Source organism: Streptomyces sp. NPDC008238 (assembly GCF_042956445.1).
Lineage (GTDB): Bacteria > Actinomycetota > Actinomycetes > Streptomycetales > Streptomycetaceae > Actinacidiphila.
Genome location: NZ_JBIBGK010000011.1, coordinates 1 through 111,296 on the forward strand (window position 1 = coordinate 1; position 111,296 = coordinate 111,296).

Annotated in this window: 100 protein-coding genes, 4 tRNA genes and 2 pseudogenes (1 of these 106 running past the window's edge); 69 read left to right on the top strand and 37 right to left on the bottom strand. The window is 73.5% G+C overall.

Annotation, left to right across the window (positions count from 1 at the left end):
- Positions 1-426, bottom strand: a 426-nt coding sequence (locus tag ACFZAU_RS22575; RefSeq protein ID WP_500553679.1) for a Gfo/Idh/MocA family oxidoreductase, incomplete at its 3' end; no start/stop codon positions are given.
- A 650-nt stretch (positions 427-1,076) separates the two neighbouring features.
- Between ACFZAU_RS22575 and ACFZAU_RS22580 the strand changes: the two genes are divergently transcribed.
- From ACFZAU_RS22580 to ACFZAU_RS22610, 7 genes are all read left to right on the top strand, one after another.
- Entirely contained in the window at positions 1,077-2,183 is a 1,107-nt protein-coding gene (locus tag ACFZAU_RS22580; protein ID WP_500553680.1) for a LacI family DNA-binding transcriptional regulator, read from the top strand.
- A 111-nt stretch (positions 2,184-2,294) separates the two neighbouring features.
- A complete protein-coding gene (locus ACFZAU_RS22585) occupies positions 2,295-3,209 on the top strand; it encodes a bifunctional helix-turn-helix transcriptional regulator/GNAT family N-acetyltransferase (RefSeq protein WP_500553681.1) in 915 nt (304 codons plus the stop codon).
- 10 nt (positions 3,210-3,219) lie between these two features.
- Positions 3,220-4,017, top strand: a complete 798-nt coding sequence (locus ACFZAU_RS22590; protein ID WP_500553682.1) for a sugar phosphate isomerase/epimerase family protein — start codon at positions 3,220-3,222, stop codon at positions 4,015-4,017.
- A gap of 151 nt (positions 4,018-4,168) precedes the next feature.
- A complete protein-coding gene (locus ACFZAU_RS22595) occupies positions 4,169-5,074 on the top strand; it encodes a LysR family transcriptional regulator (protein WP_500553683.1) in 906 nt (301 codons plus the stop codon).
- An 88-nt stretch (positions 5,075-5,162) separates the two neighbouring features.
- Complete coding sequence (locus tag ACFZAU_RS22600; RefSeq protein WP_500553684.1) at positions 5,163-6,146, top strand: hypothetical protein; 984 nt, start codon at positions 5,163-5,165, stop codon at positions 6,144-6,146.
- A 79-nt stretch (positions 6,147-6,225) separates the two neighbouring features.
- The gene (locus ACFZAU_RS22605) at positions 6,226-8,019 is read left to right on the top strand and encodes a glycoside hydrolase family 3 protein (protein WP_500553685.1); all 1,794 of its coding nucleotides are present in this window, start codon (positions 6,226-6,228) and stop codon (positions 8,017-8,019) included.
- A gap of 98 nt (positions 8,020-8,117) precedes the next feature.
- Positions 8,118-8,738 (top strand): hypothetical protein, encoded by a 621-nt coding sequence (locus tag ACFZAU_RS22610; RefSeq protein ID WP_500553686.1) that lies wholly within the window; start codon positions 8,118-8,120, stop codon positions 8,736-8,738.
- Between the two features lie 7 nt (positions 8,739-8,745).
- On the opposite strand, the gene ACFZAU_RS22615 is transcribed toward ACFZAU_RS22610, so the two are convergent.
- The 5 genes from ACFZAU_RS22615 to ACFZAU_RS22635 all read right to left on the bottom strand — a co-directional run bounded on the left by ACFZAU_RS22615 (position 8,746) and on the right by ACFZAU_RS22635 (position 18,406).
- A complete protein-coding gene (locus ACFZAU_RS22615; protein WP_500553687.1) occupies positions 8,746-10,155 on the bottom strand; it encodes a S28 family serine protease in 1,410 nt (469 codons plus the stop codon).
- Positions 10,156-10,291: 136 nt separating this feature from the next.
- Complete coding sequence (locus ACFZAU_RS22620; protein WP_500553819.1) at positions 10,292-14,068, bottom strand: ABC transporter ATP-binding protein; 3,777 nt, start codon at positions 14,066-14,068, stop codon at positions 10,292-10,294.
- Between the two features lie 246 nt (positions 14,069-14,314).
- Positions 14,315-15,922, bottom strand: a complete 1,608-nt coding sequence (locus tag ACFZAU_RS22625; RefSeq protein WP_500553688.1) for a thiamine pyrophosphate-binding protein — start codon at positions 15,920-15,922, stop codon at positions 14,315-14,317.
- Entirely contained in the window at positions 15,919-16,881 is a 963-nt protein-coding gene (gene speB / locus ACFZAU_RS22630; RefSeq protein ID WP_500461479.1) for an agmatinase, read from the bottom strand. The genes ACFZAU_RS22625 and speB overlap by 4 nt, the downstream gene beginning before the upstream one ends.
- Positions 16,882-16,933: 52 nt before the next feature.
- Positions 16,934-18,406, bottom strand: a complete 1,473-nt coding sequence (locus ACFZAU_RS22635) for a sodium:solute symporter family protein (RefSeq protein WP_500553689.1) — start codon at positions 18,404-18,406, stop codon at positions 16,934-16,936.
- 163 nt (positions 18,407-18,569) lie between these two features.
- Here ACFZAU_RS22635 and ACFZAU_RS22640 point away from each other — a divergent pair, with 163 nt between their 5' ends.
- The 4 genes from ACFZAU_RS22640 to ACFZAU_RS22655 all read left to right on the top strand — a co-directional run bounded on the left by ACFZAU_RS22640 (position 18,570) and on the right by ACFZAU_RS22655 (position 23,180).
- Positions 18,570-20,066: a PucR family transcriptional regulator gene (locus tag ACFZAU_RS22640; RefSeq protein WP_500553690.1), complete on the top strand. Its 1,497-nt coding sequence runs from the start codon at positions 18,570-18,572 to the stop codon at positions 20,064-20,066.
- 106 nt (positions 20,067-20,172) lie between these two features.
- Complete coding sequence (locus ACFZAU_RS22645; protein WP_500553691.1) at positions 20,173-20,982, top strand: phosphatase; 810 nt, start codon at positions 20,173-20,175, stop codon at positions 20,980-20,982.
- A 363-nt stretch (positions 20,983-21,345) separates the two neighbouring features.
- Positions 21,346-22,008, top strand: a complete 663-nt coding sequence (locus ACFZAU_RS22650) for a response regulator (RefSeq protein WP_500553820.1) — start codon at positions 21,346-21,348, stop codon at positions 22,006-22,008.
- Positions 22,005-23,180: a sensor histidine kinase gene (locus ACFZAU_RS22655; RefSeq protein ID WP_500553692.1), complete on the top strand. Its 1,176-nt coding sequence runs from the start codon at positions 22,005-22,007 to the stop codon at positions 23,178-23,180. The genes ACFZAU_RS22650 and ACFZAU_RS22655 overlap by 4 nt, the downstream gene beginning before the upstream one ends.
- 40 nt (positions 23,181-23,220) lie before the next feature.
- Here the strand turns inward: ACFZAU_RS22655 and ACFZAU_RS22660 are convergent, their stop codons facing one another.
- The 3 genes from ACFZAU_RS22660 to ACFZAU_RS22670 are packed head-to-tail and all read right to left on the bottom strand — an operon-like array spanning position 23,221 to position 25,962.
- The gene (locus tag ACFZAU_RS22660; RefSeq protein ID WP_499599131.1) at positions 23,221-24,111 is read right to left on the bottom strand and encodes an acyl-CoA thioesterase; all 891 of its coding nucleotides are present in this window, start codon (positions 24,109-24,111) and stop codon (positions 23,221-23,223) included.
- 31 nt (positions 24,112-24,142) lie between these two features.
- Entirely contained in the window at positions 24,143-25,300 is a 1,158-nt protein-coding gene (locus tag ACFZAU_RS22665; protein WP_500553693.1) for an acyl-CoA dehydrogenase family protein, read from the bottom strand.
- A gap of 38 nt (positions 25,301-25,338) precedes the next feature.
- Positions 25,339-25,962, bottom strand: coding sequence for an SACE_7040 family transcriptional regulator (locus tag ACFZAU_RS22670; RefSeq protein ID WP_499599135.1), 624 nt, complete (start codon positions 25,960-25,962; stop codon positions 25,339-25,341).
- Positions 25,963-26,102: 140 nt separating this feature from the next.
- Between ACFZAU_RS22670 and ACFZAU_RS22675 the strand changes: the two genes are divergently transcribed.
- The 6 genes from ACFZAU_RS22675 (at position 26,103) to glmS (ending at position 34,086) form a co-directional block, all read left to right on the top strand.
- Entirely contained in the window at positions 26,103-27,731 is a 1,629-nt protein-coding gene (locus tag ACFZAU_RS22675) for a carboxyl transferase domain-containing protein (protein ID WP_500553694.1), read from the top strand.
- A gap of 22 nt (positions 27,732-27,753) precedes the next feature.
- Positions 27,754-29,751, top strand: a complete 1,998-nt coding sequence (locus tag ACFZAU_RS22680; RefSeq protein ID WP_500553821.1) for an acetyl/propionyl/methylcrotonyl-CoA carboxylase subunit alpha — start codon at positions 27,754-27,756, stop codon at positions 29,749-29,751.
- Positions 29,748-30,704 (top strand): hydroxymethylglutaryl-CoA lyase, encoded by a 957-nt coding sequence (locus tag ACFZAU_RS22685; RefSeq protein WP_500553695.1) that lies wholly within the window; start codon positions 29,748-29,750, stop codon positions 30,702-30,704. Before ACFZAU_RS22680 ends, ACFZAU_RS22685 begins: the two co-directional genes overlap by 4 nt.
- Before the next feature lie 8 nt (positions 30,705-30,712).
- On the top strand, positions 30,713-31,879 hold the full coding sequence (locus ACFZAU_RS22690) for an acyl-CoA dehydrogenase family protein (RefSeq protein WP_500553696.1): 1,167 nt from the start codon (positions 30,713-30,715) through the stop codon (positions 31,877-31,879).
- A 73-nt stretch (positions 31,880-31,952) separates the two neighbouring features.
- Entirely contained in the window at positions 31,953-32,228 is a 276-nt protein-coding gene (locus tag ACFZAU_RS22695; protein ID WP_500553697.1) for a hypothetical protein, read from the top strand.
- A 43-nt stretch (positions 32,229-32,271) separates the two neighbouring features.
- Positions 32,272-34,086, top strand: a complete 1,815-nt coding sequence (gene glmS / locus ACFZAU_RS22700; RefSeq protein WP_499599143.1) for a glutamine--fructose-6-phosphate transaminase (isomerizing) — start codon at positions 32,272-32,274, stop codon at positions 34,084-34,086.
- Between the two features lie 72 nt (positions 34,087-34,158).
- Here glmS and ACFZAU_RS22705 read toward each other — a convergent pair whose 3' ends face one another.
- Positions 34,159-34,755: an acetate uptake transporter gene (locus ACFZAU_RS22705; RefSeq protein ID WP_499599144.1), complete on the bottom strand. Its 597-nt coding sequence runs from the start codon at positions 34,753-34,755 to the stop codon at positions 34,159-34,161.
- A 107-nt stretch (positions 34,756-34,862) separates the two neighbouring features.
- On the bottom strand, positions 34,863-35,384 hold the full coding sequence (locus ACFZAU_RS22710; RefSeq protein WP_499599145.1) for a universal stress protein: 522 nt from the start codon (positions 35,382-35,384) through the stop codon (positions 34,863-34,865).
- A gap of 840 nt (positions 35,385-36,224) precedes the next feature.
- Here ACFZAU_RS22710 and ACFZAU_RS22715 point away from each other — a divergent pair.
- The 3 genes from ACFZAU_RS22715 to ACFZAU_RS22725 all read left to right on the top strand — a co-directional run bounded on the left by ACFZAU_RS22715 (position 36,225) and on the right by ACFZAU_RS22725 (position 38,394).
- Positions 36,225-37,613 (top strand): helix-turn-helix domain-containing protein, encoded by a 1,389-nt coding sequence (locus ACFZAU_RS22715; protein ID WP_500553822.1) that lies wholly within the window; start codon positions 36,225-36,227, stop codon positions 37,611-37,613.
- A 5-nt stretch (positions 37,614-37,618) separates the two neighbouring features.
- Positions 37,619-38,230, top strand: a complete 612-nt coding sequence (orn, locus tag ACFZAU_RS22720) for an oligoribonuclease (protein WP_500553698.1) — start codon at positions 37,619-37,621, stop codon at positions 38,228-38,230.
- 91 nt (positions 38,231-38,321) lie between these two features.
- Positions 38,322-38,394 (top strand) — tRNA-His (locus tag ACFZAU_RS22725).
- Positions 38,395-38,537: 143 nt separating this feature from the next.
- On the opposite strand, the gene ACFZAU_RS22730 is transcribed toward ACFZAU_RS22725, so the two are convergent.
- Together ACFZAU_RS22730 and ACFZAU_RS22735 are read right to left on the bottom strand one after the other, a co-directional pair.
- A complete protein-coding gene (locus tag ACFZAU_RS22730; RefSeq protein WP_499599151.1) occupies positions 38,538-39,047 on the bottom strand; it encodes a flavoprotein in 510 nt (169 codons plus the stop codon).
- A 67-nt stretch (positions 39,048-39,114) separates the two neighbouring features.
- A complete protein-coding gene (locus ACFZAU_RS22735) occupies positions 39,115-39,321 on the bottom strand; it encodes a hypothetical protein (protein ID WP_499599153.1) in 207 nt (68 codons plus the stop codon).
- Between the two features lie 124 nt (positions 39,322-39,445).
- On the opposite strand from ACFZAU_RS22735, the gene ACFZAU_RS22740 reads away from it, so the two are divergent.
- Positions 39,446-40,240, top strand: a complete 795-nt coding sequence (locus ACFZAU_RS22740) for an isocitrate lyase/PEP mutase family protein (RefSeq protein WP_500553699.1) — start codon at positions 39,446-39,448, stop codon at positions 40,238-40,240.
- A 7-nt stretch (positions 40,241-40,247) separates the two neighbouring features.
- On the opposite strand, the gene ACFZAU_RS22745 is transcribed toward ACFZAU_RS22740, so the two are convergent.
- The 3 genes from ACFZAU_RS22745 to ACFZAU_RS22755 form a co-directional block, all read right to left on the bottom strand.
- Positions 40,248-40,751, bottom strand: a complete 504-nt coding sequence (locus ACFZAU_RS22745; protein WP_500553700.1) for a pyridoxamine 5'-phosphate oxidase family protein — start codon at positions 40,749-40,751, stop codon at positions 40,248-40,250.
- A 55-nt stretch (positions 40,752-40,806) separates the two neighbouring features.
- A complete protein-coding gene (locus ACFZAU_RS22750; protein WP_499599158.1) occupies positions 40,807-40,998 on the bottom strand; it encodes a hypothetical protein in 192 nt (63 codons plus the stop codon).
- A gap of 360 nt (positions 40,999-41,358) precedes the next feature.
- Entirely contained in the window at positions 41,359-42,387 is a 1,029-nt protein-coding gene (locus ACFZAU_RS22755) for a LacI family DNA-binding transcriptional regulator (protein WP_499599160.1), read from the bottom strand.
- Positions 42,388-42,544: 157 nt separating this feature from the next.
- Here ACFZAU_RS22755 and ACFZAU_RS22760 point away from each other — a divergent pair, with 157 nt between their 5' ends.
- The 4 genes from ACFZAU_RS22760 to ACFZAU_RS22775 all read left to right on the top strand — a co-directional run bounded on the left by ACFZAU_RS22760 (position 42,545) and on the right by ACFZAU_RS22775 (position 47,411).
- Positions 42,545-43,891, top strand: coding sequence for an ABC transporter substrate-binding protein (locus ACFZAU_RS22760; protein ID WP_499599162.1), 1,347 nt, complete (start codon positions 42,545-42,547; stop codon positions 43,889-43,891).
- Between the two features lie 5 nt (positions 43,892-43,896).
- A complete protein-coding gene (locus ACFZAU_RS22765; RefSeq protein ID WP_499599164.1) occupies positions 43,897-44,928 on the top strand; it encodes a carbohydrate ABC transporter permease in 1,032 nt (343 codons plus the stop codon).
- Positions 44,929-44,933: 5 nt separating this feature from the next.
- The gene (locus tag ACFZAU_RS22770; protein WP_500553701.1) at positions 44,934-45,851 is read left to right on the top strand and encodes a carbohydrate ABC transporter permease; all 918 of its coding nucleotides are present in this window, start codon (positions 44,934-44,936) and stop codon (positions 45,849-45,851) included.
- A gap of 75 nt (positions 45,852-45,926) precedes the next feature.
- Complete coding sequence (locus ACFZAU_RS22775) at positions 45,927-47,411, top strand: GH1 family beta-glucosidase (RefSeq protein WP_500553702.1); 1,485 nt, start codon at positions 45,927-45,929, stop codon at positions 47,409-47,411.
- Positions 47,412-47,432: 21 nt separating this feature from the next.
- Here the strand turns inward: ACFZAU_RS22775 and ACFZAU_RS22780 are convergent, their stop codons facing one another.
- The 3 genes and pseudogenes from ACFZAU_RS22780 to ACFZAU_RS22790 all read right to left on the bottom strand — a co-directional run bounded on the left by ACFZAU_RS22780 (position 47,433) and on the right by ACFZAU_RS22790 (position 49,257).
- On the bottom strand, positions 47,433-47,633 hold the full coding sequence (locus tag ACFZAU_RS22780) for a DUF397 domain-containing protein (protein ID WP_500553703.1): 201 nt from the start codon (positions 47,631-47,633) through the stop codon (positions 47,433-47,435).
- Positions 47,630-48,444: pseudogene (locus tag ACFZAU_RS22785) on the bottom strand (Scr1 family TA system antitoxin-like transcriptional regulator). Before ACFZAU_RS22785 ends, ACFZAU_RS22780 begins: the two are co-directional and overlap by 4 nt.
- A 51-nt stretch (positions 48,445-48,495) precedes the next feature.
- Positions 48,496-49,257 carry a GNAT family N-acetyltransferase gene (locus ACFZAU_RS22790; RefSeq protein WP_500553704.1) on the bottom strand — a complete coding sequence of 254 codons (762 nt, stop codon included), beginning with the start codon at positions 49,255-49,257 and terminating at the stop codon, positions 48,496-48,498.
- 289 nt (positions 49,258-49,546) lie between these two features.
- Here ACFZAU_RS22790 and ACFZAU_RS22795 point away from each other — a divergent pair, with 289 nt between their 5' ends.
- The 4 genes from ACFZAU_RS22795 to ACFZAU_RS22810 are packed head-to-tail and all read left to right on the top strand — an operon-like array spanning position 49,547 to position 54,749.
- Positions 49,547-51,274, top strand: a complete 1,728-nt coding sequence (locus ACFZAU_RS22795) for a WXG100-like domain-containing protein (protein WP_500553705.1) — start codon at positions 49,547-49,549, stop codon at positions 51,272-51,274.
- 54 nt (positions 51,275-51,328) lie between these two features.
- Entirely contained in the window at positions 51,329-51,910 is a 582-nt protein-coding gene (locus tag ACFZAU_RS22800) for an SUKH-4 family immunity protein (RefSeq protein ID WP_500461457.1), read from the top strand.
- Between the two features lie 38 nt (positions 51,911-51,948).
- Positions 51,949-52,770, top strand: a complete 822-nt coding sequence (locus tag ACFZAU_RS22805) for a nucleic acid/nucleotide deaminase domain-containing protein (RefSeq protein WP_500553706.1) — start codon at positions 51,949-51,951, stop codon at positions 52,768-52,770.
- A 5-nt stretch (positions 52,771-52,775) separates the two neighbouring features.
- The gene (locus tag ACFZAU_RS22810; protein ID WP_500553707.1) at positions 52,776-54,749 is read left to right on the top strand and encodes a hypothetical protein; all 1,974 of its coding nucleotides are present in this window, start codon (positions 52,776-52,778) and stop codon (positions 54,747-54,749) included.
- 44 nt (positions 54,750-54,793) lie between these two features.
- Here the strand turns inward: ACFZAU_RS22810 and ACFZAU_RS22815 are convergent, their stop codons facing one another.
- Positions 54,794-56,116: an NsdA family TPR-like regulatory protein gene (locus ACFZAU_RS22815; protein WP_500553708.1), complete on the bottom strand. Its 1,323-nt coding sequence runs from the start codon at positions 56,114-56,116 to the stop codon at positions 54,794-54,796.
- Between the two features lie 177 nt (positions 56,117-56,293).
- Here ACFZAU_RS22815 and ACFZAU_RS22820 point away from each other — a divergent pair, with 177 nt between their 5' ends.
- The gene (locus ACFZAU_RS22820; RefSeq protein ID WP_500553709.1) at positions 56,294-56,692 is read left to right on the top strand and encodes a hypothetical protein; all 399 of its coding nucleotides are present in this window, start codon (positions 56,294-56,296) and stop codon (positions 56,690-56,692) included.
- A gap of 34 nt (positions 56,693-56,726) precedes the next feature.
- Positions 56,727-57,590, top strand: coding sequence for a spermidine synthase (locus ACFZAU_RS22825; protein ID WP_500553710.1), 864 nt, complete (start codon positions 56,727-56,729; stop codon positions 57,588-57,590).
- 22 nt (positions 57,591-57,612) lie between these two features.
- On the opposite strand, the gene ACFZAU_RS22830 is transcribed toward ACFZAU_RS22825, so the two are convergent.
- A complete protein-coding gene (locus tag ACFZAU_RS22830; protein ID WP_500553711.1) occupies positions 57,613-58,170 on the bottom strand; it encodes a hypothetical protein in 558 nt (185 codons plus the stop codon).
- Positions 58,171-58,278: 108 nt separating this feature from the next.
- On the opposite strand from ACFZAU_RS22830, the gene ACFZAU_RS22835 reads away from it, so the two are divergent.
- The 3 genes from ACFZAU_RS22835 to ACFZAU_RS22845 all read left to right on the top strand — a co-directional run bounded on the left by ACFZAU_RS22835 (position 58,279) and on the right by ACFZAU_RS22845 (position 60,657).
- The gene (locus ACFZAU_RS22835; protein WP_500461449.1) at positions 58,279-58,956 is read left to right on the top strand and encodes a response regulator transcription factor; all 678 of its coding nucleotides are present in this window, start codon (positions 58,279-58,281) and stop codon (positions 58,954-58,956) included.
- Positions 58,953-60,341: a sensor histidine kinase gene (locus ACFZAU_RS22840; RefSeq protein ID WP_500553712.1), complete on the top strand. Its 1,389-nt coding sequence runs from the start codon at positions 58,953-58,955 to the stop codon at positions 60,339-60,341. The genes ACFZAU_RS22835 and ACFZAU_RS22840 overlap by 4 nt, the downstream gene beginning before the upstream one ends.
- Positions 60,342-60,531: 190 nt before the next feature.
- The gene (locus ACFZAU_RS22845; protein WP_500553713.1) at positions 60,532-60,657 is read left to right on the top strand and encodes a hypothetical protein; all 126 of its coding nucleotides are present in this window, start codon (positions 60,532-60,534) and stop codon (positions 60,655-60,657) included.
- Between the two features lie 101 nt (positions 60,658-60,758).
- Here the strand turns inward: ACFZAU_RS22845 and ACFZAU_RS22850 are convergent, their stop codons facing one another.
- Positions 60,759-61,442 carry a TetR/AcrR family transcriptional regulator gene (locus ACFZAU_RS22850; RefSeq protein ID WP_500553714.1) on the bottom strand — a complete coding sequence of 228 codons (684 nt, stop codon included), beginning with the start codon at positions 61,440-61,442 and terminating at the stop codon, positions 60,759-60,761.
- 260 nt (positions 61,443-61,702) lie between these two features.
- Here ACFZAU_RS22850 and ACFZAU_RS22855 point away from each other — a divergent pair, with 260 nt between their 5' ends.
- The 7 genes from ACFZAU_RS22855 to ACFZAU_RS22885 all read left to right on the top strand — a co-directional run bounded on the left by ACFZAU_RS22855 (position 61,703) and on the right by ACFZAU_RS22885 (position 67,868).
- On the top strand, positions 61,703-62,587 hold the full coding sequence (locus ACFZAU_RS22855) for a phosphatase PAP2 family protein (RefSeq protein ID WP_500553715.1): 885 nt from the start codon (positions 61,703-61,705) through the stop codon (positions 62,585-62,587).
- 78 nt (positions 62,588-62,665) lie between these two features.
- Positions 62,666-63,760 carry a hypothetical protein gene (locus tag ACFZAU_RS22860; RefSeq protein ID WP_500553716.1) on the top strand — a complete coding sequence of 365 codons (1,095 nt, stop codon included), beginning with the start codon at positions 62,666-62,668 and terminating at the stop codon, positions 63,758-63,760.
- Complete coding sequence (locus ACFZAU_RS22865) at positions 63,751-65,310, top strand: hypothetical protein (protein WP_500553717.1); 1,560 nt, start codon at positions 63,751-63,753, stop codon at positions 65,308-65,310. Before ACFZAU_RS22860 ends, ACFZAU_RS22865 begins: the two co-directional genes overlap by 10 nt.
- Entirely contained in the window at positions 65,307-66,632 is a 1,326-nt protein-coding gene (locus ACFZAU_RS22870; RefSeq protein WP_500553718.1) for an AAA domain-containing protein, read from the top strand. Before ACFZAU_RS22865 ends, ACFZAU_RS22870 begins: the two co-directional genes overlap by 4 nt.
- A 77-nt stretch (positions 66,633-66,709) precedes the next feature.
- Positions 66,710-67,081 carry a DUF8844 domain-containing protein gene (locus ACFZAU_RS22875; RefSeq protein ID WP_499599200.1) on the top strand — a complete coding sequence of 124 codons (372 nt, stop codon included), beginning with the start codon at positions 66,710-66,712 and terminating at the stop codon, positions 67,079-67,081.
- A gap of 112 nt (positions 67,082-67,193) precedes the next feature.
- Positions 67,194-67,742, top strand: coding sequence for a bifunctional DNA primase/polymerase (locus tag ACFZAU_RS22880; protein ID WP_500553719.1), 549 nt, complete (start codon positions 67,194-67,196; stop codon positions 67,740-67,742).
- A gap of 53 nt (positions 67,743-67,795) precedes the next feature.
- A tRNA-Lys gene (locus ACFZAU_RS22885) sits at positions 67,796-67,868 on the top strand.
- A gap of 80 nt (positions 67,869-67,948) precedes the next feature.
- Here the strand turns inward: ACFZAU_RS22885 and ACFZAU_RS22890 are convergent.
- On the bottom strand, positions 67,949-69,181 hold the full coding sequence (locus tag ACFZAU_RS22890; protein ID WP_500553720.1) for a M6 family metalloprotease domain-containing protein: 1,233 nt from the start codon (positions 69,179-69,181) through the stop codon (positions 67,949-67,951).
- A 4-nt stretch (positions 69,182-69,185) separates the two neighbouring features.
- Positions 69,186-70,367: a M6 family metalloprotease domain-containing protein gene (locus ACFZAU_RS22895; RefSeq protein ID WP_500461515.1), complete on the bottom strand. Its 1,182-nt coding sequence runs from the start codon at positions 70,365-70,367 to the stop codon at positions 69,186-69,188.
- Between the two features lie 384 nt (positions 70,368-70,751).
- Between ACFZAU_RS22895 and ACFZAU_RS22900 the strand changes: the two genes are divergently transcribed.
- On the top strand, positions 70,752-72,617 hold the full coding sequence (locus tag ACFZAU_RS22900; RefSeq protein WP_500553721.1) for a putative bifunctional diguanylate cyclase/phosphodiesterase: 1,866 nt from the start codon (positions 70,752-70,754) through the stop codon (positions 72,615-72,617).
- A gap of 67 nt (positions 72,618-72,684) precedes the next feature.
- Positions 72,685-73,779 carry an LLM class flavin-dependent oxidoreductase gene (locus tag ACFZAU_RS22905; RefSeq protein ID WP_500553722.1) on the top strand — a complete coding sequence of 365 codons (1,095 nt, stop codon included), beginning with the start codon at positions 72,685-72,687 and terminating at the stop codon, positions 73,777-73,779.
- 247 nt (positions 73,780-74,026) lie between these two features.
- Here the strand turns inward: ACFZAU_RS22905 and ACFZAU_RS22910 are convergent, their stop codons facing one another.
- Positions 74,027-75,511: an NAD-dependent succinate-semialdehyde dehydrogenase gene (locus ACFZAU_RS22910; protein WP_500553723.1), complete on the bottom strand. Its 1,485-nt coding sequence runs from the start codon at positions 75,509-75,511 to the stop codon at positions 74,027-74,029.
- A gap of 141 nt (positions 75,512-75,652) precedes the next feature.
- Here ACFZAU_RS22910 and ehuB point away from each other — a divergent pair, with 141 nt between their 5' ends.
- The 5 genes from ehuB to ACFZAU_RS22935 all read left to right on the top strand — a co-directional run bounded on the left by ehuB (position 75,653) and on the right by ACFZAU_RS22935 (position 79,704).
- Positions 75,653-76,570 (top strand): ectoine/hydroxyectoine ABC transporter substrate-binding protein EhuB, encoded by a 918-nt coding sequence (ehuB, locus tag ACFZAU_RS22915; RefSeq protein WP_500553724.1) that lies wholly within the window; start codon positions 75,653-75,655, stop codon positions 76,568-76,570.
- A 27-nt stretch (positions 76,571-76,597) separates the two neighbouring features.
- The gene (ehuC, locus tag ACFZAU_RS22920; protein WP_500553823.1) at positions 76,598-77,299 is read left to right on the top strand and encodes an ectoine/hydroxyectoine ABC transporter permease subunit EhuC; all 702 of its coding nucleotides are present in this window, start codon (positions 76,598-76,600) and stop codon (positions 77,297-77,299) included.
- Positions 77,299-77,934 carry an ectoine/hydroxyectoine ABC transporter permease subunit EhuD gene (gene ehuD, locus ACFZAU_RS22925; protein WP_500553725.1) on the top strand — a complete coding sequence of 212 codons (636 nt, stop codon included), beginning with the start codon at positions 77,299-77,301 and terminating at the stop codon, positions 77,932-77,934. Before ehuC ends, ehuD begins: the two co-directional genes overlap by 1 nt.
- Positions 77,924-78,733, top strand: coding sequence for an ectoine/hydroxyectoine ABC transporter ATP-binding protein EhuA (gene ehuA / locus ACFZAU_RS22930; protein ID WP_500461435.1), 810 nt, complete (start codon positions 77,924-77,926; stop codon positions 78,731-78,733). The genes ehuD and ehuA overlap by 11 nt, the downstream gene beginning before the upstream one ends.
- Before the next feature lie 215 nt (positions 78,734-78,948).
- Positions 78,949-79,704, top strand: coding sequence for an IclR family transcriptional regulator (locus ACFZAU_RS22935; RefSeq protein WP_500461434.1), 756 nt, complete (start codon positions 78,949-78,951; stop codon positions 79,702-79,704).
- A gap of 69 nt (positions 79,705-79,773) precedes the next feature.
- On the opposite strand, the gene ACFZAU_RS22940 is transcribed toward ACFZAU_RS22935, so the two are convergent.
- The 4 genes from ACFZAU_RS22940 to ACFZAU_RS22955 all read right to left on the bottom strand — a co-directional run bounded on the left by ACFZAU_RS22940 (position 79,774) and on the right by ACFZAU_RS22955 (position 81,352).
- Positions 79,774-79,846: transfer RNA gene (locus tag ACFZAU_RS22940), tRNA-Lys, on the bottom strand.
- 222 nt (positions 79,847-80,068) lie between these two features.
- Positions 80,069-80,236, bottom strand: coding sequence for a hypothetical protein (locus ACFZAU_RS22945; RefSeq protein WP_500461433.1), 168 nt, complete (start codon positions 80,234-80,236; stop codon positions 80,069-80,071).
- Positions 80,237-80,524: 288 nt separating this feature from the next.
- The gene (locus tag ACFZAU_RS22950; protein WP_500461432.1) at positions 80,525-81,016 is read right to left on the bottom strand and encodes a hypothetical protein; all 492 of its coding nucleotides are present in this window, start codon (positions 81,014-81,016) and stop codon (positions 80,525-80,527) included.
- Between the two features lie 27 nt (positions 81,017-81,043).
- The gene (locus tag ACFZAU_RS22955) at positions 81,044-81,352 is read right to left on the bottom strand and encodes a hypothetical protein (RefSeq protein ID WP_500461431.1); all 309 of its coding nucleotides are present in this window, start codon (positions 81,350-81,352) and stop codon (positions 81,044-81,046) included.
- Here ACFZAU_RS22955 and ACFZAU_RS22960 point away from each other — a divergent pair.
- From ACFZAU_RS22960 to glxA, 5 genes are all read left to right on the top strand, one after another.
- Positions 81,351-81,587, top strand: coding sequence for a hypothetical protein (locus tag ACFZAU_RS22960; protein WP_500553824.1), 237 nt, complete (start codon positions 81,351-81,353; stop codon positions 81,585-81,587). The two genes, ACFZAU_RS22955 and ACFZAU_RS22960, sit on opposite strands and share 2 nt — an antisense overlap.
- A tRNA-Lys gene (locus ACFZAU_RS22965) sits at positions 81,550-81,622 on the top strand. The genes ACFZAU_RS22960 and ACFZAU_RS22965 overlap by 38 nt, the downstream gene beginning before the upstream one ends.
- A gap of 135 nt (positions 81,623-81,757) precedes the next feature.
- Positions 81,758-83,905 (top strand): SpoIIE family protein phosphatase, encoded by a 2,148-nt coding sequence (locus ACFZAU_RS22970; protein ID WP_500553726.1) that lies wholly within the window; start codon positions 81,758-81,760, stop codon positions 83,903-83,905.
- A gap of 458 nt (positions 83,906-84,363) precedes the next feature.
- The gene (locus tag ACFZAU_RS22975) at positions 84,364-86,166 is read left to right on the top strand and encodes a glycosyltransferase family 2 protein (protein ID WP_500553727.1); all 1,803 of its coding nucleotides are present in this window, start codon (positions 84,364-84,366) and stop codon (positions 86,164-86,166) included.
- Positions 86,163-88,091, top strand: a complete 1,929-nt coding sequence (gene glxA, locus ACFZAU_RS22980; protein ID WP_500553728.1) for a radical copper oxidase GlxA — start codon at positions 86,163-86,165, stop codon at positions 88,089-88,091. Before ACFZAU_RS22975 ends, glxA begins: the two co-directional genes overlap by 4 nt.
- Before the next feature lie 21 nt (positions 88,092-88,112).
- Here the strand turns inward: glxA and ACFZAU_RS22985 are convergent, their stop codons facing one another.
- Positions 88,113-89,153: a glycoside hydrolase family 6 protein gene (locus ACFZAU_RS22985; RefSeq protein ID WP_500553729.1), complete on the bottom strand. Its 1,041-nt coding sequence runs from the start codon at positions 89,151-89,153 to the stop codon at positions 88,113-88,115.
- A 172-nt stretch (positions 89,154-89,325) separates the two neighbouring features.
- Here ACFZAU_RS22985 and ACFZAU_RS22990 point away from each other — a divergent pair, with 172 nt between their 5' ends.
- The 3 genes from ACFZAU_RS22990 to ACFZAU_RS23000 all read left to right on the top strand — a co-directional run bounded on the left by ACFZAU_RS22990 (position 89,326) and on the right by ACFZAU_RS23000 (position 91,599).
- On the top strand, positions 89,326-90,066 hold the full coding sequence (locus tag ACFZAU_RS22990; protein ID WP_500553730.1) for a GAF and ANTAR domain-containing protein: 741 nt from the start codon (positions 89,326-89,328) through the stop codon (positions 90,064-90,066).
- A 495-nt stretch (positions 90,067-90,561) separates the two neighbouring features.
- Positions 90,562-90,915: an STAS domain-containing protein gene (locus ACFZAU_RS22995; RefSeq protein ID WP_499599225.1), complete on the top strand. Its 354-nt coding sequence runs from the start codon at positions 90,562-90,564 to the stop codon at positions 90,913-90,915.
- A gap of 129 nt (positions 90,916-91,044) precedes the next feature.
- Entirely contained in the window at positions 91,045-91,599 is a 555-nt protein-coding gene (locus ACFZAU_RS23000) for an ATP-binding protein (protein ID WP_500553731.1), read from the top strand.
- 88 nt (positions 91,600-91,687) lie between these two features.
- Here ACFZAU_RS23000 and ACFZAU_RS23005 read toward each other — a convergent pair whose 3' ends face one another.
- Positions 91,688-92,758: a Gfo/Idh/MocA family oxidoreductase gene (locus ACFZAU_RS23005; protein WP_500553732.1), complete on the bottom strand. Its 1,071-nt coding sequence runs from the start codon at positions 92,756-92,758 to the stop codon at positions 91,688-91,690.
- A 47-nt stretch (positions 92,759-92,805) separates the two neighbouring features.
- Between ACFZAU_RS23005 and ACFZAU_RS23010 the strand changes: the two genes are divergently transcribed.
- Together ACFZAU_RS23010 and ACFZAU_RS23015 are read left to right on the top strand one after the other, a co-directional pair.
- The gene (locus tag ACFZAU_RS23010) at positions 92,806-93,972 is read left to right on the top strand and encodes an ROK family transcriptional regulator (protein ID WP_500553733.1); all 1,167 of its coding nucleotides are present in this window, start codon (positions 92,806-92,808) and stop codon (positions 93,970-93,972) included.
- Positions 93,973-94,053: 81 nt separating this feature from the next.
- A complete protein-coding gene (locus ACFZAU_RS23015) occupies positions 94,054-95,004 on the top strand; it encodes a hypothetical protein (protein WP_500553734.1) in 951 nt (316 codons plus the stop codon).
- Here the strand turns inward: ACFZAU_RS23015 and ACFZAU_RS23020 are convergent.
- Positions 94,988-96,394 (bottom strand): hypothetical protein, encoded by a 1,407-nt coding sequence (locus ACFZAU_RS23020; protein WP_500553735.1) that lies wholly within the window; start codon positions 96,392-96,394, stop codon positions 94,988-94,990. The genes ACFZAU_RS23015 and ACFZAU_RS23020 overlap by 17 nt on opposite strands.
- Before the next feature lie 90 nt (positions 96,395-96,484).
- On the opposite strand from ACFZAU_RS23020, the pseudogene ACFZAU_RS23025 reads away from it, so the two are divergent.
- A pseudogene (locus ACFZAU_RS23025) lies at positions 96,485-97,059 on the top strand (GntR family transcriptional regulator); the annotation flags it as partial.
- A gap of 50 nt (positions 97,060-97,109) precedes the next feature.
- Here ACFZAU_RS23025 and ACFZAU_RS23030 read toward each other — a convergent pair.
- Entirely contained in the window at positions 97,110-97,889 is a 780-nt protein-coding gene (locus ACFZAU_RS23030) for an HAD-IIA family hydrolase (RefSeq protein WP_499512058.1), read from the bottom strand.
- Between the two features lie 193 nt (positions 97,890-98,082).
- On the opposite strand from ACFZAU_RS23030, the gene ACFZAU_RS23035 reads away from it, so the two are divergent.
- Positions 98,083-99,108, top strand: coding sequence for a hypothetical protein (locus ACFZAU_RS23035; protein WP_500553736.1), 1,026 nt, complete (start codon positions 98,083-98,085; stop codon positions 99,106-99,108).
- Positions 99,109-99,111: 3 nt separating this feature from the next.
- On the top strand, positions 99,112-99,759 hold the full coding sequence (locus ACFZAU_RS23040; protein WP_499599233.1) for a class F sortase: 648 nt from the start codon (positions 99,112-99,114) through the stop codon (positions 99,757-99,759).
- A gap of 21 nt (positions 99,760-99,780) precedes the next feature.
- Here ACFZAU_RS23040 and bcp read toward each other — a convergent pair whose 3' ends face one another.
- Positions 99,781-100,248 (bottom strand): thioredoxin-dependent thiol peroxidase, encoded by a 468-nt coding sequence (gene bcp / locus ACFZAU_RS23045; protein WP_499599234.1) that lies wholly within the window; start codon positions 100,246-100,248, stop codon positions 99,781-99,783.
- Positions 100,249-100,348: 100 nt separating this feature from the next.
- Between bcp and ACFZAU_RS23050 the strand changes: the two genes are divergently transcribed.
- From ACFZAU_RS23050 to ACFZAU_RS23060, 3 genes are all read left to right on the top strand, one after another.
- Positions 100,349-100,672 (top strand): DUF3618 domain-containing protein, encoded by a 324-nt coding sequence (locus tag ACFZAU_RS23050; RefSeq protein WP_499599236.1) that lies wholly within the window; start codon positions 100,349-100,351, stop codon positions 100,670-100,672.
- A gap of 10 nt (positions 100,673-100,682) precedes the next feature.
- Positions 100,683-101,021 carry a co-chaperone GroES gene (locus tag ACFZAU_RS23055; protein WP_319139263.1) on the top strand — a complete coding sequence of 113 codons (339 nt, stop codon included), beginning with the start codon at positions 100,683-100,685 and terminating at the stop codon, positions 101,019-101,021.
- A gap of 103 nt (positions 101,022-101,124) precedes the next feature.
- Positions 101,125-101,445 carry a DMT family transporter gene (locus ACFZAU_RS23060; RefSeq protein WP_499599238.1) on the top strand — a complete coding sequence of 107 codons (321 nt, stop codon included), beginning with the start codon at positions 101,125-101,127 and terminating at the stop codon, positions 101,443-101,445.
- Between the two features lie 91 nt (positions 101,446-101,536).
- On the opposite strand, the gene ACFZAU_RS23065 is transcribed toward ACFZAU_RS23060, so the two are convergent.
- Positions 101,537-103,765: a transglycosylase domain-containing protein gene (locus ACFZAU_RS23065; protein WP_499599239.1), complete on the bottom strand. Its 2,229-nt coding sequence runs from the start codon at positions 103,763-103,765 to the stop codon at positions 101,537-101,539.
- Between the two features lie 272 nt (positions 103,766-104,037).
- Between ACFZAU_RS23065 and ACFZAU_RS23070 the strand changes: the two genes are divergently transcribed.
- Genes ACFZAU_RS23070 through ACFZAU_RS23080 form a run of 3 tightly spaced genes read left to right on the top strand, consistent with a single transcriptional unit; the run spans position 104,038 to position 106,611 of the window.
- Positions 104,038-104,838: an ABC transporter permease gene (locus ACFZAU_RS23070; RefSeq protein ID WP_500461409.1), complete on the top strand. Its 801-nt coding sequence runs from the start codon at positions 104,038-104,040 to the stop codon at positions 104,836-104,838.
- Positions 104,831-105,634 (top strand): ABC transporter permease, encoded by an 804-nt coding sequence (locus ACFZAU_RS23075; RefSeq protein ID WP_500553737.1) that lies wholly within the window; start codon positions 104,831-104,833, stop codon positions 105,632-105,634. Before ACFZAU_RS23070 ends, ACFZAU_RS23075 begins: the two co-directional genes overlap by 8 nt.
- Positions 105,634-106,611: an ABC transporter ATP-binding protein gene (locus ACFZAU_RS23080; protein WP_500553738.1), complete on the top strand. Its 978-nt coding sequence runs from the start codon at positions 105,634-105,636 to the stop codon at positions 106,609-106,611. Before ACFZAU_RS23075 ends, ACFZAU_RS23080 begins: the two co-directional genes overlap by 1 nt.
- A 419-nt stretch (positions 106,612-107,030) precedes the next feature.
- On the opposite strand, the gene ACFZAU_RS23085 is transcribed toward ACFZAU_RS23080, so the two are convergent.
- Together ACFZAU_RS23085 and ACFZAU_RS23090 are read right to left on the bottom strand one after the other, a co-directional pair.
- Entirely contained in the window at positions 107,031-108,143 is a 1,113-nt protein-coding gene (locus tag ACFZAU_RS23085; RefSeq protein WP_500553739.1) for an aminotransferase class V-fold PLP-dependent enzyme, read from the bottom strand.
- A gap of 25 nt (positions 108,144-108,168) precedes the next feature.
- On the bottom strand, positions 108,169-109,494 hold the full coding sequence (locus ACFZAU_RS23090) for an SGNH/GDSL hydrolase family protein (protein WP_500553740.1): 1,326 nt from the start codon (positions 109,492-109,494) through the stop codon (positions 108,169-108,171).
- Positions 109,495-109,667: 173 nt separating this feature from the next.
- On the opposite strand from ACFZAU_RS23090, the gene ACFZAU_RS23095 reads away from it, so the two are divergent.
- Together ACFZAU_RS23095 and ACFZAU_RS23100 are read left to right on the top strand one after the other, a co-directional pair.
- Positions 109,668-110,975 (top strand): DUF445 domain-containing protein, encoded by a 1,308-nt coding sequence (locus ACFZAU_RS23095; protein ID WP_499599250.1) that lies wholly within the window; start codon positions 109,668-109,670, stop codon positions 110,973-110,975.
- 69 nt (positions 110,976-111,044) lie between these two features.
- Positions 111,045-111,296: the beginning of a class E sortase gene (locus tag ACFZAU_RS23100; protein ID WP_500553741.1), read on the top strand. It continues 534 nt past the right edge of the window; the window shows 252 of its 786 coding nt (coding positions 1-252); the start codon lies at positions 111,045-111,047; the stop codon falls past the right edge of the window.

Here is a 111,296-nt window from a genome sequence, read left to right on the forward strand (position 1 = left end):
CTGGACGACGCCGTGGCGCACTCCGGCCTCCGTGGCGAGGCGGGCCAGCCGCAGCGCCCCGTCCAGGCCGGTCGCGGTGGGCTTCTCGGTGTAGATGTGCTTGCCGGCGGCGATCGCCTTGGTGATCGCCTCCTCGCGGGCGGCGGTGACCTGGGCGTCGAAGTAGATCTCGGTGGCGGGGTCGGCGAGCACGGCGTCCAGGTCGGTGGAGACCAGGGCGGGGTCCAGGCCGTGGCGTTCGGCGAGGGCGCGCAGCGCGTGCTCGCGGCGGCCGACGAGGACGGGCTCCGGCCACAGCACCGTGCCGTCACCGAGGTCGAGTCCGCCCTGCTCGCGCAGGGCGAGGATCGAGCGGACGAGGTGCTGGCGGTGGCCCATTCGTCCGGTGACGCCGTTCATGGCGATCCGCACGGTCCTGCGTGTCACGTGGGGTTCCCCTCTCCCGTGGATCTCCGGGCGGTGACAGTAAGCGCTTTCCCTCTGCTCACGCTAACGGCTGCCGGACACCCCCGACAAGAGGGGACACGACGAAGGGCGGCCGCACGTCCCCCGCCTGACGTGGGGTCATCGGTCCGGACGCGGGGCGGTGGTGTTCCCGTCGCGTCGCATTCGCCTCCCGACACCCCGGGGCGGTTGCCCGCACGGCGGCCGGCCCGCACAACCGGCGACACCGGATGCCGTCGGCGTGCGCCCGCGGTGGCGCGCCCGTGCGCCCGGGGCTCCGGCACCCCGGATCCCGACGCGCCGCCCGCCGTGGGGTGTTCGGCGCGACCGCCGGACGCGGCGCGACGGACCTCCCACGACGACCCCGGCCCACAACCCCGGACCCCGGCCGCCGCGGGGCCGCCGGGGACTCCGCAACAGGCTCCGCGACGGCTCCGCCGGCGACGGCCACAGCACGCCACGGCCTCTGAAACGTTTATAGAAAGCGCTCGCCAAGATCAGCACCCCAGCGCGGTGCGGGACCCCCGGCAAGGTGCCCCGCGACTCCGCTCCCCCGGCGGCCCCCGAGGTGAGAACATGTGCCGCTACGGGCGGAGGGCCCGGGGATGACCGACCCGGAGGAAACAGACGAGATGGCAGTGACCCTCGCCGACGTGGCGGCGCGCGCCGGAGTGTCCGCCGCGACCGTCTCGCGCGTCCTGAACGGCAACTACCCGGTCGCAGGCAGCACGCGCGAGCGGGTGCTGCGGGCCGTCGACGACCTCGACTACGTCGTGAACGGGCACGCCCGCGCACTGGCCGCCGCCACCTCCGACCTGGTCGGGGTCCTGGTCAACGACGTCGCCGACCCCTTCTTCGGGCTCATGGCCAGCGCGGTGCAGAGCGAGATCTGCGGCGGCGCCGAACAGCCGTCGGGGCCGCCCGCGGGTGCCGGGAAGCTCGCCGTGGTCTGCAACACCGGGGGCTCCCCCGAGGCCGAGCTCAATTACCTGACCCTGCTGGAACGGCAGCGCGCCGCCGGCGTGGTGCTCACCGGCGGCGCCGTGGAGGGCACCGGTCACAGCGCCGCCGTGGCCGGCCGCCTCGCCCGGCTCGCCGCCTCCGGCACCCGGATCGTGCTGTGCGGCCGCCCGCCCCTGCCCGAGCTCGCCGGCCTGGCCGGGCCCGCCGCGGACTCCGTGATGACCGTCGCCTTCGACAACCGCGGCGGCGCGCAGCGCCTGACCGAGCACCTGCTGGGCCTCGGCCACCGCGCAATCGGCTACGTCGCGGGCCCCGCCGAGCGCAGCACCACCCGGCACCGCCTGGAGGGCCACCGCACAGCCCTGGCCGAGGCCGGACTCGCGGGCTCCCCCGCCGAACTCGACCGCCTCACCGTGCACGGCTACTACGACCGCTCCTCCGGCTACGACGCCGCGCTGGAACTGCTGCGCCGCGAACCGGAGCTCACGGCCGTCGTCGCCGCCAACGACACGGTGGCGCTCGGCGTCTGCGCGGCGCTGCGCGAGCGCGGGCTGCGCATCCCCGAGGACGTCTCGGTCGCCGGCTTCGACGACCTGCCCTTCAGCGTGGACGCCGTCCCCGCGCTCACGACGGTGCGCATACCGCTGCAGGAGGCGGGCGCCCGCGCGGGACGCCTCGTCATGGGGCGGCAGGCGCCGCCTCCCGGCGGGCAGGCGACCGTGCGGACGGAACTGATGGTAAGGGCGTCGACGGCGGCGCCGCGGAAGGTCGCGTAGCGGCCACGGGAGCGCCCCGGGCGCGCGCCCGTACCGGGGGCCGATACCTGTGCAGGACCACCCGGTTCGGATTACCTTTGACCCAGTCAAAGAATTTCCGGGAGGACCGCCGTGACCGTCCAGGAGATCCGGGCGTTCAACCGCTTCTACACCAACCTCATCGGCGCGCTCGACTACAGCCGCCACCTGCACACCCCGTACACCCTCACCGAGGCCCGCGTCCTCTACGAACTCGCCCACGCCCCCGACGGCGGGCTGGACGCCGCCGACCTGCGCGCGGCCCTGTCCGTGGACGCCGGCCAGCTCAGCCGGATGCTGGCGGCCTTCGGGGAACGGGGCCTGCTGACCCGCGCGCCGTCACCGCAGGACGCCAGGCGGCAGCGCGTGAAGCTGACGCACGACGGCCGCGAGGCCGCCCGGCTGCTGGAGGACCGGTCGCGGGAAGCGGTCGGGTCCCTGGTCGGCGGGCTCGCCCCGCACGACCGCGACCGCCTCACCGAGGCCATGCGCACCGTACGCGACGTCCTCGGCGGCGACGCCGCCGGCACCCGGTCCCCCGCCGCGGCCCGGGTCCGGCTGCGGGAGCCGCGCCCCGGCGACCTCGGCTGGGTGGTCCAGCGCAACGCGGAGGTCTACGCCGAGGAGTACGGCTGGAACGCCGAGTACGAGACCCTCGTCGCCCGGATCGTCGCGGACGGCCACGAGCGGGCCTGGATCGCCGAACTCGACGGCGAGCGCGCCGGGTGCGTCTTCTGCGTACGCGACGACGCACCCGGCACGGCACGGCTGCGCCTGCTCCTGGTGGACCCGGCCGCCCGGGGCCACGGCATCGGCCGCCGGCTGGTCGAGGCCTGCGTCGCCCACGCCCGCGCGGCCGGCCACCGCGAGCTGGTGCTGTGGACGAACGACGTCCTGGTCTCCGCCCGGCGCATCTACGAGGCGGCCGGTTTCGAGCTCGTCGGGCAGAAGCCGCACCGCAGCTTCGGCCGCGATCTCGTCGGGCAGGACTGGCGACTGGTGCTGTAACGTCCGAAAAGTGAAGCTCGCGTTCTCGACCCTCGGCGTGCCGGGGCTCCCCGTGCCGGACGTGGTCCGGCTCGCCGTGGAGCACGGCTACCACGGCGTGGAGCTGCGGGCGGGCCACGAGGAGCCGGTGCACAGCGGCCTGACGGAACGGCAGCGTGCCGACGTGGCGGGCGAGTTCCGCGGCTCCGGCGTCGCGGTCCTGGCGGTCGCCTCCTACGTGCAGGTGGCCGCTCCGGGCGAGGACGCCCCCGCGCTGCGCGGGCTGCGCGACCACGTACGCCTCGCCGCCGACCTCGGTGCCTCCTACGTACGGGTGTTCCCCGGCGGCGGCGAGGACGACAGGGACGCCGCCGACACCAGGGCGGCCCGCCGGCTGGCCGCGGTCGCCCCGGAGGCGGCGGACGCGGGCGTGCGCGTCCTGGTGGAGACCCACGACTCGCACCGGACCGGCGCGGACGTGGCGCGGATCCTGGGGCTGGTGGGCCATCACCACGCGGGCGCGCTCTGGGACGTGATGCACCCGTGGCTGGGCGGCGAGCAGCCCGAGCACACCTATCCGGTGCTCGCCCCCTACCTGGGCTACGTGCAGGTCAAGGACGTCTCCTCGGCGGCGGACACCACCCCGCTGCCGCTCGGCCACGGGGCGCTGCCGCTGGCCGGCACGGTGGAGGTGCTCAGCCGGGCGGACTGGGACGGCTGGCTGTGCTGGGAGTACGAGAAGCGCTGGTACCCGCAGGTGCGGGCGCTGCCGGAGCTGCTGTCGCGGGGGCGTTCGCACCTGCTGCGGCTGCTCGGCGAGTCCGCCTGAGCCCGCTTGAGCCCGCCTCCGGCCCCGACGCCCGCGCCGGGTGCCGGGCACCCGTACCCTTAAGCACCAGCGAGTGCTGCCGAGCTGTCGGTTTCAGCGTTGCTGAACGGTGTGCCCTTCCGGCGGGCGCACGGGATGACGAGGTGAACGGATGCTGGACCTGGCCCGGCTGCGGGCGCTGCACGCCGTGCACGTGCACGGATCGGTGGGGGCCGCGGCCACGGCACTCGGCTACACGGCCTCCGCCGTGTCCCAGCAGATCGCCAAGCTGGAGCGGGAGACCCGTACGACGCTGCTGGAGCGGCAGGGGCGCGGTGTGGCGCTGACCGAGGCCGCCCAGCTGCTGGCGGAGACCGCGCAGGAGCTGATGGCGATCGTGGAGCGGGCCGAGGTGGCGCTGGAGGAGCGGCGCGGCCGCCCCACCGGACGGCTGACCATGGCCGCCTTCCCGACCGCCGCGCGCGGTCTGCTCCCCGAGGTGCTCGCCGGGCTGACGGCCGCCTACCCGTCGCTGGAGCTGCGGCTGCTGGAGGAGGGCGCCCACCTGTCGGTCGACCTGGTCTCGCGCGGCGTCGTCGACCTGGCCGTGGTGCACGACTGGGACATCGCGCCGCTGCCCGCGCCCGAAGGGCTGGAGCGGGTGGTGATCGGCGAGGACCACTGCGACGTGCTGGTCCCGGCCGGGCATCCGCTGGCGGCGCGCGCCGCGCTGGTCCGCGAGGACGTCGTCGACGAGCGGTGGATCTGCCAGCCGCCCGGGCACGTGTGCCACGACTGGCTGGTGCGGACCCTGCGGGAGGCGGGCGCCGAGCCGGACCTGGCGTTCCAGGTCGCCGAGTACCAGACGCAGTTGGCGCTGGTGGCGGCCGGGCTGGGGATCGCGCTGGTGCCGCGGCTGGGGCGCGGGCCGGTGCCGGAGGGTGTGGTCGTGGTGCCGCTGGAGCCGGCTCCCGTGCGGCGGCTTTACGCCTTGTGGCGGACGGGGGCGTCGCGACGTCCGGCCATCACGGAGACGGTCCGGGCGTTGCGCGCCCACTACCCGGGGGTCGTTGCCTGACCATGGGCGGATGGCACCCATCCGCAGGGAACCGTTCGCGTCCCCGTCCCGTCCAACCCGCGTGCTGCCGGGGAGTCTCCGCAAAGCGGTGTCGGTCACGCTGCTGGCTGCGTCGCTGACAACCCTCTCCGCCGCATGCGGCCGGCAGCAGCCCGCCACCGGCGTACCCCCCTCCGACAACGCCGGTGGCGGCCCCTCCACCTCCGCGATCGCCACCCTGCCCACCGGTCCGGCGCCGTCCGGCGCGCCCGCCGTGCCGTCCGTGTCCTCGACGTCGCTGTCGTCGCCGCCGTCGCCGTCCCCGCCGGGGAACGGGACGGTCTCCACCCGCCGCGTGTACTTCACCGAGACCACGCGCCGGGTGCCCGCGGTGCACACGGTCCTCGACGGCGAGCGCGACCTGGGCCGGTTCCCCGGCTACTTCATGAAGTCGGCACCGGAGATCGCCGACGACATCGCGCGGCGCGCCGCGCGGACCGACTTCTCGCGCTCGGTCCTCGTCGCCTGGAGCCGGACGACCGGCTGCAACAGCACCAGGGACGCCGTCCTCTTCCGGGGCGGCGACCGGCTGACGCTCGGCCTGGCGCAGCGGCCGATGGGTCAGTGCCTGGTCGCCAACCAGGTGGTCACCGTGTTCGAGGTGCCGCGCGACCGGATGCCGAAGCGGCCGCGTTTCGCGCAGGAGGCGGACCCGCGGGCCGATCCGCCGGCCCCGGGGAGCACGGTCGCGTTCGGCGGCCTGGAGGAGACGCGGGATCGCATCGGCCGGCGCAGTGCCGAGGTCACCACGGCCCGGCAGCTGGACGCCTTCCTCGCCGGTCTGCCCCGCAAGGGGGCGGCCGCGCTGCGCGAGCAGCTGGCACGGCATCCCCGGCGCCCGGACGAGCGGCGCTTCGCCTTCGTGCTGACCGGCTGCGCGCCCACCGGGGCCGTCCTGACCATCGGCCGGCAGGAGATCTCGGCCTCCCCCACCGGGGACGAGCACATCCGGTGCGTCCAGGTCCAGCACTACGCGGCGGTGCTCACGGTGCCTGCGGTGCTCGTGCCGGAGCGTGCCCGACTCATTGACTGACAATTACTTTCCGGCTAAGCGTGTCTCCTTGAAGGTTTCTTTCAGCGCTTCCGCCTCCTCCTGCCGGAAGGAGTCCGTCATGCACAGCCGTCCCCGTCCCTCCCGCCGCACGGTGCTCGGTGCCACCGCGGCCGCCTCCACCGCCCTCGCCCTCGGCGTCCCGGGCACCGCGAGCGCGGCCGCGGCCGACCGCAGACGCGTCCGTGCGCTCATCGACCGCATGAGCATCGAGGAGAAGATCGGCCAGCTCTTCGTCATGCGCGTGTACGGCCATTCGGCCACTGCCCCCGATCCGGCCGACGTGGCCGCGAACCAGGCCGAGATCGGGGTCTCCGACGCCGCCGAGCTGATCGGGAAGTACCACGTCGGCGGCATCATCTACTTCGCGTGGGCCCACAACACCCGTGATCCGCACCAGATAGCCGACCTCTCCAACGGCATCCAGCGGTCGTCCCGGATCCCGCTGCTGATCTCCACCGACCAGGAGCACGGCGCCGTCGCCCGGGTCGGCTCCCCCGCCACGCTCTTCCCGGGCGGGATGGCGCTCGGCGCGGGCGGCAGCACCCGGGACGCCCGGCGGGCCGCGGCCGTCGCCGGGGCCGAACTGGCGGCGATGGGCATCGGCCAGGACTACGCGCCGGTCGCCGACGTCAACGTCAACCCCGCCAATCCCGTGATCGGCGTGCGCTCCTTCGGCGCCGACCCGAAGGCCGTGGCCGCGCTCGTCGCCGCCCAGGTGGAGGGCTACCAGCGGGCCGGGGTCGTGGCCACCGCCAAGCACTTCCCCGGACACGGCGACACCGGCACCGACAGCCACTACGCCCTGCCCGTCATCACGCACTCGCTGGAGGAGTGGCGGCGCCTTGACGCCCCGCCGTTCCGCGCCGCGATCGCCGCCGGCATCGACTCGATCATGACCGCGCACATCCTGGTGCCCGCCCTCGACGACTCCGGCGACCCCGCCACGCTGTCCCGGCCGATCCTCACCGGCATCCTGCGCGAGGAACTCGGCTACGACGGCGTGGTCGTCACCGACTCCCTCGGCATGGAGGGCGTACGCCAGAAGTACGGTGACGACCGCGTCCCGGTGCTCGCCCTGAAGGCCGGCGCCGACCAGTTGCTCAACCCGCCGGTCCTGGAGACCGCCTGGCAGGGCGTGCTGGCCGCCGTGCGGTCCGGGGAGCTCACCGAGGAGCGCCTCGACGAGTCCCTCACCCGGATCCTCACGCTCAAGGCGCGGCGCGGGCTGCTCGACGACCCGTACGTCACCCACCGCGGCGTGGACCGGACGGTCGGCACCCGCGGCCACCTGGCGGAGGCCGACCGGATCACCGAACGCACCGTGACGCTGCTGGCGAACCGCGGGACGCTGCCGCTGCCGGCCCACCGTCGGCTGCTGGTCGTCGGTGCCGACCCGGCCGCGCCCTCGGGCACCGGCGGCCCGCCCACCGCGGTGCTCGGCGCGGCGCTGGCCGGCCTCGGGCACACCGCCCAGGTCCTGTCGACCGGGACCGCGCCGGGGCAGGCCGCGATCGACCAGGCGGTGGCCGCCGCGCGGGACAAGGACGCGGTGGTGGTGGCCACGTACAACGTGACCGGGGCGTCGACGGGCCAGATCGCGCTGGTCGCCGCGCTCGTCGCCACCGGCGTGCCGGTGGTGCAGGTCGCGATCCGCAACCCGTACGACGTCGCGCGGCTGGAGGGGGTGGCCGCGTCGCTGGCCACCTACGGCTGGACGGACGTGTCGATGCGGGCGGCGGCACGGGTGCTGGCCGGCAAGGTGCGGCCCACCGGGAAGCTGCCGGTGGCGGTACCCGCCGCGGACGACCCGTCACGGACCCTCTACCCGGTCGGCTGGGGCCTGCGGTACTGAGCCCGCGGCGCGCGGGGCGGCCCCTCCCGGAAAGGGGCCACGCCACTTATCCTGCCGAAAACGGGCAACTCGCCCGGGGGGACGGGTGGGGGGCCGCCATGCGCGTGTTGTCCGGACAGCTCCTGGGAGCGGCGTGGCTGGTCGCGGTGGTGCTCGCCGCCTGCTCGCCGGGCCCGGGCGGCACGGGCAGCGGCGCCGCCGCTCCCGCGGTCCCGTCCGTCACCCATGACGCGGTCTTCCTGGACCGCGGCGACTGCGCGGCCCGCGACCGGGCCGGCGCCTACCGGGAGGTGGGCTGCTCGGACCCGGCCGCCCGCGCCCGCGTCGTCGGCCGGCTGTACGGGCTGCTGCCGGCCTCGCCGTCGCCCGCTCCCCCGGCCGCCGCACGGGCCGGCGACCGCTGCCCGCCGACCACGGACTTCCTGCTCACCGTCACCGCCGCCCGCCCCCAGGGCTACGCCTGCATGCGCAACCTGGCGGCACCGCACCCCGGGGACCCGGGCGGGCGCGGCGGGCCCCGCACGATCGCGGGCGACTGCGTCTACACGTCCCGGAAGGGACAGGTGAAGGAGACGCCCTGCGACGGATCGGGGCCGCACGCCCCGCAGTTCCGGGTCGTGGAGCTGGCCCGCGGCCGCGGGGCCTGCCCCACGGGGACGGCCCTGTACGTCGGGGTGGGCGCCGGGCCGGCGGGCGTGGGGTGCGCCCGCCGGCTCTGACACCCGATCAGAAGGGCAGCCGGCCGGCGGCCTCGGTGCTCCGGTCGAGCTTGGCGTCGTACGCCGCCAGGGGCCTGGCCGAACCGGGGTCGGCGCGTACGGCCGCGGGGGCGACCCCGGCCCACTCCAGCACCTCGGCGGTGGCCTTGGCGCGGTCCGCCGCGCCGAGCGCGCCGATGACCGCGCCGTGGTTGGCGCCGGGCGCCCACATCACATAGGAGTCGTGCGCGCCGCGCGAGAGCCGGAACGGCTCGGCCCCCCAGGGGTCGTTGGACCCGTACACGAACAGCATCCGCTCCGCGTGGTGGCGCACCCAGGAGTCGACGTCGTGCATCGCGCGGGGCTGGAAGCGCATCGGGATGGAACGCGGCACGTAGGAGCGCGGCTGGTAGATCCCGGGGTAGCGCAGCAGCCCCTTCAGGTGCGGGGTGGCGAACGTCGGGGCGCCGAGCTGGGTGCCGGCCTGGTAGTAGTACGGCGTGTAGTACTCCAGGCCCTGGTCGGTGTAGAAGTCGAAGCCGGAGACGGAGTCGACGAAGGAGTAGATCGCGTCCGTCGTGGCGCTCGCCGCGGGGACGTCCGCGCACTCCGCCTGCTGGTGGTACTGCCAGAAGGCCCACACCAGGTCGAGCACCACGTTCTCGTACGCCCGGTCGGCGCTGCCGACGGTGGTGAAGGTCAGCCCGTTGTCCGCGGCGTACTTCTGGTAGCGGGCGACGATCTCGCCCCGGCGGACGAGCGCCTCGCGCTGCACGGCGTTCAGCTTCGCCCGGCAGTCGGCGGTACCGACGGTGCGGAAGAAGCGGGTGTAGGCGGAGTCCTCGTCGTTCACCACGTCGTTGGGGGCGACGTAGGCGACCGTGCCGGCCATGTCGTGCGGGTAGAAGCGGCGGTAGTACGTGGCCGTCATGCCGCCCTTGCTGGCGCCGGTCGCGAGCCAGTTCTCGGCGTAGATCCGGCTGAGGGCCCGGTAGATGCGGTGCTGGTCGCTGGCGGCCTGCCAGATGTCGAGCTTGGACCAGTCGGCGGGGGCCGGCCGGGACGGCGTGAAGAAGCGGTACTCCATGGAGACCTGGTTGCCGTCGACGATCTGCGTCGGCTCACGGCGCGAGGGGGTCGTGGAGAGGCCGTAGCCGGAGGTGTAGAAGACGGTGGGCCGGTCGGTCCCCTTGTGCAGCACGGTGATCCGCTGCTTGAACGTCCCCTTGGACGGGTGCCGGTGGTCCACCGGCTGCGTGTAGTCGAGGACGAAGAAGCGGTATCCGGAGACCGGCTTCTCCTCGATCAGGCTCATCCCGGGTATCGCCAGGATGCGGTCCCTGATGTCCGGCTCGTCAGCGGTCGCGGTGGCGACTCCACCGCCGGCGATGCCTATGAGCAACACCAGCGCCAGCAGCCATCTGAGCGCGTTGCGCATGCCCCCTCCTTCGGGGTTCGACGGGCGTCGCCCGTGAACCTATGAGGAGGAAGTCGTCTGCCGCCAGGGGGCGTTGGGCAAAGAGCGGCGGCCCGGACCACCGGGTCCGGGCCGCGGGGCGGCGAGGGGCGGCGGTCTAGGCGACGGCCTCGCTGCTCTCGTCCTCGCCGACGAAGGTCCGCCACAGCGCGGCGTACCGGCCGTCGGCGGCGAGGAGTTGCTCGTGCGTGCCGTCCTCGACGACCCGGCCGTGGTCGAGGACGACGACCCGGTCGGCGCGGGCCGCGGTGGTCAGCCGGTGGGCGACGACCAGGGTGGTGCGGCGTACGGCGAGCCGGTCGGCGGCCTGGTTGACCAGTGCCTCGGTCGCCAGGTCCAGGGCGGCCGTCGCCTCGTCGAGCAGCAGCACATCCGGGTCGACCAGCTCGGCGCGGGCCAGGGCGATCAACTGCCGCTGTCCGGCGGAGAGGTTGCGGCCGCGTTCGGAGACGGAGTGCAGGTAGCCGCCGTCCAGGGTGGCGATCATCTCGTGGGCGCCGACGGCGCGCGCCGCGGCCTCCACCTCGGCGTCGGTCGCGTCCATCCGCCCGTAGGCGATGGCGTCCCGGACCGTCCCCTCGAAGAGGTACGCCTCCTGCGGGACGACGCCGAGCCGCTGCCGGTAGCCGGTCAGGTCGAGCTCGCGGATGTCCTGGCCGTCGACGAGGACGGCGCCCGAGGTCGGGTCGTAGAACCGGGCGACCATCTTGACCAGCGTGGACTTGCCCGCGCCCGTCTCGCCGACGAAGGCCACCGTCTGGCCGGCGGGGATCCGCAGGTCGATCCCGGACAGCGCCTCGGCGCCCTCGTCGGTGTAGCGGAAGTGCACGTCGCGGAAGGCGATCTCGCCGTGCAGCCGGCCGACCCCGCGCGGGGACTCGGCGGGCGGGGTGGCGGTGGGCGTGCGCAGCAGCTCGCGGATGCGGCCCAGGGACACCGACGCCTGCTGGTAGCCGTCGAAGACCTGGGACAGCTGCTGGACGGGGGAGAAGAACAGGTCGATGTAGAGCAGGTACGCCACCAGCGCGCCGGCGGTGAGGGTGCCGGCGCCGACCCGGTGGGCACCGACGATCAGCACCAGGGCGGCGGCGACGCTGGACAGCAGCTGCACGAAGGGGAAGTAGACCGAGATCAGCCACTGGCCGCGCACGCGCGCCTGCCGGTAGGCGTCGCTGCGGCCGGCGAACCGCAGGGCGCCGCCGCGCTCGCCGCGGAAGGCCTGCACGACGCGGAGCCCGGCGACGTGCTCCTGCAGGTCGGCGTTGACGACACTGACCCGTTCCCGGGCCAGCTCGTAGGCCTTGACGGACTTGCGGCGGAACACCCAGGTCGCGACGAAGAGCACCGGCAGGGTGGCGAAGACGATCAGTGCCAGCTGGACGTCGATCACCAGCAGCGCGCCCAGGATGCCGAGGAAGGTGAGCACGCTGACCAGCGCGGTGACCAGACCGGTCTGCAGGAACGTCGAGAGCGCGTCGACGTCGGTCGTCATCCGCGTCATGATGCGGCCGCTCAGCTCGCGCTCGTAGTAGTCGAGGCCGAGCCGGTGCAGGTGGGAGAAGATCTTCACGCGGAGCATGTAGAGCACGCGCTCGCCGGTACGGCCGGTCAGGCGCGTGGAGCCCCACTGCGCGGCCCACTGCGCGGCGACGACGGCCAGGCCCAGCAGGGCCGCGACCCATACGGCGCCGAGCGCGGCCTGCCGCACACCGGAGTCGATGCCGTGCCGGATCAGGACGGGCAGCAACAGCCCGGCCAGCGCGTCCACGGCGACGAAGACCAGGCTCAGCAGCAGGGGGCCGCGGAAGCCGCGCAGCAGACTGCGCAGGCCGAAGTCCTTCTCGACGGAGGCCGCCGCGTCCTCGTCGACGTCCGGGGTGTCCAGGGCCGGGGGCAGCGCGGCCACCTGCGCCAGCAGCTCGGGGGTCGCGGGCATCCCGGCCATGGCCGAGGCCATCCCGCCCGGTCCGCCGCGCACGGCGGCCGGGGAGGGCGCCCCCTGTGTCCGTCCCGGCTCCTCGTCACGGTGCCGGCGGTCCCCCGGCCACAGGGCGGCGGTCACGCCGCCGTCCGCGGGCGCCGAGGCGGCGGGTCGCGCCGTGGGGGCCGCGACCGCGCCCTCGCCGGGCCATTCGGTGAGGGGCACGACCTCGCCCGCGGGGTCGTGGGTGACGACGTCCGAACCGAGCTCGTCGGGGTCGGTCAGCAGCCGCCGGTACAGCGGGCAGCGGGCTTCCAGCTCCTCGTGGGTGCCCACGTCGACCAGCCGGCCGGCCTCCAGCACGGCGATCCGGTCGGCGAGGGCGAGGGTGGAGCGGCGGTGGGCGATGAGCAGGGTCGTGCGGCCCGCCATCACCTCGCGCAGCGCGTCGTGGATCTCCGCCTCGACGCGGGCGTCGACGGCGGACGTCGCGTCGTCGAGGACGAGCAGCCGCGGGTCGGTGAGGATGGCGCGGGCCAGGGCGACGCGCTGGCGCTGGCCGCCGGAGAGGGTCAGCCCCTGCTCGCCGACGACGGTGTCGTACCCCTCGGGCAGGGCGCTGATGAACCCGTCCGCCTGGGCGTGCCGGGTCGCGGTGAGGATCTGCTCGTCGGTGGCGTCGGGGTGGCCGTAGGCGATGTTGGCGCGGACGGTGTCGGAGAACAGGAAGCTGTCCTCCGGCACGAGGCCTATGGCGTCGCGCAGGGAGTCGAAGGTGAGGTCGCGCACGTCGCGGCCGCCGACCCGCACGGCGCCGCCGGTCACGTCGTAGAAGCGCGGCAGCAGGAGGGAGACGGTCGACTTGCCGCTGCCGGAGGCGCCGACGACGGCGACGGTCTCGCCGGGTTCGACGGTGAGCGAGAAGTCGTCCAGCACCGGGCGGGTGCGGTCGTAGCCGAAGCTGACGTGGTCGAACTCGACGGTCGCCGCGGCCTCGGGGGACAGCTGCCCGGCGCCCTCCTCCAGGCTCGGGCGGGTGTCGATGAGTTCGGTGACGCGCTCGACGCCGGCCCGGGCCTGCTGGCCGACGGTGAGCATCATCGTGAGCATGCGCACCGGGCCGGTCAGCTGGGCGAGGTAGGTCGAGAAGGCGACGAAGGTGCCCAGGGTGATCTGGCCCCGTACGGCCATCCAGCCGCCGAGCGCCAGCATGCCGACCTGCCCGAGCGAGGGCACCGCCTGCAGGGCGGGGCTGTAGCGGGCGTTGAGCCGGATGGTGCGCAGCCGCCCGGCGAACAGCCGCTCGCTGACGGAGCGCAGCTTGGACATCTCCTGCTGCTCCTGGCCGAAGCCCTTCACAACGCGGACGCCGGTCACCGAGCCGTCCACGATCCCGGCGACGGCGGCGGCCTGCCCCTGCGCGTACCAGGTGGCGGGGAAGAGCCGCTTGCGGCTGCGGTCGGCGAGGAACCACAGGGCGGGCGCGACGGCGAGGGCGATCACGGTGAGCAGCGGCGAGAGCACGAACATCACGACGAGCGACAGCACGAACAGCAGGACGTTGCCGATCATCATCGGCGCCATGAAGAGCAGGCCCTGGATGAGCTGCAGGTCACTGGTGGCCCGGCCGACGACCTGGCCGGTGTTGAGCTCGTCCTGGCGCGCCCCGTCGAGCCGGGTGAGCGAGTGGAACATGTCCGTGCGCAGGTCGTGCTGCACGTCGAGGGCGAGTCTGCCGCCGTAGAAGCGGCGCAGGAAGGTCATCAGGTAGACCACGACGGCGGCGCCGACCAGCACGCCGGCCCACGGGGCGAGCGGCTTGTCGTGCTTGACGATCACGTCGTCGATGATCAGCTTGGGGACGAGCGGCACGAGCGCCATCACGGCCATGCCCGCGAGCGAGGAGCCCAGCGCGAGGGAGACGTTGCCCCGGTAGCGCCAGCAGTACCCCATCAGCCGTCGCAGCCAGCCCTGGGCCCTCACGGCCTGCCCTGCCTTCGCTTCGTCGTCCTTCGCCGTCACCCGGTGTCCTCCCGTCCCGTCCTTCTCGCCGGAGGATCACAACGCGTTGGAGTGCGGATTTCATCCTCCCGCAACAAAACTACGACGAGGGTCCGACAGCGTTCCGCCCGAGGTCCTGGGCCGCCGGCGCGCGGAAACGTATCCCCTCTTGCCCGGGCCGGGCTCAGGGCCGCCCGGTCACCCCAGGTGGGTGGGCGCGAACATCCGCAGGCGCGCGGGGAGCACGACCACGGACGGGCCGGGCGCCGCGAGGGCGGCCTCGAGGTCGTCCCGGAGCCGCTCGGGACGGGTCAGGACCGCCGGCACGCCGAAGGATGCGGCGAGGGCGACGAAGTCGGGCCGGGCCAGCTCGGTGCCGGTGGCCTCGCCGAAGGCATCCGTCATGTACTCGCGCAGGATGCCGTAGCCGCCGTCGTCGACGATCAGCCAGGTGACCGGCAGCCCGTACTGCCGGGCGGTGGCGAGCTCGGCGATCGAGTACATCGCCCCGCCGTCGCCGGAGACGGCCAGCACGGGGCGGGAGCGGTCGGCGGCGGCCGCGCCGAGGGCGGCGGGGAAGCCGTAGCCTAGGCCGCCGGCGCCCTGGGCGGAGTGCATCGGGCCGGGCCAGGCGGACCAGGCCCAGTAGGCGAGGATCGTCATGTCCCAGAAGCTGGGGGCGTCCTCCGGGAGGGCGTCGCGCACGGCGGCGAGGACGCGCCGCTCCAGGCCGAGGTCCTGGCCGTCGATCCGCTCCCCGACCCGCGCCAGCAGGGCCGCCACCGCCTCGGGGGCCGCTGCGTCGCGGCGCTCGTCGACGGCCTCGGCGAGCCGGCCGAGGGCGAGCCGGGCGTCGGCGTGGATGCCCAGCGCCGGGTGGTTGGACTCCAGCTTGCCGAGGTCGGCCTCGACCTGGATCACCCGGCCGCGCGGGCGGAAGGTGTGGTAGTTCGAGGACAGCTCGCCCAGCCCGGAGCCGGCCACCAGCAGGACGTCGGCCTCCTCCAGGAAGTCGGTGGTGTGGCGGTCCTCCAGCCAGCTCCGCAGCGACAGCGGGTGCTCCCAGGGGAAGGCCCCCTTGCCGCCGAAGGTGCAGGCCACCGGGGCGTCGAGCCGTTCGGCGAGGGCGCGCAGTTCGGCCTGGGCCCCCGAGCGCACCACGCCGCCGCCGGCCAGCACGACCGGCCGCTCGGCGCGGGAGAGCAGCGCGGCCGCCTCGGCGATCAGCTCGGCGCGCGGGTGCAGCGGGCGGGGCTCGGCCGGCAGCTCCCCGACGGGCGGCACGCTGACGGGGGCGAGCAGCACGTCCTGCGGGATCTCCACCCAGACCGGCCCGCACGGCGCGGTCAGGGCCGACTCCCAGGCGGCGGCCAGGGCCGAGGGGATCTGCGATGCGGTGCGGACGGTGTGCACCGACTTGACGACGTCGCGGAACGACGCCTTCTGGTCGACGAGTTCGTGCAGGTAGCCGTGGCGGCCGCCGCCGAGACCGGCGACCGGCACCTGGCTGCCGACGGCGACGACCGGCACCGATGCGGCGGCCGACTCCTGGAGCGCGGCCAGCGTCATCAGCGCGCCGGGGCCGGTGGAGACCAGCAGCGGAGCGGCGCCGCCGGTGACCCGGGCGTACGCGTCCGCGGCGAAGCCCGCGTTGTTCTCCACGCGCAGGCCCACGTACTCCAGCTTGGAGCGCCGCAGGGCGTCGAAGGCGCCGAGGGCGTGCTGCCCGGGCAGCCCGAAGACGGTCGTCGCGCCGAGCGCCGCCAGGGACTCGACGACCAGGTCGCCGCCGCTGCGCTCGGTCATGCGCGGCCCGCCGCGATCTGCCGGGTCATGATCGTGGTCAGCTCGTACGCGGTGTGGGAGGCCGCGACGCTGGTGATCTCGGCGTGGTCGTAGGCCGGGGCCACCTCGACGACGTCGGCGGAGACCAGGTTGCAGGAGGCCAGGCCGCGCAGGATCTCCAGCAGCTCGCGGGAGGTGATGCCGCCGGCCTCGGGGGTGCCGGTGCCGGGCGCGTGGGCCGGGTCGAGGACGTCGATGTCGATCGAGACGTACAGCGGGCGGTCGCCGATGCGCTCGCGCAGCTGCTGGGCGACCTCGTCCGCGCCGCGCCGGTAGACGTCGGCGGAGGTGACGATGCCGAAGCCCATCTTCTCGTCGTCGGTGAGGTCCTGCTTGCCGTACAGCGGGCCGCGCGTGCCGACGTGGGAGAGCGCGGAGGTGTCGAGGACGCCCTCCTCGACGGCCCGGCGGAAGGGCGTGCCGTGCGTGAACTCGGCACCGAAGTAGGTGTCCCAGGTGTCGAGGTGGGCGTCGAAGTGGAGCAGGGCGACCGGGCCGTGCTTGCGTGCCATGGCGCGCAGCAGGGGCAGCGAGATGGTGTGGTCGCCGCCGAGGGTCATCAGGCGGGCGCCGGTGTCGAGCAGGTCGTCGGCGGCGGCCTGGATCGTCTCGACCGCCTCGTTGATGTCGAACGGGTTGGCGGCGATGTCACCGGCGTCCGCGACCTGGGCGAGGGCGAAGGGTGAGGCGTCCTGCGCCGGGTTGTACGGGCGCAGCAGACGGGAGGCCTCGCGGATCGCGTTGCCGCCGAAGCGCGCGCCCGGACGGTAGGAGACGCCCGCGTCGAAGGGCACGCCGACCACGGCGACGTCGGTGCTGCCGACCTCGTCCAGGCGCGGGAGCCGCGCGAACGTGGCGGGACCGGCGTACCGCGGGGTGCGGGAGGAGTCGATGGGGCCGCGCGGTTCGGTGCTGCTCATGGGTAACTGCCTTCTTTCATGCGCTTCGTTGCGCTCTGCTCGCTTTGTGACTTTATCCGACCGGAACGGTCCCCTCGGCGGCCGGGACGGGGCCCCGTCCGGCCAGCCGCTCCCGCCAGGCCGCCAGGACGGCGGCGTCGGTCGGCTCGGTGGCGAGGCTCACCGCGACATAGGCGGCGAGGGAGGCCAGCAGGCCGTAGTAGACGGGCTCGTTGGCGAGGATGCCCTTCCAGGCCATCAGGCCCACGACGGCCAGTCCGCCGACGGCCACCGAGGCGAGGGCGCCCTGCGCGGTGCCGCGCCTCCACAGCAGACCGCCGAGGATCGGCACCAGCAGCCCGCCGACGAGCAGGTTGTAGGCCACGGTCAGCGCCTCGACGACGTTGTTCAGCGCGATGGCGGTGACGATGACGACCACACCCATGACCAGGATGAAGACGCGGTTGCCCGAGACCTCGTCGTGCGCGCCCTCCCGGCCGTCCCTCCCACGGGCGACGGCGCCGCGCAACCGCGACCAGATGTCGTTGTTGGCCACCGTGGCGCAGGCGATGAGCGCGCCGGAGGAGGTGGACATCACCGCGGAGAGCGCCGCGGCCAGCACCAGGCCGCGCACACCCACCGGCAGCGCGTCCTTGACGATGGTGGCGAAGGCGTCGTCGGCCGCCGCCAGGTCCGGGTACAGCACCTTCGCGGCGGTGCCGATGACGGCGCCGGCGATCGCGTACACCAGGCAGTAGACGCCGGCGACGGTGCCGCCGAGCTTGGCGACCCTGTCGCTGCGGGCGGTGAACACCCGCTGCCAGATGTCCTGGCCGATGAGCATGCCGAAGGTGTAGATCAGCACATAGGTGAAGATCGTCTGCCCGCCGATGCCCAGGGGCGCGAAGTACTCGGTCGGCAGCTGCGCCTTCATCTCCGCGAAGCCGCCCGCCTTGACCACCGCAATCGGCAGCAGCAGGACCAGCACGCCGAGGGTCTTGACCACGAACTGCACCATGTCGGTGAGCGTGATCGACCACATGCCGCCCAGCGTCGAGTACGCCACCACGACCGCGCCGCCCAGGACGATCGCCAGGGTGCGGTCCAGACCGAACAGGACGTCGAAGATCGTCGCGTAGGCGATGGTCGAGGTCACCGCGAGCATCAGCGTGTAGGCCCACATGACGACGCCGGAGATGACCCCGGCCGAGCCGCCGTAGCGCAGGTCGAGCATCTCCGAGACGGTGTAGACCCTCAGGCGGGCGATGCGCGCCGAGAAGAAGACGCTCAGCGCCAGCAGGCCGAGGCCGATCGTGAAGACCATCCACGCGCCGGACAGCCCGTACCGGTAGCCGAGGCCGACGCCGCCGATGGTGGAGGCACCGCCGAGGACGATCGCGGCCATGGTGCCGGAGTACATCGACGGGCCCAGCCGGCGGCCGGCGACCAGGAAGTCGCTCTTGGACCTGGCGCGGCGCATGCCCCACCAGCCCACGGCGAGCATGCCGGCCAGGTAGCCGATGATCACGGCGTAGTCGACGGCCATGGGCCCTCCTCCATCGATGGCGCGGACAAAGCCGCGGACGGAACCACGGGCGGAACCGCGGATGGAACCGCGGGCTTCCTCTGCGGTGACGATAGGTGGCCGGGGAGAGGCGCTGAAGTGTACGTTTCCTCCATCCCGACCGGTCCGCATGGAGGAAACGCACATGACTCCCCCGCGTCAGGACCTAACGCCGCCCACCCCGCCGATCCCGCTCGCCTCCCTGCTGGCCCTGCCCGACCTCGGCCTGCGCCAGGTCGCGGGACCGTCCGCGGCCGGGAGCGACGTCCGCGTCCTGTGGGTCCACACCAGCGAGATGGAGGACCCCGTCCCGTACCTCCTCGGCGGGGAACTGCTGCTCACCGCGGGGGTGCACTTCGCCTCGGCGGAGGGCGCCGAGGACTACCTGGACCGCTACGTGGCCCGCACGGTCCAGGCGGGCGCGGCGGCGCTCGGCTTCGGCCTCGCCCCGGTGCACGACGCGACCCCGCCCGCGCTGCTCGCCGCCTGCGACCGCCACGGCCTGCCGCTCGTGGAAGTGCCCCCGCAGACGCCGTTCACCGCCGTCGCGCGGGCGGTCTGGCAGGCCATGGGCGAGGCCAGGGTCCGCGAGCTGCGGCACGTCACCGAGGCGCAGCAGGCCCTCGCCGCCGCCGCCGCGCGCCCGGATCCCGTCCCCTCGGTGCTGCGCAGGCTCGCCGGCCGTCTGGGCGCGTGGGCCGCGCTGATCGCCCCGGACGGCACGGAGGTGTTCGCGGCGGGCACCGCCCCCGACCCGCGGGCGCGTACGGCGGCGGTCCGGCTCGCCGGGGTGGTCCGCCCGGCGCCGGACGCCCACGCACCGTCGTCGGCGACCGACACCCACGCCGGGACGCGCCTGTCGGCGTACGCCCTCGCCGGCGGCCCCCCGAGCGAGCGGCCGGCGCTCGTCCTGGCGACGGGCCGCCCCGACCCGGGCGACCACGCGGTCGCCAACGTGGCCGCCGTGCTCCTCTCCCTGCTCACCGGGCCGCACCTGGGCAGCGCGGAGGCGGGCCGGTCCGCGGCCCTGGTGCGGCTGCTGCTGGGCGCGGCCCCCAAGGACGCGGCCCCGCTGCTGGGACCGGCGTCCCATTGGGCGGTCGTGCACGCCCGCAGGCGCGCCGGCCCGGCCGGGCCGCTGCCGGCCGCCGCCCTCGGCGCGGCGCTGGGCACCGCCCTGGTCGAGCCGGGCGACGCGGTCGTACGCCTGCTGCTGCCGGCCGGCCGCGAGGTGACCGCCCAGCCGGGGTGGACCCTGGGGGTGAGCGGCCCGGTGGCGGTGGCCGCCCTCGTCACCGGCGACGGCCAGGCCGCGGAGGCGCTGCGCCGGGCGACCGCCACCCGTGTGCCGCTGGTGGTCCACCGCGGGGCCGGTCCCGGCATGACCGGGCTGGTCACCCCGGAGGACGCCCGGGACCGGGCCCGGGAGCTGCTGGCGCCGCTGGCGGGCTCGCCCGCCCTGGTGGAGACCCTGCGCACCTGGATCGGCCTGCACGGCAGCTGGGACCGCACGGCCGTGGCCCTGGAGGTGCACCGCAACACCGTGCGCCAGCGCGTCGGGCGGGCCGCGGCCCTGCTGGAGGCGGACCTGGACGACCCGGACGTACGCATGGAGCTGTGGTTCGCGCTGCGCTGGCTGTGAACCCGTATTTTGGCGCGCCGCGGCGGGCCTCCTGACACCCCGGCAGGAGGTAACGGACCGGCGTCGATCGGCCGCCGCCCGCACGCACGTCCGACAGCAGGCGACAATGGGGGTCATGCTGCCCCATGTCACCGTGCCGTCCCGCAAGGCCCTCGCCGACCACCTCGTCCGCACGCGCATCGCGGGCGACGTCGCCACTCCCCGCGAGAACAACCGCTCGCACTACCGCAGACTCGCCGAGGGCGACCGCCACTACTGGTTCGGCCTGGAGTTCGGCGACCGCTGGACGGACGAGGAGGCGGTGCTGGCGGTCATGGCCGAGCGCTGCGGCGTCGTGGCCGACCCCGGCCACGTCCGGGGGCAGGACACCATCGACCCCGAGCTGACGATCAGCGCCCTGGACCGCGCCGCCCGGATGCTCTGCAAGGCCGTGGAGGGCGGGCAGCGGGTGCTGTTCGCCACCGGCCACCCCGGCGGTCTGCTGGACGTCCACCGCACCGTGGCCGCGGCCGTACGGGCCGCCGGCGCGGAGGTCGTCGCGATTCCGGGCGGGCTGTCCACCGACGAGGGCGGCGTCTTCCAGTTCTGCGACGTGACCATGCTGGAGCGCGGCGCGACGCTGTGGCACACGCACTCCCCGAACCCGATGGCCACGGTCCTGGACGCGCTGGCCGCGCAGGGCCGGCCGATGCCCGACCTGGTCGTCGCCGACCACGGCTGGGCGGGGTGCGCCGGGCAGCGCGGCATCGACGCGATCGGCTTCGCCGACTGCAACGACCCGGCGCTCTTCCTCGCGGAGGCGGAGGGCACCGTTTCGGTGACCGTGCCGCTCGACGACCACGTCACCGACCCGCGCCACTACGACCCGATGACCGCCTACCTGCTGGACGCCGCGGGCCTGACCGGCCCCGCGTGACAGACCGGCCACGCCCCCCTGGGAGGCGTGGCCCGCTGTCTCCCGACGGGCCCCGGGCCGCCGTCCCCATGGCGGCCCGGGGCCCGATGCCGTCAGGCCGGGGCCCCTGCCCCGTCCTTGGTCCACGACATGGGAACCCCCGTTCCCCGTGGTTCCCCGTGGGCCGCCGTCGTTCCCCCGTCGGCCCCGGTTTCCCCCGTCGACCGTCCGGCACGGCCGTCCGGACATGCGGCCAGGCGGTGCGCTCGTTACGATCGCCGTCGATTCTGCCGGTCCCGCGCCGCCGGAGGATCAGCCCCGGGACGGACATCGCGGTCCACCCTCGGGTGGAGTGGAAGGCCGTCCGGAGAGAGGCGCTTGAGCGTGATACGGGTCGTGGTCGTCGACGACGAGACGCTGGTGAGGACCGCCCTGCGGCGGATCCTGGAGTCCGCGGGGGACATCAGGGTGGTCGCCGACTGCGACAGCCGCACGGCACTGGCCGCCGTCCGCGGGCACGCGCCCGACCTGGTGCTGCTGGACACGGTGATGCCCGATCCCGACGGCCTGACCGTGCTGCGCGCCGTACGGGCGCTGCCCGATCCGCCGGCCGTCGCGATGCTCACCGGATTCGACACCAGCGCCCACATCACGGCCGCCATGCGCGCGGGCGCGACCGGCTTCCTGCTCAAGGACACGGCGGTCGCCACGCTCATCGACGCCGTCCGCGTGCTCGCCTCCGGCGGGACGGTCTTCACGCCCACCGTCAGCCGCGCCGTGGTCGACGGCTACCTGGGCACGGCCGATGCCAGGGCGACGGATTCCGCCGGGGCGGCCCTGGAGCGGCTGACCACGCGGGAGCGGGAGGTGCTGCTGCTGGTCGCCGGGGGCCTGTCGAACCTGGAGATTGCCGAGCGGCTGCACATCACCGTGGCGACGGTGAAGGACCACGTACGGGCGCTGCTGCGCAAGCTCGACGCCCCGAACCGGGTGTCGCTGGCTATCACCGCGCACCGCGCCGGGCTCTCGCCGGGGAGCGCCGCGTGAGGCTCCCCCGGGCCGCCGTCGAGGGGTGCCTGGTCGCCGTCGCCGCGGCCGAGGCCTGGGCCACCCGCTCCCTGGGCGGTCCGCTCGCGCTGACGGCGGCTTATGCGGCGGCCGGCGCCCTCGCGCTGCGCCGCCGGCTGCCGCTGACGGTGCTGCTGGCCACCCTGCCCGCCCTGTCGCTGGGGTACGTGTGGCTGGCCCCCATGGCCGCGCTGTACACCATCGCCGCCGACGGCGGCGCCCTGACCGTGGCGCGCGCCCGGCGGCTGCTGCGGCGGGGGCCGCCGCTTCCGGGCGGGAGGCGGATTCCGCCGTCGATGGTGGTGACGTGCGGCGGCGCGGCAGCCATCGCCTTTGTGTCGTTCTTCCCCTGGCCGTGGATCGGGGAGGTCGACTGGGCCCCCGCGGCGACCGTCCTCGCCGTGCTGCTGTCGGCGCTGCTGGCCGTGGCCCCGACCGCGCTGGGGCTGCTCGCCGCGTCACGCCGGGAGCTGTCGGCGCGGCTCGCCGAGCTGGCCGAGAGCCGCGAGCGGGAGCGGCGGCTGGCCGCGGAGCGGGCGGTGGTCCGCGAACGCACCCGGCTCGCACGGGAGATGCACGACACCGTGGCCCACCACATCAGCCTGATCGCCGTGCAGTCGGGCGCGCTGGAGGTGACCGCCGAGGGCGACGAGGCGCGGGCCGCGGCCGGCACCGTACGGCAGCTCAGCCGCGACGCACTGGACGAACTGCGGCACATGGTGGGGCTGCTGCGGATGCCGGTGGGTGGCGAGGACGCCGGACCGGGGCTGGCCGAGCTGCCCACGCTGCTCGCCGCGGCCGGTCCCGAGGTCCGCGGCGACCTGCCCGCCCCCGGCCGGACCGGATGCCCGCCGCCGGTGCAGCACGCCGCCTACCGCACGGTGCAGGAGGCGCTGACCAACGTGCGCAAGCACGCCCCGGGCGCACGGACCGAGGTGACGGTGCGCCTCGCCGCCGACGCGCTGCACGTCGCGGTGCGCAACGCCCCGTGCGGCGACGGCGCCCCGGGCCCGGCGCTGCCGTCGGGGGGCCACGGCCTGACCGGGCTGCGCGAGCGCGCCGCCCAGCTGGGCGGCACCCTTGACGCGGGTCCCGAACCCGACGGCGGCTTCCTGGTGCGGGCCACCCTGCCGCTGGACGCCCACCGGTGACCGCCCCGCAGGCGGCCGGTGACACGGTGGCTCAGGTGGCTCAGTCCCGCGGGACGCGGACGACGCCCTCCTGGATGACGGAGACGGCCAGCCGTCCGTCCTGGGTGTAGATGCGCGCGGTGCCGAGCCCGCGGCCGCCGGAGGCGGAGGGGCTCTGCTGGTCGTAGAGCAGCCATTCGTCGGCGCGGAACGGCCGGTGGAACCACATGGCGTGGTCCAGGCTGGCGCCCACCACGTCGCCGACCGCCCAGCCGCCGCGCCCGTGGGCCAGCAGCACCGAGTCCAGCAGCGTCATGTCCGACACATAGGTGGCGAGGCAGACGTGGAGCAGCGGGTCGTCGGCGAGCTTGCCGTTGGTGCGGAACCACACCTGGGAGCGGGGTTCACGCGGCCCGGCGCCGGCGGCGAGGAACGGCGGGGCCTCGGCGTAGCGCAGGTCGACTGCGGCCCGGGCCTCCAGGAGGCGGTCCACGACTGAGGGGTCGGGGAAGCGGTCCCGGTGCGGGAGGAGCAGTTCCTCGCCGGTCGGCAGGGTCTCGGGGTCCGGCGCGGGCGGCATCGGTTCCTGGTGCTCCAGCCCGTCCTCGTACGTCTGGAAGGACGCGGACAGGTGGAAGATCGGCTGCCCGTGCTGCACCGCGACCACCCGGCGGGTGGTGAAGGAGCGGCCGTCACGGATGCGGTCGACCTGGTAGACGATGGGCGCGCCCGGGTCCCCCATGCGCAGGAAGTAGGCGTGCAGGGAGTGGGCGTCGCGTCCCTCCGGGACGGTGCGCCCCGCCGCGACCAGCGCCTGCGCGGCGACCTGGCCCCCGAAGACGCGGGGGACGACGGCGGGGCGGCTGGCGCCGCGGAAGATGTCCTGCTCGATCCGCTCGAGGTCGAGCAGATCGAGCAGGGACTGCAGTGCGTGGTGTGCGTGGTGGGTCACGTGCGTCTCTCGGGGTCGGCGGACCGTCCTGTCACAGCCCCATCGACTTGGCGATGATCGACTTCATGACCTCGCTGGTCCCGCCGTAGATGCGGTGCACGCGGTTGTCCGCGTACAGACGGGCGATCGGGTACTCCAGCATGTAGCCGTAGCCGCCGTGCAGCTGGAGGCAGCGGTCGATGACCTTGGCCGCGGTCTCGGTGCAGAAGAGCTTGGCGCGCGCGGCGTCGGCGGCGGTGAAGTCGCCGTGCTCGTGGGCCTCCAGGGCGCGGTCGACGACGGCCTGCATGGCGTCGACGTCGGAGGCGCACTCGGCGAGCACGAACTTGGTGTTCTGGAACTCGGCGACGGTCTTGCCGAAGACCTTGCGGTCGCGCACGTACTGGGTGGCGAAGCGGACGGCGGCGTCGGCCTGGGCGTAGGAACCGACGGCGATCGCGAGCCGCTCGACCGGCAGGTTGTGGGCCAGGTAGGAGAAGGCCCTGCCCTCCTCGCCGAGCAGGTCCTCGACGGGGACCTCGACGTCGGTGAAGGACAGCTCCGCGGTGTCGGAGGTGCGCAGGCCGATCTTCTCGAGCTTGCGGCCGACGGCGTAGCCCTCGCTCGTGGTGTCGACCACGAGGATCGACAGCCCGCGGCGGCGGTCCTCGGGGGCGGCGGGCGAGGTGCGGCAGACGACCAGCACGCGGTCGGCGACCACGCCGCCGGTGATGAAGGTCTTGGCGCCGTTGAGGACGTAGTGGGTGCCGTCCTCGGAGAGCTTCGCGGTGGTGGTCATGCCCGCCAGGTCCGAGCCGGTGCCGGGCTCGGTCATCGCGATGGCGGTCATCATGTCGCCGCTGATGAAGTCCGGCAGCCAGCGCTTCTTCTGCTCCTCGTTGGCGAACTCGAGGAGGTACGGGAGCACCAGGCCGGTGTGCACGCCGCTGCTGCCGAAGCTGACGCCGGCGCGGGCGCACTCCTCGGTCACCACGGCGCTGAACTTCCAGCCCGTGATGCCGGCGCCGCCGTACTCCTCGGGCACCTCGATGCCGAAGATGCCCAGCTCGCCCAGGCGCCGGTAGAAGTCGCGGGGCGGGTACCCCGCCTCCTCCCACTCGGGGTAGACGGGCACGACCTCGTTGGCGATGAAGTCCCGGATCGTCTCCCGGAAGGCCTCGTGGTCCTCGTTGAATACCGTGCGACGCACTTGGCGCCTCCTCTGCACACCGAGCGATAAGCAAGCGCTCAGTAAGTTACTTCCCGGTTGTGCGCGCTGTCCAGAGCGGCGAAGGCGCCCAGGGCCAGCCGGTGCAGCAGCAGGGCGGTCGCCGCGCGGCCGGGCAGCCCACCGTGGGGGCCGAGGTGCGGGGTGGAGTTCAGGAGGCCGAAGACGGCGTGCACGGCCGCCCGGACCTCGGACTCGGCCGCCCCGGGGTGCACGTCGCGGACGACGGTGACCCACTGCTCGACGTACTGGCGCTGCAGCTGGCGCACGAGTTTGCGGTCGGAGTCGCGGAGCCGGTCCAGCTCGCGGTCGTGGAGGATGATCAGCGCCCGGTCGTCCAGCGCGAAGTCGATGTGCCCGCGGACCAGGGCGTCCAGCGCCGCGGCCGGGCCGTCGGCCTCGGCGACGCGCATGCGGCCCGCCGAGTGGAGCCGGCCGCTGATCCCGACGAGGAGTTCGGCGAGCATCGCGTCCTTGCCCGCGAAGTGCCGGTACAGCCCCGGGCCGCTGATGCCGACGGCCGCCCCTATCTCGTCCACGCCGACCCCGTGGAACCCGCGCTCGGCGAAGAGCCGCGCGGCCTCCCTCAGGATCTGGTCGCGCCTGCCGCTGGCCGCCTTGGCCGCCGTCCTCGTGGGCTCCACACCGCACCTTTCCGCGAGGCGTCCGGTCTGCGGATGCCCCCGCGATCTCATCGTCCTACCATTCTAGACAGCCGTGTTAACGACCGCTAACGTGGTGGGGAACACGTTAACGACCGCTAACTCCTCCGGGGGCCCGTGACATGGAAGCACCCGTCCTCGCCAGCGCCGCGGATCCGGCGGGCGAGGCCTACCGCGCCAACGAGAAGGCGCACGCCGAGCTGTCCGCACGGCTGCGCGAGAAGCTCGCCGCGGCCGCGCTCGGCGGCGGCGAGAAGGCCCGCGCCCGGCACACCGCCCGCGGCAAGCTGCTCCCCCGCGACCGGGTGGACGGGCTGCTCGACCCCGGATCGCCCTTCCTGGAGCTCGCCCCGCTGGCCGCCGACGGGATGTACGAGGGCCAGGCCCCGGCCGCCGGCGTCGTCGCCGGGATCGGCCGGGTCTCCGGCCGCGAGGTCGTGGTCGTCACCAACGACGCCACCGTCAAGGGCGGCACCTACTACCCGATGACGGTCAAGAAGCACCTGCGCGCCCAGGAGATCGCCCTGGACAACCGGCTGCCGTGCGTCTACCTGGTGGACTCCGGCGGTGCCTTCCTGCCGAAGCAGGACGAGGTCTTCCCCGACCGCGACCACTTCGGGCGGATCTTCTTCAACCAGGCAACCCTGTCCGCGCGCGGCATCCCGCAGATCGCCGCCGTCCTCGGCTCCTGCACGGCGGGCGGCGCCTACGTCCCGGCGATGAGCGACGAGGCGGTGATCGTCCGCGGTCAGGGCACGATCTTCCTGGGCGGCCCGCCGCTGGTGAAGGCGGCCACCGGCGAGGTGGTCACGGCGGAGGAGCTCGGCGGCGGCGAGGTGCACTCGCGCACCTCCGGCGTCACCGACCACCTCGCCGAGGACGACGCCCACGCGCTGCGCATCGTGCGGAACATCGTGGCGACCCTGCCGGCCCGCGGCGAACTGCCGTGGACGGTGGCCCCCGTCGAGGAGCCCGCCGTCGACCCGGCCGGGCTCTACGGCGCGGTCCCGGTCGACTCGCGCACCCCCTACGACGTCCGCGAGGTCATCGCCCGGCTCGTCGACGGCAGCCGCTTCGCGGAGTTCAAGGCCGAGTACGGCACGACGCTGGTCACCGGCTTCGCCCGGATCCACGGCCACCCGGTGGGCATCGTCGCCAACAACGGCATCCTGTTCTCCGAATCGGCCCAGAAGGGCGCGCACTTCATCGAGCTGTGCGACCAGCGCGGCATCCCGTTGCTCTTCCTGCAGAACATCTCGGGCTTCATGGTGGGCCGCCAGTACGAGGCGGGCGGCATCGCCAAGCACGGCGCCAAGATGGTCACCGCGGTGGCCACGACCCGGGTGCCCAAGCTGACCGTGGTCATCGGCGGCTCCTACGGCGCGGGCAACTACTCGATGTGCGGCCGCGCCTATTCGCCGCGCTTCCTGTGGATGTGGCCCAACGCCAAGATCTCCGTCATGGGCGGCGAGCAGGCCGCCTCCGTGCTGGCCACCGTCAAGCGCGATCAGATCGAGGCGGCCGGCGGCGACTGGGCGGCGGAGGAAGAGGAGGGCTTCAAGGCCCCCATCCGCGCGCAGTACGAGGAGCAGGGCAACGCCTACTACGCGACGGCCCGGCTGTGGGACGACGGGGTCATCGACCCCCTGCAGACCCGCCAGGTGCTGGGGCTGGCCCTGACCGCCTGCGCCAACGCGCCGATTCCGCAACGCGATCCGCAGGCGCCGGGCTTCGGCGTCTTCCGGATGTAGGGGGAGCACCCAGATGTCAGCGATGTTCGACACCGTCCTGGTGGCCAACCGCGGCGAGATCGCCGTCCGTGTCATCCGCACCCTGCGGCGGCTCGGGATCCGTTCGGTCGCCGTCTTCAGTGACGCCGACGCCGGCGCCCGCCATGTGCACGAGGCCGACACCGCCGTGCGCATCGGCCCCGCCGCCGCCACCGAGAGCTACCTGTCCGTCGAGCGCCTGCTGGAGGCGGCCGCCCGCACCGGCGCCCAGGCCGTCCACCCGGGCTACGGCTTCCTCGCCGAGAACGCCGCCTTCGCCGGCGCCTGCGCGAAGGCCGGGCTCGCCTTCATCGGGCCGCCCGCCCGGGCCATCGAGCTCATGGGCGACAAGATCCGCGCCAAGGAGACCGTCCACGAGGCGGGCGTCCCGGTGGTGCCGGGCAGCAGCGGCAGCGGGCTCAGCGACGAGCAGCTGACGGCCGCCGCCCTGGAGATCGGCACCCCCGTGCTGCTGAAGCCCTCCGCGGGCGGCGGCGGCAAGGGCATGCGCCTGGTCCGGGACACCGCCCTGCTCGCGGAGGAGATCGCGGCCGCGCGGCGCGAGGCACGCGGCTCCTTCGGGGACGACACCCTGCTGGTGGAGCGGTGGATCGACCGTCCACGGCACATCGAGATCCAGGTGCTGGCCGACGGCCACGGCAACGTGGTGCACCTCGGCGAGCGCGAGTGCTCCCTGCAGCGCCGCCACCAGAAGGTGATCGAGGAGGCCCCCTCGGTCCTGCTGGACGAGGCGACCCGGGCCGCCATGGGAGCCGCCGCCGTGCAGGCCGCGCTGTCCTGCGGCTACGTCGGCGCGGGCACGGTGGAGTTCATCGTCCCGGGCGCCGACCCGTCCGCCTACTGCTTCATGGAGATGAACACGCGCCTGCAGGTCGAGCACCCGGTCACCGAACTGGTCACCGGCCTGGACCTGGTGGAGTGGCAGCTGCGGATCGCCGCGGGCGAGCGGCTCTCCTTCGGCCAGGAGGAGGTCGTCCTGACCGGGCACGCCGTCGAGGCCCGGATCTGCGCCGAGGTGCCCTCGCGCAACTTCCTGCCGTCGGCGGGCACGGTGCTGGCGCTTTCCGAGCCCGCGGGCGAGGGCGTGCGCGTCGACTCGGGACTCGGCTCGGGCAGCGAGATCGGCACGTCCTACGACCCCATGCTCGCCAAGGTCATCGCCCACGGCCCCGACCGGCCGACGGCGCTGCGCCGGCTGCGGGCCGCGCTCGCCGGGACGACCGTGCTGGGCCTGGAGACCAACACCGGCTTCCTGCGCCGTCTCCTGGCCCATCCCGACGTCGTCTCCGGGGAGATGGACACCGGCCTGATCGACCGGGAGCTTTCGGGCCTGGTGCCCTCCGAGGTGCCCGTCGAGGTGTACGCGGCGGCCGCGCTGCTGCGCCACGCCGCCCTGGAGCCCGCGGCGAGCGCCGGCTGGCGGGACCCGTTCTCCGTGCCGAGCGGCTGGCGGCTCGGCGGGGAGCCCGCCTGGACGGACCACTGGCTGCGGGTGCCGGGGGCCGAGGCCGTACGCGTGCGCGTCCGCGGCGGTGCCGGGGAGGCGGAGGTGCGCGTCGAGGACACCGCGCCGGTGCGGGCCCGGCTGCTCCGCGGCTCCGGGCAGCGGGTCACCGTCGAGTGGGACGGCGTCACGCACGTCTTCGAGCACGCCGGCGACTGGCTCGGCCGGGACGGCGACGGCTGGCACCTTCAGCCGTACGACCCGGTCGAGGCCGCCCTGCGCGGCGGCGCCGGCGCCGGCGGGGTGGACACCCTGGCCGCGCCCATGCCGGGCACGGTGACCGTGGTCAAGGTCGCCAAGGGCGACGAGGTCACCGCGGGCCAGAGCCTGCTCGTGGTGGAGGCGATGAAGATGGAGCACGTCATCACCGCCCCGCACGACGGCACCGTCACCGAGATCGACGTGACCCCGGGCAGCACCGTCGCCATGGACCAGGTGCTCGCCGTCGTCACCCCGCACCAGGAGGAGGCGGAATGACGGACGTCGAACGGACCCCAGGACTGCCCATGTCCGTGCCGCTGGCCGGGCTCCCGCCGCGGGTGCGCATCCACGAGGTCGGCGCACGCGACGGGCTGCAGAACGAGAAGGCCACGGTCCCCACCGAGGTCAAGGCCGAGTTCGTGCACCGCCTGGCCGGCGCCGGGCTCACCACCATCGAGGCGACCAGCTTCGTGCGCCCCGAGTGGGTGCCGCAGCTGGCCGACGCCGAGCAGCTGATGCCGCTGCTGGACGACCTGGGCGACGGGGTCCGGCTGCCCGTGCTGGTGCCCAACCGGCGCGGCCTGGAGCGCGCCCTGGCCCTGGGGGTGCGCGAGATCGCCGTCTTCGGCAGCGCCACCGAGTCCTTCGCCAAGGCCAACCTCAACCGCACCGTCGACGAGTCGCTGGAGATGTTCGCCCCGGTCGTCGCCACCGCCAAGGAGGCCGGGGCGAGGGTCCGCGGCTACCTGTCGATGTGCTTCGGCGACCCCTGGGAGGGCCCCGTGCCCGTCCCGCAGGTCGCCGCGGTGGCCCGCCGGCTCCTCGACCTGGGCTGCGACGAGCTCAGCCTCGGCGACACCATCGGCGTCGCCACCCCCGGTCACGTCGTGGCGCTGCTGGACGCCCTGGGCGGCCTGGACGTGCCCGTCGAACGGCTCGCCGTCCACTTCCACGACACCTACGGCCAGGCACTGTCCAACACCCTGGCCGCCCTCCGCCACGGCGTGACCGTCGTCGACGCCTCCGCAGGCGGCCTCGGCGGCTGCCCCTACGCCAAGAGCGCCACCGGGAACCTCGCCACCGAGGACCTGGTCTGGATGCTCGACGGCCTCGGTGTCGAGACCGGGGTCGACCTCAGCCGCCTCACCGCCACCAGCGTGTGGATGGCGGAGCAATTGGGCCGACCGAGCCCGTCCCGTACCGTCCGCGCCCTCTCCCACCAGGAGTGACCACAGCCATGACGACCGCCTACCGGCTCCCCGCCGAGTACGAGGAACTCCGCCGCACGGTGGAGGAGTTCGCGCACGACGTCGTCGCGCCCAAGATCGGCGAGTTCTACGAGCACGACGAGTTCCCCTACGAGATCGTCCGCGAGATGGGCCGCATGGGCCTGTTCGGGCTGCCCTTCCCCGAGGAGTACGGCGGCATGGGCGGCGACTACTTCGCCCTGTGCATCGCCCTGGAGGAGCTCGCCCGGGTGGACTCCTCCGTGGCGATCACCCTGGAGGCGGGGGTCTCGCTGGGCGCCATGCCGGTCTTCCGCTTCGGCACCGAGGAGCAGAAGCGCACCTGGCTGCCCCAGCTGACCGCCGGCGAGCAGCTGGGCGCCTTCGGGCTGACCGAGCCGGAGTGCGGTTCGGACGCCGGTGGCACCCGCACCACGGCCCGGCTGGACGAGGCGACCGGCGAGTGGGTGATCAACGGCACCAAGAGCTTCATCACCAACTCGGGCACCGACATCACCGCCCTGGTCACCGTGACGGCGGTCACCGGCCGCAAGGAGGACGGCCGCCCGGAGATCTCCTCGATCATCGTGCCGTCGGGCACCCCGGGCTTCACGGTGTCGAAGAAGTACAGCAAGGTCGGCTGGAACGCCTCCGACACCCGGGAGCTGTCCTTCTCCGACTGCCGCGTGCCCGCCGCCAACCTGCTGGGCGAGCGGGGCCGGGGCTACGCCCAGTTCCTGCGCATCCTGGACGAGGGCCGGATCGCCATCGCCGCGCTGGCCACCGGTCTCGCCCAGGGCTGCGTGGACGAGTCGGTCCGCTACGCCAAGGAGCGCACGGCCTTCGGGCGCCCGATCGGCGGCAACCAGGCGATCTCCTTCAAGCTCGCCGACATGGAGACGCGCGCCCACACCGCCCGGCTGGCCTGGCGGGACGCGGCGTCCCGGCTGGTGGCCGGCGAGCCCTTCAAGAAGGAGGCGGCGATGGCCAAGCTCTACTCCTCGGAGATCGCGGTCACCAACGCCCGCGAGGCCACCCAGGTGCACGGCGGCTACGGCTTCATGAACGAGTACCCGGTCGCCCGCATGTGGCGGGACTCCAAGATCCTGGAGATCGGTGAGGGCACCAGTGAGGTGCAGCGCATGCTGATCGCGCGCGAGCTCGGCCTTCCGGCGTAGTTCCACCCCCCTCCCTGCCCGATATCGGGCAGAAATCTTGCGATCAGCCTCCTCCGTCCCTCAGTATCGACCGGTGCTCGAACGCCGGACGACCCACGACGACCTCGTCGACCACCTGGTGCGGACCACGCCGCTGCAACGCGGTGAGGCCGCCCGGGTGGTCCTCGACGTCCTGGCGTACTTCGACGAGCCCGCCGAGGACTACGTGCGGCGCCGCCACCGCGAGCTGCAGGCCAAGGGTCTGCAGAACACGGAGATCTTCGAGCGGATCACGGCCGAGCTGCCGCACCGGGCGGTCACCCCGCCCGCGTACTCACTGCGGCAGCTGCGCCGCATCGTCTACGGCTGACAGGGAGACCGGGCCGCCTCGTGCGACCGGGAGGGACGGAAACATGTGTGGAATCGTCGGCTACATCGGGAAGCGTGACGTGGCCCCGCTGCTGCTGGAGGGCCTGCAGCGGCTGGAGTACCGCGGATACGACTCCGCGGGCATCGTGATCTCCGGCCGGTCCGGCGGACTCAAGGCCGTCAAGGCCAAGGGCCGGGTGCGCGAGCTGGAGGCCCGGGTCCCCAAGCGCTTCGCCGGCACCACCGGCATAGCCCACACCCGCTGGGCCACCCACGGCGCCCCCAGCGACGAGAACGCCCACCCGCACCTCGACACCGAGGGCAAGGTCGCCGTCGTCCACAACGGCATCGTCGACAACGCCGACGAACTGCGCGCCAAGCTGATCGCGGACGGCGTGGTCTTCGCCTCCGAGACCGACACCGAGGTCATCACCCACCTCGTCGCCCGCTCCCAGGCCGCCTCCCTGGAGGAGAAGGTTCGCGAGGCGCTGAAGGTCGTCGAGGGCACCTACGGCATCGCCGTGATGCACGCCGACTTCCCCGACCGGATCGTCGTGGCCCGCAACGGCTCGCCGGTCGTCCTCGGCATCGGCGAGAAGGAGATGTTCGTCGCCTCCGACGTCGCCGCGCTGATCTCCCACACCCGCCAGGTCGTCACCCTCGACGACGGCGAGATGGCCACCCTGAAGGCCGACGACTTCCGCACGTACACGACCTCGGGCACCCGCACCACCGCCACCCCGGAGACCGTGGAGTGGGAGGCCGCCTCCTACGACATGGGCGGTCACGACACGTACATGCACAAGGAGGTCTGCGAGCAGCCCGACGCGGTCGACCGTGTGCTGCGCGGCCGGATCGACGACAAGTTCTCCACCGTGCACCTGGGCGGCCTGAACCTCGACGCCCGCGAGGCCCGCGGCATCCGCCGTGTGAAGATCCTCGGCTGCGGCACCTCGTACCACGCCGGAATGATCGGGGCCTCGCTGATCGAGGGCCTGGCCCGCATCCCGGCCGACTCCGAGCCGGCCTCCGAGTTCCGCTACCGCAACCCGGTCGTGGACCCCGACACGCTCTACATCGCCGTCTCGCAGTCCGGTGAGACCTACGACGTGCTGGCGGCGGTCCAGGAGCTCAAGCGCAAGGGCGCCCGCGTCCTCGGCGTGGTGAACGTGGTGGGCTCCGCCATCGCCCGGGAGACCGACGGCGGCGTGTACGTGCACGCCGGCCCGGAGGTCTGCGTCGTCTCCACCAAGTGCTTCACCAACACCGTCGTCGCCTTCGCGCTGCTCGCCCTGCACCTCGGCCGCATCCGCGACCTGTCGGTGGCCGACGGCAAGCGGATCATCGAGGGCCTGCGCAGGCTGCCCGCGCAGATCCAGGAGATCCTCGCGCAGGAGGAGGACATCAAGAAGCTGGCGGCCGAGTACGCGGACGCCAGGTCGATGATGTTCATCGGCCGGGTGCGCGGCTACCCGGTGGCGCTGGAGGCCTCGCTGAAGCTGAAGGAGATCTCCTACATCCACGCCGAGGCGTACCCGGCCTCCGAGCTCAAGCACGGGCCGCTGGCCCTGATCGAGCCCGCGATGCCGACCGTGGCGATCGTCCCGGACGACTCGCTGCTGGAGAAGAACCGCGCCGCGATGGAGGAGATCAAGGCCCGCAGCGGACGGATCCTGGCGGTCGCGCACCAGGAGCAGGAGAAGGCCGACCACACCATCGTCGTCCCGAAGAACGAGGACGAGCTCGACGCGATCCTCATGGGCATCCCGCTCCAGCTGCTGGCGTACCACACGGCGCTGGCCCTGGGCCGGGACATCGACAAGCCGCGCAACCTGGCGAAGTCCGTGACGGTCGAGTAGCCGGCGGCCCCGGTCACGACGAGGCCCCCGCGCCGTTGCCCGGCGCGGGGGCCTCGTCCTCGTTCCCGAGGGTCAGGCCGCGTGCCCGCGGCGCGGCACGGACAGCCGCCAGCCGTCGGCGAGGGCGCGCCGGCCCCACGCGGCGTTGGTGAGCAGTGCGGTCCCGCCGTACCAGGCGACCGCCCCGGCCGCGAGGGCGACCCAGCCGGCCACCTTGCCGAGGCCGCCGTTGGAGGCGAGTGCGGCGACACCGGACAGGGCCGTGGCGACGGTCAGCAGCCCGAAGACCGCCTGCGCCACCCCGCCCATCTGCCAGGCGGCCATCGTGAGGCTGAGCGCCAGCAGCGCCCACAGGAGCATGAAGAGCCCGGCGGCCTCCTTGCTCGCACTCGCACCGGACCCCGCCGACCAGGTCACCCAGAAGGCGCCCAGTGAGGCGAAGGCGGTGCCGGTGAAGCCGTTGCCGCCGTAGAACTCCCACATGCCGGCGACGAATTGCGTCACGCCGCCGACGACGAGTGCGAGCCGGGCGGCGTCCGCCGTCGCGGTGTTGTCGAATACGCCGGTGCTGAGCAGCCCGTAGGCGATCAGCGTCAGGCCGAGTGTCAGATATCCCAGAGCCGTCGCGCCGGCTCCTGCGGTGCGTGCCGTGGAGACGTCGTTGTCCACCGCGGGCCCCCTTCGGGTACGAGGGAAGAAACTGCAGATGAGATACCCTTCACAAGGGCACAAGCAATCCCGCGGAGACCTGATTCAGGGCGTCGTGCACCGAATCGTTATGGAATGACCACGACAGGCCGCTGCGCGCGGCGGGCGAGGCGCCCGGCGACCGACCCGAAGATCTTGCCGATGATCCCGTGCGTCCCACCCACCACGATGGCGTCGGCCTCGTACTCCCGGCCGACCTCCTCCAGCTCGTGACAGATGTCGCCGCCGCGCTCGACCAGGATCCACGGCACCTCCGACAGATGGTCGGCGCAGGCGAGTTCCAGGCCGAGCACCTCGGTGCGGTGGTCGGGGACGTCGACGAAGACGGGCGGCTCGCAGCCCGCCCACACGGTCGCCGGGAGCCGGTTGGCGACGTGCACGATGATCAGCGCGGAACCGGACCGGCGGGCCATGCCGATGGCGTACGCGAGGGCCCGTTCACTCGACACGGAGCCGTCGAAACCGACGACCACGCCGTGCCGGAACGCGGGATCACAGGAAGTGCGCGGCTCGCAGTCCGCCTCGGGCACCGCCGCCGATTCGGCGAGCGGCTTTCCTTCGGCGGGCTCGGGGAGCTCGTAACCGGCCATGATGCGGTTTCTCGGCAAGGTCGGCGCCGGGGGCGCCGAGTGGGCGGACAACAACAGTGCGGGGGCCGCGGGACCGGCCTGATTTCGACCGGTAAGGGGCTGCCCTTCCCGCTGACTCCAGAGTACGGCGACTGTGGGCCCCTGCACAGATGCGCAGTCGCCCTCACAGCGTCCCCCTACCCCGGAGTTTCCAGGAGAATGCCGGAGCGGGCGGCGGAGCGCAACGCCCGGTCGCCAATCGGACAAGTCACCCCGCGCGCGGCCCTCTCCCACTGTCCGCCTCCGGCCATATCCGGAATCGTCCTCCCCGCCCCACGAGGCGGAGGGGGCGCACTCGTTCCCCGGCCACACAGGGGGCGTACGACGGAGCGCTGACCAGGGGCGCGTACAGGACTTCCCATCATTTTCGGCCAACTTCCCATCCTGGGACGGGACTTGGGATCATGTGCCACAACCCCCGCCACCACCAGGGCGGAAGCGGAATGAGGGGGCGCACGGGCGTTGTGCGCCGGTTCCCCTCCCGGAAGGCACACTTCACGAGGAGAACGCTTCGTGATCGAATGCTTCACGCCACGTGGTCATGTCGACATACCGGCAGGTGGTGAACTTGCCACTGCGGGTACAGCGGAACGAGTAGATTCGATCTTGAGCGACAACGGCGGGGGACCCGTGCAGGACCGAGAGGACCAGACGACCGAGGGGGGCTTGAGCTCCATGACACAGGAGTCCAGGACCGGCACCATGGCGGAGATCCAGTCGGCCGCCGGCACGTCCACCGCACCGTCCGCGTCGACGGGTACGGCGCACGTCCCGTACGTCCCGGGAGCGTCCGGCGCCCCGGTGAGCACCTCCGTTCCGTCCGGCCCGTCCGCCACCGCCCAACAGGGGCGCGGACCGCGCAAGTTGTCGGCACGGCGCCGTCAGGAGGTGGTCGCCGTCCTGCTGTTCAGCGGCGGGCCCATCTTCGAGAGCTCCATCCCGCTCTCCGTGTTCGGCATCGACCGCCAGGACGCGGGCGTTCCGCGCTACCGGCTGCTGGTCTGCGCCGGCGAGGACGGCCCCCTGCGCACCACCGGAGGGCTGGAGTTGTCCGCCCCGTACGGCCTGGAGGCACTGTCGCGGGCCGGCACGGTCGTCGTGCCCGCCTGGCGCTCGATCTCGCAGCCGCCGCCCGCCGAGGCGCTGGACGCGCTGCGCCGCGCCCACGAGGAGGGCGCCCGCATCATCGGGCTGTGCACCGGTGCCTTCGTGCTCGCCGCCGCGGGGCTGCTGGACGGCCGCCCGGCCACCACGCACTGGATGTACGCGCCGACCCTCGCCAAGCGCTACCCGTCCGTCCACGTCGACCCGCGCGAGCTGTTCGTCGACGACGGCGACGTCCTCACCAGCGCCGGCACCGCCGCCGGCATCGACCTGTGCCTGCACGTCGTGCGCAGCGACCACGGCGGCGAGGCCGCCAACGCGCTCGCCCGCCGGCTGGTCGTACCGCCGCGCCGCGGCGACTGGGGCGGCCAGCCCCGGCACCTCGACCGCTCTTTACCCGAGGAGATCGGCGGCGATCCGCTCGCCGAGGTCGTCGCCTGGGCCCTGGAGCACCTGCACGAGCAGTTCGACGTGGAGACCCTGGCCGCCCGCGCCTACATGAGCCGCCGCACCTTCGACCGCCGTTTCCGCACCCTGACCGGCAGCGCGCCCCTGCAGTGGCTGATCACCCAGCGCGTCCTGCAGGCCCAGCGGTTGCTGGAGACCTCCGACTACTCCGTGGACGAGGTCGCCGCACGCTGCGGTTTCCGCTCGCCCGTCGCGCTGCGCGGGCACTTCCGCCGCCAGCTCGGCTCCTCCCCCGCCTCGTACCGGGCCGCCTACCGCGCCCGGCGCCCGCAGGACGATCCGGACCCCGCCGCGCTCGGCGCCACCCGTGAACCGCGCGGGGCCGAGGCGGCCGGCGGCCCGGTTCCGGTCCCCCGCCGCAGCCCCGTGCCCACCGCGGACCGCGGCAACGGCGGGGTGCTGCAGATCCCGGGGCAGAACGGTCCCGGCACCGGCCCGGGCACGCCCAAGACCGAGGGCGAACCGCCCTACGCGGCGCGCATCCCGGAGCAGCCCGGCAGTCGCTTCGACCCGCGCGAGCCGCACGGCAGCCGGCGTCCGCGGGGCGACCGGGACGGCCGTGACGGGCGCAGTCGCAGCGCGACTATGCCTGCTCCGCGGGATCGCCCCGTAGGGTGAGACGTATGAACGACCGGATGGTGTGGATCGACTGCGAGATGACCGGGCTCTCCCTGGCCCAGGACGCTCTGATCGAGGTGGCGGCGCTCGTCACCGACTCGGAGCTCAACGTGCTCGGCGAGGGGGTGGACATCGTCATCCGTCCGCCGGGCGAGGCCCTGGAGAGCATGCCGGAGATCGTCCGCACGATGCACACCGCCTCCGGGCTGCTCGACGAGCTCGACGGCGGGGTGACGCTGGAGGAGGCGGAGAAGCTCGTCCTGGACTACGTGCGCCAGTACGTGACCGAGCCCCGCAAGGCGCCGCTGTGCGGCAACTCGGTCTCCACCGACCGCGGCTTCCTCGCCCGGGACATGCCGGCCCTCGAGCAGCACCTGCACTACCGCATCGTCGACGTCTCCTCCGTCAAGGAGCTGGCCCGGCGCTGGTACCCGCGCGCCTACTTCGCGAGCCCCGAGAAGAACGGCCACCACCGCGCGCTCGCCGACATCCGGGAGTCCATCGCGGAGCTGCGCTACTACCGCGAGGCGGTCTTCGTGCCGCAGCCGGGACCCGACACGGACACCGCGCGTTCGATCGCCGCGAAGTACGTCCTGCCTGCGGAAACGGTGGAGTGAGCGACCCACGGGAAACGTGGCAGCGAGCACCCCGCCGGACCCTGTACACTTTTTCTCGGCCGGTGCGGAGCAGTGACAAGCGCCGGTCGTGGTGGGTGTAGCTCAGCTGGTAGAGCACCTGGTTGTGGTCCAGGATGTCGCGGGTTCGAGTCCCGTCACTCACCCTGTCGACTGAGGGCCGGTCCGTGGAAACGGACCGGCCCTCAGTCGTGTGCGGACCTGCTCGCGGGCCCGGCCCCGGCGGTGGCCCGCCGGTCGCGGCGGCCGGGACCACGGGGCCGGGACCACGCGGCCCCGGCCGGGCGGGTCAGCCGGCGACGGCCTCGGCGGCGGCGAGCGCCGGCTGCCAGGGGTACTCGGGCCCGGGCCCGGCGTCGCCGAGCAGCAGCGTGACCCCGGCGGCACGCAGGGTCTCCAGCGAACGCTCGTACTGCGGGTGCTGCATGAGCCCGGCGTTCACGGAGGGCATCGCCACCGTCGGGACGCGCTTGCCGAGGCCCTCGGCGAGGACCCCGGTCACGAAGGTCCCCGTGAGGCCCAGCGCCCATCCGTTGATCGTGTTGAAGGTGGCCGGGGCCACCAGGATCACGTCGGCCGGGGGCCAGACCTCGGGCAGGCCGGGCAGCGGGTACTCGTGGCGTACGGGGCGGCCGGTCAGCGCGGCCAGCCCGTCCAGGCTCGGCTCCAACCAGCGGGCCGCCGTGGGCGTCAGCCCGAGGCACACGTCCCAGCCGCGCACCTGCGCGTCCTCGATGACCCGCGCGACGTCGAAGACGGGCGGGGCGGCACCGGCGAAGAGGTAGAGGGTCCGAGTCATGCGGCCCACCCAATCGCGGGAAGTGGATCTTACGCAACCGTATGCGGGACCGGACGCCCGGCGGCCCTCACGGGGCCCAGTGGTACTTGCCCCCGCCGAGCCAGCGCACGACCTGCGGGTCGTCGAAGTCGACGTGCTCCCGCCCGGCGTCGTGGGCGATGCGGACGACGTCGAGCAGGTCGTGGGCGATGCCGACGGGCTGCCCGTCGATCTGCACGATGCGGAAGGGCGGGTCACCGGCCTGGACGGGGGACACGACGATCAGGGTGCTCACCTGTCCAGCTTGCGGCACCCCGGCACGCGCCGCACCCGCCGCGCCGCGCGCCCGAAGTGGCCCCGCCGGGCGGCGGGCGAATGGCCCTCGGCAGGCCCGTCCCCGCGCTCGTAGCGTGGGGGGCATGAGCACCGACTCCTCCCGTACGGCCCTTGCCTCCCGTACCGCCCTCGCCTCCCGTCTGCGCGCCCTGCACGTGCCGGGCGACCCGCTGGTCCTGCCGAACGTCTGGGACTGCGCCTCCGCGCTCGCCGTGGCCGACGCGGGCTTCCCCGCGGTCGCCACCGGGAGCGCCGCCATGGCGCGCGTCCTGGGGTACCAGGACCGGGAGGGCACCCCCGCGGAGGAGATGCTCGCCGCGGTGGCCCGCATCGCCCGGGCCGTCCCCGTGCCGGTGACCGCCGACTTGGAACGGGGCTACGGGATGGCGCCCGCGGAGCTGGCGGAGCGGCTGTCCGCGACCGGCGCCGTGGGCTGCAACCTGGAGGACACCGACCACCGCACGGGCCTCCTGGCCGACGCCGGGGAGCAGGCGGAGTACATCGCCGCCCTGCGCGCGGCGGACCCCGAGCTGGTGATCAACGCCCGGACGGACTGCTTCCTGCGCCGCGACGCCGACCCCGCGCGGCGCCTGGCGGAGGCGGTGGAGCGGGCACGGGCGTACCTGGCGGCCGGCGCGGACTGCGTCTACCCGATCGGGGCGCTGGACGAGCAGTCCGTGGCGGCCGTCGTCGAGGCCGTGGACGGCCGTCCGGTCAACGTGCTGTCCCGGCCCGGCGGGCCCTCACGGGCCCGTCTGGCGGAGCTGGGGGTGGCCAGGATCAGCTTCGGTCATCAGCTCCACCAGCTGGTCCAGGGGTACTTCGCCGGGCTCCTGGCGGCGGTCGCACGCGGGGACAGCCCGTTCACGCAGGGCTGACGGGTCGTCAGTCGTCCGTGCGCGGCGGCGACTCGTCGTTGCCGCGCCGGATCGTGCGCAACGGGCCGCCGGGCCGCCACACCTGCAGGACGAGGTCGGGGTCCTCGACGTAGGTGCGTACGACCTCGGCGATCTCGGCGCGGAAGAGGTGGAAGGGCCCCTCGGGCACCGTCACCTCGCCGGTGAAGCGGGCGATCACCGCCGGGTCGGTGACCTCGACGGCGCGCCCGGAGATCCGCACGTCGCCGCCGTCCATGGAGGTGTCCGGGCCGGGGTTGACGTGGAGCGCGAAGCGCGGGTCGCGCCGCAGGTCGAGGGCCTTGCGGGAGCGGGGCATCATGCCGAGCCACAGCTCGCCCAACCGGAACTCGGCCTCGATGCCGCTGAGCCGGGGAGCGCCGTCGGCGCGGAGGGTGCCGAGGACGTGGTGCTTGTAGCCGCCGAATCGGGTGCGCACGGCCTCGGCGAGGCCGGGCTGCGCTTCCTCTAGGTCTGTCCAGCTGGTCGTCATGCCGCCATGCTGCCCGGCATACCCGACATCCTCTGTCGGCATTGCCGGGGCGGGATCACTCCTCGCCCGGGAGGCGGCGGGCCGGGGCGTCGCCCTGGCCCTGGCGCGCCGCCTGCCAGATCCCGCGCAGGCGGTCCAGCTCGGCCAGTTCGGCACGCGACCAGGTGCGCCGGCCCGCGACGTACCGCCGTATGGCCTCATTGGCGGCTTCGACGGATCGGCGGTCCAGAACAACGGTCGGTGGCATGCCTTGATTTTAGGAGAGGGGTGTGACAAAGAGCCCTGGTTGACGGCCTCGTGGGGCCATGTCACACCGTGAGCCTCCTCACGTGACGGGGCTCACTCCCTCCGGTCCGCGCCGGCTCCCTGGTCGCGCGCGTCCTGTGCCGCTACGGTCTGCCGGGACCGGTGGGAGCGCGCCCACGCCCCTGACCGGCGCCTCTCCCGCCACGGGGCAGGCGGCACGAAGCCGGGCGGGTGTGCGGTTCCGGGTCCGCGCGCCCGCCCTCCGCAGCGCGCGACGGCGGTACGGCCGGGAAGGCCGCGCGGCGGTCAGGCCGCGCATCGGTCCCGCCGCGCTGTCAGGCCGCGCTGTCGGGCCGCGCGGTCAGGCCGACTCGCGGCGCACGAGCTCCGTCGACAGCACCACCTGCCGGCGGGTGGCGGTGCTCGCCGCGATCTCCTCCAGCAGCACCCGCGCCATGGTGCGGCCCATCTCCTCGATCGGCTGCCGCACGCTGGTGAGCGGCGGGTCGGTGTGGCGGGCGATGGCCGAGTCGTCGAAGCCGATCAGCGCCACGTCGTCGGGCACGCGCCGCCCCTTCTCCCGCAGCACCTGCAGCGCGCCGCTGGCCATCACGTCGGAGGCCGCGAAAACCGCGTCGACGTCCGGCCGGCGCTCCAGCAGCGCCCGCATCGCGGCACGCCCGCCCTCCTCGGTGAAGTCGCCGGCCGCGACCAGCGCGTGGTCGTGGGCCAGCCCGGCACCCTCCACCGCCTGGCGGTAGCCGTCGAGGCGGGAGCGGGCGACGTACATGTCCAGGGGCCCGGTGATGGTGGCCACCGCCTTGCGCCCGCGCCCCAGCAGGTGGGCGACGGCCGAACGGGCACCGCCGACGTTGTCGGAGTCGACGTACGACACCGACTCCAGGTCGGAGCGGCGGCCGCTCAGCACCGTCGGCATCTCCAGCTGCTCCAGCAGGTCGGGCAGCGGGTCGTCCTCGTGCACCGAGACCAGCAGGACGCCGTCGACCCGGTGCGCGCCGAGGTACTGGGCGAAGCGCTGCCGTTCCTTGGGCGTCCGCAGCAGCGTGAGCAGCAGCTGCATGTCGGTGTCGGCGAGCTCGGCGCCGACGCCCCGGATGATGTCGGAGAAGTACGGCTCGGCGAAGAGCCTGGTCTCCGCCTCCGGGATGACCAGGGCGATCGCGTCCGTCCGGTTGCCCGCCAGGGCGCGCGCCGCGCGGTTGGGGACGTAGCCGAGCTCGGCGATGGCGGCCTCGACCGCGGTCTTGGCGCGGTCGCTCACCCGGGGCGATCCGTTGATCACCCGGGAGACCGTGCCGCGGCCCACTCCGGCACGCGCGGCGACCTCCTCAAGCGTCGGCCTGCCGCTGCGCCGTCCGCCGATCACCATTGCGGCCTCCCAATCACGAGGTGGTAACTGCGCCAACTTAGAGCGTCTGCTCCCTTGACACCTCATCGGGGAACGGAGACTCTTCAACACATCACGTATGGGAGCGCTCCCACACTATCGAACACGTACACTTCCCGCACGTACCCGGAGGACCCGAATGCGCACGACAAGGAAGTCGTCCCGGCCACGAGGCCGTACCGCGGCCGTCGCGATAACCGCGGTGGCAGCGCTGGGAGTGAGCCTGCTCGCCGGCTGCTCCAAGGACAGCGACGAGCCGGCCAAGGCCGGTGGCTCGGAGGGTGACGGCAAGGGCAAGATCACCCTCACGGTCGGCACCTTCGGTGTCTTCGGCTACAAGCAGGCCGGTCTGTACGAGGAGTACGAGAAGGCGCATCCGAACATCACGATCAAGGAGAACGTGATCGAGCGGAACGACGCCTACTACCCGCAGCTGCTGACCCACCTCGCCGCCGGCAGCGGCCTGAGCGACATCCAGGCCATCGAGGTCGGCAACATCAACGAGGTCGTCACCACCCAGGCGGCGAAGTTCGAGGACCTCTCCAAGGCCGAGGGCGTCGACAAGTCGAACTACCTCGACTGGAAGTGGGCACAGGCCAGCACCTCCGACGGCAAGACCGTCGCGCTCGGCACCGATATCGGCCCGATGGCCATCTGCTACCGCACCGACCTGTTCAAGGCGGCCGGTCTGCCCACCGACCGCGAAGAGGTCGGCAAGCTGTGGGCCGGTGACTGGAGCAAGTACCTGGACGCGGGCAAGACCTACACCGAGCACGCGCCCAAGAACACCACGTTCCTGGACTCGTCCGCCGGTCTCTACCAGGCGATCAGCAACTCCGCCTCCGAGCGCTACTACGACAGCAGCGGCAAGGTCATCTACAAGACCAGCCCCTCCGTGAAGGAGGCCTGGAACCTGGCCATGGAGGCCACCACCGGCAAGATGACCGCCAAGCTGAAGCTGTTCGACAAGGCCTGGGACCAGGGCTTCGCCAACGGCCGCTTCGCCTCGCTCCCCTGCCCGTCGTGGATGCTCGGCTACATCCAGGAGAAGGCCGGCGACGCGGGCAAGGGCAAGTGGGACGTCGCCGCCGCGCCGAAGCCCGCCAACTGGGGCGGCTCCTTCGTGGGCGTGCCCTCGGCCGGCAAGAACAAGGCAGAGGCCGTGAAGCTGGCCGCGTGGCTGACCGCCCCCGCCCAGCAGGCCAAGGTCTTCGCCAAGCAGGCGAGCTTCCCGAGCGCCCCGGGCGCCTATGACCTGCCCGAGGTCAAGGACGCCAAGCACGAGTACTTCAACAACGCGCCGATCGGCCAGATCTTCGCCGACGCGGCCAAGAGCATCCCGACCCTGGTGATCGGCCCGAAGGACCAGCAGATCTACACGGCCATCACCGACGTCGGCATCCTGCAGGTCGAGCAGCAGGGCAAGACCCCTGCTCAGGGCTGGGCGGCTGCCGAGAAGGAAATCGACAACGCACTGGACCAGTGACCCGCATGGCTTCGGAGACCTCCGACATGACCGCAGTGACCGCGCCCCCCTCCGAGGGGGGCGCGGCCCCGCGCGGCGGCTCCGGCCGTCCGCGCGACGCACGTGACGAGCGACGCGGCCGCTGGCGCAGCCGCCGCTACCGGTGGGACGTCAAGGCGATGCCGTACGCCTTCGTCTCGCCCTTCTTCCTGTTCTTCGCCGCCTTCGGCCTCTTCCCGCTGATCTACACGGGCTGGTCCTCCTTCTACCGGGTGGAGCTGACCAACCTCGACGCGCGCGAGTTCGTCGGCTTCCACAACTACACCCGTCTGCTGGAGGACGAGTTCTTCTGGAACGCCCTGAAGAACACGTTCACCATCGGTGTGATCTCGACCGTCCCGCAGCTGCTGATCGCGCTGGGCCTGGCCCACCTGCTCAACTACAAGCTGCGCGGCTCGACCTTCTTCCGGGTCGCGATGCTCACCCCGTACGCCACCTCGGTCGCCGCCGCGACGCTGGTCTTCACGCTGATGTTCGGCACCGACTACGGCATGATCAACTGGGGCCTCGAGCACCTCGGGTTCAGCAACCACATCGACTGGCGGGCGGGCACCTGGTCCTCGCAGATCGCGGTCTCGTCGATCGTGATCTGGCGATGGACCGGTTACAACACCTTGATCTACCTGGCCGCGATGCAGGCCGTACCGCACGACCTGTACGAGTCCGCCGCGCTGGACGGCGCCTCGCGCTGGCAGCAGTTCCGCCACGTGACGATCCCGATGCTGCGGCCGACGATCCTCTTCACGATCGTGGTCTCGACGATCGGTGCCACCCAGCTCTTCGGCGAACCGTTCCTCTTCGGCGGCCCCGGCGGCGAGAAGGGCGGCTCCTCCCACCAGTTCCAGACGCTGGGCCTGTACCTGTACGAGCAGGGCTGGACGAACTACCACCTCGGGCGGGCCTCGGCCATCGCCTGGGCGATGTTCCTGCTCCTGCTGCTGATCGCCGCCGTCAACGGGCTGGTCGCCCGCTGGCTGCGCAAGAACCACGAGGGGTGACGACGATGGCCACCATCTCGACCAACCCGGCGGATCAGGCGGCCGGCGCGGCGGACGCGCCCCGCAAGGCCAAGCGCCGCACCCCCGGGGCGCCCAAGGCCGGACGGCAGTTGCACGCGGGCCCGTTCACCTACATCGTGCTGATCGTCTTCACCGCGATATCGCTCTTCCCCCTGGTGTGGACCGCGATCGCCGCCTCCCGGACGAACTCGCGGCTGGCGCAGACCCCGCCGCCGTTCTGGTTCGGCTCGAACCTCTTCAGCAACCTGCAGACCGCGTGGACCGAGGCCAACCTCAGCACGGCGCTGCTGAACACGACCATCGTCGCGGGCAGCATCACCATCGGCACGGTGCTGTTCTCCACGATCGCCGGCTTCGCCTTCGCCAAGCTGCGGTTCAAGATGAAGAACTTCCTGCTGATGCTGACCATCGGCACCATGATGGTGCCGCCGCAGCTGAGCGTGGTGCCGCTGTTCCTGTGGATCGCGGACCTCGACTGGACGAACCACCTCCAGGCGGTCGTCCTGCCGACCTTCGTCAGCGCCTTCGGTGTCTTCTTCATGCGGCAGTACCTCTCCCAGGCGCTGCCCACCGAGATCATCGAGGCCGCCCGCGTCGACGGCGCCAGCAGCCTGCGGATCGTCTGGCACGTGGTCTTCCCGGCCGCCCGGCCCGCGATGGCGGTCCTGGGCATGCTGACCTTCGTCGCGGCCTGGAACGACTTCTTCTGGCCGATCATCGCGCTGACCCAGGAGAACCCGACCGTGCAGGTCGCGCTCACCAGCCTCGGCCGCGGCTACATCCCCGACGAGTCCGTCATCATGGCCGGCGCGCTGCTCGGCACGCTCCCGCTGCTGCTGGTCTTCGTGATCTTCGGCAAGCAGATCGTCGGCGGCATCATGCAGGGCGCGGTCAAGGGCTGAGCCCTCCCCCGGCCGCGGCCGCGCCCCTCCCCCCTTACTCCTCTTGTTCACTCGTTCCGATGGGAGCGCTCCCGTATGACAGCGTCCGACATCCGTCCCGCAGCGAGCGGCACCGCCGCAGCCGGCGGCCACCAGTTCCCGCCCGGCTTCCTGTGGGGTGCGGCCACCGCCGCGTACCAGATCGAGGGCGGCGCTGCCGAGGACGGGCGCACCCCGTCGATCTGGGACACCTTCAGCCACACCCCCGGCAAGGTCTTCGAGGGCCACACCGGCGACGTCGCCGCCGACCACTACCACCGGTTCCGCGACGACGTGCGCCTCATGGCCGACCTCGGCCTGAGCGCCTACCGGTTCTCCGTCTCCTGGTCCCGCGTCCAGCCCACCGGCCGCGGGCCGGCGGTGGAACGCGGCCTCGACTTCTACCGCGCGCTCACCGACGAGCTGCTGGAGCACGGCATCCAGCCCGCCGTCACCCTCTACCACTGGGACCTGCCGCAGGAGCTCGAGGACGCCGGCGGCTGGCCCGCCCGCGACACCGCGGAGCGCTTCGGCGAGTACGCGCGGATCGTCGCCGAGGCGCTCGGCGACCGCGTCCAGCTGTGGACCACCCTCAACGAGCCCTGGTGCAGCGCCTTCCTCGGCTACGGCTCCGGCGTCCACGCCCCGGGCCGCACCGACCCGGTCGCCGCCCTGCGCGCCGCCCACCACCTCAACCTCGGCCACGGCCGCGCCGCCGAGGCGCTGCGCTCGGTCCTCCCGGCCCGCGCCCAGCTCGGCATCACCCTCAACCTGCACCAGGTCCGCGCGCTCACCGGCTCCGCCGGCGACGTGGACGCCGCCCGCCGCATCGACGCCGTCGGCAACCGGGTCTTCACCGGCCCGCTGCTCAAGGGCGCGTACCCGCGGGACCTGCTCGAGGACACCCGCGGCCTGACCGACTGGTCCTTCGTCCAGGACGGCGACCTCGCCGCGATCAAGCGCCACCCGCTGGACGTGCTCGGCATCAACTACTACACGCCCACCCTGGTGTCGGACGGCGCCTCCGTCGACGGGCCGCGCAGCGACGGCCACGGCTCCAGCGCGTTCTCGCCCTGGCCGGGCGCGGACGACGTCGCCTTCCACCAGCCCCCGGGCGAGCGGACGGCGATGGGCTGGTCCGTCGACCCAACGGGCCTGTACGACCTGCTGATGCGGATGAACCGCGAGTTCCCCGACCTCCCGCTGCTCATCACCGAGAACGGCGCGGCCTACGAGGACTCCGTGGGCCCCGACGGCGCGGTGCACGACCCCGAGCGGGTGGAGTACCTGCGCGTCCACCTCGAGGCGGTCCACCGCGCCATGCGCGACGGCGCCGACGTCCGGGGCTACTTCCTGTGGTCCCTGATGGACAACTTCGAGTGGGCGTACGGGTACAGCAAGCGCTTCGGCGCGGTCTGGGTCGACTACGAGACGCAGGAGCGCATCCCGAAGTCCAGCGCCCACTGGTACGCGGGCGTCGCCCGCAACGGCGCGCTCCCCGACGCGCTCCCCGACGCGGCGGAGGCCGACGCCTCGTCGTGACGCGCGACGGGACGCGGCGCGCTACTTGGAGGGGAGCGCCGCGTCCCGTCCCACGTCGCGGAGGAACTCCGTCCAGGCCGCGGGGGTGAAGGACAGGGAGGGCCCGTCCGGGTCCTTGCTGTCGCGCACGTGCACGCGGTGGGGGGTGGTGGCGACCTCGACGCAGTTGCCTCCCTGGTCGTCGCTGTAGCTGGACGTGAACCACACCAGCCGGGTCCTCATATGGCCTCCGCCAGCTCGCCGATGAACCGCGCCGACTCCTCGACGCCGAGGGCCTGCATGCGGATGATTCCATGACGTTGCGACAACCGGCGACCTTCGTCGGGTCGGTGTAGAGAGCGCTCGTCTCCTGCGCCTCCACGTAGGCGAGGTGTTCGTGCTCCTCCGTCTCCAGGAGCACCAACGACCCGCTGAGCGCCGGATACGCGACACGGTCGGCAGGCAGCACCTGGATGGAGACGTTGCGCAGTGAGCCCGCGGTCAGCAGACCCTGCAACTGCCGCTTCATCACCTCCGGGCCACCGACGCTCGTCCTCAGGGCCGCCTCGTAGAGCACGAAGCCGAACAGCGCCGCGGGCTTCCGCCGCAGCTTCTCCTGCCGCTCCAGCCGCGCCGCGACCCGTTCCTCGATCGTCTCGTCGTCGAGCGGCGGACAGCTGTTGCCCATCAGCGCACGGGCATACGCCTCGGTCTGCAACAGCCCGGGCACGAGCAGGGGCTCGTACCCGTACAGCGCGATCGCCTCGGATTCAGCCTGCATGAACTCGCGCGTGCGCTCGGGGAACCGCTCCGGTTTCAGGAACTCCTGCGCTGCGGTGAGCTTCCCTCCCGCCCCGCAGAGCTGGTCCGCTACCTGGAGCAGTCGAGTGGTGGGCCGGCGGCGGCCCTGCTCCATGGACTTCACCGTCTCGTAGCCGTACGCCGCCTCACGGGCCAACTGCTCACGCGTGACGCCCGCTTGCTCACGCCAGAGTTTGACCTGGTTGCCGCAGTACCGCCACGCCATCGGCGGCTGGGTCACCTCGCCGGCCATCCGCACCCACCCCCGTACTCTCCGTGGTCACCAGACTACGGAAGGGCAGTGTCAGCCGCGCCCGAAGCTGTGGAAGCGGCCGATAGCCGTGAAGCCGCGGCGGCCGTACCAGTGCCGGGGCCAGTCGTCCTCGTCGGCGACGAGGAAGCGGGTGGGGCACCCGGCGTCGACGGCCTGGCGCAACGCCGTGGACAGGACGGCGTCGGCGTAGCCGCGGCCGAGGTGGGTCTCGGCGGTGATGAGGTCCTCGACCTGGGCGGTGCCGGACGCGGGGTCGATGTAGAGGTCCGCCCAGGAGGCGACGTCGCCCTCGGGCGTCCGCGCGCCGATGAAGCGGACGACGTCCGCGCCGCGGTGGCGGGCCTCACGGCGGTCGACGAGCTGGCGGACGGCCTCGTCGTCGGCCTCCGGGAGGAAGCCGCGCCAGCGCCGGGCGAGGGGTTCGCGGAAGGCGTCGAGGTCCACCTCCTCCGCGGGACCGCCGTCCGGCACCGGGCCGGTGTGCAGCATGACGAGCTCGGCGGAGTGGTGGTAGCCGGCACGGATCAGGGGCCCGGCGCAGGCGGTGCCCGCCGCGTCGTCCAGGACGGTGATCGCGCGGTGCTTCAGGTGGCCCAGCGCCTCGTCGGCGAGGGCCGGCAGCGCCTCGGGGTCCACGGCCCCGTCCACGACCACGTGGTTGTTGCCGTGCGAGTACGCGTAGGCGTCGTCGAGGACGGCGAAGGCGCCGGGGAGGTCGACGGTGCGCGCGGCCTGGCGGCGGGCGAAGGCGGCGACGAAGGCGCGGATCCCCCGCAGTTCCGGTCCGGTCATGGGGGCAGCCTAGGGGGGGCGCCAGGGTCGCGGGCCATGGCGGCGCAACTGCTGAGAGCCGACGGCTGGGAGGTGGACCGGTCGTCGGCCGGTTTGGGAGGTCCGGTTCCTCCCTTCGGCGCGAAGGGGGCGTCGACGACTGGTGGCGCGAGCCCGAGCGCGACGCTGGCGTGCTCAGGCGCACGTCCGATACACAGCCCGTCATTCCCACGACAGTTGAGGAACTGATACCTCTTACGTAGCGTCAATTTCTCTGCTGCAGTCAAGAAGAGACACGGGGGTGTCCGCGGTGGGTGTCGTACTGCCCGACGAGCTGGCGTACGTGCTCGACCTGATCGGCATCGCGTGGCCGAACGTCGACGAGGACGACTACCGCGAGATGGCCACGTCGCTGCGGGACTTCGCGGACGACATGGACGGCGGCGCCATGGACGCCCACACCGCCGTGCAGGAGCTGCTGGGCGCGAACGCGGGCGCCGCGATGGACGCCTTCGAGGCGCACTGGGGCAAGGTCAAGGGCACGCATCTGGCCAATCTCGCCGAGGCCGCGCGGATGGGGGCGACGGCGCTCGACGGGGTGGCGATCGCGATCGAGGTCGCCAAGGTCGCGGCGATCGTCCAACTCGGCATCCTGGCAGCGGAGATCGTCGCGACCATCGCCTCCGCGCCCTTCACGCTGGGGCTGTCGAGCTTCGCCGGGGCCGCCGCGACACAGGCGACCCGGATGATCGTGAAGAAGATCTTCCGCGAGGTCATCAACCAGGTCGTGGACCAGCTGATGTCCATCGCCACCGCCCCGATCTACGCCGCCCTGGAGTCGATGGCCGCCGACCTGATCATCCAGGTCGGTTCCAACGCCCTCGGCCTGCAGAAGGGCGTCGACCTCGGCCGGACCGCCGACGCCGGCAAGGAGGGCTTCGGCGAGGGCGTCGACGGCGCCAAGAAGCAGGCCGACAGCTTCACCCTCGCCAGCGCCGGAGGCAGCGGTGGTGGCGGTGGCGGTGGCGGGGGCGGGGGCGGCGGTGGCGGGGGCACTCACTTCCAGAGCGACGGGGAAAGCTTCGACCGGATCGACACCCAGCTCGACGGCATCACCGGCTCCCTGCACGGCAAGTCGAAGGGTCACATAGGCCGGGCCCGCGACGCCAAGAACCGCACCGGCGGCCGCGGCGAGATCGCCGGGCACATCATGCCGATCGCCACGAAGATCGTGGACGGCATCGGCGAGGCGGCCGAGAAGGCCGTGGGCCATGTGCGCAACGACATGCGCAAGGGCCTGAAGCAGATGCACCAGAACCACCGCGACAACGACGACAGCATCGCGACCGAGCTGCAGCAACTGCAGAAGACGGGCAGGGGCAAGCCGGTCTACGTGCTGGAGTCGGACGGACAGATACGGCGCCTGGACGACCAGGGCAAACTCGTCGACCTCACGGACGACGACAAGAAGTCCGGCATCACCCGGCTCCTCCAGGACCGCGACGGGAACCCCACGGACCGGACGAGCATCCCGCAGCCCGGCAAGCGGACCGTGGGCCAGCTGCCCGGCGGCAAGCCCGCCAAGAAGAAGGAGTCCACCGAGGTCCCGCTGTCGTCCACTCCCCTCGCGGACGCCACCCGCAGGGCACGCCACGCGAAGGGCCACTACGGGACGTACGACAAGCCGGGCACGAAGGACGAGACCTTCACCAGCAACAACTTCGCCGCCGCCCACTACCGCGACGAGGCGAACGACCACGAGTTCGTGCTGGTCGCCTACAGCGATCGCCCCTACCACTCGGAGAAACGCCTGGCGACACCGTTCATGGACAGGGGGATGGATGGAAACGTCACGCACATGTACACGGAGCGGGAGCCGTGTTACGACAAGTCGCCCACCTGCGCCTACTGGCTTGAGGGGTACATGCCGCACGTCGGGGTCAGCCACAGCGTGGAGTACGGGGACGCCGCGTCCCAGGTGAAGGGCAACGCGATCATGAAGGACTACCTCGACGACCTCCGGGCGGGCCGCCGGTAGGATCGGCAGCCCGTGACCGACCGCCCGCACCCATGACGCGCAGGAGAGGGGATCATGCCACCGACGGTGACACGCGCCCTGCTGGAGTCCGTCTTCGCTCCCGGTGAACTGGTCACCCTGGACGACCCGGCGATGTCCCTGATCACCCACGAGCCCTCGCGCGCGTTCCTGCGGAACATCGGCCTGCCCCTCCAGGAGAGCGGCCTGTTCGTGCTGGACCCGGACTTCCCGACGCACATGACGACCATCCACGATTGGCACCTGGGCGACGACGCCCCTCCGGGCGCGGCGGGCTTCCTGTACGTGGCCCAGCTGCACTACGACCACGTGGTCCTGGACGGGGCGTCCGGGAGGGTCTGGGCACTGCCCGAGGCGGAGCCGGAGGTGTTCCCCCTCCACGAGGACCTGCATTCGCTCGCGTACTTCCTCTGCGCCGCCGAACGCGAACGCCCCGCCTACGACCCGCAGTTCCCGGACGCCGCCGTGCGGGCGGCGCGTTGGGACCCGCGGGGGGCGGCGGACCGGCTCCTCGCAGAACTGCGTCCGCTGGAGCCCATGGCGTTCGGACACGAGAACAGCCCGTGGTCCCTGTTCCTCCAGGACGCCTCGAAGGGTTTCGACGGCGTGGCCGGCTAGGGCGGCGCCGGAGGACCAGGAGAAGGAGACGACAGGCAATGGACGGCCGCCCAGAGGTGACGGCAAGCGTGGTGGCCCGGTTCGGCGAGGGCGGGGTGCGGCGGTTCGCGGGGGCGCCCGAGGTGGTGGTGCCCCTGCAGGTGGGACCGTACTTCGCCACGTCGCCCGAGGAACCGGAGACCCTGGCCGCCTTCGCCGACGCACTGGAGGCGGAGGTACCCGAGCGGGCGCGGGAGTACCTGCGCCTGGGCACCGACCGGGGATACGAGATCTGCCTCGCGCCGGACGGCGCCGTGCGCGGGGTCCTCGTCGGCTACGACGAACCCGAGCGGCATGTGAACGGCACTCTGGAGGCGTTCGCGCGGAGCCTGGTGGCGCTGGACGAGGCCCTCACGGTGATCGCGGCCACCGACCGGCCCGAGACGGCGTCGCAGGCGTTCGCGGCACTGGAGACGCGGCTGCGGGAACTGGACGCCACGGCGTTCGCGGACCGCGAGGACTGGTGGCCGCAGGTGCTGGACGACATCCGGGACACCGCCAGCGCGGAGTGGTTCGCGGCGTTCGAGGTCGTCGACGCCGACGGGGAGGCGAAGATCCTGACCTCCTCGGGCGGGATCTGCGCGCACCCCGAGGAGCGGCTGTGGGCGAACCTGCGGGCGTCCGGGGTGGAACCGGAGCAGGTCAGGCGCATCCACACCGAACTGGAGTCGTGCTTCATGCCGGGGCACTACTGCTCGATGATGCTCGCGGACCTCTTCCCTGAAGCCGGGCTGACGCACAACTTCCCCTACGGGGAGACGGCCGAGTCCCGGGCCGCCGGCATCCGGAAGCTGCGCGAGGCGGCGGCACAGGAAGGCTGAGGAACATGAACGGGGAACTGGGGACGGCGGACCGGCCCGCTCTCGGGGCCGGCCGGGGGCCCGCCGGGCGGCGGATCCTGGAGTGGGCGACGTCGGGCACCAAGGCACCGCTGGCGGTGACCGGTTCCCCCGGGGCCGGCAAGAGCCATCTGCTGGCGTGGTTCGTGGCCGGCGCGCAGCGGGACCCCGGCACCATGGTGCACGGGCTCGCCCCCGCCCCCGGTCTGGCCGTGGACGCCATGTCCTGGGAACTGGGACGGCAACTGGGGTACGGGCCGCTCTCCCCGGATGACCTGCTGGGGCGGATCCTGGCCGACCCGCGGCCGCTGACCCTGGGCTTCGCCGACCTGCACCGCGCCCTGCCCGGCTGCCGGGAGGCCCTCGTGGACCCCCTGCTGGGCTTCGCGCACGTGCGGATGCTGCTCGAAGCGACGGACGTCGGGAGTGTTCCGGACGGCTCCTTCCTGGTCGACCTCGACGACCCCGCGCTGACCGATCACGAGGAGTTCGCCGCCTGGTACGCCGGGCTGGTCCCCGCCGGCGCCGCCTTCACCGCGGACCAGGTGTTCCCGCACCCCGCCACGGCCCGCCTCGCCGCGACGGTCCCCGGGCCGCCCGCCGAGGGGCCCGTACCGGCCGTGTGGTGGGCGCGGCTGCCCGAGGCGGCCCGCCCCGCGCTGCACACTCTGGCCGCGCTGCGCGGCCCGGTCCCCCGGGACGTGTGGGAGTTGCTCCACGCGCACCTGACGGGCGACCCCGCGGCGCGCGAGGCCGTCGCCGCCGCCGTGGAGCGCCTGCCCGCGGGAGCCCGGTACGAGGTGCCGCCCGGGGGACCGGTCGTCGCGGACCTGGACCAGCGCATCGTCGACGTCCTCAAGTCCCGCGCCCTGACCAGCTCCTTCGCCCGGGAACACGTGCTCGGCCACGCCGTCGCCGCCGGTACGGCGGACCGGTTGCTGCGCGACGCGGGCTTCCTCGTCCACGGCTCCGCGACCGCCGTGACGGCGGCTCTATCGGACCCGGACACCGCAGCCGCGGCCCCCGCGGTGCTGGCCCCCGTGTGGCGCCGCGCGGCGCCCGTGCTGACGACCCCCGGCTTGAGCGACCCCGAGCGCGCCGCCGTCCTGCACGCCGCCGCGCTCGCCGACGCGCCGCAGATGGCCGCTCTGCTGCGCCCCGTCGCCGAGCGGCACACCTGGACCGCGGAGTGGTTCCGCCCCGGCGATTCCTTCACCGCCCTCGGCCCCGGCACGGTCGAGGGGGAGCTGCTCGCGGCCGATCCCCTCGGCCGGCTGCACGCCCTCGATCCCGCCACGGGCGCGGACCTGCGCAGGGTGCCCGCCCCCACCGAGGTACGGCCGCTGGCCCTGGCGGCTCTCGGCGACGGCGTGCTGCTCCTCGACCGCGACCAGGTCCTGCACGCCTTCCCGCCCGGCACGGTCGCCTTCGGCGAGGCCGCCCACCGCCACAACCAGGACGGTCCGTCGGCCGTGGCCTCGGTGCCCGCCTCCGGTCTCCTGGCCGTCGGCGACGCCGAGGGCCGCGTCCACCTGTGGCGCTCCCCCGCGTACGACCCCGAGCCCCTCAGCCGCCTCCTGCACCAGGCGCCGGTCTCCACGCTCGCCAACGTCCATTCGGCCCGGCACGACCTGTCGTTCTGCCTCAGCGGCGGACTGGACGGCACCCTGCGCCTGTGGGCGACCTCGGGCGAACCGATGCCGGACCCCGTGGAGCGGCGCGACTGCGTCATCACCGCCCTGGCCGCCGCGGACACCCCCGCCCACGGCCCGGTCGCCGTCGCCGCCTGGGCCGACGGCCGGGCCGGCGTCTGGGACCTGCTCGGCGCCCGCGTCCACCCCCTTCCGTTGCTGCACCGGGCCGACGGGATCGCCCTCACGCCCGACGGCGCCCTCACCGTCACCGGCCCCGGCGGGACGTACGGCCTCCGGCTCCACTTCGACCGGCTGTGGGCCCAGTAGACCGTGGCGACGTCCGCCGTACCCGCCCGTAAGGCGTCTCCGGCTCACGCCGGTCGCGACTCCGCCTGCCGGCGCAGGAATTCGGCGACGTCCGGGCGCCGGGTGTACGGCTGGAGGGTCTGCGCGGCGGAGGCGAGCATGCCCCGTACGCGCGGGGACTGGACGCGGCCGAGGAGGTCGAGGACGCGGATGCCGGCGTCGGTGGCCTCGTCGACGCGGCGCGCGGAGGCGAGGTTGTTGGCGAGTTCGGCGGTGTACAGCGCGGCGTTGCGGGTGAAGTGCGGTGCCTGCAGGCCCACCGCGCGCCGCGCGTGCTCCGCGGCGCGGTGGTGGTCGCCGAGGGCGGACCAGGACTGGGCCTCCAGGCCGGCGAGTTCGGCCTCGCCGTAGAACGTCATCCACTCCGGGTCCGCGGCGCTGGGTCCGCGGCCGAACAGGGTCTGGGCGCGTGACAGGGCGCGTTCGCAGCCCGGGCGGTCGCCGAGGCCCGCCCAGCCGCCCGCCTCGCGGAGCGCGAGCAGCGACAGCAGGCGGGGTGAACCGAGGTGGCGGGCGGCCTGCTGGGCGGCCTGGGCGGCGCGGACGGCCTCGCGGGAGCGGCCGGCGTCGCGGGCGAGGAAGGACGCGTTGCAGAAGGCGTGCGACTCCAGGGCGCGGTCGCCGGCCATGCGGGCGGTGGCGAGGGCCTCGCCGTAGAAGGAGCGGGCGTCGGCGAGGCGCCCGGAGTCGTGGGCCAGCCAGCCCACGGAGATGGCGAGTTCACCGGCGCCGCCCATCAGGTCCTCGGCGACGGCCTGGCTGTAGGTGCCCTCGTCGAGGAGGCGGTAGGCGGCGCCGAGGGAGTGGCCGGCCTGGCGGTAGAGCGCGCCTGCGCCGTGCCGGTCGTCGTGCAGGCGGATCTCCCGGACAGCCGCGCGGACGGCCCGGGCCTGGGGTCTGCCCACCTTGTGCACGGTCTCCGCCGCTGCGGCCGGCCCCAGCATGAGGGTCGTGGCGATGGCGGCCGGGCCGCCGGTCATGAACGCGCGACGCAGCACGTCGCTCTCCTCGTCGGTTTCGGTCTCGTACGGGGCCGGCCGGGGGGCCGGTGTCGCCGGGAGGCGCCGGCCGCGGACCAGTTCGCGCGGCTCGAAGCCCATGTCGGCGAGGTCGCGGCCGGGGAACATGTGCCGGAAGACCCGCTCGTAGGCGTAGTTGGGGCAGCGGATCTCACCGGACTCCACGCGGCCGATGTAGCGGGCGTCGCAACTGACCTGCTCACCGATGTCCCGTCCCGCGCGGCGCACGGCGGCGGCGAACTCACCGGGCGACCGGTCTCCGCGCAGGCGCCGGAAGGCGGTGTTGGGGGTGGACGGTGACGAGTGCATCGCCGGGCTCCCGATGGACGGTCGGTGCGGTGCCGGGTGGCGGCGCGACGACCGTACTCGCTGTGACGGTCCGAGTACCGGGAGTTTGGCTACAAAAGGGATATCTCACCCTCCATTCGCCATGAAACGCCACCCCTGGCGGCGTCAAGGAGGCGTAGCTGTTGACGTCCGCGCGCGTTGGACACCGTGCAACCCACCGTCCGAGCCCGAGGAGGATGCGCCTTGTTGGACGAGCCATGGGATCTGGTCACCGTCCCGGCCCGGCAGGGGCTGGAGGCCGTGGACATCCTGCGCCTGCGGACCGGCCTCGGGCCCGTGCTGCACGACAGCTCGGGGGACAGCCTCGGCTTCCTGGTGCCGCCGGGCACGGCCGACGGCTGGGACATGCCGGGCAGCGCCTGCACCCAGACCGCGGGCGGCGGCTTCACCGTCCCCGGCGAGCTGCGGGAGCCCCCGGTGGAGGGCACCGGCTGGCTGGTGCCGCCGCACGACGACACCGCCGTGACGGACCCGGCGGTGCTGCGCGACGCCCTGGGCGAGGCGGCCCGGATGATCGAGCTGGCCGACCGGCTCTGAGCCCGCCCGCGGACCGCCGCCCATACTGGGGGGCATGGCACCGCGCAGGACGAGGACGACGAAGGCACCGGACGGCATACGCGAGCAGGTCGGCGGGGGTCTCGCCGAGCTCGTGCCGGACCGGGACCGGCCGCGCGGCTGGTCGCTGCTGATCGACGGGGCCCCGCAGTCGCACGTCGACCTCGACGACCCCGCGTACCTGGACTTCTCCTACCAGCGCCGCCTCGGCCACGTCGTCGACCTCGCCGCACCGCCCGGCCGCCCGTTGCGGGTGCTGCACCTCGGGGGCGGCGCGCTGACCATGGCCCGCTACACGGCGGCGACCAGGCCGCGCTCGACGCAGCAGGTGGTGGAGCTGGACACCGCGCTGGTCGAACTGGTGCGGCGGGAGCTGCCCTGGGACCGCACGTGGCGCATCAAGGTACGCGGCGGCGACGCCCGCGAGGGCCTGGCGAAGGTCCCGGAGGGCTGGGCGGACCTGGTCATCACGGACGTCTTCGGCGGGGCCAGGACGCCCGCCCACCTGACCAGCACGGAGTTCCTGGCGCAGGCCCGGCGCGCGATGGCGCCGGGCGGGGTCTACGCCGCCAATGTGGCGGACGGCGGACGGCTGGAGTTCCTGCGGGCGCAGATCGCGACGGTGCGGACGTGCTTCCCGCACGCGTGCCTGGCGGCGGATCCCGCCGTGCTGCGGGGGCGGCGCTTCGGCAACGTGATCCTGGTCGCCGCGGACGGCGAGCTGCCGGTCGCGGAGTTCACCCGGCGGGTGGCCTCCGACCCGCACCCGGGGCGCGTCGAGCACGGCCGGGAACTGGACGCCTTCGCGGGCGGCGCGGCGGCGGTCACGGACGCGACGGCGGCGGCCTCCCCCGTTCCCCCGGAGTCGGTGTTCCGGTAGGCGCGACCGGGGAGGGCCGGCCCTAACCGCCGGTGTTCCGCGCCTTGTAGGTGTCGACCGTGGGCGGGTGCCCGTTCCAGGTGCAGAAGAGCGAGGACGTCGTGGTGGCGGAGACGAAGTCGACCCGGATCCACTCCGGTTGCTTCCACACCTTCATCTCCCAGCCGGCGTCGGGTGTCGCCGAGACCAGGGTCGCGGAGTCCGCGCCGAGGTCGAGCACGACCCGTCCGCCCTCGACCGTGTAGCCGTGCACGGTGCCGGTGTCGGCGGAGGAGGTCGCGGCGGGGGTGGCCGAACCGGGCGGGCGGGCCGGGGCGGTGGAGGGGGCGCGCGGTCCGGCCCGGGCGGTACGGTCCGGGCTGCCGCCGGCCCCGGGCCGGTCGGCACGGTGCGTGGCGGCGCCGTCCGGGGACCGGGTGGGGGCGCGGACCTCGTCGGCGACCGGCTCGGAGATCGGCAGGGCCCGCGGCGGGTCGTAGGCCGTACCCGCCAGCACGTGGTGGACGCCGAACCACGACAGTGCGACGGCGGCGCTCGTGGCGAGCGTCCACGCTCCGGCGTGCGCCAGTCCTCTTCGCATCCGTCCATGGTGCCGGACGCAACCGCCGGGCGGGGTTGGGGGTTGCGCTTCGCGTTCTGACGTGCTCGCGCCCACCCGGCGTCCCCCGGATGGGCTAGGTTGCGGGCCATGGCAAGTGTGCTCGTGGTCGAGGACGACCAGTTCGTGCGCTCCGCCCTCATCCGGCACCTCACCGAGGCCGCGCACACCGTACGGAGCGTGGGCACGGCCCTGGAAGCGCTGCGGGAGGTCGCACAGGTCGGTTTCGACGTGGTGATCCTGGACCTCGGCCTGCCGGACCTGGACGGGGCCGAGGCGCTGAAGATGCTGCGCGGCATCACCGACGTGCCGGTGATCATCGCCACGGCGCGGGACGACGAGTCGGAGATCGTACGGCTGCTCAACGCCGGCGCCGACGACTACCTCATCAAACCGTTCTCGGTCGAGCACCTGTCGGCGCGCATGACGGCCGTGCTGCGCCGCTCCCGTACCCACGAGGCCGACCGGGTGCTGCGGGTGGGCGGGCTGCGGATAGACGTCCTGCGCCGCCAGGCCGTCCTGGACGGGACGCAACTGGACCTGACGCGCCGCGAGTTCGACCTGCTGTCCTTCCTGGCGGCCCGGCCGGGGGTGGTGGTGGCGCGGCGCGAACTGCTGTCGGAGGTGTGGCAGCAGTCGTACGGCGACGACCAGACCATCGACGTCCACCTGTCGTGGCTGCGCCGCAAACTGGGGGAGACGGCGGCCCGGCCGCGCTACCTGCACACGCTGCGCGGGGTGGGAGTGAAACTGGAGCCACCCCGGTGAGGTGGGCGCTGGTCAAGGTCTGCGTCGCGGTGACGGCGATGGTCGTCGTCGCCTTCGCGGTGCCGCTGGCGCTCACGGTCAAGGAGATGGCCAGGGACCGGGCGATCGGCAACGCCGAGCGGCAGGCCGCGGCGATAGGGCCGGCGCTCGCGATCACCACCGACCGCACCCAGTTGGAGCGGGCCGTCGCCTCAACGCAGGCCGGCGCCGACGGGCGCATCGCCGTACGGGTGCCGGCGACGGAGGGCACGGCCGGGGTCCGGATCGGCGACCCGCACGCGCCGGACGCCGACCTCGACCGGGCATCCGAACTGGGCCGGGCCGCCACCGTCCCGGTGGCCGGCGGCTACGCCCTGCTGCAGCCGACCGCGGTCGGTTCGGGCTCGGTGGCGGTGGTCGAGGTGTTCGTGCCGGACGCGGAGGTCAGCCGCGGGGTCACCACCGCCTGGGCCGTGCTGGCACTGGTCGGCGTGGCCCTGATCGTGGGCGCGGTGGCGGTGGCGGACCGGCTGGGCACACGCATGGTGCACCCGGCCAGGCGTCTCGCGGAGGCCGCGCACGGCCTGGGGCGCGGGGACCTGACCGTACGCGTCCCGGAGGACGGCCCCGCCGAACTGCGCTCCGCCGCCGCCGCGTTCAACGCGATGGCCGACCAGGTCGTACAACTGCTCGCCAACGAACGGGAACTGGCCGCCGACCTGTCGCACCGGCTGCGCACCCCGCTGACCGTGCTGCGGCTCAACGCGGCCTCGCTGGGCGATGGTCCGGCCGGGGAGCAGACCCGGCACGCGGTGGCCCAGCTGGAGCGCGAGGTGGACCAGGTCATCCGCACCGCCCGCGCCCAGCAGGCCCAGAGCCAGCCGGTCGCGGTGGGCTGCGACGCGGCCGAGGTGATCCGGGAGCGGATGGCCTTCTGGTCGGCGCTCGCGGAGGACCAGGGGCGCGAGGTGAGCACCGCCGGCGTCGAACGCCCGGTGCGGGTGCCGGTGGCCCGGGCCGACCTGGTGGCGTCGCTGGACGCGATGCTCGGCAACGTCTTCCGGCACACCCCGGAGGGCACGGCCTTCGCGGTGGACGTGCACAGCAGCCAGGACGCGGTGATCGTGCTGGTCTCCGACGCCGGCCCCGGCATCAGGGACCCCGCGGCCGCGATGCGGCGCGGCCAGGGCGCGGGCGGCGACGGTTCGACGGGCCTCGGGCTGGACATCGTGCGGCGCATGGCGGAATCCACCGGCGGCGACGTACGCCTCGGCGCCTCGGTGCTGGGAGGCGCGGAGATCCGGGTGTGGATCGCGCTGCGCCCGCTCGCGACGGGCGGCAAGCGCAACCACCGGGTGGTGCGCCGCCGCCGACTGGGGCGCCCCGCCGCGGCCACGGAGGCCTGACCCGCCCCGGGCCCCGGCCGGATCCCGGGCGCCGGGCCCCGGCCGCCGGGTCACCCCGTCCCCCCGGGAGGCCCGCGGAGGTCCGAACCATTAACCGGCCCCGATGGCTCCCTTAAGCGCGCCATAAAAGATCGAACGCCCGCGCGGCTCTGGGCATTTGTCCGAATCGGCAGCGCTAGCGTGCGGCTCCATGAGGAACTCGCATCGCCGTCGTCCCACCCGCGGGGCCGCCCTCCTCGGGGGCACGGCCACGGGCACGACCGCGGCCGCGGCCGCCGGTTCGGGCGCCGGGCCCTTCGCGGCCCACGGCGGCTGAGGCCGCGCACACGACCATCCCCGCTCCCCCCACACGGGCGCCCCGGCCGGCAGTTCAGCACCCCGCCCCGGCCGGGGCGCTCCCGTGTGCGCGCCGCGCGCTCAGCCGCGGAGCAGACCGTCCAGCAGCGCGGACAGCCCGGACTCGTACTGCGCGCGGCTCGACTGCTGGGCCGCGACGAGCTCGGGGGCGAGCCCGGCGAGCGAGGGGTACCGGTCCGGCGGCAGGTCGGCGAGCCGGCTGCGGATCCTCTCGCGCAGCCCGGCCTCGGCCTCCTCGCACTCCGCGCGTTTGCGGCGGACCACCCACAGGGCGGCGCCCACCGTGTACTGCATCAGGGCCACTTGGGCGCGGGCGGCGGCCGGCGGGTCGAGTCCGGCCGTGATCAGCAGGCAGAGCATGCGGTCGATGACGGCGATGGCCTCGTCGCCGCGGAGCGGGCGGCTCGTCAGCAACTGGAGCGCGGAGGGATGCTCACTGAAAAGCCGGTACACACCGACACAGAGTTCAATAAGCTGCCCGCGCGGCTCGCCGGAGCCGGGGGGCAGTTCGATCTCGCCGAGCATCCGTTCGTTGACGGCGTCGATGATCTCGTCCTTGCCCTTGAAGTGGGAGTAGACGGCCATGGTGCCGACGCCGAGTTCCTGGGCGAGCGCACGCATGGTGAAGGCCTCGGGCCCGTGGCGGTCGAGGAGCGCGACGGCGGCGTCGAGGACGCGGTCCGGGTTCAGGGTGTTGCGGGGGACGCGGCGCCGTGGGGAGCGGGCCGGCGGGGTCACAGTCATGTGGAATGTGTGTCCGGTCGGGGGGAATCGTGGGTGAGCGGTCTGCGGGTCGAGCGGTTTCCTTGATTCTCCCGCGTTACCGGGCAACCCGGGGAGGAGTCGGGGCGTCTTTTCGCACGTCTTCCCGAGCACAGCTACTTGAATCCAGGACGAATCGGGGGTGAAGGGAATAGGCGGGGGCGGTGCCCGGGTTCCCTAGCGTACGTCGTACGGTAGACCGATGTGACTCTCACAGGGAGAGATGGGGGGAGAACGGCCGGATGACCATGAGCATGACCGCCCCGCGGGCGTCCGCCTACCGGGGCGGGCTCCGCTGGTGGACCGAACTGCCGCTGATCGCGGTGGTCTACGGCCTCTACACCGCGGGCCGCCTCCTCGTACGCGGCGACGTGGGCCGGGCCGTCGACCACGGCATCGCCATACTCCACCTGGAGGGAGCGCTCAGCCTCGACCCCGAGCGCTGGCTCAACTCCCTCTTCAGCCGCTACCGGGCGCTCGGTGTTCCCGCCGACTTCTGGTACGCCTCCCTCCACTACCTGGTCACCCCCGTGGTGCTGGTCTGGCTGTGGCGCCGGCGGCCCACCGTCTACCGGCTCGCCCGCACCTGGCTGCTGCTGTCCACCCTCATCGGGCTGATCGGCTTCACGCTGATGCCCACCGCCCCGCCGCGGCTGCTGGCCGCCGGCCACGGCTTCGTCGACACCATGGCGCAGTACGGCTCCTACGGCTGGTGGGGCGCCGAGGCGAGCGCGCCGCGCGGGCTGGGCGGGATGACCAACCAGTACGCGGCCATGCCGAGCCTGCACGTGGGCTGGTCGCTGTGGTGCGGCATCATGCTCTGGCGCCACGGACGCACATCCTTCGTCCGCGCCCTGGGCGTCCTCTACCCCCTCGGCACGACCCTCGTGGTCATGGGCACCGCCAACCACTACCTGCTGGACGCCCTGGCCGGCATCGCCGTGATGGGCATCGGGTTCCTGCTGGCGCGTCCCGCGCTGCGTGTGGTGGACCTCACGACGGACGCGGCGCGCGCCCGGTTCGCGGCACCGCGGCCCGCCCCCTCCACGGTCGTCGCGACCTCCCGCGACCTCGCCCCGGCGGACGTCGGGATCCTGCCGGAACCCGCGGTCGAACCGCGGCACTGACGCCGCGGCCGGGGCCGCGGACCGGCGGCGTCCGCGTTGTGGCCCGCGTTGTCGGTGGGGGGTGCGAGACTTGCGCGGGTGAGCACTACGCACGATCTGCGAGAGCGGCTGGCCGCGCTGCGTGGCCCGACGACCGTGCCGCGCCCGATGGACGCGCGCGCCCTGGCGGCGCTCGCCGCCAACCCCGGGTGCCGGCGCCGGGCGCTGCTGGACGCCGCGGGGGTGGACAAGGCGGCGGTGGCCCGTGTGCTGGGCAACCCCGCGCCCTTCGGGCAGTCGCAGTTCGCCTTCGTACGGGGCCATGCCTTCGAGGCCCGGGTGAAGGCCGAGGGGTGCGCGGAACTACTGCGCCTGCTGGGCGCGCCCGAGAACACCGAGGCCGTGCTGCCCGACCTGTCCGCCCCGGGCCCCGAGGGCCGGGTCGCCCGGACCCGCCTCGCGCTCAAGGAGGCGACCGCGGCGGGCCGGTGGACCCTGCTCGACCACCCCCTGCTGGTGCTCGAGGTCGCGGACTCACCCGTCTACCTCGAGCCGGACGCCATCGCCGTACGGCCGGACGGCTCGTGGACGGTGGTGGAAATCAAGTCCTTCCCGATCCTGGACGGTTCGGCGGACGCGGTGAAGGTCGGCGCGGCGGCCCGGCAGGCCGCGGTGTACGTCCTGGCCCTGGAGCGGCTGGGGTTCGGCACCCCGGAGCAGCGGGTGCTGCTGGTGTGCCCGAAGGACTTCTCCAACCTGCCCGCCTCCGAGTTCGTCGACGTCCGCAAGCAGCTCTCGGTCACCCGGCGGCAGCTGAACCGGCTGACCCGGATCGAGGAGATCGCCGCCGCCCTGCCCGAGGGCACGACCTTCGACCTGCGGCTGACCGACGACGGACGGACGGCGACCCGCCCCGCCGCGGAGCTCTCCGACGCGGTGGACCGGCTGCCCGCGGCCTACGCGCCCGAGTGCCTGGCCAGTTGCGAGCTGTCCTTCCACTGCCGTGAACAGGCCCGGGGCTGCGGCGCGGTGGAGGTGCTCGGCCGCGGCGTGCGCGGTGAACTGGGCTCGCTGACCGAGGTGGAGCAGGTGCTGGCGGCAGCGCTGGGCACCGAGGGCGATCCCGACGATCCCGCGGTCGCCGCGCTGCGGCGGGCGCAGGCCCTGCGGGCGGAGGCGCTGGGATGTCGCTGATCTCCGTGCTGGCCCGGGCGGAGGCCATGGCGACCGGCCGGGCGACCCCGCTCGCGACGGTGCGCCACCGCCATCTGTCGGACCGGCCGCTGGTCCTCGTCCCGCTGACCACCGCGGGCGAGGTGGGCGCACCGCTGGGCGCCCTGGTCGGCACGGACCGGGACGCGCCGCGGGTGCTGGCGGTGCCGCAGCCGCGCGACCGCGACCTGCGCTTCGCCTTCCTCGCCGAACTGGCCCAGGTCGTCCTCCCCTACCTGGAGTCCTACGCGGACGACACGGAGACCGAGCCGGCGACCCGCAACCGGGAGGAGTCGGAGGTCTGCGCCGACGCGCCCCAGATCGTGGTCGCCAACACGCCCGCGGCGGAGTACGTGCGTCTGCTCGGGCGCTCGACCCGCTTCCGCCGCACCGCCGAGGACGACCCCGACGAGCCGCACCCGGTGCCGGCCCGGGTGCCGCTGCTCGGCCGCTGGCTCACCCACTACGGGGAACGCGCCCGCACCCCCGGCTCCGCGCTGCTGCTGTCCGCGACCGAACTGCTCTCCCGGCACTGGGCGACCGGCCAGAGCAACCTCGAGGACCAGCACCTGGGCGCGCTGCTGGCCTGGATCGACCCGCCCGAGGGCACGACGGGCATGGCGGCGGCCCGCCGCGCGGAGTCCCACCGCGGCGCGGACGGCCTGCTGGTCTGCCCGCCGGCCGGCCCGGCGACCGACCCGGTCTTCGACAACGCCGTGCTCGCCCCGGCGACCGCCCGCTACGACGCCGGGATCAGCGGTGCCGGGGAGGAGATCGCCCGCCTGCTGGCCGGCCAGATGCGCCCCACCTGGGACGCGGTGTGGCGGTCGCTGGACCTGCTGCGCGAGCTGCCCGAGGGCGGCCACGTCGCGGACCGCTGGAAGCGCGACCGCTGGTCGTACACCTCCCACCGGGACCGGGTGCGCGCCGGGGAACCGCCGCAGCCCCGCCGCGACGACGCCGTGTCGGCGGCCCAGAAGCTCGCCGGCCGGGAGACCGCGCAGGTGCGGTTGGAGGCCCAGGAGGCGCTGGACGACCCGCTGGTGATGGCCGGGCGGCGGCTGGCCGGGGAGGCCTTCGCGGGCCGGGTGGACCGGGTGGAGATGGCGATGAGCGAGGGCAAGGTGCCCAAGCCGCGCCCCCTGGTGACGGTCCTCACACAGGACCGGCCCCACCTGGACGAGGACGCGAAGCTCTACCGCGCGCTGCCGGACGGCCGTACCCAGCAGGCCCGGTTCGTCGAGTGGGCCGGGACCGGGGCGGTGCTCCTGCGGGTCGTGAACGGCATGGGCCGCGGCAAGGTCCCCGACCCCGGCACGGTGCCGGAGGAAGGGGACGAGGTGTGCTGGACGCTGTTCGAGCACGCGCCGCGCGGCGGCGCGGGGCTGCCGGATCCGGAGGACACGCCGTGGACCCACGGCGGGCCCCCGGGCGCCGCCACCGCGGGCGTCGGCACGCCCGCGGCCGTCGTTCCCGCCGCCGTCGTCCCCGCCGAGAGCTCCGACCCAGCGACCACGGAGGACTATCTGTGAGCCCGGTGAGCGACGCCGCCCGGGCGGCCGGCACCGCGACCGAGCGGATCCTGCACGACACCCTGCACGGCACGCACCGCGGCGTCGTCGTGGACTCGCCGCCCGGCGCGGGCAAGTCCACCCTCGTGGTGCGCGCCGCGCAGGAGCTGGTCGCGGCCGGCGAGTCCCTGATGGTGGTCGCCCAGACCAACGCGCAGGTGGACGACCTGGTGGACCGGCTGGCCACCGCCGACCCGGGGCTGCCGATCGGCCGGCTGCACGGCAGCGACTCGCCGCCGGACCCGGTGCTCGACCGCCACGAGGCGGTGCTGAAGTCCGCCAAGGCGGCGGACCTCGCCGGGGCCAAGGTGGTGATCGCGACGGCCGCCAAGTGGGCCTTCGTCAAGGACACCGAGCCCTGGCGGCACGCCATCGTCGACGAGGCCTACCAGATGCGCTCGGACGCGCTGCTGCAGGTGGCCGGACTGTTCGAGCGGGCGCTGTTCGTCGGCGACCCCGGCCAGCTGGACCCGTTCAGCGTGGTCGGCGCCGAGCAGTGGGCGGGCCTGAGCTACGACCCGTCGGCCAGCGCGGTGGTCACCCTGCTGGCGCACAACCCGGGGCTGCCGCAGCACCGGCTGCCGGTGTCCTGGCGGCTGCCGGCCTCCGCCGCTCCGCTGGTCTCGGACGCCTTCTACCCGTACACCCCGTTCCGCAGCGGCACCGACCACGGTGACCGGCGGCTGTCCTTCGGCGTCCCCGGTGACGGCTCGGGCCCGGACCGGGTGGTGGACGAGGCCGCCGCTTCCGGCTGGGGGCTGCTGGAGCTGCCCCCGCGGCGCACCCCGCGCACGGACCCGGAGGCGGTGCGCGCGGTCGCGCTGGTCGTCCGGCGGCTGCTGGACCGCGGCGGCGTGGCGGTCTCCGAACGGGGCACCGCCCCGGTGGGCCCGGACCGGATCGCGGTGGGCACCGCCCACCGCGACCAGGCGGCGGCGGTCCGCACGGCGCTGGCCGGCCTGGGGGTGACCGGGGTCACCGTGGACACCGCCAACCGGCTGCAGGGCCGGGAGTTCGACGTCACCGTGGTGCTGCACCCGCTGTCGGGGCGTCCCGACGCCACCGCGTTCCACCTGGAGACCGGGCGGCTGTGCGTGCTGGCCTCGCGCCACCGGCACGCGTGCATCGTGGTGTGCCGGGCGGGGGTCTCGGAGCTGCTGGACGAGCACCCCTCGACGGAGCCGGTGCAGCTCGGCGTGACCGTGAAGTTCCCGGACGGCTGGGAGGCCAACCACGCCGTGCTGGCCCACCTGTCCGAGCACCGCGTGGCCTGGCGGCCGTAGCGCGCCGGCCGTCCGCCCGGGGCACTCTTGCGCGAGGCGGGACAATGGAAGGCGCTGACGATCCTGGAGGTACGTTCATGTCCGAGCCGCAGTCGGCTCACAGCGCGGCGGGCAAGCAGCCCGCCCCGCGCCTGAAACCCGCCCAGCTGCTGTTCGAGCCCGCCGCCCTGGCCGAGGACGAGGAGCACTTCTTCGACCTGGAGTCCATCGAGGATCCCCGGGAGCTGCTGTCGCGTGCGTCGGAGCTCACCCTCGCCTTCCGCGCGGCCGCGGACCGGGCGACGGAGTTCCAGGCCATGGCCGCCGCGCAGCTCGCCGACCCCAAGCGCTTCGACCGGCTGACCCCCGCCGCCATCGCCGAGCAGGCGGGCTGGTCCGAGGACTACGCGAAGCGGATGATCGAGTTCGGCGAGGGCCTGATGCGCGGCGGGGACGCGGCGCTGTCCTGACGGCGCACCTGGCATATGCGTTCGGGGCAAGGTACCGGACACATGGCGGGCGTGTCCGGCCTTCGGGGGATGTCGCGTAGCGAAACGTTCACTCACGGTAGTTGTATGGGTCATGAGTGATTGGCAGTGGCACACATGGCCGGGGGGCGTGCCGGAGTCCGCCTCCCACCCATATCCGTACGCGCAGTACCCCACCCCCGACGGGGCCGACTGGCTCGCCTCCGCCAGCGCCTTCCCGCGCAGCGTGCGCGCGCTGTGGTCCGCCCGGCCCACCGCGCCCAGCGTGCTGCCCTGCGGGACGGCCTTCGACGCGGTGAACCTGCCGGCCCTGTTCGGGCGCCGGGTCCTGGAGCAGCTGTGGTCCGCGGGACCGGGCTCCGGCCCGGCCGCGACGCTGCGCGGACGGCTGCTGCTGCTCGCCGAGCCGGGCACCGCCGCACGCCTCCCCACGCTGCTGGGCTGGGAGGAATGGGGCCTGACGGCGCCGCCGGTGCTGTGCCACGGCGCGGGGGACTCGGTGGCGCTGCCCCCACCGTACGGGGACACCGGCCACGCGCGTTCCCGCTGGCTGGTCGCCCCCGACACCCGCCGGCCCTGGCTCCCCGGGGCCGACGTCCTGCTGTGGGCCTGCGTCCGGGCGGCCCGCGCGGAGGCCGGATGATTATCGATTTTCACCCGCCCGCAAGCGGATGCTAATGTCTACGACGTCAGCGAGCGCCGCTAGCTCAACTGGCAGAGCAGCTGACTCTTAATCAGCGGGTTCGGGGTTCGAGTCCCTGGCGGCGCACTCACGGCACAGCCGTTGACCTGGGCGCTCTCCCATCGGGAGGGCGCCTTTCGTCATTCCGTGCCGTGCTCCCGGGGCCGCTACGGGCCGTCCCACAGGGGGCGCGTGGTGGTGATGCGCACCGTCCAGCCCTCGTCCTCCCGGTCACGGCCGAGGACCTCGACGGTGAGGCCGCGGGCGCGGTCGGTGAAGCGTCCGCCGGTGGAGAACGGGGCGTCGTTGAGCGCGTTGAAGGTGGCGCTGCTGTACTCGCAGGCGGAGGTGCGCGGGTGGGCGTCCGCGACGGTGACGGGGCCGTGCCCCGAGTCGACGTCGGTGCGCACCTGGTAGACGAGCACCCCCTCGCGGCAGGCCTCGCTGTCGTTGCCGCGGGCGGCGCGCGCCTCGACCACGTACGCCCGGGTCCGGCCCAGGGGGATGACCGCCGCCTTGCGGCCGCCGGGCACCTCGACCGGGGTGAGGTGCACCGAGCGGGCGCCCGGGTCGCGGACGCAGACGACCTGCCAGTCGTCCAGCCAGCCCAGCCGCCACTTGTGCCAGGCGAAGAGGTCGCCCTGCAGGCCCCAGTCCAGCGACATGCTGTCCCACTGGCCCGCGAGGGTGTCGGTGTGCCCGAAGTCCTCGACGGAGTACAGGTCGGGCAGCCCGAAGGCGTGGCCGTTCTCGTGGCTGAGCACCCGTGCCCCGGACTGGTCGTGGCCGTAGACCAGGGAGACCCGGTCCAGGGTCGTGCCGTCGTCGGTGGTGGCGGCCGAGGCGCCGGTCCAGGTCACGGAGAGGACGGCCTGCTCGGCGGGCGGACCGGCGTTGGGCGTCACCAGGACGTTGACCAGGTCGTACCCCGAGAAGTCGACCTCGCGGTCGGCGACGCGCAGCAGGTCCCGCATCATGGCGGTGTGCGTCCGCCAGCCGTAGCCGCGCCCTATCCCGTACGACTCGAAGGGCCGGGGCATGCGGATGTAGCGCAGCACCGGCGTGGAGACGTAGCGCAGTTTCCCGTACGAGGCGCGGTAGAACCAGTGCCGCACGGCGGGGAAGAACTCGCTGTAGCGCTCGGCGGCGCTGTAGGGGGCGGGCTTGTCGGGGAAGTCGACGAGCAGGGTGAGCGCCCGCACCTCGCCGGTGGCGCGGGCGAACTCCCGGCCGTCGGCGCCCCCGAACCCCTCGGACATCGTGACGCCCGGCGCCGCGCGCAGCGCACAGGGACGGTCGGCCGGCGGGGCCGCGGCGGGCGCGCCCTCGGTGACGGCGGTGCTGCCGGCGGCGAACAGGAGCACCGAGGCCACGACCGCGAGCGCCCGGGGACCGCGCATCGCCTCAGCCCTGGGTGACCTGGACGGTCCAGGATCCGTCGGAGTGGCGGTCGGCGACGCGGACGCGCGCCGAGCGGCCGAGGGCGTACGTCTCCCCCGTCCGCAGCGGGGCGTCGGCGAGCGGCGGGTACACCGAGGACTCGCCGCACCCCTCGCTGCCCGGGTGGGCGTCGACGACGTCCACGGGACCGTCGCCCGACGACACGTCGGCCCGGACGCGGTACATCAGCACGCCCTGGCTGCAGGTGAGGCGGTCGTTGCCGAGGGCGGCGCGGGCCTCGATGGCGACGGCGCCCTCCAGGCCCGCGGGCAGCACCAGCAGCTTGGTGCCCCCGGGCCGCTCCACGGGGCTGAGGCGGAAGGTGTGCGTGCCGCCCTCGATGACGCAGCGGACCTGCGACGGCCGGAGCCAGCCCAGTTTCCACTTGTGCCAGGCGAAGAAGTCGGGGGCCAGGCCGAACTGACTGCCCATGAGGTCCCAGTCCCCGACGTGGGTGTCCCAGTCGGCGATGCTGCCCGCGGGCGGCCGGTAGTAGAGGTCGGGCAGGTCGAAGGCGTGGCCGGTCTCGTGGGCCAGCACGTTGATGTCCGGCGGGTGGCCCTCGAAGACGGTGACGAAGCGGTGCAGGTCCGCGCCGTCGACCTGGACCGGCCGGCCGAGGTTGACCACCTTGGTGGCGTCCGGGTCGACGCCCGGGGCGTCGGGGTCGGCGACCAGGTAGACGACCCCGTACCGGGAGAAGTCCACCTGCCGGTCGGCCGCGACCACGGCGTCCCTCAGGTAGCGGGCGCGCAGCGCGGGGCTCCAGTCGCGGCCGATGCCGTACGCGGTGGACGGCGCGGGCATGCGCAGCCAGTGCGGCAGGATGCGCGGCCGCAGCCGGAAGGTGCCGTACGAGGCGCGGGCGAAGAAGTCGGTGGTGGCCGGGAAGTGATCGGCCGCCAGTTCGCCGGGGCTGATGGTGGGGGCGGCGTCGGGGAACGCCAGGAACACCATCAGCGCGTCAACGTCGCCGCGGGCGCGCGGGTAGGCGGCGTTCCAGGCGCTGACGCCCTCGGAGTGGTGGGCCCGGGTCCGCTGCAGGGCGCACAGCGAGGAGTCCGAGCCCCCGGCCGCGGGGCCGGTGACCAGCGTCCACGCGACGACGGCCGCGAAGACGCTGACGGCGGCGATGGCCGCCCGGATCCCGTCGGGGGCATGCCCGCGGACGCTCCGGCGGAACCGCCGATGCGCACGTATGGGTAGCCCTGACAGCGGCACGTGGACCTCCCGTACGGGGTCGGGACACCCACATCACGCTGCTACGGTTTGCTATGTTTTGCCCTGTTATGCTGCGCCGCCCGGGTTACCGTCCGATCACTACAGTGCGTAATGAGTGACGAAAACCGGTCAATGGAATTCAGGGGCCAATCACAAATGATCAAGATCGCATGCCGCGTGCCGAGAATCACCACGACGGCGGTGGCCGCGGCAATTCCCCAACGTCTATGATCGGCACATTTCCAGCATGAACGCCGCTTCTTGGCGGTCATTCGATTTCTCCACGACCACGTGTGCGAGACGACACCTATGCGGGAGCCAGCGGTGGGCGGACCCTCGGGAGGCCCGGACCTCGAACCCGAGGCGACGGCCACGACGGTCACTCAGTGTCACGCTTCGGCCCCGGAACGGTCAGCCTCCGAACGGCCGGCCCCGGAGCGCACGTCGCCGGAGGTGCGCGACTACCACGCCGCCTTCAACGTGGCCCGGCTGCCGATGGCACTGGTCGACCCCGACGGCCGGGTGCGCGAGGCCAATCCGGCGCTCGGTGCGCTGCTCGGCGCGGACCCGCTGCTGCTCACCACCCGCTCGGCGGCGGAGTTGCTCGGCCTCGCCGGCGCCGGCGGCGAGGCGCCCCCGCTCGCGGAGAGCCCGGAGTACGCCGAGTACGAGGACGTACTGACCGGACGGCGCAGGGAGTTGCGCCGCACCAGACCCGTGCGCGGACCGGAGGGACGCACGGTCTGGGCGGAGGTCGTCGTCGTGCCCGTGCCCGGCGGTGCGCTGATGTCCGTGGAGGACCTGGGCGAGACCCGCGACCTGCGCGAGCAGTTGCGGCACCTGCGGATGCACGACCCGGTCACCCGGCTCCCCAACCGGCAGTTGTTCTTCGAGCGCCTGGCCACCGCGCTGGAGGGCGCCGACAGCCGCACCGGCCGGATCGGCCTGTGCTACCTCGACCTCGACGGCTTCAAGGCCATCAACGACACCCTCGGCCACCGGATCGGCGACCGGCTGCTCAAGGCCGTCGCCGGCCGGCTCTCGGACTGCGCGGCCCGCCTCGGGCGCAGCGGGACGCTCGTCGCCCGGCTGGGCGGCGACGAGTTCGCCGTCCTCGTCGAGGACTCCACCGGCACCGGGCAGGCCACCGGGCTCGCCGACTCCGTACTGACGGCGCTGCAGTTGCCCTTCGACCTCGCCGGGCAGCGCCTGGCGGTCTCGGCCAGCATCGGCGTCGTCGAGCGCGAGGCCGCCGGGGCCACCGCCACCGGCATCATGCAGGCCGCCGACACCACGCTGTACTGGGCCAAGGCCGACGGGAAGGCCCGCTGGACGCTCTTCGACCCCGAGCGCAACGCCCACCGGATGACCAAGCAGGCGCTGTCGAGCACCCTGCGGCAGGCCGTGGAGCGCGGGGAGTTCACGCTGGAGTACCAGCCGCTGGTGGAACTCGGCACCGGCTGCCTGCGCGGGGTCGAGGCCCTGGTGCGCTGGGAGCACCCGCACTTCGGGCGGCTCGGGCCGAACCGGTTCATCCCGCTCGCGGAGGAGAACGGCTCCATCGTCCAGCTCGGCCGCTGGGTACTCGCCGAATCGTGCCGCCAGGCACGGCAGTGGCAGAAGGACTGGCCCGACGACCCCCTCTTCGTCAGCGTCAACGTCGCCGTGCGCCAGGTGTGGGACTCCGACCTGGTCGCCGACGTCGCGGAGATCCTCGACGACACCGGGCTGCCCGCCGGGCTGCTGCAACTGGAGCTGACCGAGTCGGCGGTGATGGGCTCGGCCGGCCGGCCGCTGCAGGCCCTGCACGCCCTGCAGGAGATGGGTGTGCGCATCGCCATCGACGACTTCGGCACCGGCTACTCCAACCTGGCCTACCTCAGCCGGCTGCCGGTCTCCGCGCTCAAGCTCGACGGCAGCTTCGTGCACGGCTTCCGCGACGGCCTGCACCCCAACCCGGCCGACGAGACGATCGTCGAGGCCCTGGTGCAGCTCGCCCACCGGCTCGGGCTGACCGTCACCGCCGAGTGCGTGGAGAACGCCGAGCAGGCGGAGCGGCTGCGCCGGATCGGCTGCGACACCGGGCAGGGGTGGCTGTACTCGCGCCCCGTGCCGGCCGAGGGCATCGCCGCCCTGCGCGGCCCCGGGCCGGACGCCGCCGTCCCCGGGGAATAGCGGGAGCCGGTACCGGGTTGGTCGTTGCCGTAGGCAGCGAACCGGCCGCAGGAGGCGACGCAGGCACGTGGACACGAACGACCCGGTACGAGGAACCACCCTCGGCAACGCACCCGTCCCGCTCTCCGTCCTCGACCTGGCGGGTGTCGGCAGCGGCCTCACCGCGAGGGACGCCCTCGTCTCCGGGGTCGCGCTGGCCCGGCTCGCCGAGGCTCGCGGCTACCACCGCTACTGGGTCGCCGAGCACCACTCGATGCCCGGGGTCGCGTCCTCCTCCCCCGCCGTGATCCTCGCCCACCTCGCCGCCCACACCGAGCGCATACGCCTCGGCTCCGGCGGCGTCATGCTGCCCAACCACGCGCCGCTGGTCATCGCCGAGCAGTTCGGCACCCTGGAGGCGCTGGCACCGGGCCGGGTCGACCTCGGCCTCGGCCGCGCCCCCGGCACCGACGGCGCCACGGCCGCCGCGCTGCGCCGCACGGACCGGCTGAACGAGGGCGCCGACGAGTTCCCGCAAGCGCTGTCCGAACTCCTGCGCTTCCTGGACGACGACTTCCCCGAGGGCCACCCATACGCGCGCATCCACGCCATCCCCGGTCCCGTGCAGGGCACGGTGCCCGGCGGCGTGCAGTCCGCGGCGCGGCCGTCGGTCTGGCTGCTCGGCTCCAGCACCTTCAGCGCCCGGCTGGCCGCGGTCCTCGGACTGCCCTTCGCCTTCGCCCACCACTTCTCCGCGGCGAACACCGAGCCGGCGCTGGAGCTGTACCGCAGGTCCTTCCGGCCCTCCGAGGTGCTGGACGAGCCGTACGCGCTGATCGGCGTCGCGGCACTGGCGGCGGAGGAGGAGAAGGACGCCCGCCGGCAGGTGCTCAGCGGCGCCCTGGGCATGCTGCGCCTGCGCATGGGACGCCCGGGCCTGCTGCCCTCCCCGGAGGAGGCGGAGGCGTACGAGTTCAGCCCGGCCGAGCGGGACTTCGTCGACGGGTGGCTCGGCAACGTGGTGCACGGCACGCCGGACGCGGTCCGCGAGGGCCTGGACGCGCTGGTGCGCCGCACGGGCGCGCAGGAGCTGATGATCACGGCCAACGCCCACACGCCCGCCGCGCGGGTGCGTTCCTACGAGCTGATCGCCGACGCGTACGGCCTGCCCGGCGGCGCCTGACCCCGGGGCCGGGGCGTGGGCGCCGCCCACGCCCCGGGCGTACCGTCCGTCCGCGCGCCCGGGGCGGCTCCGCTAGGGCCTGTTTCGAAAGTCCCGCCTGTCCCGCGACGCCTGGCACGGCGCCTCGCTGCGTTGTCGAATCGTCCGAGTAGCCCACTACGAGGACGACTCTCCGCCTTGCGATGCACCGCACCAGACGCCGCGGGACCCGCCCTCCGGGCGGCCGGCGCTACTTTCGAAACAGGCCCTAGACGTCCACCGCCACGTACTTGATCTCCAGGTACTCGTCGATCCCCACGGCGCCGCCCTCGCGTCCGGTCCCGGACTGCTTGACGCCGCCGAAGGGCGCCGCGGGCGTGGAGACCACGCCCTTGTTGAGGCCGAGCATGCCCGTCTCCAGTTCCTCGGCGTAGCGGATCCCGCGCCGCAGGCTCTCCGTGAAGACGTAGCCGACCAGGCCGAACACGGTGTCGTTGGCCAGCCGGATCGCCTCGTCGTCGTCCTCGAAGGTGACGACCGGCGCGACCGGGCCGAAGATCTCCTCCCGCAGCATCGCCGCGTCCGGCGGCACGTCGGCCAGCACGGTCGGCGGGTAGAAGTAGCCGGGGCGGTCCGAGAGCGGGGCGCCGCCGGTGACCGCGCGGGCCCCGGCCGTCACGGCGTCGCGCACCAGGCGGTCCACCTTGTCCAGGCCCGCGCCGTCGATGAGCGGGCCGACCTGGGTGCCGGGCTCGGTGCCGCGGCCGACGACCATGGAGCCGAGCTTCTCGGCGAGCCGCCCGGTGAAGGCCTCGGCCAGCTCGCGGTGGACGTAGATCCGGTTGGCGGCCGTGCAGGCCTCGCCGATGTTGCGCATCTTGGCGATGGCCGCGCCCTCCACGGCCTTCTCCAGGTCCGCGTCCCGGCAGACGATGAGGGGGGCGTTGCCGCCCAGCTCCATGGAGGTGCGCAGCACCTGCCGCGCGCTCAGCTCGATGAGCTTCTGCCCGACGCCCGTGGAACCGGTGAAGGAGAGCTTGCGCAGCCGCGGGTCCCGCGTCAGGGGGTCGCTGATCTCCGCGGGGCGTGAGGTGGTCAGCACGTTGAGCACGCCGTCCGGCAGCCCGGCCTGCCCGAGGACCTCGGCGAGGGCGAGCATCGACAGCGGCGTCTGGTGGGCCGGCTTGACGATCATGGTGCAGCCCGCGGCGACGGCGGGGCCGATCTTGCGGGTGCCCATCGCCATGGGGAAGTTCCACGGGGTGATCAGCAGCGCCGGGCCCACCGGCCGGCGCATCACCCAGATCCGGCCGTTGCCGTCGGGCGCGGTACGCCAGCCGCCCTCGATCCGTACCGCCTCCTCGGAGAACCAGCGGAAGAACTCGGCGGCGTAGAGGACCTCGCCGCGCGACTCGGCGACCGGCTTGCCCATCTCCAGGGTCATCAGCAGGGCGAGTTCGTCCTGCCGCTCCACGATGAGCTCGTAGGCCCGGCGCAGGATCTCCCCGCGCTCGCGCGGCGCCGTGGCCGCCCATCCCTCCTGCGCGGCGGCCGCGGCGTCCATCGCCGCCTCGGCGTCCTCGGCCCCGGCGTCCGGCACGGCGCACAGCGGCCGCGTGGTGGAGGGGTCCTCGACCTCGTACAAGCGCCCGTCGCTCGCCGGCCGCCAGCGGCCGCCGACGAGCAGTGCCTTCGGCACCCGCTCGACGACCAGCTGCTCGCGCTTGCCGTTCCCTTCGGTGCTGTCGCTCATGGCAGCTCCCTGCCTCTCGCGGACGTTCCGGACATCGGGTACCCCACCAGATTCGCATGAATGCCCCCGGTGCGCCGGGGTAGGCGCGGCCCTCGTGCGGTCACCGTGCCGCACGGAAGCGAACTACCGGAGGTCTGGTTCATGTCGGAGCGCAGTGCACTGTCCCGCAGGGGTTTCCTCTCCCGAACCGCGGCCGTCGGCGGTCTCGCCGCGGTCCCGGGGCTGCTGGCGGCCTGCAGCCGTACCCAGGTGGGCACCGGCGCGCCCACCGGCGACGGCGACCTGCTGGCCAGGCTGAGGAAGCAGGGGTACGTCCGGGTCGGGTTCGCGGGCGAGGCCCCGTACGGGTACCGGGACGGCAACGAGCTGGCCGGCGAGGCGCCCACCCTCCACCGGGAGATCTTCACGGCGCTCGGCGTACCGGAACTGCGGCCCACGCTCACCGACTTCGGCGCGCTCATACCGGGCCTGACCGCCGACCGCTTCGACGTGGTCAGCGCCGGGATGGCGATCACGCCCGACCGGTGCACAAAGGTGATCTTCTCGGAGCCCGAGTTCGTCTCGCCGACCGCGCTGATGGTCCGCGAGGGCAACCCCAAGGGCCTGAGCGACCTGGTGTCCTGCGCCCGCGAGAAGGCCACCGTCGGCGTCCTCAGCGCGGCGGTAGAGGCGGACTACGCGGACGCCGCGGGGGTGCCGCTGACCTCGGTGAAGTCCCTGGCCAAGCAGCAGGACGGGGTGGACGCGCTGCTCGCCGGACGGATCGACGCCTTCGCCCTGACCGGGATCTCGCTGCGCTGGCTGGCCCGCACCAACGACGGCGCCGCGGTGGAGGTGCTGGACCCCTTCCTGCCGGTGGTCGGCGGCCGCAAGCAGTACAGCCCGGGCGGCGCGGTGTTCCGGCAGGACGCGACCGCACTGCGCGACGCGTTCAACAAGGAGCTGGGGAAGATCACCGCCGACCCCGGCCGCTACACGTCCCTCATCGGGAAGTACGGCTTCACCAAGGCGGAGGTCCCGCCGGCGACCCTGCGCACCGCACAGCTGTGCAAGGCCTGAGGCGGCGCCTTGTCCTCGTCCCCGTACCTGCTCCGCGCCGGTGAACCCCTCTCCGGCCTCACGGAGTTCACGCACTCCCTGCCGAGCCTGGGGGCCGGCCTGTGGGTCACCGTGCAGGCCACCGTCCTGGGCGCGGCACTCGCGCTGCTGCTCGCCTTCGTCCTCGGCTTCATGGCGCGCTCGCGGCGGCTGCTCGTGCGCGGCGGCGCCCGGGTGGTCGTGGAGTTCTTCCGCGGCACCTCGCTGTACGTCCAGATGTTCTGGCTCTTCTTCGCGCTGCCGATCCTCGGCTTCAAGCTCGTGCCGCTCGCCTGCGCCGTGGTCGCCTTCGGGCTCAACTACGGGGCGTACGGCTCGGAAGTCGTCCGGGGCGCCCTCGACGCCGTGCCCGCCGGGCAGCGGGAGGCGGCGGTCGCGCTGAGCATGACGCCCTGGCAGCGGATGCGCCTGGTGGTCCTGCCACAGGCCTGGCCGCAGATGATCCCGCCGTTCGGCAACCTGCTGGTCCAGCTGCTGAAGTGCACGCCCCTGATGTCGCTGATCACCATCTCGGACCTCACCTTCCAGATGGACCAGCTCCGTTCGACCACCGGTGACACCGCGACGGCGTACCTGCTGCTCCTGGTCGTCTACTTCGTCCTGGCGTACGCGCTGACGCTGGCCGTGAACGGCCTGGAGTCCGTGGCCAAGGCGCGGCTCGGGCAGCAGCCGGCGGGAGGTCGGGCCTGATGTGGAGCTGGGAGACGGCCCGCGAGGGCCTGCCGCTGATCCTGCGCGGCTTCGGGATCACCCTGCTGGCCACGGTGCTGGGCTCGGCGCTCGCCGTCGTGCTGGGACTGGCGATCGCGGTGCTGCGGCGCACGGCCGGCCGCTGGGTGACGCTGCCGCTGCGGGCGGCCGTGGAGTTCGTGCGCTCGACGCCGGTGATGATCCAGCTCTTCGCGGTCTGGGTGCTGGTGCCGGGCCTGGACCCGCTGGTGATCGGGATCACCGTGCTCGGCGTGCACTACGCGACGTACACCTCGGAGGTGTACCGGGCGGGCATCGACGCGGTGCCGAAGGGGCAGTGGGAGGCGGCCGTCGCGCTGTCGCTGCCGCGGGCGCGCACCTGGTCCGCCGTGGTGCTGCCGCAGGCGGTGCGGAAGATCGTGCCCGCCCTCGGCAACTACGTGATCTCGATGTTCAAGGAGACGCCCTTCCTCTCGGTCATCACCGTCGACGAGATGGTGCACGAGGCGAACCGCTTCGGCAGTGACCACTTCGCCTACCTGGAGGCGTTCACCATCGCGGCCGTGGTCTTCCTGGTCGCGAGCTGCCCCACCTCGATCCTGATGCGGAAGCTGGAGAAGCGCCTTGCTCACTGAAGAGTCCACCGTCCCCGCCGGGTCCCCTCCCACGGCGCCCGCCGTCCGCTTCGACCGGGTGGTCAAGCGGTACGGGGAGAACACCGTGCTCGACCACCTCGACCTGGAGGTCGGCCGCGGCGAGCGCGTCACGCTGATCGGCCCGAGCGGTTCCGGCAAGACGACCATCCTGCGGCTGCTGATGACCCTGGAGCGGGTCACCGAGGGCGTCATCCACGTGGAGGGCACGCCCTTCTCCCACATGCCGGGCCGCGGCGGGCGGCTCGTGCCGGCCGACGAGCGGCACCTGCGCGCCACGCGCCGCCGGATCGGCATGGTGTTCCAGCACTTCAACCTCTTCCCGAACATGAAGGTGCTGGACAACGTCACCGAGGCCCCGGTGCACGTCCTCGGCATGGACCGCGACGAGGCCGCCGAGCGCGCCCGCGGGCTGCTGGAGCTGGTGGGTCTCGCCGACAAGCAGGACGCCCACCCCACCCGGCTCTCCGGCGGCCAGCAGCAGCGCGTCGCCATCGCCCGGGCGCTGGCGATGCGGCCCGACATCCTGCTGCTGGACGAGGTGACCTCGGCGCTCGACCCCGAACTGGTGGCCGGTGTGCTGGACGTGCTCAGGGACATCGCCCGCGGTACGGACATCACGCTGCTCTGCGTCACCCACGAGATGGGGTTCGCCCGGGACGTCTCGGACCGCGTACTGATGTTCGACGGCGGCCGTGTCGTCGAGTCCGGTCCGCCGGAGCGGATTTTCGGCTCCCCGGAGCACGCCAGGACCCGGGAATTCCTCGGTGCGGTGCTCTGAGGAAAATTGGTCCGTGCCCTTGGCATATGCCAGAGTGGCGCGTTCCTGCGTATACGCCTGAGGCCGCGTACGGAAAGCTCCAACGGGCTCTACTGCAAACAACATTGAGGCTATCGTGGAATCCGGCCCAGCTGCCGGGCCCGCCCGTCGTGCCCGGCAGCCGTGACCAGCAGCTACAGCAAGGACGCAAACGGTCACACCTGTAGGGGGACACCGTGGCGCTTGAGCACCGACAGGTCGCGCCGGTCTACGCGGTCCAGCACGCGCTGCGCGTGCTCGAGACCGTGGACAAGCACAGGAACGGCGTCACCGCCGAGCAGCTCGCCCGCGAAATCGGGGTACCCATCGCCTACCTCGGCCAACTCCTCGCGATGCTCAACCGCGAGCGCTACCTCAACGCGCTGCCCGGCGGCGGGTACGCGGTCGGGGAGTCGCTGGTCCTGCTGGGCAGCGCCAGCCGTGACCTGGCGCTCGGCGAGAAGATCAAGAAGATCCTGACGGCCCTGCGCGACGAGGTCGGCGCGGCCGTCTACTTCAGCCGCTACGACGACGGCGAGGTCAAGATCGTCGACTTCGCCGACGGCCCGGCGGCACCCAAGGTCAACGAGTGGGTGGACTTCCGCTTCGCCGCCCACGCCAGCGCGGTCGGCAAGTGCCTGCTCACCCAACTCGACCACAACGGACGCCGCGACCACCTGTCCCGGCACAAGACGGTACGGCTCACCTCCAAGACGACGATCAGCGAGAAGCTGCTGCTGACCAAGCTGGAGAGCCAGCCGGCCAGCACCCCGACCCTGGACATCCAGGAGTACGCGATCGGCACCGTCTGCGCCGCGATCCCGATCACCGTCGGCAAGGCCGTCGGCTGCCTCGCCCTCTCCCTGCCCGTCACCCAGGCCCACCGCCTCAAGGGCGCGGCCGACACCCTCAACGAGCGCGCGGCGCCGGTGCTGCTCTCACTGACCCTCTGAGGCCGCGACGACGCACGCACCGGACACGACGAAGGGCGCCCCTCCCGGAGGAGGGACGCCCTCTCGCTGTGCGCCGCCAGGGACTCGAACCCCGAACCCGCTGATTAAGAGTCAGCTGCTCTGCCAGTTGAGCTAGCGGCGCGTGCAGAACAATCATACGGGGTCCCGGGGGGTGCTCATGACCACGCCCACCGGCCCCGGGGGCGGACCGGACCCCTCGCCGAACTCCCGTACGGCCGCCCGTCACGCGGGCATGCTGAAGGGCCCGGCAAGAGGGGGGAGGTATGCCGGGCCCATCAGCGTGGGGGGAGGGGGTGTGGCTTTGGGGGGGTGTTGTTGTCTTTGGGGGTACTACGCCCGGGACCTACCAGGCGATGTCATTCGCGTGGATGACGAGGTTGGGCGCCGTCCACGCGATGTCACCGGCCGGTGCAGGCTGCGCGGATGCTGCGCTCGCGCCGATCAGCCCCATCGAGATGGAAGCGACGACGCCCAGTGCGACACGGAGGGCGAAGCGGCGAATCGAAGTCATGGCAGGCCTGTCCTGGGGGTGTGAGCTGGGGTATTGCTGGTGGAGGTGCTGCGCCGGTCTGGGGGAACCGTACGACTGACTGAATTCTGTCGGACGCCGGGCCGCTGGTCTGTAGTTTTCGCGTTCCGGATTCGGACATGGCCCTATGCGGACACATGGGACCGGATGGGCCCCGAAGGGTCCATACACGAGCCCCGCCCCTTAACCTGATCGAAGCCGGGGGTGACGTGAAGCATTGGGGGTGCGAGCAGTGACCGACGACCTTCTGCGCGCCCGGGCGCAGGAACTCTACGCCCTGGCACTCGCCGAGGCCGACTGGACACCGGAGAGCGTCTGTTCACTCACCGGCTGGTCGCGCGAAGAACTGGACGAAGCCCTGCGCTGCCTGGCGGAACTGGGGCTCGCGGCCCAGTTCCCCTCCTCCCGCAGCGGCTGGTCGGTGCACTCCCCCGCGACGGCGATGGCCCAGCTCATCGAGGGCAGCCGCCGGCGCACCGAGGAACTGGTCGGCACCATCACCCACGCCCACACCGCGCTCAGCCAGGTGGCGTCCGAATTCCAGCCAGTGCACATGCGGCAACTGGCGGAGGCGCGCATCGAGGTCGCCGCCCAGCCGTCCCAGATCGCGGCGATCCTGGACGAGGCGGCGAGCACCGTCACGACCGAGATCCTGTCGATGCACCCCAGCGCGCTGCCCGAGGACCACCTCTTCGAGGCGGACGACCGCAACCGTGAGGCGCTCAGCCGGGGCGTCGCGATGCGCTCCATCCACCTGGCCACGGCCGCGGCCGTGCCGCACGTGCGCGCTCACCTGCGGACCATGGTCAACGACGGCGGCGAGGTCCGTACGGCGGCGACGGTGCCCATGAAGCTGATCATCGTCGACCACACCCTCGCCATCGTGCCGCCGCTCGGCCCCGAGGCCCACTCCGAGCGGAGCCCGGGCTCCGCCATGGTGCTGCGCAGCCCCGCCATGGTGGCCGTGCTGCGGCAGATGTTCGAGCACTGCTGGGCCGCGGCCTCGGACCTGTTCACCGACGACGTCGGCGCCGCCCCCGCCGCGCGACATCGGGAGGTCGTCCGGCTGCTCGCCTCCGGGCTCACGGACGAGGCCATCGGCCGGAAGCTGGGCCTGTCCGACCGGACGGTACGGCGGATAGTGGCCGAGCTGATGCAGCAGATAGGGGCGGACAGCCGGTTCCAGGCGGGGGTGAAGATGGTCCGCCTCGGATGGCTGGACGACGACCCCGCGCTCCTGGACGACGTGGTCGGGAGCACCCCCGCAGGTCCGGTAGGATCCTCTCTGTCGGTGAGCGCCGCTAGCTCAACTGGCAGAGCAGCTGACTCTTAATCAGCGGGTTCGGGGTTCGAGTCCCTGGCGGCGCACAGCGAGAGGGCGCCCTTCCTTCGGGAAGGGCGCCCTCGCTCATTTGTGCGGCAAGGGCGGCGTCCCGGGTGACTCGGTGCGAAAATATCCCGTAACGATGATGTGAGGGCTCTACGGGGGCTCACGAGGAGGCCATGCGCGCGCACGATCCGCCGCCGCCCGGCACGGGCAGGGAGGCCCGGCCGAGTCCAGGGGCCGCCTCGCCCGGGGGTCTGCTCGACCTGCTGCAGGTCGCGGCGATGGTGCTGGACCGGACCGGTCACATCGTGCTGTGGAGCCCGGAGGCCGAGCGTCTGTTCGGTTACTCGGCGGCCGAGGCGCTGGGCCAGAACGCCGGTCTGCTGCTGGTGGCGCCGGACAAGCTGGAGCTGGTCACCGAGCTGTTCAAGCAGGTCAGGGCGGGTGCCATCTGGCAGGGCGTGTTCCCGATCGTGCACGCCGACGGCACGACCCGCGACGTGGAGTTCCGCAACATGCGGATGCACGACGTGGACGGCGGCGTCTACGCGCTGGGCCTGGGCGCCGACCTCTCCACGGTGCGGCGCGTGGAGACGGACATGGCGCTGTCCGCCAGCCTCGTCGACCAGTCCCCGATCGGGCTCGCCGTCTTCGACACCGACCTGCGGATCGTGCGGGTCAACCGGGCCATGGAGGAACTGCACGGCCTGCCCGCCGCGGCCATGATCGGGCGCGGGGTGCGGGAGATCTCGCCCGGCGCGGAGTTCCGGGCGATGGAGGCCCGGATGCGGCAGGTGCTGGAGACCGGGGAGCCGCTGCTGGACCTGGAGACGGTGGTGCGGACCTACGCCGACCAGGAGCACGACCACGCCTGGTCGGTCTCGTACTACCGGATCCAGGACCCCACCGGGCGGGTGCTGGGCCTGGCCGCGTCGATCGCGGACTTCACCGAGCGCCACCAGGCGGCCGAGGAGATCGCCGAGGCACGCGGCCGGCTCGCGGTGATCGCCGAGGCCGGCACCCGGATCGGCACCACGCTGGACCTGCAGCAGACCGCGCGGGAGCTGGCCTCGGTGGTGGTGCCGACGCTCGCCGACATCGCCACCGTCGACGTGCTGGACGAGGTGCTGCGCGGCGGCCCGGTGCCCAAGGTGCGCGCCCAGCAGTCGGCCGAGTTCCGGGCGCTGGCCGTCGCCGCCGCCGAGTCCGGCGAGGCGATCGGCGCCGTCGACCCGGTCGGCGAGCTGGCCCGGTACCCCGACGACCGGCTGATCACCAAGATCGTGCGGGAGGGCCTGCCGGTGGTCGTGCACCGGGTGAGCAGCCGCATGCTGCGCCGCATAGCCCGCGACGAACGGGCCGCCGCCCAGCTGAAACGGGCGGGGGCGCACTCCTACCTCGCCGCGCCGCTGATCGCCCGCGGCGAGGTGCTGGGGGCGGTGGGGATGTTCCGCACCCGCAACCAGAAGCCCTTCGACGACGAGGACCGGACCCTGGCGCTGGAGCTGGCCGCCCGGGCCGCGATCTCCATCGACAACGCCCGCCTGTACGCGGGCGAGCGCAACGCGGCCCTCACCCTGCAGCGCAGCCTGCTGCCGCACGAGCCACCGCGCGTGGACGGGATCGAGATCTCCGCGCGCTACATCCCCGCCGTCCGGGAGGTCGGCGGGGACTGGTACGACGTCCTGCAGCTGCGGGACGGCAAGGTCGGGCTGATCGTCGGCGACGTGATGGGCAAGGGCCTGCACGCGGCCGCGATCATGGGCCAGCTGCGGACGGCGACCCGGGCCTTCTCCCGGCTCGACCTTCCGCCGCACGAGGTGCTGGCGCACCTGGACAACATCACCGGCAGTGCCGAGGGCGACTTCATCGCCACCTGCGTCTACGCCGTCTGCGACCCGGCGACCGGCCGCTGCCAGTTCGCCACCGCCGGGCACCTGCCGCCGGTGCTGGTGCCGCCCGGCGGCCGCGCCGAGCTGATCGACCTGCCCAGCGCGGTGCCGCTGGGCGTCGGCGGCATCCGCTTCCGCACGGTGGAGCGCAAGCTCCCGGAGGGCACCTTGCTGGCGCTGTTCACCGACGGGCTGGTCGAGGACCGCCGGCAGTCCATCGACGTGGGGCTGCGCACGCTGATGCGCGCGCTCAAGCTCAAGAGCCGCAACCGTTCGCTGGAGGACACCTGCGACGTCGTCCTGGGCGCCCGGCTGCAGTCACCCGACGACGACGTCGCCCTGCTGCTGGCCCGGATGGGGGCACCGGCGGCGGGCGACGACGAACAGGCCGACGACGAGCCGTCCGGCTTCGAGGCGGCCGACGGGAGTTGAGCCGCGGTTCCCGGCTCGCGGTGCTCGGTCCACGCCTAGCGGTGAACGCTCCCCCGTCCGCGGTCCTGCCGCTGGTCACCCGCACACAACCGGACCAAATCGCTCATACGATCGGTTAACAACTCGTTTCACACCTTGCGATCAAGACGGGCATTCAGGGACGCTGGGACCGCAGGACATGTATGCGCCAAACGGACCTATGCGCCCTTACCGGCGAACGAAAGGGTCCGTTTCGGCGGCTTTTCGTGTGGAGGCCCTGGGGAGGGCCCTCAGGGGGCAAGGGGGGTGAATTCAGGCGTTACCTCACGGTCGTCCGGTCGTTGACGAGTCATGGCCGGCCTCACGCGACCCGGAGGCCACAGAACGCCCACGCATGCCCCGGGGGCGGGGGGCCGCAGCGCCCGGGGCGCCGACACCGCCGCGACAGCGGCGCGACATGCTTCGGGGGGAGCATCCACATGCCGCCGACACCCGGCGCCCAGCAGTACACGACCGACCCTCGGGCCGGCACAGCCGTGCCCGTCATACCCCAGCAGTCCCGTCCCGGCCCGTTCCGGCCGGACCCCGGCGCGGCCGCGCCCCGGTACGACTACGAGCACTACAGCAGACTCGCGGGCCCGCTCACGGAGCCGGAGCCCGGTGTCCCGTACCGGGTGAAGTACCGCAGCCTCCTCTCCGAGGAGCCCCACCGGATACGCGCGGCGCTGCTGCTCGGCGCGGCCCCGGTGCTCTCGGCGGTGCTGCTCGTCTGGCTGATGCAGCCGGCCCACTGGACCCGCCGGGAGAACGCGCCGGGCTGGATGGTCGCCTGCGACGCCGTGATGCTGATATCCATCGGCCTGATCGAGCTCTTCCGGCTGATCAACGTGACGTCCAACGCCCACGCGACGCTCGTCGCGCGCGATCCGGTACCCGTGGTCCCGGAGAAGGGCAGCAAGGTCGCCTTCGTGACCACCTTCGTGCCGGGCAAGGAGCCCCTGGCGATGGTGCGGGCGACCCTGGAGGCCGCGGTCCGCCTGCGGCACCGCGGCACACTGCACGTCTGGCTCCTGGACGAGGGGGACGACCCCGACGTCAAGCGCCTCTGCGAGCGCCTGAACGTACGCCACTTCACCCGCAAGGGCGTCGAACGCTGGAACCGGCCCGGCGGCGCCTTCCGCGCCCGCACCAAGCACGGCAACTACAACGCCTGGCTCGACGCCCACGGCGACGACTACGACTTCTTCGCCTCCGTCGACACCGACCACGTCCCGCTCCCCAACTTCCTGGAGCGGATGCTCGGTTACTTCCGCGACCCGGACATCGCCTTCGTCGTCGGGCCGCAGGTCTACGGCAACTACGACAGCGCCGTCACCAAGGCCGCCGAGAGCCAGCAGTTCCTCTTCCACGCGCTCATCCAGCGGGCCGGCAACCGCTACGGCTCCCCCATGTTCGTCGGGACCAACAACGCGGTGCGCGTCAGCGCCCTCAAGGGCGTCGGCGGGCTGTACGACTCCATCACCGAGGACATGGCCACCGGCCTGGAACTCCACCGGCACCGCAACCCCGCCACCGGGCGCAGATGGCGCTCGGTCTACACCCCGGACGTGCTCGCCGTCGGCGAGGGGCCGACCTCCTGGACCGACTTCTTCACCCAGCAGCTGCGCTGGAGCCGCGGCACCTACGAGACGCTCATCAAGCAGTTCTGGAGGGTGCCGTTCACCCTCTCCCCGGGGCGCCTGCTCAACTACACGCTGATGGTCGTCTACTACCCGATGACGGCCGTCAACTGGGTGCTGGGCGGCCTCAGCTGCGCGCTCTTCCTCGGCCTGGGCGCCTCCGGCATCCAGATCGACTCCGAGGTCTGGATGATGCTCTACAGCGACGCCGCGGCGCTGCAGATCGGCCTGTACGTGTGGAACCGGCGGCACAACGTCAGCCCCCACGAGCCGGAGGGCTCCTCGGGGGCGGCGGGCATGGTGATGTCGGCGCTGTCCGCGCCGATCTACGCCCGTTCGCTGATGGACGCGGTGCTGCGGCGCAAGAGCGGGTTCGTGGTCACGCCCAAGGGCGACTCCGCGAGCCCGGACCGGCTGCTGTCCACCTTCCGCATCCACCTGTTCTGGCTGCTCGTCTTCGGCGGCTCGCTCGCCGCCAGCTTCTTCAACGGCCACACCCACGTGGCGATGCGCACCTGGGCAACGCTGGCGTTCGTCCTGGCGCTGGCACCGGTCGCCGTCTGGTCCCTGTCCCTCGTCCGTGCCAGGAGCGCCGCCCGATGAGCTACCGACCCAGCCGCAGACTGCGGAAGATCGCCGTCGGGGGCACGGCCGTGGGGGTGCTCGCCGGGATGAACGCGCCCGCGATCTACGGCTACTCCGCCGCGAAGTACCACGACTACAAGATCAACCAGCCCGAGTACAAGGCCGCGTACGGCCACTGGGACCTGGTCGAGGTCCCCGAGGAGTTCCGGATCAACGCCATCCACGCGGCGCTGCTGCGCACCGGGAAGGTGCTGCTGATCGCCGGTTCCGGCAACGACGAGCGGAACTTCAAGGCCAAGTCCTTCAAGAGCGTGCTCTGGGACCCGGTGGAGAACACCTTCAAGGAGGTCGACACCCCCAAGGACATGTTCTGCGCCGGCCACACCCAGCTCGCCGACGGCACCCTGCTGGTGGCCGGCGGCACCGCCCGCTACGAGAAGCTCAAGGAGGCCGTGGACCGGGCGGGCGGCGCGATGCTCATCAAGAACGAGGACCCGGACGAGCCGCGGAACTTCCCCAAGGGCACGGTCTTCGTCAACAACGAGAACGGCCGCTCCTTCCGGTCGGAGTTCCCCGTCAACGTGCCCCGCGCCAAGAAGACGGTCGACGCCCGGACCGGCGAGGTCACCGTGACCGCGAGCGAGGCACGGGTCTTCGTGCAGTCGCTGGTCAAGGGCGAGAAGGGCATCGTCAACACCGCGGCGCAGTACGGGATCAGGGGCCTCGCGGGCGAGGACCGGGAGAACCTCTACGGGCTGGCCACCAAGCTCGGCCTGGACAAGAAGGACTTCCAGGGGATCAAGGAGACCTACGAGTTCGACCCGGTCGCCGAGGCCTACGTCCCGGTCGACCCGATGAACGAGGCCCGCTGGTACCCGACGCTGGTCACCCTCGCCGACGGCCGGGTGCTGTCGGTCTCCGGGCTGGACGACATCGGCCAGGTCGTGCCGGGCAAGAACGAGGTCTACGACCCGAGGACCCGCAGGTGGACGTACACCACCGAGCGCTACTTCCCCACCTACCCGGCGCTGTTCCTGATGAAGGGCGGGAAGATCTTCTACTCGGGCGCCAACGCGGGGTACGGGCCGGCCGACGAGGGCCGGGTCCCGGGTGTGTGGGACCTGCGCACCAACCGCTTCACCGCGGTGGGCGGGCTGGAGGACGCCGGGGACCTGGAGACCGCGGGCTCGGTGCTGCTGCCGCCCGCGCAGGACCAGAAGGTGATGGTGCTGGGCGGCGGCGGGGTCGGCGAGTCGCACTCCTCGACCACCCGCACCGCCGTGGTGGACCTGGACGCCGCGGACCCGCGCTACACGACCGGTCCCGACCTGCCCGAGCCGACCCGGTACCTGAACACGGTGATCCTGCCCGACGACACCCTGTTCACCACCGGCGGCTCCCGCGACTACCGGGGCCGCGGCGCCAGCGACGTCCTGCGGGCACAGATCTACGACCCGGCGGACAACGCCTTCCGGGAGGCGGCCGACCCGTCGGTGGGCCGCAACTACCACTCCGAGGCGCTGCTGCTGCCCGACGGCCGGGTGGCGGTCTTCGGGTCCAACCCGCTCTTCGGGGACGCGGCGGACACCAAGCCGGGCTTCTTCGAGCAGCGGATCGAGGTCTACACCCCGGCGTACCGCTACCGGGACTCCCGGCCCTCGCTCGGCGAGGGCCCGGCGCTCGTCCGGCGCGGCGGCACGGCCACGTACCCGACGGCGTACGCGGAGCACATCGAGACGGCACGGCTGATGCGGCCGAGCGCGGTCACCCACGCCACCGACGTGGAGCAGCGGTCGATCGCGCTGGACGTGCGGCGGGGGAAGGGGGCGGTGAGCGTGACCGTCCCCGCGGACCCGTCGATCGTGCCGCCGGGCTGGTACATGCTGGTCGTCACCGACGACGAGGGCACGCCCTCCGAGGCGCGCTGGGTGCGGGTGGCCTGAGGCCGGGGGTCCGGCGCGCGGTCAGGAGGCCGCGCGCCGGGCCAGCCCCAGGGCGTACTCGGGCCACCAGTCGCCGGCCTGCGGGCCGCCCTTGCAGGTGCCGTCGGAGTCGCCGGGGCGCTTGATCCACAGGTAGGCGTCGACGAGTCCGTCACCGGTGTCGGTGGTGGGCGGGGTGCCCAGACCGCGGCCGGGCGGGTTGCACCACGCCTCGTCGTGGGCGCCGTCGAGGGGCCCGCGGCCGTTGCGGCTGGTGTCGATGACGAAGTGCTTGCCGCCGAGCCGGGCGGACAGCTTCCTGCCGTACGCGGTGTTCGCGGCGGTGGTGTAGAAGTTCGAGGTGTTGAGGGCGAAGCCGTCGGCACCGGCGATGCCGGCCGCGCGCAGCGGGCCCGCCAGGCGCGCGGGGTCGCTGACCCAGCCGGAGTTGCCGGCGTCGAGGTAGACCCGCGCGCGGGGAAGCGCGCCCAGGGTGTCCACGGCGTGGGTCAGCAGGGCGTAGCGCTCGTCGTGGAACTCGGCCGGTGTGCAGCCGTCGACGAGGTGGGTGAGGGCGTCCGGTTCGAGGACCACCAGGGCCTCGCGGTCGCCGATGCCGGCCGCGACCTCGTCCACCCAGGCGCGGTAGGCGGCGCCGTCGGTGGCACCGCCCCGCGAGTACTGGCCGCAGTCGCGGTGCGGGATGTTGTAGAGCACGAGCACGGGCACCCGGCCGTCGCGGGCGGCGGACTCGGTGTAGGTCCTGGCCCGCGCCTCGGCGTCGTCCTGGCCGATCCACTCGGCGACGGGCCGGCCGGCGATCCTCTCCAGCAACTCGGCGTCGGCCTCCCGGCCGCCCGCGCGCCACTGCGCCACCTGCCGGGCCGCGGCCGTGTCGGGGTTGACCCAGAACGGCGCCCCCGCCGTGCTCGCGGGGCTGCTGCTCCGGTCGTCGCCGCCCTTGTCCTGGTGCCCCCCGGGCCTGCCGGTGCCGAAGCAGCCGCCGAGGGCGACGGAGAGGAGTCCGGCGGCGGACACGGCGCACGCCGCTCTGCGCAGTGGGCCGGTGTTGGTGCCGAACATCCACTCCCCCTTGGATGGCGGGACGAGACCGGTCGTCCTCAATCCTGACATACCGAACCCTCAACGGGCCCTGGGATCGGGCCAGTCCGCGACTTTCCCGTCGAATGCCGCGTCTCGTCCGCATGGCAGAATCCCCCGGCGAAGCCGTGGCCGCCGAGGGCTGGAGCCGTACGTGACAGAGCACCCGACGCACAGTGCGCGCGAGCTGCGGCTCGCCGAGGTCTTCGTGGAGTTCGCCGACACCCTGGACGGCGACTTCGACGTGGGCGTCTTCCTGGAGCGGGTGGCCGACCGCTGCGTGGAGATGCTGGACGTGACGGCGGCCGGGCTGCTGCTGGACGACGGCCGCGGGGAACTGCGGACCGCGGCCGGCCGCGGCGGGGCGGGCGAACTCCTCGGGCGGCAGCGGGAGGAGGGGCCGTGCCTGGAGTGCTACCGGGGTTCCGACGTGGTCACCGCCCCGGACCTGGCGCGCTGCGACGACCGCTGGCCGCGCTTCGCCCCGCTCGCCCGCGACCGGGGCTTCCACGCGACGTACGCCGTGCCGCTGCGGCGCAGGGCGCAGGTGATCGGGGCGCTCAACCTGTTCCGGGAGGTGCCCGGCGATCCGCCGCGCGGTGACGTGGCGCTGGCCCGGGCGTTCGCGGACGCCGCCGCCGTCGGGATCCTCCAGGAACGGGCCCGGCAGCGGCAGGAGTCGCTGGCCGCCCAGTTGCAGGCCGCGCTGGACAGCCGGGTCGTACTGGAGCAGGCCAAGGGCGTGCTGGCGGAACGCTGGGGCGTCGGTGTGGACGAGGCGTTCACGGCGCTGCGGCGGTACGCGCGCACCCACCGGGTGCGGCTGGCGGACCTGGCCGCGGGCGTGGTGGGCGGCGCGGTGGACTCCGACGCCCTGCGGGGGCCCGGCGGTTGACGCGCGGTGTCCCCCGGCGGACGTGACCCCCGGGGCCGGAAGCGTGCTCGGCGCCGGCGGCTCCACCCGCCGCCACGGGGCCGGCCGGCCACGACGGCCGGACGCGGGGTGCCCGTGGCCTCGCGGACGAACACCCGTGCCGGAGCAGCGGTTCCGGCTCCCGGTGCGGACCCGCCCCGAACACGGTCCCGGGTCCGGGGCGCGGGCGGCCGGGATCGTCACGCCCGCCTTCACCAGCCGCCCGACGTCGGAGGTCAACGGCCGCACCCGCGCGTCCTCCGGGTTCGCGGCCGGTCGCGGTCTGCGGCCACGGCGGCCCCGCTCGGCACGGCGCCGGCCAGCGGCCCGCCCGGCCGGGCCCCGGGTCCGTCCTCGGCCGGGCCCGTGCCGGGGCGCCGGGCATAGGGTGGGGCGCACCACCCCGGACCCCGGTGGCGTCCCGTCCCGTTCCCGTCCCTGCCGCACTCGCCAGGCTCCCGTTCCCGGAGACGTCCCATGTCCGACGACGCCACAGACGCCACGCCCCTGATCCACCGGCGCACCGACGGGTCCAGCACCCTGGTGACGCTCGGCGGCGCCGTGGACGCGCTGACCGCGCCCGGGGTGTCCGCCGCCCTGGACGCGCTGACCGGCGCCGGCCGCCCGGACATCGTGGTGGACCTGCGGCCGGTGGAGTTCATCGACTGCAGCGGCCTGTCGGCGCTGGTGCGCGCCCGGCGCCGCGCCGAGGAGCGCTCCGGGCGGGTACGGCTGGTGTGCCGGGACGAGTTCACGCTGCGCACGCTGCGGGCCACCCGGCTGACCCGGTGCTTCACCATCCTGCGGGACTGGCCGGAGCCCACCGGCTGACGCGCGCGCCCGCCCACGCGCCCCCAACACGCCCTAGCCCGGCCGCGTTCAGGTGTTCTAGCCTGACCGAGCGGCCCTGGACCCCGGTCGCCGGAAGTGCCTCCTACGCCTCCAGGACGTGGTCCGGCCATGGCCAAGCTCGCGGCCTCCTCACGACTGTCCCTGTCCGATCCGCGCAGATCCGCACTCGACGTCTCCTGGACCTTCTCCCTGCGGCGCGCCCCCGGAGGCGAGGCCCTGGCCGCCCGGATGAGCGGTGCGGCGCTGGAGACCCTGGCGTACGGGCCCGCCGCGCAGCGGGTGGCCGAGGCGGTCGCGGTCGCCTGCGGCTACGTCGTCGCGTACGGGCAGGCGCCCCGTTTCCGCGTCACCCTGGGCGTGGACGGCGGCCGTTGTGCGGTGTGCGTGACCGACACCGGCTACGGCCGGCCGCCCGGCGGGTCCGCGCAGGGGCCGGCGGAGCCGCCGTCCCCGGACGAGACCACCCGGCTGTGCCGGACGCTGACCGGCACCGGCACGGGAACGGGCGGGCCGCTGGACGGGGTGCAGGTGCACCACACGGCGGACGGCGCGGTGCTGGTGCGCTTCCGCGCCCGGCTGCCCGAACCGGGCGGTCCGGGGCGCGCCCACCGTCCCTCCCCTGACGCGCCGGACCACTCCCGCGGTCCCGGCGCCCGAGGGTGAGGAGCGCCCGGCCGGCGGCTCCGGGAGGAGCGGACCGCGGGCCGGGCGCTGTGACCCCTCGTGGGGTGCGGGAGGCGTGGAGGTGCCGTCAGCCCGCCGGGGTGAGCCGCACGGTCCGCCCCTCACGGGCCGAGACGGCGGCCGCCTCGATGACCGCGAGCGCGTCGGCGGCCTCGCGGGCGGTGACCGGCGGGGCGGTGCCGTCGCGCAGGGCGGCGGCGACGGCCGCGTAGTACGCGGGGTAGTCGCCGGGCAGGGTCGGCACGGGGCGCACGTCGTCGCCCGCGCCCAGCACGCCCCATTCGGCCTCCGGTTCGGTGCCCCACACGGCGCCGGGCGCGGGGCGGGCGCCGTCGCGCAGTTCCGCCTCCTGCGGGTCCAGACCGTGCTTGACGTAGCCGGCGGCGCTACCGAGCACCCGGAAGCGGGGGCCGAGCTGCGCGGTGGTGGCGCTCATCCACAGGTGGGAGCGGACGCCCCCGGCGTGGGTGACGGCCACGAAGGCGTCGTCGTCGACCTGGGCGCCGGGGCGGCGCACGTCGAGCTCGCCGTAGACGGAGACGGCGGGGCCGAAGAGGGTGAGCGCCTGGTCGACGAGGTGGCTGCCGAGGTCGTAGAGCAGACCGCCGACCTCGGCGGGGTCGCCGGACTCGCGCCAGCCGCCCTTCAGGCTCGGCCGCCACCGCTCGAAGCGGGACTCGAAGCGCCACACGTCGCCCAGCTCGCCGCGCTCCAGCAGCCCGCGCAGGGTGAGGAAGTCGTTGTCCCAGCGGCGGTTCTGGAAGACCGAGAGCAACAGGCCGCGCTCGTCGGCGAGGTCCGCGAGGGCGTGCGCCTCGGCCGCGGAGCCGGCGACCGGCTTGTCGACGACGACCGCGAGCCCGGCCTCCAGGGCGGCGGTCGCCAGCGGGACGTGGGTCCTGTTCGGCGAGGCCACGACGATCAGGTCGAGCTCGCCGGCCCGCTTCCACAGCTCGTCCGGGGTGCCGGCCAGGCGGACGTCCGGGTACTCGGTGCGGGCCTGCGCCTGGCGCTCCGGGTTGCTGGTGACGACGGTGTCCAGGACGAGGCCGTCGGTGGTGGCGATCAGCGGGGCGTGGAAGACCGAGCCGGCCAGACCGTAGCCGACCAGCCCGACGCGAAGAGGTGCGGGAGACATGCGACCACTTAAGCAACGCTGTTGCCAAAGTGCAAGGGAAGCCGACAATGGGGAACGTGAACAGGGGAATCTCCGGGGCCAACCTGCCCGCGCTGCGCAGCCACAACGCCGCCCTCGTGCTGGGCCTGCTGCGGACGGCGACGGCCGGCGGGGGCACGGGCATCAGCCGTCTGGAACTGGCCGAGCGCACCGGGCTCACCCCGCAGGCGGTCAGCAAGATCACCGCGCGGCTGCGGGCCGACGGACTGGTCGACGAGGCGGGACGGGGCGCCCCCACCGGCGGCAAGCCGCGCACCCTGCTGCGCCTGGCGCGCCGCGCCCGGTACGCCGCCGGGGTGCACCTGGACCGCGACGAACTGACCGTGGTGCTCGCCGACCTCGCGGGCGGCGTGGTGGACGCCAGGACCGTCCCGCTGGACCTCGGCCGCCCGGCCGGGGAGGTGCTGGAGGCCGTGGCGGATCTGGTCCGGGAGACCGTCGGCGCCACACCCGGCGCGGACGGGGCGGTGCTCGGCGCCGGACTCGCCTGCCCGGGCCCGCTCGACCACACCGCGGGGGTGCTGCACCGCGTCACGGGCCTGCCGGGGTGGGAGGGCTACCCGCTGCGCGACGCGCTGGCCGAGCACCTCGGGCTGCCGGTCGTTCTGGACAAGGACACCAACGCCGCCGCGCTCGCCGTGCTCCCGCCCGGCGCCGAGGGCGAGGACGTCGGAGACGACGGGCCGGGGCCGGGCGGAACGGGCGCCGGGGACTCGTTCGGCTACCTGCACCTGGGCACCGGGCTCGGCGCGGGCCTCGTGCTGGACGGCACCCTGCACCGGGGTGCCCGCACCGGCGCGGGCGAGTTCGGCCACCAGGCGGTCGCCCTGGACGGGCCCGAGTGCGCCTGCGGCAACCGGGGCTGCCTGGAGGCGCTGTGCCTGGCCGCCGTCGGCCGCGGCGACACCGCCGGGGCCGCGCGGCTGCTCGGCGTCGGCGCCGCCAACCTGGTCTCCCTGCTGGACATCGACCGGGTCGTGCTCGGCGGCCGTACGGTGCTGGCGGACCCCGGGCTGTTCACGCGCGAGGTGGCCGCCGCCATGGACCCGCGCACCCTGCGGGCGGCCGGCCGTACGGTGCCGGTCACCGTCGCGCCTGCGGGCCGGCGGGTGGTCGCCGAGGGGGCCGCGCTGCTGGCGCTGGCGCCGCTCTTCGGCCAGACGGCGGTGGGCTAGCCGCCCGGACGGGTGCGGCGGGCGGGCCCGCGCCGCGTCGTGCGGTGATATCAGCGGATGACCGTGAGAGCTTCGCTGCCCATGAGGTGGTGCAGCGCTCTGGCCGTCGCCGCGGCCGCGGTAGTGGCGGCGGCCCCCCGGACACCCGTGGAGCCCTTCCCGGTCGACGCCCGGTTGCTGGACGGCCCGCCGGTCTACACGGCGGGGGCCGGGCCCCGCGAGTTCCGGGTGGAACTGGAGAACACCTCGCGCGGGCCGCTGCGCGACGTCCACCCCGTCCTCGTCTTCGTCGACCGCGGACGGAAACTGACGGCCGGGCAGATCCGCCTGGAGTACCGGAAGGCGACGTCCGTCGCGGGGGCCGGGAACACCGCCCGGGACCGCACGTGGCGGCCGGTGGCCGTCGAGCACACGGACAACGACGAGAACATCGCCGTGCTGGGCGGCGCGCACGGGCCGGGCACCACGCTCCCCCCGCGCCGGAAGGTGGCGATCGCGCTGCGGCTGCGCTTCACCGCGGAAACGCCCGCCGGGCCGGTCACCGCGTCCGCCACGATCATGGAGCGGCGCGGCCAGGACGGCGACTGGGTCGGGGAGTCCACCGGCTACGACTTCGACGTCGTACCGTCCCGGCACGCCCCGGCCGGGCCGCAGTCCCCGCGCCCCGGCCGGACCGGCGAGGAGGGGCGGCCGGACGGCGGCGAGGACGGGGACGGCGGCGGGGGCACCGGCACCGGACCGGGCGAGACGCCGGGCGCGCGGCCCGGCGGGTCCCCGGCACCGGGTCCCTCCACGGGCGGCGGGCCGGGCGGCGGGCCCGGGACCGGGCAGGAGCCCTCCGCGGGCGCCGCGCCGGACACCGGACCGGACACCGGACCCGGGGCGCACCCGGGGACGGGCAAGGGCGGCGAGACCGTCCCGGAACTCGCCGCCACCGGCGACCCGCACCGGGCGCCCGCGCTGGTGCTCGCGGGCGCCGGGGTGCTCATGGTCATGGGCGGTGCGGCCCTGAGGTTCAGCCGCCGAGGGTGAACCAGGTGCTGCGGGACTTCTGCCACTCGGGGTGGCTGAGGTCCTTGGCCTCCTTGCCGTCCCCGTACAGGTCGGCGGCGCCGTTGTCGGTCATCAGCTGCGCCCGGGCGCCGGCCGCGGTGAGGTCCGGGACGTCCACGACGGCCTCCCAGGCGCCCGGGTCGGAGGTGGGCAGGTCGAGCAGCTTCACGGGGGCGCTGCCGGCGTTGCCGTCCCAGGAGTACAGGGCGTACGGGTCGCTGTTGTCGTCGGCGGCCCAGGAGCCGGCCAGGATCAGGTACTGCCCGGCGGCGTTGCGGCGGATGTCGCGGACGCTGAGGCCGCCGAGGTCGAGGGTGACCGGGGTGCCGAAGGTGGCGTGGACGGAGGTGTTGGGCTTGCCGCCGACCAGCTTGTCGAGGTTGGTGACCGGCACCAGCAGGGCCTTGCCGCCGGAGGCCGGGGGCACCAGCGGGGCGCGGAAGCCGATGTACGCGGTGCTGGTGGAGCCGGGCGCGAACTCCATGCCCTCGGCGTTGAAGCCGTCGATGGCCTTGGGTATCTCGCCGGAGGCGGCGCCCGAGGCGAAGCCGTAGCGGTTGCCGTTCGCCTTGTCCCAGGCGATCAGGTCGGCGCGCAGGCCCTCGTAGTAGCCGGAGACGGCCAGCTGGGTGTCGGCGCCGCTGCCGGTGACGGTGGTGGCGAAGAGCGTGGAGCGGTCGGCCTTGACCTCGCCGTCCTTGTTGTTGCCCATGGAGCCGGTCCAGTAGATGGTGTTGCCCGCCCGCGTGCCGGCCTCGATGTCGATCTCGGAGGAGGCGCCGGCCTTGGAGCCGATGTCCCAGGTGCGCACCGGGGCGCCGGAGCCGTCGCGCCGGTACAGCCGCAGCACGTTGCTCTCGTCGTCGGCGACGACCATGTAGCCGCCGCCGACGTCCACGGCGGCGGAGGCGTCGCTGGAACCGGTGGTGTAGCGGGTGTCGGCGGCGCGGGTGACGGCGGCGGAGGCGGCGAAGTGCAGGGTCTTGGTGGCGGTCTTGCCGCCGAGGCCGGTCACCTTGACCGTCAGGTCGGCGTAGCCGCGGGCCCGGGGGGCGACCGTGAGGGTGCGGGTGCCGGCGGTGCCGGTGACGGTCACGTCGCCGGTGCCGGCGACCGAGGTCCTGGTGCTGGCGGAGGCGGCGACGGTGAGCGCCGAGGCGTCCGCGCCGCTCTGCGCGACGGTGACCGTGACGGACGGGTCGGCGGTCGCGCCGACCGCGCCCGAGAGGTAGGAGGCGGACAGGGAGATCGTCGGGGTGCCGTACGAGGCGGCGCCCGCCGGGGTGCCGAGGAGCGGCACCATCGTGGCGGCGAGCACGGTGGCGACCGCGCCGGGGACGAGGGTGGCCGTGCGGGAGCGGGACAGCATCGGTGGACGCCCTTCCAAGATCGCTGCGGAAATGCGGGGAGAGCCTGCTCCACGGCCCCCAACTCCCGCCGCCCGCCGGATGATCATCGGGTGAACGTCTCGCGGCGCGGCGGCGCCCCGCGGCCCGGACGCCGCCCGGCCGCCGCCCGCCCACGGCCGGGCACCCGCGCCTTCGTCGTCAAGACGCGGCTGGAGGAACTGCTCGGCGAACTCGGCGAGGACGTGCCGCTGCCGACCGAGCGCGAGCTCGCCGCCCGCTTCGGCGTGGCGCGCGAGACCGTACGGCAAGCGCTGTGCGAACTGCTGATCCAGGGCCGGCTGCGGCGCCGCGGGCGCGCCACGGTGGTCGCGGGACCCAAGCTCGAGCAGCCGCTGTCGCCGGCGAGCTACACCGAGGGCGTGCGCCGCCAGGGCCGGGTGCCGGGCCGCAACCTGACCGCGCTCGACCGGATCGCGGCGGACGAGGTGCTGGCCGGCCAACTGGGCACGCCACGGGCGACACGGTGTGGCACATGGAGCGCGTGCTGCTCGCCGACGGGGAGCGGGTGGGCCTGGAGAGCACCTACGTCGCGGTGGCGCGGGTGCCGCGGCTGGACGCGGACTTCGACCCGGACTCCTCCTTCTACGCGTACCTGCGCGAGCGCGTGGGCGTGGAGTTCGGCGACGGTGCGCCGGGGCCGGGACCGGCCGGGGGCGCACCGTCGCCGGGGCGGGGTCAGACCAGGTCGACGAGGTCCGCGATGGAGTCCACGACGGTGGTCGGCCGGTACGGGAAGCGGTCGATGTCGCCCGCCTTGGTCAGGCCGGTCAGCACCAGGAAGGTCTGCATCCCGGCCTCCAGGCCCGCCAGCACGTCGGTGTCCATGCGGTCGCCGATCATCGCGGAGGTCTCGGAGTGCGCGCCGATGGTGTTGAGGCCGGTGCGCATCATCAGCGGGTTCGGCTTGCCCACGAAGTAGGGGTCCTTCCCCGTCGCCTTCGTGATCAGTGCGGCCACCGAGCCGGTCGCGGGCAGCGCCCCCTCGGGCGAGGGCCCGGTGTTGTCGGGGTTGGTGGCGATGAACCGGGAGCCGGCGTTGATCAGCCGGATGGCTTTGGTGAGGGCCTCGAAGGAGTAGGTGCGCGTCTCGCCCAGGATCACGAAGTCCGGCTCGTGGTCGGTCAGCACGTAGCCCGCGTCGTGCAGGGCGGTGGTGAGTCCGGCCTCGCCGATGACGTACGCCGTCCCGCCGGGGTGCTGGTCGTCCAGGAAACGGGCGGTGGCCAGCGCCGAGGTCCAGATGTTCTCGGCCGGCACGTCCAGACCGATGCGGCTGAGCCGGGCCGCCAGGTCGCGGGGGGTGTAGATGGAGTTGTTCGTCAGGACGAGGAACGGGCGGCCCGAGTCCCGCAGCCGCTTGATAAAGGCGTCCGCGCCGGGCACCGGGATGCCCTCGTGCATGAGGACGCCGTCCATGTCGGTGAGCCAGGATTCGATGGGCTTGCGCGCTGTCATGGCTGCGGACTCTAGTCCGGCCGGGTGACCTGTGCACATGGGCCCGGTGTCCGCCCCGCGTTCCCCGGTCCGGGCGACCTCCCGACCCGTCCGGAGCACCACCGCATGCGGGGGCCCGCGAGGGAAGGGACCTTCGAAACACCGGGGCCGACCAATCCGACGACATGAGCCCGGGTGAGTGGAGGTCGTGATCATGGGCTCTGTCATGGGAGCCGCCCGCGTTCCCCTGTGCGCCGCCGCAGCGGCGACGCTGATCGTGTTCTGCGGTCCCGCCGCCCTGGCCGACGACGGGCCGGACGACTCCAGCGGGTCCACGTTCCGGTTCGGCGGGGGCGGCGGAGGCGGTGACGGGAACGACGACGGCGGAAGCAGCAGCAACCCCCTCCTGCAGTTCTTCAACAACGACAACAACGACAACAACGACGACCGCCAGGACAACGGCCGGCAGAACGGCGACAGCGGCAACAGCAACAACCGCGACGACGATGACGACGACGGGGGCAGCGGGCGCGACAGCAGCGGCCGCGACAACAGCAACGACAACGGCAACGACCGCCAGGACTCCGGCCGCGACAACGGCAACGACAACGGCTCCGGGCGGGACGACTCCGGACGCGACGGCAACGACGGCGAGGACGACGGCCCCGGCAACGGCAACGGCACGGACAACAACGGCGGGACCGGCGGCACCGGAGGCGTCGGCGGGATCGGCGGCACGGGTGGCGTCGGAGGTGTCGGCGGCGTCGGAGGTGTCGGCGGCGTCGGCGGCGTTGGAGGTGTCGGCGGCGTCGCCGTCCCGGTGCGGATCACCCCGGGCACGGTCGGCCCCGGCGGTGACGTGGACGTCCGCACCGACCAGTGCGACCGCGCCAAGACCGGCACCGTCAGCTCCTCCGCTTTCGTCACCCCGGTCACGCTCGCCCCGGCGAGCGACGGCGGCATGTACGCCTCCGCGGTGGTCCGTTCCGGACTGACCCCGGGCTCCTACCGGGTGGCCATCACCTGCGACGGCGCGTCCCACGAGGGAACGCTGGAGGTCACCGAGGCCGCCTCCGGCTTCCCGTCCGCGCCCGTCCCCGCGGGCGGCGGCGCCATGGCGAACCACCAGGCCGCCGCGGAGCAGCAGCCGGCGGGCGTCCCCGGCATCGTGGCCGCCGGCGTGCTGGCCGTGGCAGGGGCGGCGGGGCTGGTCGTGCACCGCCGCCGCACCCGGGACTGACCGGTGCAGGGACGTACCGTCGCGGCCCTCGCCGCCGCCGTGGTGCTCGGTGCGGCGTGGCTGAAGGGATACGTCGACCCCGGCCTGCCCGGCTTCGGGGTGGGCGCGCCCGCGCCCGCCGCGACCGCGCAGGCCGGGGCCGCGGGGCGGCCCGCCCAGGTCTACGCGGCGCACACACCGCTGCCCCCGGCGCGCCCGCTGCGGATCGACATCCGCTCGGCCGGCATCCACGCCAAGCTGGTGGAGCGCGGGCTCACCGCCGACGGCGCGGTGGACCCGCCGCCGTTCAGCACACCGGACGTGGCGGGCTGGTACGGGCGCGGCCCCGCCCCGGGTGACGCGGGGGCGGCGCTGATCGTCGGGCACGTCGACACCCGCAGCAAGGCGGCGGTCTTCTACGCCCTGAGCACGGTCACGCAGGGCGACCTGGTGGAGGTCACCCGCTCGGACGGCTCGGTCGCCGAGTTCGCCGTCGAGGGCGTGGAGATCGTCGACAAGGCGGGTTTCCGCCCCGACCGGGTGTACGGTTCCGGGGTCCGCCCCGAGCTGCGGCTGATCACCTGCGGCGGCACCTTCGACCACGCCACCCAGACCTACTCGGCGAACGTCGTGGTGTACGCGGCGCTGACCGGCTCGCACACCCGGGCGTGACCCCCCGGGACCGACGGGACGTCAGACCCCCAGGTCCCTGATGAGCTTGGCCACGTGGCCGGTGGCCTTGACGTTGTACCAGGCGTGCTCGACCTTGCCCTGCTCGTCGACGACGACCGTGGAACGGATCACCCCGGTCACCACCTTGCCGTACAGCTTCTTCTCGCCGAAGGCGCCGTACGCGGTCAGCACCGACTTGTCGGGGTCGGCGAGCAGGGTGACCTTCAGGGACTCCTTCTCGCGGAACTTGGCGAGCTTCTCGGGCTTGTCGGGGGAGATCCCGATCACATCGTAGCCGGCGCCCGCGAGCACCTCGAGGTTGTCGGTGAAGTCACAGGCCTGCTTGGTGCAGCCGGGCGTGAGGGCCGCCGGGTAGAAGTACACGATGACCTTGCGGCCCGCGTGTGCGGCGAGGGAGACCTCGTTGCCGTCGGCGTCGGGAAGGGTGAAGGCGGGGGCGGTGTCGCCGGGCTGGAGGCGCTCGCTCATGGTGCAGTTCTCCGGTTCGGGGTGCCGACGGGCATCGGCACGGACGGACTGACAGACTGTCTGCACGGTACCGGTCGACAAGGACGACGGAGGCGGAGCAGTGTCGGATGGCAGGAGCCCTGCTCAGATCGAGGCGGACATCGCCCTCAAGCGGCAGGCGCTGGCCGCGACGCTGGACGAGATCGCGGTGCGGGTGCACCCCAGCACGATCGCGGCGGACACCAAGGCGAAGGTCGCCTCGGCGGTGGACCGCACCGCGGGACGCGCGTACGTGGCGGTGAACCGCGGCGTGACAGAACTGCGGGGGCACTTCGTGGCGGAGGACGGCGCGCCCCGCGTGGAGCGCATCGTGCCGGTCGCGGTGGCGGCGGTGGCGCTGGTCGCCGTGGTGGCCGGTCTCTCACTGCGCCGGCGTCGCCGGTAACGTCGTACCTGTGAGTTCGCAGACGCATGACAAGCTCCCCATCCGCATGCTGCACGACCGCGTGCTGGTGCGGTCCGACGTCCCCGAGGGCGAGCGGCGCTCCGGCGGCGGCATCCTGATCCCCGCCACGGCGGCCGTCGGCAAGCGCCTGGCCTGGGCCGAGGTGGTCGCGGTGGGACAGAACGTACGGACCGTGGAGGTCGGTGACCGGGTGCTCTTCGACCCGGAGGACCGGGCCGAGGTCGAGGTGCGCGGTACGGCGTACGTGCTGATGCGGGAGCGGGACCTGCACGCGGTGGCGGCGGAGCGGCTGCAGGGCTCGGAGGACTCCACCGGCCTCTACCTCTGACTTTGCTATCGTCGGGTCCGTACCCTGACGAGACGCGCCGTACCAGGGCCCATGCAAAGACGACGCACCCCCTGACCCCTCGAGGATCGTGGAGGTGCCCGTCATGGCATGGGTCCTGTTGTGTCTCGCCGGCCTGCTGGAGGTCGGCTGGTCGGTCGGCATGAAGTACACCGACGGCTTCACGAGGCTGTGGCCCAGCGTCGGCACGGGGCTCGGCATCGTCGCGAGCATGCTGCTGCTGTCGTACGCGGCCAGGACGCTGCCGATCGGCACCGCCTACGGGGTGTGGGTCGGGATCGGCGCGGCGGGCGCGGCGGTGCTCGGCATCGTGGTGCTGGACGAGCCGGCGACCGCCGCCCGGATCTTCTTCATCTGCCTGCTGCTGGTATCCGTGGTCGGCCTGAAGGCGACCTCGGGGCACTGAACGGCGCCACGGCGCACGCCCTGGTGCGGCCCCGCACGCCGTCGCGCCGGGTGTCGCCGGGGAGCTCCCCGGCGGCACCCGGCGGGCGTTCCTACGGAAAGTCGTCCTCGCCGCCCGGTCCGCCGTCGAGGCCGCCGATGGGCAGTCCGCCGCCCTCGGTGCCGCCGTCCTCGCCGGGGCTGGCCGGCTCGCTGGGCTCCTCGCTGGGTTCCTCGCTGGGCGGCTCCTCCGTGCCGGGCGGCTCGGAGGACTCCGGCGGGGCCGACTCGGTCGGCGGGGCGGAGGTCGGCGGGGCGGAACTGGCCGGCGGCGCGCTGGTCGGCGGGGCCTGGGCCCCCGGCTCCAGCCGCAGCTTGAAGTTCTTCGCCGGCTTCCCCTTCAGCGCGTCGGCCGTGTACTGGGCCCAGATCTGCGTGGGGAAGCCGCCGCCGTTGACGCGGGACAGCCCCGTGGTGCCGTACAGCTTCTTCTGGGCGCCGGTCTGGGAGTCCTGGCCCATGACGGCGACGGCGGTGGCCAGGTCCGGGGTGTAGCCGGCGAACCAGGCCGCCTTGTCCTCCTCCATCGTGCCGGTCTTGCCCGCCGCGGGACGGCCGGCGGCCTGCGCGGCGGTGGCGGTGCCGCCGCGGACCACCGAACGCAGGATGGAGGTCGTGGTGTCGGCCGCCTCGCGGTGGACGGCCTGCGTGGGCCGGCGCTTGGGCAGCTGCACCTCCTGCCCGTTCTTGGTGATCTTCACGACCATGGTGTACGGGACGTACCGGCCGTGGTTGGCGAGCGTCGCGTAGGTCTGCGCCATGTCCAGCGGGCTCGCCGTCATCGTGCCGAGCGCCATGGCCGGGCTGGTCACCAGCTTCACCTTCTCCGGCATGCCCAGCGCCCGCACCGTGTCGTTGACCTTGCCCGGGCCGACGTCCTGCGCCATCTGGGCGTAGACCGAGTTCACGGACTTGTCCATGGCGTTGGTGACCGTGATCGACCCGTAGGAGACGTCGTCCTCGTTCGCCGGGGCGTAGCCGGTGGGGCCGTCCGGTCCGATGACCTCGCGCTTGTTCCGGCCGTCGTAGACGGTGTACGGGGTGATGCGCCGGCCGTTCTGGGTGGTGGAGTCGTTCTGCACGGCGGAGGCGAAGATGAACGGCTTGAAGGTGGAGCCCACCTGGTAGTCCGAGCGGGTCGCGTTGTTGACGAACTGCTTGGTGTAGTCGACGCCGCCGTACATCGCGACGACCTTGCCGCTGGCCGGGTCGATGGACGCCCCGCCGACCCGCACGTACTTGTCGACCGGGTGCGCCTTCGGGTCGAGCTTGTCCAGCAGCTGCTCCTCGGCCGCCTCGACGAAGGCCTTCTCCTTCTTGCGGTCGATGGTCGTGGTGATGCGGTACCCGCCCGAGCGCAGGGTCTCCTCGTCCAGGATCCCCGCCCCGTACAGGTAGTCCTTGACGGCCTCGACCAGGTAGCCGCGCTGGCCGGACATCCCGGTGGCGGCCTTGGCCTTGTGCGGCTTCGGGAACTCCAGCCCCGCGCGCTCGCCCTCGCTCAGCCAGCCCTCCTTGACCATGCCGTCCAGCACGTAGTCCCAGCGGGCCTTCGCCTTGGCCTTGTTCTCCGGGTGCGCCACGATGTCGTACTCGCTGGGCGCGTTGAGCAGGGTCGCCAGGTACGCGCCCTCGGCGGCGTCGAGTTCGGCGGCGTCCTTGCCGAAGTAGGCCTGGGCGGCGGCCTGGATGCCGTAGGCGTTGCGGCCGTAGTAGCTGGTGTTGAGGTACCCCTCGAGGATCTCCTCCTTGGTCTTCTCGCGGTCCAGCTTGATCGCGATGAAGAACTCCTTGGCCTTGCGGACCGCCGTCTGCTCCTGGTTGAGGTAGTAGTTCTTGACGTACTGCTGGGTGATCGTCGAACCGGACTGCTTGCCCTTGCCGGTGACCGTGTTCCACGCCGCGCGCAGCATCGACTTCGGGCTGACCGCGGACTCGTGGTAGAAGTTGCGGTCCTCGGCGGCGAGGGTGGCGTGCTGGGCGACCTCGGACACCTGGTCCAGGCTCACGTTCTCGCGGTTGACCGCCCCGTCGCGGGCGAGCTGGCTGCCGTCGGAGTACAGGTAGACGTTGCTCTGCGCGACCGCTCCCGCGTTGGCCTTGGGGATGTCCACCAGCTGGTAGCCGATGATGAACGCGCCCGCGCACGCCAGCACGACCAGCAGGAGCGTGCCGAGCACCGCGCGCCAGCTCGGGATCAGTCTGCGGGCACCGGTGCGCTTCGGCTTCTTGCCGGAGGGCGGGTTCTCCCAGCCGCCGGGGGAAGCGTTGCTGCTGCTCATGTCTGTACTGACTCCTCCGCGGCCGCCGAGGGTTGTGCCGCGGCGGAACATCTTGGGTCAATCGTGCCGTACGACCCGCCGGACACTCTCCCACCATCAGGACAAATCGGGTCATCGACGTGCATCCGTGACAAGCCTGTGACAGGCCGAAAGCGTGACGCCCACCACCCCGCCGGGTGAAAACCCCGTGGCACCCGGCGGACACGGCGGGTAACGTCGGGCGCTTGCGCCGGAACGGACGGGCCCGTTCCCCCGCACCGGGAGGAGGGACCATGCACCTGTACGCGACCGTGGCGGCGAACGGCTTCCGGCGCCACGCCACGTACCGGGTGGCCACCGCGGCCGGCGTCTTCACCAACACCGTCTTCGGCTTCATCACCGCATACACCTACATCGCCCTCTGGCACGAACGGCCCCACCTCGGGGGCTACGACCAGTCCATGGCGTTGACGTACGTCTGGATCGGCCAGGCCCTGTTCGCGACGTCCGCCCTCATGGGCGGCGGGTTCCAGGACGAACTGATCGAACGCGTCCGCAACGGCGACATCGCCGTCGACCTGCACCGCCCCGCCGACCTGCAGGCCTGGTGGCTCGCCGCCGACCTCGGCCGGGCCGGCTACCAGTTGCTCGCCCGCGGCGCGGTGCCCATGGTCTGCGGCGCCCTCGCCTTCGACCTCGCCCTGCCGGCCTCCCCCGCCACCTGGGCCTGCTTCCTGCTGTCGGTCGCCCTCGGGGTCGTCGTCGGCTTCGCCCTGCGCTACCTCGTCGTCCTCAGCGTCTTCTGGCTCATGGACGGCGCCGGGATCGTCGCCGTCTCCGGCCTGTCCACGCTCTTCTTCTCCGGCATGCTGCTGCCCCTCAACGCCTTCCCCGCCGGCCTCGCCCCGGTCGTCCTGCTGCTGCCCTGGTCGGCGCTGCTCCAGGTGCCCGCCGACATCCTGATGGGCCGGCACACCGGCGCCGCGCTCGCCGCCGCCCTGGCCTTCCAGGCCGCCTGGGCGGTGGTCCTGCTCGGCGCGGGACGGCTGCTGCAGTCCGCCGCCACCCGCAAGGTCGTGGTCCAAGGTGGCTGAGGCACTGCGCGCCTACGGGCTGATCGTGTGGATGTGGACCCGCTCGACCATGGCGTACCGGGCGTCGTTCGTGATGAACACGGCCGTCAACTTCGCCGCCACCGGGCTGGACTTCCTCGCGATCCTGCTGATGTTCTCCCAGGTCGACCGGCTCGGCGGCTACTCACTGCCCGAGATCGCCTTCCTCTACGGCACCTCCGGCACCGCCTTCGGCCTCGCCGACCTCGCCCTGGGCAGCATGGAACGGCTCGGCGGCCGGATCCGCGACGGCACGCTCGACACCCTGCTGGTGCGGCCCGTGCCCGTCCTGGCCCAGGTCGCCGCCGACCGCTTCGCACTGCGCCGGATCGGCCGGATCGTGCAGGGACTGCTCGTCCTGGGCTGGTCGGTGACCCGTCTCGACCTGCACTGGACCGCCCTGGACCTGGTGCTGCTGCCGATGATGCTGCTCAGCGGAGCGGGGATCTTCGGCGCCGTCTTCGTCGCCGGCGCCGCCTTCCAGTTCCGGGCCGGCGACGCCTCCGAGGTGCAGAACTCCTTCACCTACGGCGGCGCCACCCTGCTGCAGTACCCGCCGTCGGTCTTCGGCAAGGAACTCGTGCGCGGCGTCACCTTCATCGTGCCGCTCGCCTTCGTCAACTGGCTGCCCGCACTGCGCATTCTGGGCCGCCAGGACCCCCTGGGCCTGCCCGGCTGGGTGGACTTCGCCCCGCCCCTGGTCGCCGTCGCCTGCTGCGCCCTGGCCGGCGCCGCCTGGCGGGCGGGCCTGCGTTCGTACCGGAGCACCGGGAGCTGATGACCGACATGACCGCACTCATCGAAGTCGACCGCGTCGAGAAGGTCTTCGACGTACGCCGGCGCACCGGCCTGCTCCGCAGGGAGCGCCGCCAGGTCCGCGCCGTGGACGGCATCTCCTTCACCGTCCCCGCCGGCCAGGTGGTCGGCTACATCGGGCCCAACGGCGCCGGCAAGTCCACCACCGTCAAGATGCTCACCGGCATCCTCACCCCCAGCGGCGGCCGGCTGCGCGTCGCCGACATCGACCCCTCCCGCGAACGCACCCGGCTCGCCCGCCGTATCGGCGTCGTCTTCGGACAGCGCACCACCTTGTGGTGGGACCTGCCGCTGCGCGACTCCTACGAACTCGTACGTCGCATGTACCGCGTCGACGCCGCCCGTTACCGCCGCAACCTCGACCGCTGCGTCGACCTGCTCGACCTCGGGCCGCTCCTGGACGTCCCCGTACGGCAGCTCTCGCTCGGCCAGCGCATGCGCGGCGACATCGCCGCGGCGCTCCTCCACGACCCCGAGGTGCTCTACCTCGACGAGCCGACCATCGGGCTGGACGTCGTCAGCAAGGCGAAGGTCCGCTCCTTCCTGCGGACCGTCAGCACCGAACAGGGCACCACCGTGCTGCTCACCACCCACGACCTCACCGACATCGAGCAGTTGTGCGGCCGCGTCATGGTCATCGACCACGGCCGCCTGGTGTACGACGGCGGCCTCGACGGGCTGCACGAGGCCGGCGAGAGCGAGCGCACCCTCGTCGTCGACTTCGAACGGGAGCTGCCACCGGTGGAACTCACCGGCGCCCGCTGCGAACGCGTCGAAGGCGCCCGGCAGTGGATCGCCTTCCCCGCGGCCGCCAGCGCCGCGCCCCTGGTCGCCGAACTCGCCGCACGCCACGCCGTCGTCGACCTGTCGGTGCGCGAACCCGCCATCGAGGACGTCATCGCCCGCATGTACGCCGCGAGCAGCACCGCTCCCGCGTGAGGCCGCGGGGTCGGCACCCCGCCGCCCACCGGCCGACCAGCGGCACGGGCGGCCACGACCGCCGGGTCCTGCGGGGGACCCGGCCGGGCCGCCCCTGACGGCGCACCGGGCACGGCGTGCGGCCGCCCACTCGGGGGCCCCCGCCCCGCCCGCGGTCCGTCACGTACCCGCCGGGCCGCCCCGGCACGACCGCGGCGGGCGCGTCCCGCGGCGGCCGGCAGTCGGCAGCCGGCACGGGACGGGTTCCTCGACCACGGGCCCCGTCCTGTCGTCCCTTGCGGGGACGCCAGGACGGCGCGCGCGGCGCGGCAGCCGCCGATCGTCCGGACGGGACCTCCCCGGCACCGCGGCGTCCCCGGCTGGAGGCACCCGGCGGCCGGGGTGCGGGCCGAGCGGGGCGGTGTCCCCGCCCCCGAAGGTCAGCGCAGGGAGGCGAGGGCCGCGCGCACGCGCTCCACCGCGCCCGCCGTGGTCGAGGCGTGCGCGGACAGCCGGACGGAGTCCGTCCGGACCGACGGCGTCACCCCGTGCTCGTGCAGCGCCTTCGCGATCCGGGCCGGGTCCACGTCCGGCACCGCGAACGACACGATGCCCGCCCGCTCGGCGCGGGCCACCGGGGACAGCACCTTCCCGCCGGCCGAGCGGACCACGTCGATCAGCTCGTCGACCCGGCGCGCGACGTGCGCCTCGATCGCCGCCACCCCGACGCCCTCGACCAGCTCCAGCGCCGCCGCGAAGGCTGCCGCCGTCACCGGGCTCAGATTGGTGATGCTCCAGCGCAGCGCGTCCGGCGCGGCCGGGTGCTCGGTGTCGTCGAAGACGGCGACGTCCTCGACCCCGGTCCACCCCGTCAGCGTGGGCTCCAGCCGCTCCAGGGCGCGGTCCGACAGCGCCGCGAACCCGGTGGCCCAGCCGGCCCGCAGCCACTTCTGGCCGCCGGCCACGACCACGTCCGCCGCCTGCCACGGCAGCTCGACGACGCCGAACGCCTGCATCGCGTCCACCACGAGCAGCCGGTCCCCGACGACCTCGCGCAGCGCCGCGAGGTCCGCCCGGTAACCGGTGCGGAAGTCCACGGCGCTCACCGAGACCGCCACCACCTCGTCCGTCAGCGCCGCACGCACCGCCTCCGGGGTCGGCGCCCCGTCCAGCCAGCGCGGCACCGCCCGGCCCAGGGCGGCCGTGCGCCGCCACGGGTAGTGGTTCGCGGGGAAGTCCGCCGACGGCACCAGGACCGCGCCGCCGGGTACGCCGAAGGCGGCGTGGAAGAGACCGGTGGAGGCGTTGGGCAGCAGCGCCACGTGCGCGGTGTCCGTGCCCGCCAGCCGTCCCGCCGCGGCCCGGGCCCGCGGCTCGGCCCGCATCAGGTCGTTGACGGTGGTGTGGTCGGCCTCCGCCGACGCCGCCAGGGCGGCCGCCGTGGCGTCGAGGACGTCCCGCGAGGGCGGGCCGTAGCGGGCGAAGTCCAGGTAGCCCTCGGGCTCGCCGAAGTGCTCGGCGTAGCCGGTCAGCCCGCCCGCGTGGTCCGTCATGGGTGTCGCCGTCCGTCCGTACTCGTCACACCTTGGCCGCCGCGCCGCCCTTGAGCAGCGACAACTGCACAGTCTCCGCCATGCGCAGGAAACCGGCGTCACTGGGGTGCAGGTGGTCGCCGGAGTCGTAGGCGGGCAGCAGCGCACTGGGACGGTCCGGGTCCCGCAGCGCCCGGTCGAAGTCGATCACCTCGTCGAACACCGTGCCGGCCCTGATCGCCGCGTTCACCTGCTGCCGCACCGACTCGGAGTGCGGGTTGAAGCCCGCGTGGCCGCCGCACGGGGCCAGCGTGGCACCCAGCACCCGCAGTCCGCGCTCGTGGCCGCGCGCCACGATCTCCCGCAGCCCCGTGACGATCTCCGCCGCGCCGGTCCGCTGCGGCGGCCGCAGCACGTCGTTGATGCCCAGATCGACGACGACCGCGCGGACGCCGGTCTGCGAGAGCGCGTCCCGTTCCAGACGGCTCAGACCGCTCGGATTGGCGCCGTTCTCGCCGTCGCGCAGCACCCGGTTGCCGCTGATCCCCTGGTTGAGGACGCCGAATCGCAGCCCGCGGTCGCCGGAACCGCGCAGCCGCACCGCCAGGCGGTCCGGCCAGCGGTGGTTCGCGCCCGGCGTGGAGGTGATCCCGTCCGTGATCGAGTCGCCGAACAGCACCACCGACCCGGCCGCCTGCCGCGTGAAGACGTCCACCCCCGTCACGTAACGCCAGTACGGGGTCCGCGTGGTGTAGGCGGCGCCGTCGGTGCGCGCGGCGCGCTCGCCGAACGCCATGAACGAGGTCTGCTGCGCCCGCGGGTGGTACGTCACCGGGCCCGCGGCCCGCGGGGTGTACGTCGTCACCAGCAGGTCCGCCGCCTGCGGGACGGCCAGTTGCACGGGATCGCTGACGACGGCGCCGCCCACCGGGATCCGCACCGACGTCCGCCCGCCGAAGGTCAGCGACCGCATCGTGCCGGCCGCCGCGGCCGGCGACCCCGGCGCCGCGCCGACCGCGACCGTCGCCCGGCCCACCGGCAGTGCGGTGCGGCCGAAGAGGTTGGAGAGGTGGACGCGCGCCGAGGTGCCGCCGACGCTGGTGTGCACCACGTTGCGGATCGACCACCCCGCATAGCCGTCCGGCGTGTTCGGCTCGCCGCCGACCGGGGACGTCGACCAGGTGCCGACCCAGGAACCGGACGCCGCGGGCGCGGCCTGGTTGGGGACACCGGGAAGTCCCGCCGGCACCACGGGCCCCCCGGAGCGGGTCGAGGCGTCGCCGTGGCTGGTGGTGACGAAGATCGCGGCGGAGACGACCACGACCAGCGCGACGATTCCGGCGAGCAGTGCACAACCCGTCGTCCTGGCCATGCGGTGCTTCACTCCTGGGATCAATGGGCGGGAAACCGGCGCGATCCGCTGTCGCCATGATCCCATGGAGACGTGGGGCCTGCCCGTCTGCATGGTCGGACGCCGGGAACTCGTTGTTCGTTCCACTCGAAGAGTGTGGTGTGGACGATACGCGGAAGGAGTGGATGCGGCGGATGGAAACGGCTCCGGTGACCGGATCGGACCAAGGCCCGACCCCGGTGTTCTCTTACAGCCCCGCCGACGAGGGCCGTCGGCGCGGCGTACGACGCATGAAGGTGATCGCCACCGGCCTGCTGCTGGTGGCCACGGCCGTCTACGGACTGGCCAAGTGGGCCGAGTCGGCGGGGGCCGGCGCCTGGTCCGGCTACGTCGCGGCCGCCGCCGAGGCGGGCATGGTCGGCGCGCTCGCCGACTGGTTCGCGGTGACCGCGCTCTTCCGCAGGCCGCTCGGCCTGCCCATCCCGCACACCGCGATCATCCCCACCAAGAAGGACGCGCTCGGCCGCACCCTCGGCGACTTCGTCGGCGAGAACTTCCTGTCCCCGCAGGTCGTCCGCACCCGGCTGCGCAAGGTCGGCATCGCCCGGCGGCTCGGCGCCTGGCTGGAACACCCCGAGCACGCCGACCGCGTCACCGAACAGGGCGCCGCCGCGCTGCGCGGCGCCCTGACCGTGCTGCGCGACTCCGACGTCCAGGCCGTCGTCGGCGAGGCCATCACCCGGCGCGCCGACGCCCAGGAGATCGCCCCGGGGATAGGCAAGATGCTGGAGCGCGTCGTCGCCGACGGCGGGCACCGGCGGGTGGTCGACCTGGTCTGCGTCCGCGCCCACGACTGGCTGGTCGAGCACTCCGACTCGGTGATGCACGCCGTCCAGGGAGGCGCCCCCGGCTGGACCCCGCGCTTCGTTGACCGCAGGGTCGGTGAACGCGTCTACAAGGAACTCGTGCGCTTCACCGCCGAGATGCGGGACATGCCCGAGCACCCCGCACGCGAGGCGATCGACCGCTTCCTCGCCGACTTCGCCGTCGAGCTGCAGTCCGACCCGGACACCCGGGCCCGCGTCGAACGGCTCAAGAAGGACCTCATCGCCCGCAACGAGGTCCAGGACCTCATCGAGTCCGCGTGGGGCTCGGTCCGCGGCATGATCGTCGCCGCCGCCGAGGACGAGCGCAGCGAGCTGCGGCTGCGGGCCCGGGCCTCACTCCTGTCGCTGGGCGCGCGGATGACGGAGGACCCCCGGCTGACCGCCAAGATCGACGGCTGGCTGGAGGACGCCGCGACGTACGTCGTCACCACCTACCGCGACGAGATCACCGCGCTGATCACCGACACCATCGCCGGCTGGGACCCCGAGCAGACCACCCGCAAGATCGAGGCCAACGTCGGACGCGACCTGCAGTTCATCCGCATCAACGGCACCGTCGTCGGCTCACTGGCGGGGCTGGTCATCTACACCGTCTCCCGGTTCCTCGCGGGATAGCCGGGGGACGGGCGGGCCCGGGCCGGCCCCGCTCTGGGAATCTGACGCCACGTCACCTACCGTGCCGGCATGCCCACCCGAACCCCCGCCCCGCTGCGCCGGCAGGGACGCGCGCTGTGGGGCGCCGGCGAAGCCGCCCTCACCCTCGGCGCCGTCCTCCTGCTGCTCGTCGCCCACCAGCTGTGGTGGACCAACCTGCGGGCCCAGTCCGGCGCCGCGCACCGGGTCACCACCATCGAACGACAGTGGGACCGCGCCCCCGCCACCGGCACCCCCACCCCCGAGACATCGGACGAATTCGCTGTTATTGGCGCCGCCGCA

What these genes read in the sequence shown, in the direction of transcription:
- ACFZAU_RS22620 (WP_500553819.1), bottom strand. Translation starts at nt 14,068, where the DNA reads ATGGGGTACTGCTGGCGCTACCGGGGCAACGTCTCCCTCGCGCTGGGC.
- ACFZAU_RS23095 (WP_499599250.1), top strand. Translation starts at nt 109,668, where the DNA reads ATGGAAACGGCTCCGGTGACCGGATCGGACCAAGGCCCGACCCCGGTG.
- ACFZAU_RS22830 (WP_500553711.1), bottom strand. Translation starts at nt 58,170, where the DNA reads ATGCGAAGAGGACTGGCGCACGCCGGAGCGTGGACGCTCGCCACGAGC.
- glmS (WP_499599143.1), top strand. Translation starts at nt 32,272, where the DNA reads ATGTGTGGAATCGTCGGCTACATCGGGAAGCGTGACGTGGCCCCGCTG.
- ACFZAU_RS23015 (WP_500553734.1), top strand. Translation starts at nt 94,054, where the DNA reads ATGAGGTGGTGCAGCGCTCTGGCCGTCGCCGCGGCCGCGGTAGTGGCG.
- ACFZAU_RS22970 (WP_500553726.1), top strand. Translation starts at nt 81,758, where the DNA reads ATGCGCGCGCACGATCCGCCGCCGCCCGGCACGGGCAGGGAGGCCCGG.
- ACFZAU_RS22810 (WP_500553707.1), top strand. Translation starts at nt 52,776, where the DNA reads ATGAACGGGGAACTGGGGACGGCGGACCGGCCCGCTCTCGGGGCCGGC.
- ACFZAU_RS22875 (WP_499599200.1), top strand. Translation starts at nt 66,710, where the DNA reads ATGTCCGAGCCGCAGTCGGCTCACAGCGCGGCGGGCAAGCAGCCCGCC.
- ACFZAU_RS22900 (WP_500553721.1), top strand. Translation starts at nt 70,752, where the DNA reads ATGCGGGAGCCAGCGGTGGGCGGACCCTCGGGAGGCCCGGACCTCGAA.
- ACFZAU_RS22710 (WP_499599145.1), bottom strand. Translation starts at nt 35,384, where the DNA reads ATGGCCGGTTACGAGCTCCCCGAGCCCGCCGAAGGAAAGCCGCTCGCC.
- ACFZAU_RS22790 (WP_500553704.1), bottom strand. Translation starts at nt 49,257, where the DNA reads ATGACCGGACCGGAACTGCGGGGGATCCGCGCCTTCGTCGCCGCCTTC.
- ACFZAU_RS23070 (WP_500461409.1), top strand. Translation starts at nt 104,038, where the DNA reads ATGCACCTGTACGCGACCGTGGCGGCGAACGGCTTCCGGCGCCACGCC.
- ACFZAU_RS23060 (WP_499599238.1), top strand. Translation starts at nt 101,125, where the DNA reads ATGGCATGGGTCCTGTTGTGTCTCGCCGGCCTGCTGGAGGTCGGCTGG.
- ACFZAU_RS23020 (WP_500553735.1), bottom strand. Translation starts at nt 96,394, where the DNA reads ATGCTGTCCCGCTCCCGCACGGCCACCCTCGTCCCCGGCGCGGTCGCC.
- speB (WP_500461479.1), bottom strand. Translation starts at nt 16,881, where the DNA reads ATGAGCAGCACCGAACCGCGCGGCCCCATCGACTCCTCCCGCACCCCG.
- ACFZAU_RS23080 (WP_500553738.1), top strand. Translation starts at nt 105,634, where the DNA reads ATGACCGACATGACCGCACTCATCGAAGTCGACCGCGTCGAGAAGGTC.
- ACFZAU_RS22750 (WP_499599158.1), bottom strand. Translation starts at nt 40,998, where the DNA reads ATGCCACCGACCGTTGTTCTGGACCGCCGATCCGTCGAAGCCGCCAAT.
- ACFZAU_RS22625 (WP_500553688.1), bottom strand. Translation starts at nt 15,922, where the DNA reads ATGACCGAGCGCAGCGGCGGCGACCTGGTCGTCGAGTCCCTGGCGGCG.
- ACFZAU_RS22945 (WP_500461433.1), bottom strand. Translation starts at nt 80,236, where the DNA reads ATGACTTCGATTCGCCGCTTCGCCCTCCGTGTCGCACTGGGCGTCGTC.
- ACFZAU_RS22675 (WP_500553694.1), top strand. Translation starts at nt 26,103, where the DNA reads ATGGAAGCACCCGTCCTCGCCAGCGCCGCGGATCCGGCGGGCGAGGCC.
- orn (WP_500553698.1), top strand. Translation starts at nt 37,619, where the DNA reads ATGAACGACCGGATGGTGTGGATCGACTGCGAGATGACCGGGCTCTCC.
- ACFZAU_RS22645 (WP_500553691.1), top strand. Translation starts at nt 20,173, where the DNA reads ATGGGGGTCATGCTGCCCCATGTCACCGTGCCGTCCCGCAAGGCCCTC.
- ACFZAU_RS22850 (WP_500553714.1), bottom strand. Translation starts at nt 61,442, where the DNA reads ATGACTGTGACCCCGCCGGCCCGCTCCCCACGGCGCCGCGTCCCCCGC.
- ACFZAU_RS22685 (WP_500553695.1), top strand. Translation starts at nt 29,748, where the DNA reads ATGACGGACGTCGAACGGACCCCAGGACTGCCCATGTCCGTGCCGCTG.
- ACFZAU_RS22815 (WP_500553708.1), bottom strand. Translation starts at nt 56,116, where the DNA reads ATGCACTCGTCACCGTCCACCCCCAACACCGCCTTCCGGCGCCTGCGC.
- ehuD (WP_500553725.1), top strand. Translation starts at nt 77,299, where the DNA reads ATGTGGAGCTGGGAGACGGCCCGCGAGGGCCTGCCGCTGATCCTGCGC.
- ehuB (WP_500553724.1), top strand. Translation starts at nt 75,653, where the DNA reads ATGTCGGAGCGCAGTGCACTGTCCCGCAGGGGTTTCCTCTCCCGAACC.
- ACFZAU_RS22640 (WP_500553690.1), top strand. Translation starts at nt 18,570, where the DNA reads ATGACTCCCCCGCGTCAGGACCTAACGCCGCCCACCCCGCCGATCCCG.
- ACFZAU_RS22605 (WP_500553685.1), top strand. Translation starts at nt 6,226, where the DNA reads ATGCACAGCCGTCCCCGTCCCTCCCGCCGCACGGTGCTCGGTGCCACC.
- ACFZAU_RS22835 (WP_500461449.1), top strand. Translation starts at nt 58,279, where the DNA reads ATGGCAAGTGTGCTCGTGGTCGAGGACGACCAGTTCGTGCGCTCCGCC.
- ACFZAU_RS22975 (WP_500553727.1), top strand. Translation starts at nt 84,364, where the DNA reads ATGCCGCCGACACCCGGCGCCCAGCAGTACACGACCGACCCTCGGGCC.
- ACFZAU_RS22910 (WP_500553723.1), bottom strand. Translation starts at nt 75,511, where the DNA reads ATGAGCGACAGCACCGAAGGGAACGGCAAGCGCGAGCAGCTGGTCGTC.
- ACFZAU_RS23000 (WP_500553731.1), top strand. Translation starts at nt 91,045, where the DNA reads ATGGCCAAGCTCGCGGCCTCCTCACGACTGTCCCTGTCCGATCCGCGC.
- ACFZAU_RS22615 (WP_500553687.1), bottom strand. Translation starts at nt 10,155, where the DNA reads ATGCGCAACGCGCTCAGATGGCTGCTGGCGCTGGTGTTGCTCATAGGC.
- ACFZAU_RS22770 (WP_500553701.1), top strand. Translation starts at nt 44,934, where the DNA reads ATGGCCACCATCTCGACCAACCCGGCGGATCAGGCGGCCGGCGCGGCG.
- ACFZAU_RS22580 (WP_500553680.1), top strand. Translation starts at nt 1,077, where the DNA reads ATGGCAGTGACCCTCGCCGACGTGGCGGCGCGCGCCGGAGTGTCCGCC.
- ACFZAU_RS23030 (WP_499512058.1), bottom strand. Translation starts at nt 97,889, where the DNA reads ATGACAGCGCGCAAGCCCATCGAATCCTGGCTCACCGACATGGACGGC.
- ACFZAU_RS22730 (WP_499599151.1), bottom strand. Translation starts at nt 39,047, where the DNA reads ATGACTCGGACCCTCTACCTCTTCGCCGGTGCCGCCCCGCCCGTCTTC.
- ACFZAU_RS23005 (WP_500553732.1), bottom strand. Translation starts at nt 92,758, where the DNA reads ATGTCTCCCGCACCTCTTCGCGTCGGGCTGGTCGGCTACGGTCTGGCC.
- glxA (WP_500553728.1), top strand. Translation starts at nt 86,163, where the DNA reads ATGAGCTACCGACCCAGCCGCAGACTGCGGAAGATCGCCGTCGGGGGC.
- ACFZAU_RS22995 (WP_499599225.1), top strand. Translation starts at nt 90,562, where the DNA reads ATGTCCGACGACGCCACAGACGCCACGCCCCTGATCCACCGGCGCACC.
- bcp (WP_499599234.1), bottom strand. Translation starts at nt 100,248, where the DNA reads ATGAGCGAGCGCCTCCAGCCCGGCGACACCGCCCCCGCCTTCACCCTT.
- ACFZAU_RS23035 (WP_500553736.1), top strand. Translation starts at nt 98,083, where the DNA reads ATGGGCTCTGTCATGGGAGCCGCCCGCGTTCCCCTGTGCGCCGCCGCA.
- ACFZAU_RS22800 (WP_500461457.1), top strand. Translation starts at nt 51,329, where the DNA reads ATGCCACCGACGGTGACACGCGCCCTGCTGGAGTCCGTCTTCGCTCCC.
- ACFZAU_RS22955 (WP_500461431.1), bottom strand. Translation starts at nt 81,352, where the DNA reads ATGGCCTCGTCCGTGAGCCCGGAGGCGAGCAGCCGGACGACCTCCCGA.
- ACFZAU_RS22865 (WP_500553717.1), top strand. Translation starts at nt 63,751, where the DNA reads ATGTCGCTGATCTCCGTGCTGGCCCGGGCGGAGGCCATGGCGACCGGC.
- ACFZAU_RS22680 (WP_500553821.1), top strand. Translation starts at nt 27,754, where the DNA reads ATGTTCGACACCGTCCTGGTGGCCAACCGCGGCGAGATCGCCGTCCGT.
- ACFZAU_RS22890 (WP_500553720.1), bottom strand. Translation starts at nt 69,181, where the DNA reads ATGCGCGGTCCCCGGGCGCTCGCGGTCGTGGCCTCGGTGCTCCTGTTC.
- ACFZAU_RS22690 (WP_500553696.1), top strand. Translation starts at nt 30,713, where the DNA reads ATGACGACCGCCTACCGGCTCCCCGCCGAGTACGAGGAACTCCGCCGC.
- ACFZAU_RS22740 (WP_500553699.1), top strand. Translation starts at nt 39,446, where the DNA reads ATGAGCACCGACTCCTCCCGTACGGCCCTTGCCTCCCGTACCGCCCTC.
- ACFZAU_RS22855 (WP_500553715.1), top strand. Translation starts at nt 61,703, where the DNA reads ATGACCATGAGCATGACCGCCCCGCGGGCGTCCGCCTACCGGGGCGGG.
- ACFZAU_RS22825 (WP_500553710.1), top strand. Translation starts at nt 56,727, where the DNA reads ATGGCACCGCGCAGGACGAGGACGACGAAGGCACCGGACGGCATACGC.
- ACFZAU_RS22610 (WP_500553686.1), top strand. Translation starts at nt 8,118, where the DNA reads ATGCGCGTGTTGTCCGGACAGCTCCTGGGAGCGGCGTGGCTGGTCGCG.
- ACFZAU_RS22635 (WP_500553689.1), bottom strand. Translation starts at nt 18,406, where the DNA reads ATGGCCGTCGACTACGCCGTGATCATCGGCTACCTGGCCGGCATGCTC.
- ACFZAU_RS22845 (WP_500553713.1), top strand. Translation starts at nt 60,532, where the DNA reads ATGAGGAACTCGCATCGCCGTCGTCCCACCCGCGGGGCCGCCCTCCTC.
- ACFZAU_RS23065 (WP_499599239.1), bottom strand. Translation starts at nt 103,765, where the DNA reads ATGAGCAGCAGCAACGCTTCCCCCGGCGGCTGGGAGAACCCGCCCTCC.
- ACFZAU_RS22755 (WP_499599160.1), bottom strand. Translation starts at nt 42,387, where the DNA reads ATGGTGATCGGCGGACGGCGCAGCGGCAGGCCGACGCTTGAGGAGGTC.
- ACFZAU_RS22775 (WP_500553702.1), top strand. Translation starts at nt 45,927, where the DNA reads ATGACAGCGTCCGACATCCGTCCCGCAGCGAGCGGCACCGCCGCAGCC.
- ACFZAU_RS22780 (WP_500553703.1), bottom strand. Translation starts at nt 47,633, where the DNA reads ATGAGGACCCGGCTGGTGTGGTTCACGTCCAGCTACAGCGACGACCAG.
- ACFZAU_RS22760 (WP_499599162.1), top strand. Translation starts at nt 42,545, where the DNA reads ATGCGCACGACAAGGAAGTCGTCCCGGCCACGAGGCCGTACCGCGGCC.
- ACFZAU_RS22880 (WP_500553719.1), top strand. Translation starts at nt 67,194, where the DNA reads ATGAGTGATTGGCAGTGGCACACATGGCCGGGGGGCGTGCCGGAGTCC.
- ACFZAU_RS23090 (WP_500553740.1), bottom strand. Translation starts at nt 109,494, where the DNA reads ATGGCCAGGACGACGGGTTGTGCACTGCTCGCCGGAATCGTCGCGCTG.
- ACFZAU_RS22805 (WP_500553706.1), top strand. Translation starts at nt 51,949, where the DNA reads ATGGACGGCCGCCCAGAGGTGACGGCAAGCGTGGTGGCCCGGTTCGGC.
- ACFZAU_RS22765 (WP_499599164.1), top strand. Translation starts at nt 43,897, where the DNA reads ATGGCTTCGGAGACCTCCGACATGACCGCAGTGACCGCGCCCCCCTCC.
- ACFZAU_RS23085 (WP_500553739.1), bottom strand. Translation starts at nt 108,143, where the DNA reads ATGACGGACCACGCGGGCGGGCTGACCGGCTACGCCGAGCACTTCGGC.
- ACFZAU_RS22595 (WP_500553683.1), top strand. Translation starts at nt 4,169, where the DNA reads ATGCTGGACCTGGCCCGGCTGCGGGCGCTGCACGCCGTGCACGTGCAC.
- ACFZAU_RS22745 (WP_500553700.1), bottom strand. Translation starts at nt 40,751, where the DNA reads ATGACGACCAGCTGGACAGACCTAGAGGAAGCGCAGCCCGGCCTCGCC.
- ACFZAU_RS22985 (WP_500553729.1), bottom strand. Translation starts at nt 89,153, where the DNA reads ATGTTCGGCACCAACACCGGCCCACTGCGCAGAGCGGCGTGCGCCGTG.
- ACFZAU_RS23010 (WP_500553733.1), top strand. Translation starts at nt 92,806, where the DNA reads ATGGGGAACGTGAACAGGGGAATCTCCGGGGCCAACCTGCCCGCGCTG.